This is a genomic window from Kitasatospora sp. NPDC001664, from assembly GCF_053596675.1.
This window is the reverse complement of the sequence record NZ_JBSFGS010000005.1, coordinates 172485-285940: the sequence shown is the minus strand read 5'-3', so window position 1 is coordinate 285940 and position 113456 is coordinate 172485. Positions and strand designations below refer to the sequence as shown.

The following is a 113456-nucleotide window of genomic DNA, read 5'->3' as shown; positions in this document are numbered from 1 at the left end:
GAGTGCTCGGCGAACGGGTGGCCGCCCGCCTGGTGGCCTCGCCCTCGGTGCGCAAGGTGCTGGCGCTGGACGACCGGCGGGGCGAGGTGCCCGGGGTGCTCTGGCGGGTGCTGGACGTCCGGGACCCGGCGGTGGCCGAGCGGCTGGCCGGGGTGGACGTGGTGGTGCACCTGGCGATGGACCTGGGGATGGAGTCCGACCCGCGCGCCCGGAGCGCGTACAACGTGCGGGGCGCGCAGACGGTGATCACCGCCGCCGCGGCCGCCGGGGTCTCCCGGGTGGTGCTCTGCACCTCGGCGATGGTCTACGGCGCACTGCCGGACAACGAGGTGCCGCTGGCCGAGTCGGCCGAGCTGCGGGCCACCGAGGAGGCCTCGCTGGTCGGCGACCTGCTGGAGATCGAGCGGCTGGCCCGCCGCGCGCCCCGGGCGCACCCGGGCCTCCAGGTGACGGTGCTGCGCCCGGCCGTGGTGGTCGGCCCCGGCATCGACACCGTGCTGACCAGGCACTTCGAGGCGCCCCGGCTGCTGGTGGTGGCGGGCTCCCGGCCGTGCTGGCAGTTCTGCCACGTGGACGACCTGGCGGCGGCGCTGGAGTACGCGGTGCTCGGCCTGGTCGAGGGCGAGGTGACGGTCGGCTGCGACGGCTGGCTGGAGCAGGAGGAGGTGGAGGCGCTCTCCGGCATCCGCCGGATGGAGCTGCCCGCCGCCCTGGCGCTCGGCACCGCCGCCCGGCTGCACCGGCTCGGCCTCACCCCGGCCCCGGCGGGGGACCTGGCCTACACCATGTACCCCTGGGTGGTCTCCGGCTCCCGGCTGTACGAGGCGGGCTGGCGGCCCACGCTCAGCAACGAGGAGGTGCTGGCCGAGCTGCTGGAGCAGGTCGCCGGGAAGCACGCGGTGGCAGGGCGGCGCCTCGGCGGCAAGGAGGCCACGGCCGGGCTGGGCGCGGCGGGCGCCACGGTGGCGCTGGTCGGCACGGCGGCGCTGGTGCGGCAGATGCGCAAGCGGCGGCGGATCTGACGGCGGTGGACCTGACGGAGTGTCGGCGGGCTTGGAGCTTTCCGCAGTGCGGAATGCTCCAATCGTGATGCGGAAGGCTCTTGTCGCGAGCCCGGGGGGATGAGGAATCATGGGGAGCATGTCCGAGAACCACGACCCCATCCGGCTGCTGGCCATCCGCGAGACCCCGCTCTCGCTGGACGAGGTGTACGAGGCGGTCGGCGACGACGCCGCCGGCGGCACCACCGTCTTCGTCGGCACGGTGCGGGACCACGACGGCGGCAAGTCGGTCTCCGCGCTGGAGTACAGCGCGCACCCGACCGCCGAGGCGGAGATGCGCCGGATCGCCGAGAAGATCGTCGCCGAGTTCCCGGTCCGGGCGCTCGCCGCGGTGCACCGGGTGGGCCGGCTGGAGATCACCGACAAGGCCGTGATCGTCGCGGTCTCGTGCCCGCACCGGGGCGAGGCCTTCGCGGCCGCCCGGCGGCTGATCGACGACCTCAAGCACGAGGTGCCGATCTGGAAGCACCAGGTCTTCGCCGACGGCGAGGAGGAGTGGGTCGGCGCCGGCTCCTGCTGACCGGTCCGGCCGCTCCGGCGGGTACGGCCGTTCGGTCGTGCCCGGTCACGTTCGGGCGCACCCGGTCATACGAATACTCCGCCGAGCTGAGCGCGCTCCCCGCGCCGTAACCCGAATGGCGCCGTCACCGTTGGACTCCCGGGTGGTTAATCTGCTCATACGAACGAGGAGCTGGGAGTTGGGGACATGGCTGCGCTCGCCTGGTTGATCATTCCTGTGGTGGCGGCGCTCTGCGCCATGGTCTGGGCCGGCTGGGCCGCCCGCACCCCCAGGGCCACCGGCGATCCCGCCTCGCTCGCCGAGCACCAGCGGTTCAAGGCGGCGATGGAGCGCAGCACCTCGGCCGGCGGGGAACGGGACCGGTGACCCGGGCGGCGCGGTGACGGTTCCGTCCCGTACTGTCGGTCCCATGCCACGCCGCTCCGCGACGATGCTCGCCGCCACCCTGCTGCTCATAGCACTGCTCTGCGCGTCGGTCTTGATGAAGGTCCCGTACACGGAGATGAGCCCGGGCCCGACGTACAACACGCTCGGGACGCAGGAGAACAGCGACAAGCCGGTGATCCAGATCACCGGCCACGAGACCTACCCGACCAGCGGCCACCTCAACATGACGACGGTTCAGGTGACGGGGGCCAAGTACGAGCCGAGCCTGGTCTCGGCGGTGGTCGGCTGGCTGCGCGGGGACGTGCTGGTGGTGCCGCACGACAACGTCTACCCCGAGGGGCAGACCGACCAGGAGGCGCAGCAGCAGAACGCGGAGGAGTTCGCCTCCTCCGAGGACAGCGCCAAGACCGCGGCGCTGAACCAGCTGGGCATCCCGATCGGCAGCGAGGTGATCGTCAACTCGGTGGTGGCGGGCGGCCCCTCCGACGGCAAGCTGCACGCGGGCGACCGGATCCTCGCGGTGGACGGCACCACGATCACCACCGACACCCAGGTGGCCGAGCAGGTCACCAAGCACAAGCCGGGCGAGGAGGTGGTCTTCACCGTCCTGCCCAAGGACAAGGAGGCGGGCTCCGGCGAGCAGCAGCGGGTCGTCATCACCACCGCCAAGGCCCCCGACTCCGACCGGGCGGTCGTGGGCATCCGCCCCCGGGTGAACCACACCTACCCGTTCAAGATCGAGATCGGTCTGCAGGACGTCGGCGGTCCCAGCGCCGGGCTGATGTTCGCCCTCGGCATCGTGGACAAGCTGACCCCGACCGACCTGACCGGCGGCACGTTCGTGGCCGGCACCGGCACCATCACCGACGAGGGCAAGGTCGGCCCGATCGGCGGCATCTCGATGAAGCTGATCGCGGCCCGGGACAAGGGCGCCCAGTACTTCTTCACCCCGGCCGACAACTGCGCCGAGGCCTCCAAGAACACGCCGGAGGGCCTCCGCCTGGTGAAGGCGGAGACCCTCGACAGCGCACTGAAGTCGCTGGACCTGATCCGGGAGGGCAAGGCGGCGGACCTGCCGTCCTGCAAGGCCGCCTGACCCGGGGTCAGCCCTGGGAGAAGCCCTAGGAGAAGGTGGAGAGCAGCGCCTCGGTCAGGCCGGGGACCAGCTCCGGGCCGGTCAGCACCTCGCGGGCGACGTCCTTGGAGCGCAGCCGCAGCGCGATCTCCTTCTTGCCGTCGCGCAGCACGGCGGCGGTGATCCGGACCTCCTCGCGGCCCGGCTGGTTGGCCACCCACTCGGCGATCTGGGCCTCGGTGGCGTTCTTCGGGCGGGTCTGCTCGGCGCCCGGCGGAAGCATCTGACGCTCCACCACCAGGGCGCAGCCGGCCACCTGCTCGGGCCAGGCGATGGTGCCGAGGAACTTGTCCAGCTCCATGCCGGCGGGCAGTTCGTCCTGCTCGACCGGGGTCAGCCCGTCGTCGTCCGGGCCCAGGCCGAGCTGCTTGGCCAGCCGCGGGTCCTGGCGGCGCAGGGCGGCGCTGTCGACCAGGGCGAACAGCCGGGCCGGGAGGTCCCAGCCGAGGGTGGCGGCGTACTCGTCGATCTCCAGCGCGGCGCGGGTCAGCGGGGAGGCGGCGGGCGGCTTGCCGCCGGCCAGGGCATCAAGGGCATCGGACATGGCTCCATCCTCACACGGCGGCGGGTGCGGTCCGCGCAGGGCGTGGGGTGGGGTGGGTCGCCTGCGGCGGGCTCGTGGGGGCGGAGGAGGGGGAGAGGCGGGTGGGGCCGCGGGGGCGGGGGGTGGGGGAGTGCCGCCGTCCGACCGGACGGAGTGCGTGAAGTCGTGGTGAACCGTGGGAACTCAGGTAAAGAGCCATTAAGTTGCATCAGGAGACCCGCCCGAAATCTGACGACACGACACACCAGAGGTGCCCCCTTGGTTTTCCAGATGCCGGACCGCCCGCAAGGCCCGGGCTTCCGTGCCAGAGTCGGCCCGCCCTCCCGCCGCACCCGGGTGCTCCTGCTGACCGCAGGTGTCCTCGCGGTGCTGTTCCTGCTGTTCGTGATGTTCGCGGGTCTTTGGACGGACTGGCTCTGGTTCAAGTCGCTCCACTACTCCTCCGTGTTCACCGCCCAGCTCTGGACCAAGGTGGGCCTGTTCGCCGTCTTCGGTCTGGCGATGGCGGTGGTGGTCGGACTGAACGTCTGGCTGGCGCACCGGCTGCGCCCGCCGCTGGCCGCGATGTCGGTGGAGCAGCAGAGCCTGGACCGCTACCGGATGGGCGTGGCGCCCTACCGGAAGTGGCTGCTGATCGGGATCTCGCTGCTGACCGGCCTGGTGGCCGGCGCGGCGGCGGCCGGTCAGTGGCGGACCTGGATGCTGTGGACCAACCAGACGCCGTTCGGGGTGAAGGACAGTCAGTTCCACCTGGACGTCTCGTTCTACGCCTTCGAGCTGCCCTGGTACGAGTTCCTGCTGGGCTTCGCGTTCAGTGCGGTGATCGTCTCGCTGCTGGCGGCCGCGCTGGTGCACTACCTGTACGGCGGGCTGCGCCTGCAGGGCCCCGGCCGCAAGGCCAGCCCGGGCGCGCAGGGCCACCTGGCGGTGCTGCTGGGCGTGTTCGTGCTGCTGAAGGCGGTCGCGTACTGGCTGGACCGGTACGCGCTCGCGGTGAAGACCGGCGGCTACAAGGGCGTGGACGGCTGGACCGGGCTGCGCTACGTGGACGCCAACGCGTTCCTGCCGGCCAAGACCATCCTGTTCTTCGTGGCGATCATCTGCGCCCTGCTGTTCTTCCTCACCCCGATCCGCAAGACCTGGGCCCCGGCCCTGATCGGCTTCGGGCTGATGGCGCTCTCGGCGGTGCTGATCGGCGGGCTCTACCCGGCGATCGTGCAGCAGTTCCAGGTCAAGCCGAACGAGCAGGCCAAGGAGACGCCGTACATCCAGAAGAACATCGACGCCACCCGGCAGGCGTACGGCATCGCCGACAGCGAGACGCAGCAGTACTCGCCCAAGGCGTCCACCTCCACCGAGGCGCTCAAGCAGGACGCGCAGACCATCGCCGACATCCGGCTGCTCGACCCGAACGTGGTCTCGCCGACCTTCCAGCAGATCGAGCAGCAGCGGTCGTACTACAAGTTCCCGAAGACGCTGGACGTCGACCGGTACACCAACGGCCAGATCGGCGGCCAGGACACCGTGATCGGCCTGCGCGAGCTGGACCTCAACGGGGTGCAGCAGCGGAACTGGATCAACGACCACTTCAAGTACACCCACGGCTACGGCGTCGTCTCGGCCAAGGGCAACCAGGTCAACGACAAGGGCCAGCCGGTCTTCACCGAGTCGGGCCTGCCGTCCACCGGGGCGCTGGGCGACTACCAGCAGCGGATCTACTACGGCGAGGAGACCAAGACGTACTCCATCGTCGGCGGCTCCAACGACGAGATCGACTACTCCACCGACAACGGGGACAAGACCTACAAGTACACCGGCGACAGCGGCGTCTCGCTGGACAACCCGTTCACCCGGGCCGCCTACGCGGTGCGCTTCGCCGAGCCGCAGATCCTGTACGCCGGCGCCATCACCGACGGCGCCAAGGTGCTCTACGACCGCACCCCCAAGGAGCGGGTGGAGAAGGTCGCCCCGTGGCTGTCGATCGACGCCGACCCGTACCCGGTGGTGCAGGACGGCAAGCTGGTCTGGGTGCTGGACGGCTACACCACCTCGGACGGCTACCCGTTCGCCTCCAAGACCACCCTGGGCGACGTCACCAAGGACTCGCTGACCGACCAGCGCGGGCGCACGCTCACCACGGTCAACAAGGTCAACTACATCCGGAACTCGGTGAAGGCGACCGTGGACGCCTACACCGGCGAGGTGACGCTCTACCAGTGGGACGACGCCGACCCGGTGTTGAAGACCTGGATGAAGGCCTTCCCCGGCACGGTCGAGGCCAAGGACAAGATCCCGTCCGCGCTGATGCCGCACCTGCGGTACCCGCAGGACATGTTCAAGGTGCAGCGCGACCTGCTCGGCATGTACCACATGACGGACGCCAACTCCTTCTTCAACGGCACCGACATCTGGCAGGTGCCGGTGGACCCGACCACCAACACCGGTGACGTGCAGCCGCCGTACTACATGACGGTGCGGATGCCGGACCCGGCGGTGACCCAGGCGAGCTTCTCGCTGACCACCACCTTCGTGCCCAGCAAGCGGGACAACCTGGCCGCCTTCATGGCCGTCAGCGCGGACCCGGGGCCGGAGTACGGCAAGATCCGCATCCTCAAGGTGCCGGGCGACTCCAACACGCTCGGTCCCAAGCTGGTGCAGTCGCAGTTCAACTCCAACGCCGACGTGGCGAACAAGCTGAACACCCTGAAGATCGGCGGCGACTCCGAGGTCGAGTACGGCAACCTGCTGACCCTCCCGGTCGGTGGCGGCCTGCTCAACATCGAGCCGGTCTACGTCCGCGGCCGCGGCGCCAACTACCCGGTGCTGCAGCGGGTGTTGGCGGTCTACGGGAACGACAACGTGGCCTTCGAGAGCACGCTGGAGGAGGCGCTCAAGAAGGTGCTCGGCAACGCGACCACCGGCACCACGCCGACCGCGCCGACCACCCCGGGGACGACGCCCACCACGCCCACCACGCCGACCACCCCGACGACGCCGACCACGCCGGGCACCGGCGACGCGGCGCAGCAGAAGGCGGTGGCCGACGCGCAGAAGGCCTTCAACGACATGGAGCAGGCGCGCAAGGACGGCGACTGGGCCAAGTACGGCGAGGCCCAGAAGGCACTGAAGTCCGCCCTCGACGCCGCGACGGCGGCAGCGCAGCAGAAGGCCGGTTAACGACCTGCTCAGACCCCGTGCTACAGTTGTGAACACAACGACGCGGGGTGGAGCAGCTCGGTAGCTCGCTGGGCTCATAACCCAGAGGTCGCAGGTTCAAATCCTGTCCCCGCTACTCTGAACCGAAGGCCCGGAGATTCATCTCCGGGCCTTCGGTGCTTCCCGGGGCTGATCGCCCGTCAAATGGGCTCACCCGTCCGGGTCGTGCTCCGGTACGATGCGTCCCCGGGGTTTGTGGGGGGCAAGTGTCGGGAAATCGACAAAGCGCTGAAGCAATCTCGCCGGGCTTCGGCCCGCTCCCGCCAAACCTGGCCGGGGCAGGTGTACGCGGGTTGCGGGTGATGCGACGATGGAGCACATGGGGGACGCCGTACGGCAGTTGACTCCCCTGCCCCGGGGAGGTCGCCGTCGCAGCCTCGACGTCCCCGGCGGATGCCGCGGCACTCGGGGGAAGCGGGAGTCGGCATGAGGCTGATCGGAAGGAACGATCCGGGCAGGGCGGACAAGTCGGCCGTGGGGGCGGTCGACACCGAGGCGTGGGCGCAGAGCGAGGAGCCGGCCGCCGCGCTGCCGGCCCAGCGCACCAGCGGCCTGACCGTTCCCCGGGCCGCCGGCTACGGGCCCGACAGCCTGGTCCGGGTGCCCGCCAGGCAGTTCGCGCCCGCCGCGGGCAGCTACGCCGCGCCCGCCGACGAGCCCGAGCCCGACCCGATGAGCTTCGAGTCCGCCCTCGCCGCCCGCGAGCAGGCCGCCCTCGAGGTGAGGCACCGTCAGGCCGCCGACCAGGGCGACCCGAACGCGGCCAGCCAGCTCGGTGCGCTGCTGCTGCGCCGCGGTGACCTGGAGGACGCCGAGCCCTACCTGCGCAGCGCCGCCTCCGCCGGACTGCGGGCCGCCGCCAACAACCTCGGCGTGCTGCTGCACCAGCGCGGCCACCGGGCCGAGGCCGCCCAGTGGTGGCGGCAGGCGGCCGTGGCCGGCTCGGCCCCGGCCGCGCACGCACTCGGTCTGCAGCTGCGCGACCAGGGCGAGGAGGAGGCCGCCGAGTACTGGCTGCACTTCGCCGCCGAGCACGGCCACCCGCTCGGCGCCTACGCGCTGGGCGACCTGATGGAGCACCGGCGCGACGTGCGCGCCGAGCGCTGGTTCAAGGTGTCCGCCGACGCCGGCCACCGGGAGGCCGCCTACCGCCTGGCCCGGATGCGCGAGGCGGCCGGCGACAAGGAGACCGCCGAGACCTGGTACCGCACCGCCGCCGCCCGCAGCCACGCCCGCGCGGGGCTGCGGCTCGGCGTGCTCCTGGAGGAGCGCGGCGACGTGGAGGAGGCGGCGCGCTGGTACCGGCAGGCGGCGCAGAACGGGGAGGCGCGCGCGGCGTGCGCGCTGGGCTTCCTGCACCGCGACGCGGGCGACCTGACCGCTGCCGCCGAGTGGTGGCAGGAGGCGGCCGAGGCCGGTGACGGCAACGCCGCCAACGCGCTCGGCGCCCTGCACGCCGGTCGCGGCGAGGCCGTCGAGGCCGAGCACTGGTACCGGCTGGCGCTGGAGGCCGGCGACCAGAACGGCGCCTTCAACCTCGGCCTGCTCTGCGCGGGCGCCGGGCGCGAGGCACAGGCCGAGCAGTGGTACCGGCGCGCGGCGTACGCCGGGCACCGGGAGGCCTGCAACGCCCTGGCCGTCGTGCTGCTCCAGCGCGGCGACGAGTCCGGGGCCGAGCCGTGGTTCTCGAAGGCCGCCGAGGCGGGGAGCGTCGACGGGGCGTTCAACCTCGGGGTGCTGCACGCCGGGCGCGGGGAGCAGCAGCAGGCGCACGAGTGGTACGCGCGCGCTGCGGCGGAGGGGCACGGGGAGGCGGCGCTGCAGCTCGCGGTCGTCCACGAGCAGCGCGGGCAGCTGACGGGTGCTCTGGAGCGCTACCGCCAGGCGGCGGCGGGCGGTTCGGCCGAGGGCGGCTTCCGGCTGGCCTCGCTGCTGGACCGGCGCGGCGACGCCGACGCGGAGGCCGAGCACTGGTACGCGGTCGCGGCGGACGCCGGGCACCGGCGGGCGCAGGTCCGGATGGGCGTGCGGGCCGCGGAGCGCGGGGCGCTGGAGATCGCCGAGAGCTGGTACCGGCGGGCGGCGGAGGCGGGCAGCCGCAGCGCCGCCTTCAACCTGGGGCTGCTGTTGGCCCGTCAGGACCAGGAGGGCGAGGCCATCGCCTGGTACACCCGGGCCGCCGACGCCGGCCACGGGCGGGCCGCCCTGCGGCTGGCCCTGCTGGCGCTCCGTCGCGGCGAGCCGGTCCAGGCCGAGTCCTGGTGCCGCCGCGCCGCCGACTACGGCCCCCCGGAGGTCACCGAGCGGGCCGCCCGTCTGCTGGGCGCGCTGCACACGGACCTGAGCGCGTAGGCCCCGGAGGGGCCTTCAGGGGCGCGAGGAACTGCGCGCTGGGGAACGGCAGCACCTGCAACCGGCTGACGGCGGTTCAGTTGCCGGTGAGCCGCCTCCCGAAGCGCGCAGTTCCTCGCGCCCCCGGGTCGCTGCCCTGCCGGCCGCCGGGTTCCGAATGCTCTGACTAGCCCTGACTGCACGAAGGGCAGAGGCCCCGGTACGTGACTTCGGCCGCCGAGATGACATAGCCGAAGCGCTCGGCTGCGGGGAGGGCGGCGAGCAGGTCACCCTGGGGGTGGACGTCGCGGATGGAGCCGCAACCGGAGCAGATGAGGTGTTGGTGGGCGTGCCGCGCGTTGGGGTCGTAGCGCTTGGCGCGGCCGTCCGTGGAGACCTCGAGCACCTCGCCCAGGGAGACCATCTCGCCCAGCGTGTTGTAGACCGTGGCGCGGCTGATCTCGGGGAGGCGCTCCACCGCCCGGGCGTGTACCTCGTCGGCGGTGAGGTGCACGTGCTCGCCGTCGAGGACCTCGGCCACCACACGACGCTGCGAGGTCATGCGCCAGCCGCGTCCGCGAAGTCTTTCCAACAGGTCACTCATGCCTGACAGGGTAAGCCAGGTTCTCGACTTGGTTCCAGTGTTGACTTAGACAAAGTCCAAGCTAGGATCGAGCCGAAGCTCAGGCACACGGTTACGACCGACGACCGGACACGCGGAGGCACCCCGACATGACCACCCAGAGCGAGCGGCCCATCCTCACCACGGAGGCCGGTGCGCCGGTCTCGGACAACCAGAACACCGAGACCGCGGGTGTGGGCGGACCGGCGCTGGTCCAGGACCAGCTGCTGTTCGAGAAGCTCGCGCACTTCAACCGCGAGCGCATCCCGGAGCGCGTGGTGCACGCCCGCGGCGCCGGCGCCTACGGCACCTTCACGGTGACCGCGGACGTGACCGCGTACACCCGGGCGAACTTCCTCTCCGAGGTCGGCAAGCAGACCGAGACCTTCCTGCGGTTCTCCACCGTCGCGGGCAACCTCGGTTCGGCCGACGCGGTGCGCGACCCGCGCGGCTGGGCGCTGAAGTTCTACACCGAGGAGGGGAACTACGACCTCGTCGGCAACAACACCCCGGTCTTCTTCATCAAGGACGCGGTGAAGTTCCCGGACTTCATCCACACCCAGAAGCGCGACCCGTACACCGGCTCCCAGGAGGCGGACAACGTCTGGGACTTCTGGGGCCTGTCGCCCGAGTCGACCCACCAGGTGACCTGGCTGTTCGGCGACCGCGGCATCCCGGCGTCCTACCGCCACATGAACGGCTACGGCTCGCACACCTTCCAGTGGGAGAACGAGGCCGGCGAGTACTTCTGGGTGAAGTACCACTTCAAGACCGACCAGGGCATCAAGAACCTCACCGCGGCCGAGGCCGCCGTGCTGGCCGGCGAGGACCCGGACAGCCACCAGCGCGACCTGCGCACCTCGATCGAGAACGGTGACTTCCCGACCTGGACCGTGCAGGTCCAGATCATGCCGGCGGCCGACGCGGCGAACTACCGCTTCAACCCGTTCGACCTGACCAAGGTCTGGCCGCACGCGGACTACCCGCCGATCGAGATCGGCAAGCTGGAGCTCAACCGCAACCCGGAGAACGTCTTCGCCGAGGTCGAGCAGTCGATCTTCTCGCCGGCGCACTTCGTGCCGGGCATCGGCCCGTCGCCGGACAAGATGCTCCAGGGCCGCCTGTTCGGCTACGGCGACGCGCACCGCTACCGGGTCGGCATCAACGCCGACCACCTGCCGGTGAACCGTCCGCACGCCACCGAGGCGAACACCAACAGCCGGGACGGGTACCTCTACGACGGCCGCCACGGCCGGGCGAAGAACTACGAGCCGAACTCCTTCGGCGGCCCGGTGCAGATCGACCGTCCGCTCTGGGCCTCGGTGCCGCTGACCGGCGCCACCGGTGAGAGCGCGGCCCCCTCGCACGCCGAGGACAACGACTTCGTCCAGGCGGGCAACCTCTACCGCCTGTTCTCCGAGGACGAGAAGGCCCGTCTGATCGCCAACCTCGGCGGCTTCATCGCCAAGGTGTCGGCGGACCGCGAGGACATCGTCGAGCGCGCGGTCAACAACTTCCGCCAGGCCGACGCCGACTTCGGCAAGCGCCTGGAGGAGACCGTCCGCGAGCTGCGCACGCAGAAGTAACGGACGTTCAGAGACCGCGGGCCCCGGGTGTGTTCAGTCACCCCCGGGGCCCGCACCAATGTCCGGGGACGCGCCGTCAGACGGTCAGCGCCCGCAGCACCTCGTCGTGCAGCAGCCCGTTGGAGGCCACCGCGTCGGCGCCGCCCGGGCCGTCGACGCCGTCCAGGCCGGTGAAGCGGCCGCCGGCCTCCTGCACCACGATGCAGGGCGCGGCCATGTCCCAGAGCGAGAGCTCGGGCTCGGCCGCCACGTCCACCGCGCCCTCGGCCACCATCATGTAGGACCAGAAGTCGCCGTAGGCGCGGGTGCGCCAGCAGGAGCGGGTGAGGTCCAGGAAGGCGTCCAGCCGGGCGCGCTCCTCCCAGCCGCTGAGCGAGGAGTAGGAGAGCGAGGCGTCCTCCAGGCGGGAGACCTTGGAGACCTCGATCCGGCTGGCCTTGGCCAGGCTGCGGCCGGCGTAGGCGCCCAGGCCCTTGGCGGCCCACCAGCGGCGGTTCAGCGCGGGGGCGGAGACGATGCCGACCACCGGGTGCTGCTCGCCGTCCGGGCCGACCTCCAGCAGGGAGATCAGGGTGGCCCAGACCGGGACGCCGCGGACGTAGTTCTTGGTGCCGTCGATCGGGTCGATCACCCAGCGGCGCGGGCCGGAGCCCTGGAGGCCGAACTCCTCGCCCAGCACCGCGTCCCGGGGCCGGGCCCGGGCGAGCACGTTGCGGACCTGCTCCTCGGCGGCCTTGTCGGCGTCGCTGACGGGGGTGAGGTCGGGCTTGGTCTCGACCTTGAGGTCCAGCGCCTTGAAGCGCTCCATGGTGATCGAGTCGGCCGAGTCGGCGAGGACGTGGGCGAGTCGGAGATCGTCGTGGTAGTCGGCCATGCCGAAAACCCTAGCGAGCCGGGTCCGTCCGGGACCAGTTCGGCTCGCACTGCGGACCGGTCCGTCCCAGACCGGCCGGACTCAGTGGGCGGAGCCGCTGAGCTGGAGGCCGATCACCCCGGCGACCACCAGCGAGATGGAGACCAGCTTGAGCACCGAGGTGGCCTCGTCCAGGAAGACCATGCCGTAGATCGCGGTGCCGGCCGCGCCGATCCCGGTCCACACCGCGTAGGCGGGGCCGACCGGGAGGGTCTTCAGCGAGAGGGTGAGCAGTCCGAAGCTGCCGAGGGCGAAGACCGCGAAGCTGACGGTGGGCCAGAGCTTGGTGAAGCCCTCGCTGAGTTTGAGGTTGATCGCGAAGCCGGTCTCCAGCAGTCCGGCGATGATCACCAAAGCCCAAGCCATCCGAGCCGACTCCCCTCGCGAGGCCGGACCGGCCGGTCCGACCTTCCTATGATCGCCGCGAGGGGGCGGACCGACACTTCTGACGGGCCGAAAGGTGTCGACCAGTCATCTGGACGTCACCTCAGTCGCCCTCCCGGGCCTCCTTGGAGGCCAGCAGCCGGCGCAGCGAGTACAGCCGGGCCTGCTCGGCGTGGCCCTCCTCGACCCAGGCGTCCAGCGCGCAGTCCGGCTCGTCGTGGCTGCAGGCGCGCGGGCACCCCTCCGTGCCGGGCTCCAGGTCGGGGAAGGCCAGGATCACCCGGGACGGGTCGATGTGGGAGAGGCCGAAGGAGCGGAAGCCGGGGGTGTCGATCACCCAGCCCGGCTCCAGGGCCTTCTTCGAGCCGGGCTTGGCCCCGGGCGGCGGGGGCAGCCGCAGCGCCAGCGCCGAGACGGTGGTGTGCCGGCCGCGGCCGGTCACCGCGTTGACGTGGCCGGTGGTCCGCTGACGCTCCGGCACCAGCGCGTTGACCAGGGTGGTCTTGCCGACGCCGGAGTGGCCGATGAAGACGGTGGCCATCCCGCGCAGCCGCTCCCGGACGGTCTCCGCGCCGGTGGTCTCCAGCTCGTCCCGCCGGGTCACCACGTAGTCGATGCCGAGCGGCGCGTACGTCTCCAGCAGCGGCTCGGCCGGGGCCAGGTCGGACTTGGTGAGCACCAGCAGCGGCGTCATCCCGGCGTCGTACGCGGCCACCAGGCAGCGGTCGATCAGCCGGGAGCGGGGCTCCGGGTCGGCCAGCGCGGTGACGATGGCCAGCTGCTCGGCGTTGGCCACCACGATCCGCTCGTACGGGTCGTCGTCGTCCGCGGTGCGGCGCAGCACCGAGCTGCGCTCCTCCACCCGGACGATCCGGGCCAGCGTGTCCGGCTCGCCGGAGAGGTCGCCGACCAGCTGGACCACGTCGCCGACCACCACGCCCTTGCGGCCCAGCTCGCGGGCCTTCATCGCGGTGACCTCGCGCTCGCGCTTGGTCCCGGCCTCGACCAGGCAGGTGATCCGGCCCCGGTCGACGGTGAGCACCATCGCCTCGGAGGCGTCCTCGTGCTTGGGCCGGATCCTGGTCCGCGGCCGCGAGCCCTTGCGGGCCGGGCGGTTGCGGATGTCGTCCTCGTCGGTGTCCTTGCCGTAGCGGCGCATGTCGTGATTCCCCGTCAGCCCCGGCCGAGGAGCTCGGCCCACATCTGCGGGAAGTCCGGCAGGGTCTTCGCCGTGGTGGCCACGTTCTCCACCAGCACGCCGGGCACGGCCAGGCCGAGGACGGCGGCGGCGGTGGCGAGGCGGTGGTCCTCGTAGGTGTGGAAGGTGCCGCCGTGCAGCCTGCGCGGGCGGATCCGCAGGCCGTCGGCGGTCTCGCTGACGTCGCCGCCGAGCTCGTTCAGCTCCTTGGCCAGGGCGGCCAGCCGGTCGGTCTCGTGCAGCCGCAGGTGGGCGATGCCGTAGAGGTGCGACTCGGAGTCGGCCAGCGCCGCGACGGCGGCGATCACCGGGGTGAGCTCGCCGACGTCGTGCAGGTCGGCCTCGATGCCGTGGATCCGGCCGGTGCCGGTGAACTCCAGGCCCTCGTCGGTGAAGGCGCAGGCGCCGCCCATCCGGGTGTAGAGGTCACGGAGCTGGTCGCCCGGCTGGTAGGTGTGCTTCGGCCAGTCCCGGACCGTCACCCGGCCGCCGGTGACCAGCGCGGCGGCGAAGAACGGGGCCGCGTTGGAGAGGTCCGGCTCGACCACCAGGTCACGGCCGATCAGGGCGCCGGGGGTGACCCGCCAGACGTCCTTCTCACCGCCGTCCTCGGGCGCGTCGACCTGGGCGCCGGCCTTGCGGAGCATGTCGACGGTCATCCGGATGTGCGGCAGGGAGGGAACGGTGGAGCCGGTGTTGCGCACCTCCACGCCGGAGTTGTAGCGGGCGCCGGAGAGCAGCAGGGCGCTGACGAACTGGGAGGAGGAGGACGCGTCCAGCTCCACCGTGCCGCCGTCCACCGCGCCGGTGCCGTGCACGGTCAGCGGGAAGCCGCCGCGGCCGCCGTCGTCGATCCGCACGCCGAGGGCGCGCAGCGCGTCGATCACGCCGTGCTGCGGCCGCTCGTGGCTGCGCGGGTCGCCGTCGAAGTGCACCGGGCCGTCGGCCAGCGCGGCCAGCGGGGGCAGGAAGCGCATCACCGTGCCGGCGTTGCCGACGTCCACCTGGGCCGGGCCGCGGAGCCGGCCGGCCGGGATGACCCGCCAGGCCTCGCCGCCGCCGGTGCCGCCGCTGGCGTTGTTGACCGTCTCCTCGACGGTCACGCCGAGGGCGCGCAGGCCGTCCGCCATCAGCTGGGAGTCCCGGCTGCGCAGCGGCCGCCGGACCCACCCGGGGCCGTCGGCCAGCGCGGCCAGCACCAGCGCGCGGTTGGTCGCCGACTTCGATCCGGGGATGGTGACGGTCGCGTCGACGGCACCGCTCGCGACGGGTGCGGGCCACAGCTCTTCGGTCATGCAGTCAGTCTAGGGGCCGTCCCGCCGAGCAAGCCGAGGCCGCGACGCCGGGGCACGCGCCTCGCCGGCTTCTCGTCGGTCGCCGATGCTCCGCATGGACTCCCTCCTCGGCGCCGCCGAGCCACGCACCCCAACGCCGCGGCCCCTTCGGCTTGCTCGGCGGGACGGCCCCTGGGCCGTCCCGGCACGTACCGCTCCGGCGGAGCTGACGGTGGTTCAGGCCAGCAGCCAGGCGGCGCCCAGGGCCAGGGAGACCAGGGCGACCAGCAGGAAGACCGTCACCCAGAGGAGGGGCCCGAGGCCGGTGAGGCGGGCCAGTTGGTCGGCGTCGGTGGACCGGGCTCCCTCGCGGCGGCGCTTGCCCTGGAGCTCCAGCACCGGCCGGACCCCGGCCAGCAGCAGGAACCAGACGCCCGCGTAGGCGAAGGCGGACTGCAGCTGGCTGCCGCCGTACCAGGAGATCAGGAAGAAGGCGCCGCCGGTGACCACCACCGAGAGCAGCCCGTAGAGGTTGCGGATCATCACCAGCAGCCCGGCCAGCAGCACCACCGAGATCCAGAGCAGCTGGGTGACGTGCTGTCCGGCCAGCAGCGCGGCGCCGCCGAGGCCGAGCAGCGGGGGAGCGGTGTACCCGGCGGCGGCGGTGAGGATCATGCCGGGGCCGGTCGGCGGGCCGGAGGAGATGGTCAGGCCGGAGGTGTCCGAGTGCAGCCGGATGCCGGAGAGCCGACGGCGCGTCAGCAGCGCGACCAGCCCGTGGCCGCCCTCGTGCGCGATGGTCACCACGTTCCGGCTGAGCCGCCAGAGCGGCCGGGGCACCACCGCCAGCAGCGCGGCCCCGGCGCAGGCCAGCACCAGCCAGCGCGGCGGGGCCGGCTGGGTGGCGGTGACCGCATCGGTGACCGTCCGCCACAGTCCCGCGAAGTCCATTCCCTACCTCCTCCACCACGCCGGACCGGCAGCCTCCCATGCCAGGACGGCCGGGCGGAACCGTCCGGTTCTGCCCTTCGGGTGAGAACGGCCGTGGCAAGCTGGCCGTCATGTGCGGACGCTTCGCCTCCACCACCGCGCCCGAGGACCTGGTCGGGATCTTCGGCGTCGAGCAGTGGGACCCGACCGAGACCGTCGCGGCCAGCTGGAACGTCGCCCCGACCTCCCCGGCCTTCGTGGTGCTGGACCGCCCGCCGCGGGGCGGCGGTGCGCCGGTGCGCCAGCTGCGGGTGCTGCGCTGGGGCCTGGTGCCGTCCTGGTCGCAGTCGCCGGAGACGGCGGTGAAGATGATCAACGCGCGCTCGGACACCATCCACGAGAAGCCCTCCTACCGGCAGGCCTTCGCCTCCCGCCGCTGCCTGGTCCCGGTGGACGGCTACTACGAGTGGGAGACCATACCCACGGAGAAGGGGAAGCCGAGGAAGCAGCCCTACTTCGTGCACCGGGCGGACGGCACCGTCCTCGCGCTGGCCGGGGTGTACGAGTTCTGGCGGGACCGCCGCCACCCGCCGGACCACCCGGAGGCCTGGATGGTCACCTGCGCGATCGTCACCACCGACGCCGAGCCCGCACTGGCCCCGATCCACCACCGGATGCCGCTCTTCCTGGACCCCTCCTCCTTCGACGCCTGGCTCGACCCGGCGCTGGACGACCCGGGCCGGCTCTTCCCGCTGCTCGTCCCGCCCGCGCCCGGCGCCCTGGTGGCCCGGCCGGTCGGCCCGGCGGTGGGCAACATCCGCAACAACGGACCCGAACTGCTGCGCCCGGCGGACGAGATCGAACCCGACGAGAGCGTGCTGTTCTGATACGACACAGTTCCCGGTAGCGGTTCTGGCAGAGCGCCGCCCCACCTGACGGAGTGTCATGCTCGTTCCCACCCCGGCCGGCGAGGCCCGGATCACCCTCCACCCGGCCGCCGCGCAGCCCCGTGCCCTGCTGGCCCTCGGCCACGGCGCCGGCGGCGGCGTCGAGGCGCGCGACCTCCGGGCGCTGGCCGCCGTGCTGCCCGGGCACGGGATCACCGTGGCCCTGGTCGAGCAGCCCTGGCGGGTGGCCGGCAAGAAGGTCGCCCCAGCGCCGAAGACCCTGGACGCCGGCTGGCTCCCGGTGATCGCCGAACTCGGCGGGCAGGGGCTGCCGTTGTACCTCGGCGGCCGCAGCGCCGGAGCCCGGGTGGCCTGCCGGACGGCGGGAGCCCTCGGTGCGGCCGGGGTGCTCGCGCTGGCCTTCCCGCTCCACCCGCCGGGGAAGCCGGAGAAGAGCCGGGCGGACGAACTGCTCTCCACCGGCTGCCGCACCCTGGTGCTGCAGGGCGGCCGGGACACCTTCGGCACGCCCGCCGAGTACCCGGCCCTGCCGGACACCCACCGGCTGGTCGAGGTCCCGTACGGGGACCACGGCTTCGCGGTGCCCAAGCGCGCGCCGGTCTCCCAGGAGGAGGCGCTGGAGGTGATCACCGCGGCGGTGCTGGACTGGCTCTGACCAGCCCTGACAGGTCCGTCCGGCGTACCGGGAATTACCTGTGCGGGTGAGGGGTTGAAGCCTCACGTCAGCACGGTGAAACCGGTGGAGAGGCAGGGCAGATGGGTTCGATCGCGTGCCCCGAGCGTGCGGGCGCGGCTTCCGCGATGCCGGACTGGTCCGAGTGGATCGGCGCGGGCGGGAAGTCCGTCAGCCCGATATCCTCGCTGTCGGGCGGGCCCACCCCGGCGCCTGCCCGTACTGCCGAGGAGGTGGGTCCGGTCGTCGGAGCGGAGCACGAGGCCGAGCCGGTCGAGGTCAGCGCGGTGCTGACGGGTGAGGAGCTGGCCGAGGCGATCGGCGAGGACACCTTCCGGGTGTCGGCCGACGAGACCGAGGACGAGCGGCGCGAGCGCTTCGAGCGCGACGCCCTCGGCTACCTGGACCAGATGTACTCGGCGGCCCTGCGGATGACCCGCAACCCGGCCGACGCCGAGGACCTGCTCCAGGAGGCGTTCGCCAAGGCGTACGCGTCCTTCCACCAGTTCCGCGAGGGCACCAACCTCAAGGCCTGGCTCTACCGGATCCTCACCAACACGTTCATCAACTCGTACCGGAAGAAGCAGCGGGAGCCCCAGCGCACCGCCGCCGAGGAGATCGAGGACTGGCAGCTGGCCCGGGCCGAGTCGCACATGTCGACCGGTCTGCGCTCGGCCGAGGCCCAGGCGCTCGACCACCTCCCGGACAGCGACGTGAAGGACGCCCTGCAGGCGATCCCGGAGGAGTTCCGGATCGCGGTCTACCTCGCGGACGTAGAGGGCTTTGCGTACAAGGAGATCGCGGACATCATGGGTACTCCCATCGGCACGGTGATGTCCCGGCTGCACCGTGGCCGCCGTCAGCTGCGCGTCATGCTGGAGGACTACGCCCGCGAGCGCGGGCTGGTCCCCGCCGGCAGCGGTGCAGGGCAGGAAGCGAAGGGCTCGGGCTCATGAGCTGCGGCGATCCGCACGACACCGACTGTGGAGAGGTGCTCGACCACCTCTACGAGCTGCTCGACAACGAGATGGCCGAGGGGGACTGCGCCAAGCTGAGGGTGCACTTCGAGGAGTGCTCCCCCTGCCTGGAGGAGTACGGCCTGGAGGCCGCCATCAAGGCCCTGGTCAAGCGCTCCTGCTCCAGCGACCACTCGCCGGCCGACCTGCGCGGCAAGGTGCTGGCCCGGATCGACCTGATCCGCGCGGCCCAGCGCGAGGGCGAGCCGCAGCCGCTGGCCGCCGAGGCGGCCGAGTAGGCACGAGCACCCGCGGGGGAGCCCGGTAGGCCGTCGCGGCCTGCCGGGCTCCTCCGTGTCCGCCGCACCCTCACTCGTTCGAGTGAGTCGGCGCTGCGCCGACCGGGGCATTCCGGGATCGGGCGTCCAGCCCGCCCGCCGGGCCCCTATTCTCCCTGACGGGCCCTCAGTAGGCGGGTGCCCCAAGGGAACTGCGGCCTTGGCGGGAGGCGGAGATCGTCGGTGACGAGGCGGCCCCGGCCCTGCCGGGAGCGGCCAGACGGTACGTGGTGCTGGTGCTGTGCGGCGCGGTCGCGGGTCTGCTGACCCTCGCGCTGCCGGGCGGCGGGCCGCTGTCGGGCCCGGTGCACTGGCCCCGGCTCGGGCTGCTGGCCCTGCTGCACGCCTGCTGGGACTCGCTGGCCCAGGGCAGTCCGACCCCCTGCCTGCGCACCGCGCGGGCGGCCCGGGCGGTGCTCACCGGGCGGCCGTCGGCCCCGGTGGCCCGGCCGGTGGAGGCGGAGGCGGCCGGGCCGGTCTTCCTGCCGGTGCTGTTCGCCGGGGTGCTGATGCTGCCGCCCGCCGCGGCCGCCCTGGTCGCCGTCCCGGCCGCGCTGGTGGCCCCGGCCGCCGCGCCCCGGGCGCTGCGCCGGGCGTGGAACGCGGCCCAGCTGGGGCTCTCCGCGTTCGCGGCCGCCCTGCTGTTCCGGCTGCTGCACGGTCCCGAACTGCTGCTCGGCTCCCGCTTCCCGGGCGCGGCGCTGCCCGCACTGGCCGCCGTCCTGCTGTTCTGCCTGGTCAACGCGGCCCTGGTGGCCGCGATGCGGCGCCTGGCCACGGGCGGCTCCGGGCGGACCGCGGTGGCGGAGGGGCTCGGCGGCCGGCTGGCCGGGGCGCTGCTGCACGGGGCCGGCGGGCTGATGGTGGCGGTGCTCTGGCAGGGCCCGTACGGGGCGTTCGCCGCGGTGCTGGCGCTGCTGCCGTTCTCCATCTCGGCCTGGGTCTCGGCCCAGGGCAGCCGGGAGCGGACGGCGCACCGGGCCACCGTGCAGGCGCTGGTGCAGGCGGTGGAGATCAAGGACGCCTACACCCGGGGCCACAGCGAACGGGTCGGCCGGGCGGCGGTGCTGATCGCCCGTCAGCTCGGGATGGCCGAGGACCGGCTGCGCACCCTGCACTTCGCCGGGACGCTGCACGACGTCGGCAAGCTCGGGGTGGCCACCGAGCTGCTGCGGCGCAACGGCCCGCTCACCGAGGCCGAGCGGCGCGCGGTCGAGGTGCACCCGGTGTTCGGCTTCGAGCTGGTGCGCGGGATCGACTTCCTGGGCGAGGCGCGCGGCGGCATCCTGCACCACCACGAGCGGATGGACGGGCGCGGCTACCCGAACGGGCTGGCGGGGGACCGGATCCCGGAGTTCGCCCGGATCATCTCGGTGGCGGACGCCTTCGACTCGATGACCTCCACCCGCTCCTACCGGCGGGGACGCCCGGTGGCCGAGGCGGTGACCGAGCTGGAGCGGTGCGCGGGCAGCCAGTTCGACCCGCGGATGGTGCGGGCACTGGTCGAGGCGGTGGCCGAGCACGGCTGGCGGCCCGCGCTGCCGCCGCCCGGCGGCTGGGACGGCGAGGTGCCGGACATCCCGCTCGGCGTGCCCGAGCCCGCCCGCCGCGGCTCGTCCGACCTGATGCGCGGCAGCTCGTGATCCGGGCGCTGCGGCTGGCCGCGGCCGGGCTGTTCCTGCTCTGCTGCCTGGACGTGCTGCACCACGGGGTGGCGGCGCCGCTGGTGGCGGCCGCCTTCGCGCTGGTGGTGGCGGTCGGCGAACGCGTCCGGATCACCCTGCCGGGCGACCGCGAGCAGGCCCCGATCGGCACCGCGGTGGCGCTGGCGTACGCCCTGCTCGGGCCGCTGCACGGCCTGCCCACCACGCACAGCGTCACCCAGGTGGTCGCGGTCGCGGGGGTGGGCACCCTGCTCGGCCGTTTCCCGCACCGGCGGCGCTCCCGCCGCCCCGCGCACGGGGGCGGGGAGCCGGCGCCCGGGGTGCTGGACGGGGCGGCCCGGCGGGTGCTGACGGTGGGTTTCGCCGGGGTGCTGTTCCAGCCGCTGTACAACAGCGGCGCGCTGGACCAGCTGCCGCTGGCCGGGCCGGTCTACGGGGTGTTCCTGACCGGGGTCGCCGCGCTGGCCGCACTCTGCGACGCCACCCTGGCGGCGGTGCAGCGGCGGGCCGCGCACGGGCTGCGGTTCGGGGCCGCGCTGGAGGACGAGCTGCGCTCGCTGCTCGGGATCGGCTCGGCGATCGTGGCCACCGGCATGCTGATCAGCCTGCTGGCGGGCGAGGTCGGGCTCTGGGCGCTGCCGCTGTTCTGCGCCCCGCTGGTGCTGGCGCAGGCCTCGTTCCGCCGGGCCGCCGGGATCCGGGCGACCACCGGGCAGACCATCGAGACGCTGGCCCGGGCCACCGAGGTGGCCGGCTACACCCCGCCGGGCCACGCCCGCCGGGTGGCCGACACGGCCTGCGCGCTCGGCCGCGAGCTCGGGCTCGGCAGCCGGGACCTGGCCCTGCTGGAGTACGCCGCCCTGATGCACGACATCGGGCAGCTCTCGCTGGTCGAGCCGGTGCCGGGCGGGGCCACCGCGCTGCTGCCGCAGGCCGAGCAGCAGCGGATCGCCCGGCTCGGCAGCGAGGTGATCAGCCGGACCGGGGTGCCCCGCCGGGTGGCCGGGCAGGTGGCCCGGCTGGCCGATCCGTGCCGGGGGCCGGACGGCCGGGAGGACCCCTCCGTCCCGTTGGCCGCCCGGATCATCCGGGTGGCCAACGCCTATGACGACCTGTCGGCCGCGGCCCGGGCCCGCGGGCTGGGCGAGCCGGACGGCCGCCGGGAGGTGCTCGGCCGGCTGCGGGCGGAGGGCGGCCGGCTCTACGACCCGAGGGTGCTGGACGCGCTGGGCGGTCTGTTCCCGTCAGCCGCGGGTGCTCGGTACCCGGACTGATCGCGGACGCCGCTACCTGACACCCCCGGGACGGTTCCGCCCGGCGTGGCCTCCGGACCTGACTGAGCACCCTCGCAAGGAGCGCGGCCCGGGGGCGTCGTGGTTGGATGCGGTCATAGCGAGGAAAGGGCCCGGTCCGGGCGGGCCGGGGGCCCGTCACCCGGCGGGCCGGTCAACCGGCGGACGACTACGGCAGGGACGGAACGTGAGGATCTTCCACCGCGCACGGCACCGGCCGTCGGCGACCTGGCGGCAGACCACCGACCGGGCGTTCACCCTGATCGGTGACGGCCGCTACGAGGACGCCGGCACCCTGCTGGTGATGGCCGCCGACCTGGAGCCCTGGCTCTCCGACTCCTGGTTCAACCTGGCCCTGCTGCACAAGTTCCGCCGCGACTGGGAGCAGGCCCGGGCGGCCGGGCTGCGTGCCGTCGCCCTGCTCGACCGCGACCAGGGCGCACCCGACTGGTGGAACCTCGGCATCACCGCCACCGCCCTCCAGGACTGGTCGCTGGCCCGGCGCGCCTGGCAGGCGTACGGCCTGCGGCTGCCCGGCGGCGCCCAGGGCGGCCCGGTCCAGCTGGACCTGGGCACCACGCCCGTGCGGCTCTCGCCGGAGGGCGAGGCCGAGGTGGTCTGGGGCCGGCGCCTGGACCCGGCCCGGATCGAGGTGCTCTCCATCCCGCTGCCCTCCTCCGGCCGCCGCTGGGGCGAGGTGGTGCTGCACGACGGCGCCCCGCACGGCGAGCGGGTGGCCGACGGGGTGGCGTACCCGGTCTTCGACGAGATCGAGCTCTGGGCGCCCTCCCCGGTGCCCACCTACGTGGTGCTGCTGCACGCCCGGACGGCGGCCGACCGGGACGCGCTGGAGCGGCTGGTGGCCGACGCCGGGTACGCCGCCGAGGACTGGACCTCCTCCGTCCGCCTGCTCTGCCGGGCCTGTTCGGAGAGCCGGATGCCGAGCGACGACGGCCGCACGGTGCACCACGATCCGCACGACGACGGGGACGCCGCCCACCCGGGACACCTCAGCCACCTCAGCCAGGCCGGTTCGGGCCTGGCCTGGCTGGCCGAGCGGGAGTGCGGGATCGCCGCCCCGGCGGCGCTGGTCCGGGCACTGCTGGACGGCTGGGTGGACGGCTCGCCGGACAGCCGGGCCTACCGGGACCTCGAAGAGGTCTGCTGAGCTCCCGGGAGCAAGGACCGCGGGCGGCGGGCGCACCGTACTCTTTACCCGGAAGATCCGAGTACAGGAGAGCGGGAGCGATGGCGGACCAGCACGGCCACGAGGGCCACGACCACGACCACGAGGGTCACGACCACGACCACGACCACCAGGAGTCGGGCGCGGGCCGGATCGTGGGTGAGCTGCCGGACACGTCCAAGGGCACGGCCCGTCCGATCACCGTGGTCGGGAACCCGGTGCTGCACCGGGAGACCAGGACCGTCACGGACTTCGACGCGGAGCTGTCGGCGCTGATCGACGACATGTTCGTCTCGATGTACGCGGCCGAGGGCGTCGGCCTGGCGGCCAACCAGATCGGCGTGGACGCCAAGGTGTTCGTCTACGACTGCCCGGACGACGAGGGCGTGCGCCACGTCGGCCACGTGATCAACCCGGTGCTGGAGCCCTTCCCGGCCGACCGCCCGCGCAACCTGGACGACGGCAACGAGGGCTGCCTCTCCGTCCCCACCGCCTACGCCGAGCTGCCGCGCCCGGACTACGCCGCGGTGACCGGCCAGGACAAGGACGGCAACCCGGTCCGGGTCGAGGGCACCGGCTTCTTCGCCCGCTGCCTGCAGCACGAGACCGACCACCTCTACGGCTTCCTCTACATCGACAAGCTGTCGAAGCGGGACCGCAAGGACGCCCTCAAGCAGATGGCCGAGGGCACCCCGCGCTACGCGACCGTCCCGAACGACTGACGGTCCGTCAACCGGCGGTGCGGAGGGTCCGGTATTTCGGTGCCGGACCCTCGCCCTCCCCTGGTAGCGTGCCGCGACCGCGGATCGTGGTCCACGCGCAGACTGGGGGATCTCCTTTGAAATCAGGGCAGTTGGGGCGGATGGCCGCCTCTCTCGTCGGACTGGTACTGCTCGCCGCCACGGCTCCGGCCGCGGCGGCGGAGGACCAGCCGCTCAGCTGTGAGGCGAGGAGCCTCCCGGGCGAGTCGCAGCCGCTGTCGCCCGGCGACAGGCTGACGGCCGGGCAGACCCTGGCGACCGACAAGGTGAAGCTGGTGGTGCAGGCCGACGGCAACGTGGTGCTCCACCTCTGGGACCAGGCCCGCGGCAACGGGCTCGGCCCCGCGCTCTGGTCCACCGGCACCTGGGGGAACCCCGGCGCGTACCTGCTGATGCAGGCCGACGGCAACCTCGTGGTCTACCGCGAGGGGGGCGGCCCGACCTCCGGCGGAGCGCTCTGGTCCACCCACACCTGGGGCATCGACAGGGCCTGTGCCCGGATCGACGAGTACGGCGACTTCGCGGTCCGTGACGGGAACGGCCAGGCCTGGAGCCCCTCCAACACCCGTACCGTCAGCAGCAACCCGGGCATGGACGCGCTCTGGCCCGCGGACTGGGGCTCCGGCGCCAGCCAGTGGCTGGGCTCCAGGACGGCCTGGCTGGTGCACCAGAAGGACGGCAACCTGGTGCTCTACCGCAAGTCGGACGGCAGGCCGCTCTGGGCCACCGGCACCTCCGGGGACCTGAACTCGATCGAGCTGCAGCGGGACGGGAACCTGGTCGTCTACAGCCCGGGTGCCGGCCCCGGCCGCCGCCCGGTCTGGGCCACCGGCACCTGGGGCAACCCGGGGGCGTACGGACTGCTGCAGGACGACGGCAACTTCGTCCTCTACCGCGAGGGCGGTGGCCCGTCGGCCGGCGGGGCACTCTGGTCCACCGGGACCTGGGGCCGGGTCTGACACCTGACACCCCCTCACCACCCGACCGGGGTGAGGGGGTGTCCGTTCTCCGTACTAGAGTCCACTCCGGCCAGCGGGGGCGGCCGCGGGGACATCCGTGCTCACCCCTGTGCGGGCCGAGCCGTCGCGTACGGCGCGGCGGCCCGTCGAACGAAGGGGTGGACCTCATTCCATGCGCAACCGTTTGAGCAGGAGCACCACCGTGCTGCTGCTGACGCTGTCCGCCGCCGCGAGCGGGGTCTCGGTGGCGGCCGCCGCCGAGGCGCCGGGCACCCAGCAGGTCTCGTACCGCGGGCTCCAGCTGGCCGTCCCGGCCGGCTGGCAGGTGGTCGACCTGGAGAAGAACCCCAGGGCCTGCGTCCGGCTGGACCGGAACGCGGTCTTCCTGGGCACCCCCGGTGCGGACCAGGACTGCCCGGCCAAGCCGGCCGCCGAGCGGGCCGACGTCCTGGTGGTCGAGCCGGTACCGGCCGGCAGCTCCGCCCCGGTGGTGGAGGCCGGCCGTCCGCTGCCCGCCCCGGTCGTGGAGGCCGGCCGGATCGGCCGGGAGTTCCGGGCCGAGGTCAAGGGGGCCGCGCTGCGGGTCACCGGGACCTACCGCGACTCGGCCAAGGCGCTCGGTGACCTGATCGCCGGCGGCTCGGTGGACGCCGCGGCCGTCCAGTCCGCTCCGGCCGCGAAGCGGTCGCTCGCTGCGGCGGGCAGCCCGCAGGCGGGCGCTCCGGTGGCCCCGCGGGCCGCCGCCGCCGACACCGCCGTGCCCTCGACCGAGGCCGTCGGCCAGGCCTTCGACACCTGCGCGGCCCCGTCCTCGACGGCGATGGACTCCTGGTCCGCCTCGCCCTACCGGACCGTCGGCATCTACGTCGGCGGTGCCGCCCGGGCCTGCGCCCAGGGCAACCTGACGCCGGCCTGGGTCTCCGGCCGGGCCGCCAAGGGCTGGACCTTCCTGCCGGTCTACGTCGGCCGCCAGGCCAAGTCGGGCTACTCGCTGCAGATCGACACCGACCTGGTGAAGGCCGAGGCGCAGGGCGCCGAGGAGGCCGCGGACGCGGTCAAGGCCGTCACCGACCTCGGCTTCCCGCGGCTCAGCCTGGTCTACAGCGACGTCGAGGGCGGCTACGCGCCCGCCGACTCGCCGCGCGTGCTGGCCTACCTCAAGGGCTGGACCAACCAGGTGCGCTCGCTCGGCTACCGCTCGGGCGTCTACTCCAGCGCCTCCGGCGCGGTGAAGGACCTGGGCACCAAGTACGAGGACCCGTACTACCCCACCCCCGACGTCATCTGGTCGGCGGCCTGGAACCAGTACGCGGACCTGTCCGACCAGGGCATGGGCCTGGCCAAGCCGTACTACTGGCTGGCCGGCGGCCGCCGGGTGCACCAGCACCGGGGCGACCACGACGAGACCTGGGGCGGCATCCGGATCAACATCGACTCCAACGTCCTGGACGTCAGCTCCGCGGCGTCGGACCGCACGGTCAAGTCCGGCCAGCGGCTCCCCAGCGGCGCCAGCCTGGCCGGCGACACCACCACGGTGACCATGCAGTCCGACGGTGACCTGGTGGCCCGGCTGAACACCCACAACGGCCCCGGCCCGGTGCTCTGGCGCAGCGGGACCTCCGGCACCCTCGGCGCCTACGCGGTGATGCAGGGCGACGGCAACTTCGTGGTGTACGGCCCGACCGGCGGCTACACCCTGGGCGGCGGCCTCTGGTCGACCGGCACCTACGGCAGCACCAACGCCAAGGTCCAGCTCCAGGCCGACGGCAACCTGGTGGTCTACCGTCCGGACGGCAGCGCCGCCTGGGGCTCCGGCACCTACCGGGTGGGGCAGACCTTCACCTCGGGCGGGCAGCTGGGCAGCGGCCGGTGGACCCAGGGCGTCAAGGACTCGCTGGTCATGCAGGCCGACGGCAACCTGGTGATCTACAAGCTGGACGGCAGTGCCGCCTGGTCGACCGGCACCTGGAACAGCCCCGGCGCCTACCTGGTGCTGCAGGCCGACGGCAACCTGGTCCTGTACGCCCGCGGCGGCGGCCCGACCACCGGCGGCGCCCTCTGGTCCGCCGGCACCTGGGGCAACCCGGGCGCCCGGCTGACCCTGCAGGACGACGGCAACCTGGTGATCTACCGTCAGGACGGCAGCCCCGTCTGGTCCTCCGGGACCTGGATGGGCTGACCGGCCCGCACCGTGAGGACGGAGGGCCCCGACGCGATCGCGTCGGGGCCCTCCGTCCGTTCGGACTCCGGTGGTCCGGGGCGGCCTAGAAGTCGTCGTCGAAGGCGACCGAGCCCTCGACCGCGACCTGGTAGGCGGAGACCCGGCGCTCGAAGAAGTTGGTCAGCTCCTGGACGTTCTGCAGCTCCATGAAGCCGAACGGGTTGGCCGAGCCGTACCGGACCGGCAGGCCGAGGCGGGCCAGGCGCTGGTCGGCCACGGCCTCCAGGTACTGGCGCATCGACTCGGTGTTCATGCCGGGCAGGCCCTCGCCGCAGAGGTCCTGGGCGAACTGGAGCTCGGCCTCGACGGCCTCCTCCAGCATCTCGGTGACCTGCTTGGCCATCTCGTCGTCGAAGAGGTCGGGCTCCTCCTCGCGGACGGTGTCCACCACCGAGAAGGCGAAGTCCATGTGCATGGACTCGTCCCGGAACACCCAGTTGGTGCCGGTGGCCAGGCCGTGCAGCAGGCCGCGGCTGCGGAACCAGTACACGTACGCGAAGGCGCCGTAGAAGAACAGGCCCTCGACGCAGGCCGCGAAGCAGATCAGGTTGAGGAGGAACGCGCGGCGGTCCTCCTTGGTCTGCAGCGAGTCGATGTGGTCGACCGCGTTCATGTACTTGAAGCAGAACTGCGCCTTCTGGTGGATGGAGGGGATGTTCTCCACCGCCGCGAAGGCCGCCGCGCGGTCGTCCGGGTCGGGCAGGTAGGTGTCGAGCAGCGTCAGGTAGAACTGGACGTGCACGGCCTCCTCGAACAGCTGCCGGGACAGGTAGAGCCGGGCCTCGGGGGAGTTGATGTGCTTGTAGAGGCTCAGCACCACGTTGTTGGCGACGATCGAGTCACCGGTGGCGAAGAAGGCGACCAGCCGGCCGATCATGTGCCGCTCGCCCTCGCTCAGCTTGGCGAGGTCGGCGACGTCGGAGTGCAGGTCCACCTCCTCCACGGTCCAGGTGTTCTTGATCGCGTCCCGGTACCGGTCGTAGAACGACGGGTAGCGCATCGGACGGAGCGTCAGCTCGAAGCCCGGGTCGAGCAGCATCTTCTCGCGGCCGGGGGTCTCGGGGGTGGTGCTCACTGGCAGGCCTCGCAGGACTCGGGGTTCTCCAGGGAGCAGGCCAGCGCGGCCTCCTCCTCCGGGGTGAGGGTCGGGGCGCCCACGGTCACCGGGACCGGGGCGGCGGCGCGGGCGGCGCCGGTGGCGGCCTGGGCGATCCGGGTGGCCGGGCGCGAACGCAGGTAGTAGGTGGTCTTCAGACCGACCTTCCAGGCGTAGGCGTACATCGAGGAGAGCTTGCCGATGGTCGGCGCCGCCATGAAGAGGTTCAGCGACTGGCTCTGGTCGATGTAGGGCTGACGGGCGGCGGCCAGGTCGATCAGCGCGCGCTGCGGCAGCTCCCAGGCGGTGCGGTAGAGCGAACGGACCTCGCCGGGCAGCCAGTTGAAGTCCTGGACCGAGCCGTTGGACTCGCGCAGCGCGTCCCGGGTCTGCTGGTCCCAGACGCCCAGCTCCTTGAGCTCGCGGACCAGGTACGGGTTGACCTGGAGGAACTCGCCGGAGAGGGTCTCGCGCTTGAAGAGGTTGGAGACCTGCGGCTCGATGCACTCGTAGACGCCGGCGATCGAGGCGATGGTCGCGGTCGGCGCGATGGCCAGCAGCAGCGAGTTGCGCAGGCCGGTCTCGGCGATCCGGGCGCGCAGCGCGTCCCAGCGGTCGGCCCACGCGGGGGTGACGCCGAAGTGGTCGATGTGCAGCTGGCCGCGGGCGGCCCGGGTCTCGCCGTACGCCTCGTGGCGGCCGAACTGCTCGGCCAGCTCGCTGGAGCGCTCGTAGGCGGTGAGCATGATGCGCTCGGCGATCAGCGTGGAGAGCTGCTTGGCCTCGGCGGAGTCGAAGTCCAGGCGGAGCTGGAAGAAGACGTCCTGAAGACCCATCACCCCGAGGCCGACCGGCCGCCAGCGGGAGTTGGAGGTCCCGGCCTCGGTGGTCGGGTAGAAGTTGATGTCGATGACCCGGTCCAGGAAGGTCACGGCGGTGCGCACGGTGGCGTCCAGCCGCTCCCAGTCCATCGCGTTCACCAGGTCGGCGACGGTGGCGCCCGCGGCGACGTGGGCGCCCAGGTTGACCGAGCCGAGGTTGCAGACGGCGGTCTCGGAGTCGTCGGTGACCTCGATGATCTCGGTGCAGAGGTTCGAGGAGTGCACCACGCGGCCGGGCAGCGCGGTCTGGTTGGCGGCCCGGTTGGAGGCGTCCTTGAAGGTCATCCAGCCGTTGCCGGTCTGCGCCAGGGTGCGCATCATCCGGGCGTAGAGGGTCTGCGCCGGGATGGTGCGGACGGCCTTGCCGGCCTGCTCGGCCTTGAGGTAGGCCTCGTCGAACTCGGCGCCCCAGAGGTCGACCAGCTCGGGCACGTCGGCCGGGGAGAACAGCGACCAGTCGGCGTTGGCGTTCACCCGGCGCATGAACTCGTCCGGGATCCAGTGCGCGAGGTTCAGGTTGTGGGTCCGGCGGGCCTCCTCGCCGGTGTTGTCGCGGAGCTCCAGGAACTCCTCGATGTCCGCGTGCCAGGTCTCCAGGTAGACGCAGGCCGCGCCCTTGCGGCGGCCGCCCTGGTTCACCGCGGCGACCGAGGAGTCCAGGGTGCGCAGGAACGGGACGATGCCGTTGGACTTGCCGTTGGTGCCGCGGATCAGGCTGCCGCGCGAGCGGATCCGGGAGTAGGAGAGGCCGATGCCGCCGGCGTGCTTGGAGAGCCGGGCGATCTGGGCGTACCGGTTGTAGATCGAGTCCAGGTTGTCCAGCGGCGAGTCCAGCAGGTAGCAGGAGGACATCTGCGGGTGCTTGGTGCCGGAGTTGAACAGCGTCGGGGAGCTGGTCAGGTACTCCAGACGGCTCATCAGCTTGTAGAGCTCGGCCACCTCGGCCACCGACTTCTCGGTGTCGCCGACCGCCAGGCCCGCCGCGACCCGGAGCAGGAAGTGCTGCGGGGTCTCGATCACCTGACGGGTGATCGGGTGGCGCAGCAGGTAGCGGGACTGCACGGTGCGCAGGCCGAAGTACTCGAAGCGGTCGTCGCCGGCCGTGTCGATCAGACCGTTGAAGGCGGCCGCGTGCTTGGCCACGAAGGCCGCGGTGACGTCGCCGATCAGGCCCTCGGCGTGGCCGACGGCGATCGAGGCGGCGAAGGAGACGGCGCCCTGCGAGACGGCCTCGTCCTGGATCTCCAGGGCGAGCAGCCGGGCCGCCAGCTTCGAGTACTGCGGGTCCTCGGCGATCATCGAGGCGGCAGCCTCCACGGCCAGGCCGCGCAGCTCGGCGAAGTCCGAACCGGCGTGCCGGCCGCGCAGCGCAGCGGCCGCGACGTGGCCCGGGTCCACCTGGGGGAGGTCGGCGCTGCGGTCCGTGAGGAGCCGGAGGAGGGCGGCGCCCGGGTCGGTCCGGTCTTCGGCGGTTCCCTGGGCGGGCAGGGCAACTGAGGCAGCGATGGTCAAGGCGCTTCTCTCCTGGCGGCGGCGGTCGGCATGGCTGCCGGGCCGACTCGGGCGCAGGGGAGTACGGCGCGGACACCGTCACGGCGCGCGCGATCCACCCCCGGCCCACCCGCGAGGCCCGGACGTCACTGCTGTGCTCCAAGGCGTCTGCGGGGAAGCCGTGTGGCACACCGTCGGCAGGTCACCGGACTCGCGGGCGGTCGTACCGGAAGCCCGCTCACCGTTGCGGGGCAGTCCCGGACTTCCACCGGAGTTCCCCTGCATCGACAGCGAGAGCGAGCATACATGTAGTGCTACCTGGCTCGGTGGACCCCACATCTTGTGTGGTGTCGTGTAGCGCAGTGGTGGCCCGCAGTGATGGGCGTAGGCCCGGCGGGAGGCCTTGTCAGGACCCGGGACCACCCCTGTCTGGGGGTTCCGGCGATGGCCTAGGATCTGCGCACATGAGTGATGGGGTGGGCATGAACGGTGGCAACGGGCAGCAGCCCGGTCAGGAGTACCCGCAGTACCCGCAGCAGTATCCGGCGTTCGGCCCGCCGCCCGGCGGACCGGACTGGGACGCGATGGCGCAGCGGGCGCAGGACGACGCCAAGCGCAAGACCCGGATGCGGCTGCTGCTCGGCGTGGTCGCGCTCGCGGTCGTCGGCGGGCTGGTCGCGGTGGCGGTCTCGGTGTCCTCGAAGGGCGGCGACCCGGTGGCCAAGCCGACCGGAGCGGCCTCGAACAGCCCCACGGCCGGGAAGACCGGCTCCGGCCCGACGGCCACCGCGGGGGAGAGCAAGGCGCCCGTGCCGGCTCCCGGGACCCCGCTCGCGGGTGACGACGCGTCGCTCAAGGCCATCTGGGACGCGAGCACGGACAAGGCTCCGGTGGACCCGGCCGCGTTCTTCCCCGACCAGACCATCGACTTCGGCGGCGCCACCTGGACGCGGCGCAGCGCGACGACGGTCACCCCTTGCTGGCACGCCATCACCGGCGGGCTCGCGGACGTGATCGAGAACCAGGGCTGCCGGCAGGTGCTGCGGGCCACCTACGTGCTGAACGACAGCGCCGTGGTGGTCGGCGTGGCGGTCTTCGACAAGCGGCTCCAGGCGGAGACGGCGACGAACAACGTCAACGGGCAGATCAAGGGCCTCCAGGTGGAGGGCATGAAGGACTTCTGCCAGGAGGTGGGCTGCGCGAACACGCACGGCTCGCTCGGCCGGTTCGCCTACTTCACGGCCGCGGGTTCGGCGAAGGAGGGCGGCGTCGTCGCGGACAAGGTCGCCACCGACGCCGGGCCGGGCTTCGCCGCCCGGGTGCGCGCGACGCTGGAGAAGCGGGCCCTCTCGCAGGCCGGCTGACCGGTGTGACCCGGAGTCAGCTCCGCCCGGTGGTCCGGATACTGTCTCCCCGTCAAGGATGATCAGGATCGTTCAGGGGGAGTCCGTGAGATCTCTGCGGGGCCGGCACGGCGGTGCTGTGACGCTGGCCGCCGTGACGCTGGCCGCCTCGGTCGTGTGCGCGACGGTGATAGCGGTCAGCGGTGCGGAGGACGGGACGGGGCCCGCCGCGGCCCCGACCCCGTCCGGGCCCGACCCGACCTCGTCCCCGACGCCGCGTCCGGTCCCGGCCGACCTGGGCAAGGACCTGCTCAAGCGCGACCCGGCCGCTTCGCCCAACGCCCGGGCGGTCTTCCAGATGCTGGCCGACCTGGAGCAGGCCGCCCGCTCGGGCAAGCCGCGCGGCACGGTCATCGGGCAGCACGTGGAGCTGCAGAACGAGCTCTACAACACCTCCTACGGCGACTTCGCCGGCTCCAAGCCGGCCGGCTACTACTACAAGAAGGCGGCCGACATCACCGGCAAGCTGCCGGGGTTCGTCGAGACGGACCTGGGGCCGGGGTACGGGCAGTCGACCTGGGGGGTCGGCAACGAGCGGAGCTACTCGGCCGGGCGCTGGCCGTCCTGCGAGGCCAAGTGGCAGTACACCGACGACGCGGTGGACCTGCTGAAGGCGGTCTGGTCGGGCTACCCCCGTGCGGCGGACGGCAGTTACGGGACCGGTCAGGGCGGCGCGCAGCGCAACTGCGACGGCAGCACCACGGCCCTGCCGGACAACGGCGGCGCCCCGGCCGGGATGGTCGGCATGTCCTTCCACGAGCCGTACCCCGGTGCCCCGGTGAAGTCCTTCGAGAACGTGCTCTGCCGCAGCTCCCCCCGGACGACCGACCCGAAGTGGTTCGGCCGGGTGGTCGACCAGGCGGGCGGCACCCGCGAGAACAAGGCCCTGATGGAGGACCTGCGCTTCCTCGCGGACCATCTGGAGTACCTGGCCTCGCACGACGTCCCGGTGCTCTTCCGGCCGTACCACGAGATGAACAACCAGGACTGCCAGCGCAGTTTCTGGTGGTCCGGGCAGACCGGCGCCGACTTCAAGAAGCTCTGGACGATCACCTACCGGTACCTGGTGGAGACCCGGGGGCTGCACAACCTGATCTTCGTCTGGACCCCGGTCTCCTGGGACGGTGCCCCGGGCGTCGAGCCCTGGGACTACTACCCGGGCGAGGGGTACGTCGACGTGGTCGGGGTGGACGACTACAGCGGCAGCCCGACCGACCCGATCGGCACCGGCGAGCTGTGGACCAAGCGCTACTACGACGGCCTCTCGGCGTACCGCAAGCCCCGGGTGCTGGCCGAGTCGTTCGCCGTTCCGGTGAACTCCCGTCAGCAGGACACGCTCGCGCAGACCCCGTGGACGATGTGGACGGTGTGGGGGCAGTCGCTCACCGAACGGAACGTCAGCCCCGGGCCGGTGGTGAACCGGCTGTCCGACGTCAAGGACACCTACAACAGCCCGTTGGCGATCACCGGCGGGTCGGGGCGTTTCGGGGCGAACCAGGACTGGTCGGCGCTGCACTTGGACTGAGTTTCATAACGATCGCCCGGACGATCGAACCCGGTGTCAACGGCGTCGGAACGGTGTGGCAGGCTAGCCGCATTTGACCGGCCATCACCAGGGGGGCAACCGGTGTCCTACGCGACCGAGCTCGGATACGCCGGGCGGCACGTCCGGCCGGCCGCCGTGGTGGCGGGCGGCTGGGGCGCGATCCTGCTGATCTGGGCGGCGTACAACTGCTTCGGGCAGGTGGGCTTCGTCACCTTCGTCCAGGGGATCTTCTACTACGGCGTCAGTGACGGCTCCTCGCAGGCCGAGACCAACAACCTCAACTACGCGGTGGTCTACCTGGTTTCGGCCTGGCTGATCCTCGGCGGGCGGTACTGGGCCCGGGGCGTGGTGATGGGCGTCGCCCTGGTGGAGGGGTACAACCGGCTGCGCAGCCTGACCGGCGCGCTGCTCGACGCCCCGCAGCGCGAGTGGTTCACCGGGACCGTCGAGGGCTGGCTCAAGCTGTCGACCTTCGCGGTGGGCCTCCTGGTCACGGCCGGTCTGGTGGTCGTGCTGGGCCGCTCGTTCCTCCTCGCCGACCAGCAGCGGCGGGTCGAGGAACCGATGCGCCCCGCACCGCAGTTCGGGTCGCCGCCGCAGTCGGGGTACGGTTTCCCGGGGCCGGCCCAGGGCCGGCCTCCGGTCCAGGCCGCCCCCGCGCAGGCCGTGCCGGAGCAGGGGTGGGTCCAGCAGGCCCCACCGGCCGCCCCGTACCGGCCGGAGCCGGACGAGTACCCGCTCGGGCAGCCGGCGCCCGGCCGAAGTCCCGCCGAGTGAAACGTAGTTGGAGATGACGACAGCACCTGTGCGGCCCGTGGGCACGATATCCCGTGAGGCGCAGCGACTGGCGGAACGGCACCAGGACTGGAAGCCGGGACTCCTGCCGTTCTACGTCTCGTTCCTGGTCATCTTCGGCTTCTCGCTCTGGGCCTTCGTGCCGAACCCGACGCTGCTCGGCTGGGTGATCACCATCGTCTGGTCGATGCCGATCATCGGCGTCATGATCGGCTTCCAGGGCGTGCTGATGGTCCGTCGGCGCCTGCGCAAGGTGAGCCAGATGGTGCCGCCGGCCCCGGCCGAGGACGACTACCTGATCGTGCTGGTGCCGACCATCGGCCGGCACGACACCTACCCGGCGCTCGAGCGCTCGGTGCTCTCGTACGTGGACCACCTGCCGCCGTACTTCCCCTGGATGCGGGTGGACATCCTCACCGAGGAGGGCTGCGAGGCCGGGGAGAAGATCGACCGGCTCGCGGAGCGGAACCCGCTGATCCGGGTGGTCACCGTGCCGAAGGCCTACCAGACGCCCAACGGCACCAAGTTCAAGGCCCGGGCGAACCACTACTCGCACGAGCTGCGGATCGCCGAGGGCGAGGCCGAGGACGACGTCTGGGTCCTGCACATGGACGACGACACCGGTGTCGGGCCTGACACCGCCGCGGCCACCGCCCAGTTCGTCAACCGTCAGCGCCGGGCCGGCGACGACGCGAAGCACATGGCGCAGGGGATCCTGACGTACCCGCGCGAGAACGCGGTCAACACCTTCACCTGGCTCGCCGACGCGATCCGCCCGGCGGACGACATCGCGCGCTTCCGGGCGATGACCGGCACCGGCACGCCGACCGCCGGCGTGCACGGTGAGCTGCTGCTGATGCGGGCGTCGGTCGAGGCCACCATCGGCTGGGACTTCGGCCCGGACACCATCGTCGAGGACGCCCAGCACGCGCTGAACTTCTGCATCCGCTACCCGGGCCGCAGCGACTGGTTCAACGGCCGCTGCTACGGGGCCTCCCCGGCCGGGGTGAAGGACTTCCTGAAGCAGCGCGAGCGGTGGGCCTGGGGGCTGGTCGCCCTCTGCTTCAACCCGACCATCCCGCGGCGGTTCCGGATCTTCATCGGGATCGGCATGGTGAGCTGGGTGCTGGGGCCGCTCCAGCACGTCGGGCTGGTCATGCTGCTCGCCTGGTTCACCGGCACCATGAACACCTCGCCGGTGACCCAGTCCGTGGTCTTCATCTGGGCGGTGAACTTCGCCTACGTGATCTGGACCTACTGGGAGGGGCTGCGGCTCAACGTGATCTCCTCGGCCCAGCACCGCCGCAAGTGGTGGGAGCCGATGGCGATCGTCGCCCTCATCCCGGTGTTCTCCTTCCTGGAGGGCTGGGGCGGACTGCGGGGGCTGATCAAGTTCCTGCGGCGCGAGGAGAACAAGTTCGTCGTCATCGCCAAGCCCGCCTGACCGGCCTAGGACCCACAGTGAAGCGTCACATCATCTTCGTCGCCCCGGTCGTGATCGTCGGAGCCACCGTCGCCGTCCCGCTGGTCTTCGGCGACCACCCGATCCAGTTCGACCACGCGGTGCCGGTCGCGGCGAAGCAGGTCGTGCCGGAGCCGGGCGCGGTGACCGGTGGTCCGTCCGCCGCCCCCGTCGTGCCGTCCGCCGCCGCCACCGTGCAGGGCGGCAAGGCCGCCCCGAGCCCGGACCCGGCCGAGACCTACCGCGGGCCGAAGGTGGCCAAGCCGTGGCAGCCCGGGAGCCCGGAGTGGGGGGTGCAGGTCTACTGGCTCGACGACCCGGCCGACCCGGACAACTACGTGCAGGGCAAGGCCGACCGGATCGTGCGGTACGTGGTCGGGCTGAACGCCAACTCGATGTCGGTCTCCTTCCCCTTCTACACCAAGGGCAAGACCTCGAACCTGCTGTCGGTCGAGCCGACCACGCCCTCCCCGGACCGGGTGGCCCTGCTGATCGACGCCGCGCACCGGGCCGGACTGCGCACGGTGGTGCGGCCGATCCTCGACGAGGGCGCGCTCCAGTCGCCGCAGGGGGACTGGCGGGGGAGCATCGAGCCGTCCGACCGGAACAAGTGGTTCGCCGCGTACACCAAGCTGCTGAAGCCGTACCTGAAGATGGCGGAGGAGCACCGGGCCGCCGGATTCACCATCGGCACGGAGTTCAACTCGCTGGAGGGGGACGCGCGTTGGCAGCCGCTCATCGAGCAGGCCAAGACGCTCTACCACGGTCGGGTGGGCTACGACGCCAATTGGGACAACTACGTGAAGGGTCCGATCGGCGTGCCCGCCGAGGAGATCGGCGTGGACGCCTACTTCCCGGCGAAGAAGGCCGGGGACGACGCCCCGGTCTCCGAACTGGTGGCGTCCTGGAACTCCTGGCTGGACAAGAAGGGCAAGGGTCCGCTGCCCGGCACCACCCTCACCGAGGTGGGCATCCCGGCCCAGCAGGGCGCCTTCCAGACGCCCGGTGACTTCTACACCGTCCGGGCGAGCAACGACAGGGCGCAGCCCGCGTGGTTCACCGCGGTCTGCCAGGTGGCGGCCGAACGCAAGCTGGGCGGCGTCTACTTCTGGTCCGCGTACTTCGGGACGGACCCGGGCAAGGCGGCGAACGAGAAGACCCCGCGGATGGAGTTCGCCGGCCGCCCGTCCTCCGAACAGGCCATCCGGGACTGCTTCTCGGGCACCTACCAGGTACCCGAGAAGCAGGGCTGACTTCCGTCAGCCGGTCGGCCGGCTGGTCGCGGTGGCCGTCCGGGAGCCGGACGGCCGGGTGGTCGGCGGCCGGGTGCTCGGCCCGCCGGGCTTGCGGGTGGCCGAGGCCGAGGGCGAGGGGGACGGGCTCGGCCCGGGGGCCGTCGGTGAGGGCGCGGCGGTGGGCTCGGGCGTGGCCGCGGGCTCGGCCGCCGGGGCGGTCAGGGCCAGGTCCAGCTGCTCCGTCAGCCAGGGGCCGACCAGCCGCTTGCCGGCGGGCGCCAGGTAGGTGCCGCTGCCGCGGGGGTTGAGCAGCGAGCCGTTCTCGTCGGTGGCGTCGCAGGCACCCCGGGGGCAGAGCAGCTTCTCCAGGTCGAGGAGCTGGACGGCGCCGTCGGAGGCCTGGACGAAGTCCTCGACGTGGCGGTTGTAGCAGGAGCCCCACCTGAGGTTGATCGCACCGTTCCAGATGCGCTCGTTCATCAGCAGCACCTTGGCGGCGGGGGCCTGCTTGCGGACCAGGTCCACCGCGGCCTGGAGCCGCGGGTAGTAGAGCTCCCGGTACTCCGGGGCGCAGGGCGAGAGCCGGGCGCCGCCGGTGTTCTGCTCGGTGGCGTCCCAACCCACGTGGATCACCACGGCGGTCGGCGCCGCCCCGGCCAGCTGCTCGCGCCAGCGGGTCTCCCGGTCCCGGCACTCCTCGCTGGTCCGCAGCTCCTGCCCGGAGGCGACCCGGACGGAGTCCGGGCCGAACAGGCCGCAGCCGCTGATCCCGCCGTCGACCACCGTGTACCGGCTGCCGTACTGCTGGACCGAGGCGGCCAGGTCCTGCGCCAGCGAGTCGCCCAGCGCCAGCACCACGGGCCCGCCGCCCGGACGCGTCCGGGCCTCGAAGACCTGGGGCAGGTACCAGGCGCCGGCGCCGGCGGCCACGGCGGCCGCGGTGATCAGCGGCACTGCCCGGCCGATCCGCCACTCGGCCTTGCGGACCCGGTCGGTGAAGCCGTGCAGGAACCAGGCGGCCAGCCAGGAGACCGCGCCGCCGAAGCCGAGCAGCACGGCCGGGCCGGCGTTGTCGGTGTGCTGCTGGAGCACCCAGTACACCGGCAGGTGCAGCAGGAAGAGGCCGTAGGAGATCCGTCCGGTGGCCGCCAGCGGGGCGAACGAGAACACCCGGACCAGCGGGCCGCGGTCGTGGCACAGACAGACCGTCAGCACGGCCACCAGGACGGCGACCGCGGCGAGCCCGGCGTCCCGGTACAGCCAGGGCTGGTGGTACGAGGTGGTGATGACGCTCAGCCAGACCAGCCCGGCGAGCGCGGCCGTCCCCAGGACGGTGAGCACCACCGTGAGGCCGGTGGAGGAGCCGCCGCCGCGCCGCGTCCGGTGCGTGCGGCGCTGCCACTGGTGCACCAGGAGGGCGGCGGTGGCGCCGGCCAGGAAGGCCACCGCCCGGCCGTCGGTCCCGAGGTAGAGCCGGTCGCTGTTGCCGCCGTCCCAGCGCAGCGGTGCCACCGCCGCGGCACCGGCGCACAGCAGCAGGGTGAGCGCACCGGCGGCCGGCACCGACCGGCGGCACAGCAGGAGGACGCCGACCAGCAGGACCGGCCAGACGAGGTAGAACTGCGCGGTGATGCCGAGCGACCACATCGCCGCCAGCGGGTCGATCTGGGCGTAGTGGTCCCAGTACGCGCCACCCCGGTGGAGCTGGGCCCAGTTGGCCGCCTGGCCCAGCGCGGCGAGCGCCTCGGGCCGCAGGCGCCGGACCTCGTGCAGCGGACTGGTCAGCAGGGCCAGGGCCACCACCAGCAGCAGGGTGACGAGCAGTCCCGGCAGCAGCTGCTTGACCCGTCGGCGGTAGAACCGGCCGAGGGCTATTCGGCCGCTGTCGTGGAGCTCCCGCACCAGCAGCAGGGTGACCAGGAAGCCGGACAGGACGAAGAACGCGTCGACGCCGAACAGCCCGCGCTCGAACCAGTTGGTGTGGTAGAGCAGCACCGACAGGACGGCCAGGCCGCGCAGCCCGTCCACCGCCTGGTAGCGGCCGGCCGACCCGGCTGCCGCCGCGGCCGGGTCGTACGGGAGGGGGAGCGGGAGGTCGACGGCGTACCGGCTCCGGCCGGGGACGACGGCCGACCCCCGGGCCTCCCGCATGTCCTGCAGGGTGTACGCCGGTACGGGCGTGCCGTTGTGCGGCATGTCCCGCATTGATCCCCCTAGCTGTCCTGGTCCTCGGGCGGTGGAGGCTGCACTCCACGGCCGTCCGAGCATAGTGCGGCGTCGGCGGGCGGCTTCACCGGCCCTGGGGCCGGACCGGTCAGAACGTCAGGCCGTAGGTCAGCAGCACCACGCCGGGGCGGACCTCCCAGTCGCGCTCCGGGGTGCGGGCGAAGCCGAGCCGCTCGTAGAGGCGGTGGGCCGCGGTCATCGACGAGCGGGTGGAGAAGGCCATCCCGGTCAGCCCGAGCTCCCGGCTGCGGGCCATCGCGGCGCGGACCAGCAGTTCGCCGACGCCGCGGCCGCGGGCGGCGCCGGAGACCGCCAGCATCCGGATCTCGCCCTCGTGCGGCCCGGCGATGTCGGCGAACGGGGTGCCGCCGGCCGCGAAGGTCACGCAGCCGAGCAGCTGCCCGTCGCCCTGGTCGGCCGCGACGAGGAGCTCGGCCTGCTCGAACCGGGGGCGCGCGTCGAGGAGTTGGGAGGCGTAGGGGCCGTCGGCCGGGCTGTGGCCGTCACCGACGAAGGACTGGTGGGTGATGCGGCCGACGGCCTCGAGGTCGGCCTCGACGGCCGGTCGGATGACGATGTCCATCCGGTCAGTCTGCCGGAGCTCGGGTCCGAGGGGGCGGGCAGGGTGCCGCGTAGCGCCGCGCCCGGTTCGGCCTCGCGCGGATAGCCGCCGGGGCGGTGCCAGTTGTCGCGCCCGTGGCGGGAGGTTCGGGCCAGGTCGCGGCCGATCAGCAGGCCGAGCAGGGCGAACGCGCCGGTCACGGCGGCGAGGGCGAGGGCGCTGTGGAGCGTCGAGGTGTCCATGGCTCCACTCTCCCGCCGGGCGCGGGCCGCCACGAGTGGCAGGAATGACCCATTGCGTCGATATCCTGCCATCGGGCAGGCTGGTCCCATGACGCTGCGCAACGTGGTCACGGTGGTGCTGGAGGAGGTCCACCCCTTCGAACTCGGGGTGGCCTCCGAGGTGTTCGGTCTGGACCGGGGTGAGGACGGCCTGCCGGTCTACGAGTTCGCGGTCGCCGGGGAGGCCCCCGGGCTGCTGCGCACCCACGCCGGGTACCGGATCGAGGTGGAGCACGGGCCGGAGAAGCTGGCCGAGGCCGATCTGGTGATCGCCGCCGCCACCCACGTCCGGGACGAGTACCCGGCGGCGCTGATCGAGGCCCTCCGGGCCGCCGCCGAGCGCGGCGCCCGCGTGCTGTCGATCTGCAGCGGCGCGTTCCTGCTCGGCGCCGCCGGACTGCTGGACGGCCGGCGCTCCACCACCCACTGGAAGCACACCGCCCGGCTGGCCGAGCGCTTCCCGCTCACCCGGGTCGAGCCGGACGTGCTCTACGTGGACGAGGATCCGGTGATCACCTCGGCCGGGACGGCGGCCGGGATCGACGCCTGCCTGCACCTGGTCCGCAAGCTCCAGGGGCCCGAGGTGGCGCGCGGGATCGCCCGCCGGATGGTGGTCGCCCCGCACCGGGACGGCGGGCAGGCGCAGTTCGTCAACCGGCCGCTGCCCGACTGCGACGAGGACTCGCTCGGCGGCCTGCTGGACTGGCTGCGCCGCCACCTGGACGGCGAACTGACGGTGGAACAGCTCGCCGCCCGGGCCCACATGTCGCCGCGCACCTTCGCCCGCCGCTTCCAGCAGGAGACCGGCACCACCCCGCACCGCTGGCTCACCAACCAGCGGCTGCTGCTGGCCCAGCGTCTGCTGGAGGGCACCAACGACCCGGTGGAGACGGTGGCCGCGTCCTGCGGCTTCGGCAACGCGGCCACCCTCCGGCACCACTTCACCCGGTGGCTCGGCACCACCCCGCAGGCCTACCGGAGGGCCTTCGGCTGACGGCGCCCGGAGAGGCCCGGCGGGGCCCGGCGGGCCTCAGAGGTGGTCGGTGGAGTTCCAGAGCTCCGGCGCCAGGCGGCCGCCGTGGGCGCGCCAGACGCCGGCCGAGCAGTTGGCCACCGGTGCGAGGTCCAGCAGCTGGCGCTCCGTCAGGCGGTCGAGCACGTAGCGCATCATCAGCACCGGACAGTCGTGCGAGACCACCAGCACCGGGCGGCCGTCCTCCTCCTCGGCCAGGTCGCGCAGCAGGCTGCGCACCCGCAGCGCGACGTCCAGGAAGGACTCGCCGCCGGGCGGGCGGTAGTAGAGCTCGCCCATCTTGCGGCGGCGGGCCGCCTCGGCCGGGTGCTCCTTCTCGATCGCGGCCGGGGTGAGCATCTCCAGCACGCCCAGCTCGCGGTCGCGCAGCCGCTCGTCGTGGCGGACCGTCAGCCCGACCGGCACCGCGCCCAGGCCCCCCGCCTGGGCCAGCGCGATCCGGGCGGTCTCGGCGGTGCGCACGTACGGCGAGCACCAGACCGAGCGGGGCCGGTCGGCCGGGGGCAGGGCGGCCCACCAGCGGCCGAGCGCCTGGGCCTGGGCCTGGCCGTGCAGCGAGAGCGGGATGTCGGCGTCCCGGCAGGTGATCGGGACGGCCATCGCGCCCGTCTCGGCGGCCAGCTGGAACTCGATGTTGGCGGTCGACTCGCCGTGTCTGGTGGCGATCAGCAGCGAGGGCAGGGGGGTTCGCCGGCCCTCGCCGCTGTCGGTGCGGTGCCCGTTGAGGACGGTGATGCTGCTGTGGTCCACGTGATCTCCCCGTTGGTCGTACTACCAAATGATCGCGCCGTCCTCCCAGTGTTGACCGGGAAGACGGCGCGATCACAGGGCGCGCGCGTCACGGATCGGTGCGCCGTGGCGCCGTCAGTGCGCCGCGACGGGCTCCGGGGCCTCGGGCGCACCGCTGGCCGGCTTCGGGGCCTCGGCGGTGTAGTCGGACTTGCTGGTCTCGTCGACGCCCTCGGGGGCCTTGAGGGCCTTGAACACCAGGGTGAGCACCACGGCGACCAGCACGTTGAGCACGAAGGCGGTCAGACCGATGTAGCCGATCTCGCCGACGCCGGGGATCTCGGCCGAGCTGCCGCCGAAGTGCTTGGTGGCGGCGGAGGAGACCCCGTAGGCCTTCCAGGTGCCGTAGACCATGCCGGCCGCCCAGCCCGCCAGCAGCGCCCAGCGGTGGAACCACCGGGTGAACAGGCCGCCGACGATGGAGACGAAGGTCTGCAGGATCCAGATGCCGCCCAGCAGCTGGAGGTTGATGGCGAACTGCTTGTCCATCAGCAGCACGAAGGCCAGCGCGCCGACCTTCACCAGCAGCGAGGCGATCTTGGCGACCTTGGTCTCGTCCGCCGGGGTGGCGCCGGGCTTCAGGTACTCCTTGTAGATGTTGCGGGTGAAGAGGTTGGCCGCGGCGATCGACATGATGGCGGCCGGGACCAGCGCGCCGATGCCGATCGCGGCGAAGGCCACGCCGGTGAACCAGTCCGGGAACATGTTCTCGAACAGCTGCGGCACCGAGAGCTGCGGGTTGAAGCCCTTCACGCCCTTGCCGACGCCCGCCGCGATGGCCATGAAGCCGAGCAGCGCGAGCAGTCCGAGCATCAGCGAGTAGGCGGGCATGATGGCCATGTTCCGGCGCACCGTGTTGCGGGACTTGGAGGCCAGCACGCCGGTCACCGAGTGCGGGTACATGAAGAGCGCCAGCGCCGAGCCGAAGGCCAGGGTCGCGTACGTCCACTGCGCCTTGGGGCCGGTGATCAGCGAGCCGACCGGCTTGCCGGTGGCCGGGTTGACGGTGGAGAACTTCTGCGCCGCCGAGTCGAAGATGGCGCCGTAGCCGCCGAGCCGCATCGGGATGTAGATCACCGCGACGATGATCACCAGGTACACCAGGGTGTCCTTGACGAAGGCGATCAGCGCCGGGGCGCGCAGGCCCGAGGAGTAGGTGTACGCGGCCAGCACCGCGAAGGCCAGGAAGAGCGGCAGGTCCTTGACGAACCAGTTGGCGTCCGCGCTGCCGCCGACCCCGAGCACGTCCAGCACCGCCTGGATGCCGACCAGCTGGAGCGCGATGTACGGCATGGTGGCCAGGATGCCGGTGAGGGCGACCACCAGCGACAGGCCCTTGGAGCCGTACCGGCCCTTCACGAAGTCCGCCGGGGTGACGTAGCCGTGCACCCGGGAGACCGACCAGAGCCGGGGGAGGAAGAGGAAGACCAGCGGGTAGGCCACGATCGTGTAGGGCACCGCGAAGAAGCCCGCCGCGCCCGCGCCGTAGACCAGCGCCGGGACGGCCACGAAGGTGTAGGCGGTGTAGAGGTCGCCGCCGAGCAGGAACCAGGTGACCCAGGTGCCGAAGCTGCGGCCGCCGAGGCCCCACTCGTCCAGGTGCAGCGCGTCGTCGGCCCGGCGCCAGCGCGAGGCCAGGAAGCCCATCACGGTGACCAGGACGAAGAACAGCAGGAAGACCGTCAGCGCGGTCCAGTTGACCCCGGTGTGGCTCATGCGGACGCACCCTTCTCGAAGGAGGGCCCCGCGGCGGCCTTGCGGGCCTGCTCGTCACGGCGCAGCAGCAGGTAGGCCGCGACGGTGAAGACCGCCGAGAGCGGCACCCAGGCCAGCTGGTACCAGTAGAAGAACGGCACCCCGGCGATCTCGGGGGTGGCCTTGGTGTACGAGGACACCCAGAGCATCGCGACGACGGGCAGCAGCAGGCAGATCCCGGCGAGCACCCGCGCGGGGGTGACCACCGGGAGCTGCCGCGCCCCAGTGCTTTCTGACGACATGTAAGCGGCTCCTGATGAGGGGTCACCTCATGCGCCGCAACGCACGGGTATCCGCACGCCCGCCGAGCAGCACCCGGGTGATCGACTGTCAGGCGCCATCTTGGGCCCTGGCGTGACGCGTGTCACCACCCCGGTGGGAACTTTTCGGATAGCGGACGGAACCGCTCCTACTCCGTCAGGAGGCGGGTCGCTGGAGCCTGGTGATGAACTTGTAGCGGTCGCCGCGGTAGATCGAGCGGACCCATTCGACCGGGGCGCCCTCGGCGTCGAAGGAGTGCCGGGAGAGCTGGAGCATCGGCAGTCCGAGGTCGGAGCCGAGCAGGCCGGCCTCGCGCGGGTCGGCCAGGGTGGTCTCGATGGTCTCCTCGGCCTCGGCGACGGTGACGCCGTAGACCTCGCGCAGTGCGGTGTAGAGGGAGTTGTGCTTGGCGAGGTTGCGCCGCAGGGCGGGGAAGCGCTTGGCGGAGAGGTGGGCCACCTCGATCGCCATCGGGTCGCCGTTGGCGAGGCGCAGGCGCTCGATCCGCAGCACCCGGCCGCCGGGCTTGATGTCCAGGAGCGGGGCCAGCCGGTCGTCGGCGCTGATGTAGCCGATCTCGATCAGGCGGGAGGTGGGCTCCAGACCCTGGGCCCGCATGTCCTCCGTGTAGGAGGTGAGCTGGAGGGCCTGGGCAACCTTGGGCTTGGCCACGAAGGTGCCCTTGCCCTGGATGCGCTCCAGCCGGCCCTCGACCACCAGCTCCTGCAGGGCCTGGCGGACGGTGGTGCGGGAGGTGTCGAACTGGGCGGCCAGCGCGCGCTCCGGCGGGACGGGGGTGCCGGCCGGCTGGGTCTCGGTGAGCTGGAGCAGGTGGCGCTTGAGTCCGTAGTACTTGGGGACGCGCGCGGTCGGGTCGGCCGCCGACTGCGTCGGCAGGCTCTGGGCCTCGGGTTCGGTCACCTGGGCCGTGGTGCCCCCGTCGCTGCTCATTCGGCCGTATCTCCCGCTCCTGGCGGCGCCTTCCCAGGCCCCGCCTCGTCCGTTAACGGCACACATCGTTGCACGTATGGCCTGTCAACGGGGAGCTCATCACACGATGAACGATGAGCGGTGTCGGCTTGATAACGGGTGGTCCGGTTTGCTCGGGGAGCCGTTGACACGCCCATTGGTCTAGGCCAAGCTCCAGACATCTGGTCTACACCACTGAGACCAACTCTGAATTCCCCAACCCCGTCCCAAGGGTTCGCGACACCATTCCTGCCGAAATGCACGGGTATGTCGCCTGCCCCCGGTGGGGGCAACCCGGGCATCCCTCAGGAGGATGGCGTGAAGCGTCAGCTCATCGCGGCGGTCGGCGTCGCAGCAATGGTCGTCGGTCTCGCGGCTTGTGGTTCGGACTCCAAGCCCGCCGGCGGCGACAAGGCGGAGGCCGCCCCCACCAGCCTCACCGTGTGGCTGACCGTCGACGCCCAGCAGAACTGGCCGGAGCTGGTCAAGGCCGCCGACGACGCGATCGTCGCGAAGTACCCCGGCATCAAGGTCAACCACGAGTACTACGGCTGGAAGGACAAGAACACCAAGTTCGACTCCGTCCTCGCCACCGACTCGGTGCCGGACGTCGTCGAGATGGGCAACACCGAGATGCTGCCCTACATGATCAAGGGCGCGCTGGCCCCGCTGGACGTCGCGAAGTTCGAGAACAGCTCCGCCTGGCTCGACGGCCTCAAGGCCTCCGCCACGTACAACGGCAAGACCTACGGTGTCCCCTACTACGCCGGTGCCCGCGTGGCCACCTGGCGCAAGGACATCGCCGCCGACGCCGGCGTGACCGCCGCGCCGACCACCTACGCCGAGCTCACCGCGGCGCTGGACAAGATCCAGGCCAAGCAGGGCGACAAGTTCTCCGCCTGGTACCAGCCGTCCCGTGACTGGTACGCCGCGATGTCCTTCGTGGCCGACGCCGGTGGCGCCATCGCCAAGCAGGACGGCGACAAGTGGAAGGCCTCGCTCTCCTCCCCGGAGGCGATCAAGGGTCTGACCGCGTGGAAGGACGCCGTCGGCAAGTACATGAAGGGCGACCTGACCAAGGACGACGCGGACCGCTACATCGTCTACGGCCTGGGCCAGTCCAACATGATCTACGGCGCCGGCTGGGAGGGTGGCTCCGCCGCCGACCCGAAGTTCGACAAGACCGGTGGCAAGCTCAAGGACAACCTGGTCTCCTTCGTGATGCCCGGCCCGTCCGGCAAGAACCTCTCCACCTTCCTGGGTGGTTCGGACCTCGCCGTCCCGGTGAAGTCGAAGGCCAAGACCGCCGCCGCCGAGTGGATCAACGCCTTCACCAACACCAAGGCGCAGGAGAGCCTGATCAAGGCCGGCAACCTGCCGAACAACAAGACCCAGCTCGGCCCCCTGAAGGCCGACCCGAAGACCGCGGCCACCGCCACCGCGGCCGAGATCAGCTGGTTCGTCCCGACCGCGCCGGGCTGGCTGCAGGTCGAGAAGGCGAACATCCTGCAGAACGCCCTGCAGGACATCGCCCAGGGCAAGAAGACGGTCGAGGCCGCCGCGAAGGACGCGGACACCGCGATCGACGCCGTCATCAACAAGGCCTGATCACCCGTCAGCCCGTCGGCCCCCTCAGCAACCGAGGGGGCCGGCGGGCCACGGCCGTGAGGCCCCCATCTCCATGCACGACCAGGCGTAGTTGAGGAGCACGTGATGAGTGCCGACACATCCACCGCGAAGGTGCCGCCGAAGCGGCCCTCATCATCCGTGGGCACGCCCGCCTCCGGCAGAGCCGCCAAGCCGCCGCGCGGCGGCCGGATGGGCACCGCTGCGGCCCCGTGGCTGCTGCTGGCGCCCACCATGGTCGTGCTGGCGGTCGTCCTCGGCTACCCCCTGGTCCGGCTGGTCACGCTGTCGTTCCAGGACTTCGGGCAGTCCCAGCTCTGGGGCTTCATCCCCACCGAGTGGGTCGGCTTCAAGAACTTCACCACCGTGCTCGGCGACTCGGTCTTCTGGGACGTCGTGGTCCGCACCATCCTCTTCACGGTCGGCGCGGTGGTCTTCACCATGATCGTCGGCATGCTGATCGCGATGCTGCTGGTCCGGGTCTCCGGCTGGGTGAAGACGCTGATCAACATCGCCCTGGTGGCGAGCTGGGCGATGCCCATCGTGGTCGCCGTCACCGTCTTCAAGTGGATGTTCGACAGCGACTACGGCGTCGTCAACTGGCTGCTCACCAAGGTCGGCCTGGACTTCGAGAAGCACAACTGGTTCATCGACTCCACCCAGGGCTTCACCATCATCATGGCCCTGGTGGTCTGGGGTGCGGTCCCGTTCGTGGCGATCACCCTGCACGCCGGTCTCACCCAGGTCCCCAAGGAGCTGGAGGAGGCGGCCCGGATGGACGGCGCCGGTGCCTTCAAGGTCTTCCGCTACGTCACCGTGCCGGTGCTCAAGCCCATCATCGTCATGCTGGCCACCCTCTCCGTGATCTGGGACATGGGCGTCTTCGCCCAGGTCTTCCTGATGCGCGGCGGCCACCCCGAGCCCGAGTACCAGCTGCTCACCACCTACTCCTACGACAAGGCGTTCGTGGTCAACGACTACTCGATGGGCTCCGCCATCGCCCTGCTGACCGTTCTGCTGCTGCTCGGCGTGATCGCCGTCTACATGCGCCAGATGCTGAAGATTGGAGAGGTGGAGTGACGATGACCGACACCGCCGCACCCGCCGCGTCCGAGCAGCCCGTCGCCCCGGCCCCGGCCGCCAAGCCCAAGAAGGTCAAGGAGAAGGCCCCCAAGGGGCGCCCGCTCTACAACCTGCTCGGCGTCATCACCGCCGTGGTCATGGGCTTCCCGGTCTACTGGATGGTCAACACGGCGCTCAAGCCGTCCAAGGACGCCATCTCCACCGACCCGAAGTTCCTGCCGTTCCCGCTCTCGCTGGAGAACTTCAAGCGCGCGCTGGAGGTCTCCGACTTCTGGGGCCCGGTCACCCGCTCGCTGATCATCGCCGGCTCCACCGTGGCCATCGGCCTGGTGGTCGGCCTGCTCGCCGCGCTCGCCATCTCCCGCTTCGCCTTCCGCGGCCGCAAGGTGGTCATCGTCGGCATCCTGACGGTCCAGATGGTCCCGCTGGTCGCGATGATCATCCCGGTCTTCCTGCTGCTGAACGACCTGGGCCAGTACAACAAGCTCTCCGGCATCATCCTGACCTACCTCACCTTCGTGCTCCCCTTCACGGTGTGGACCCTGCGCGGCTTCATCGTGAACATCCCGAAGGAGCTCGAGGAGTCGGCCATGGTGGACGGCTGCACCCGCACCGGGGCGTTCGTCCGGGTGGTCTTCCCGCTGCTGGCCCCCGGCATGGTGGCCACCGCGATCTACGGCTTCATCCAGGCCTGGAACGAGTACCTCTACGCGCTCCAGCTGCTCAGCCAGACCAACACCACCGCGACGGTGTGGCTCGGCAACTTCACCACCACCCGCGGCACCGAGTACGCCCCGATGATGGCCGGCTCCACGATGATGGCCATCCCCGTGGTGATCTTCTTCCTCCTGGTGCAGCGCCGGATCGCCTCCGGTCTCACCGCCGGCGCCGTGAAGGGCTGAGCCGATGAGCATCCTGACCCCCGCCGTGACCGGCAGCGACCAGCTCCACCGGGACGCCCTGACGGTCCTGCAGCCCGGCTTCGTGGGCACCGCCACCCCGCCGGACTGGGTGCGCCGGCACCTGGCCGACGGCCTCGGCTCGGTCGCCCTGTTCGGCCGCAACGTGATCGACCTCAAGCAGCTGGCGGAGCTCACCGCCCAGCTGCGCGCGGAGAACCCGGACCTGCTCATCGCCATCGACGAGGAGGGCGGCGACGTCACCCGGATCGAGGCCCCGTCCGGCTCCTCCTGGCCGGGCAACCTCGCGCTCGGCGCGATCGACGACACGGCCCTCACCGAGAACGTCGCCCGCGAGCTGGCCCGGGCCCTGGTGGCCTGCGGCATCAACCACAACTGGGCGCCCTCGGCCGACGTCAACTCCGACCCGCGCAACCCGGTGATCGGCGTGCGCTCCTTCGGCGACGACCCCGAGCTCTGCGCCCGCCACACCGCGGCCTGGGTCACCGGCCTGCAGTCGGCCGGCGTGGCCGCCTGCGCCAAGCACTTCCCCGGGCACGGGGACACCGCGATCGACTCGCACCTGGGCCTGCCGGTGGTCGACGTCGACGTGGACCTGCTGCGCTCCCGCGACCTGCCGCCCTTCCTGGCCGCGATCGAGGCCGGTGCCAAGTCCGTGATGACCGCTCACATCATGGTCCCGGCACTGGACCCGGCCCTGCCCGCCACCCTCAGCCGCTCGGTCCTCACCGACCTGTTGCGCGGTCAGATGGGTTACCAGGGCCTGATCGTGACCGACGGGATCGAGATGGGCGCCATCTCGGACACCTACGGGATGGGCAACGGCACGGTGCGGGCGCTCGCGGCCGGCGCCGACGCGATCTGCGTCGGCGGCGGCCACGACGACGAGGAGACGGTGCTCCACCTGCGCGACGCCATCGTCGAGGGCGTCCGCTCCGGCGAGCTCGCCGAGGAGCGGCTGGCGGACGCGGCCCAGCGGGTCCGCGCGCTCGGCTCCTGGGCCCGGATCGAGGCCCAGGCCGGCCAGTCCGACCCGGAGCTGGCGATCGGCCTGCGGGCCGCCCGCCGGGCCCTGAAGGTGGTCCGCGCCCCGGGCCGCCCGTTCACCCCGGTGACGGAGCGTCCGTTCGTCGCCTCGCTCTCCGCCGAGCCCAACTTCGCGGTCGGCTACGAGACCCCGTGGGGCGTCTCGGCCATGCTGGCCGACCGCTTCCCGGGCACCGAGGCCGCGAGCGTCGGCCCCGAGGACGCCACCCCGGAGGCGCTGGCGGCCACCGCCGACCGCCTGCTGGCCGGCGCCGAGGGCCGCAGCCTGGTCCTGGTGGTCCGCGACGAGCACCGCTACCCGTGGATGACGGCGCTCCTGACGAGGCTCCTGGCGGCCCGTCCGGACGCCGCGGTGGTCGAGATGGGCGTCCCCCAGGCCAAGCCCGCCGGAGCCCTGTACGTGGCCACCCACGGCGCCGCACGGGTCTGCGGACTGGCGGCCGTCGAGGTGCTCACCGGCCGGTGAGTCGAATGCAATTGACGTAACGTCAACAAAAAGCCCCCGGAAGAATTCCTTCCGGGGGCTTTTTCCGTGTTCGCGACAAGAATTCTGACGGATCATCAGGCTGCCTTAACGGAGCATTAAGGGAACCCTATGTGCCTGACCGGCAACGCATCGCACACGACTCACAACAGGTCTGCAACGTCCGTCACTTGGACACCCGGAATCCGTTGACACCGGCTTTGGTCTAGGCCAGTCTCCAGCAATCCGGTCTAAACCACAGCTTGGGCCGGGATCGATTCCAGGAGGATGGCGTGAACCGTCGGCTCATGGCGGCGTTCGGCGTCGCTGCACTGCTCGCGAGCACGGCTGCCTGCGGGAGCGGCGGTGGTTCGGGTGCCAAGAGTGGCGGTCCGAGCAGCGCGGACCCGAAGGCGATGACCGGCAGCGTCACCATCTGGCTGATGAACGAGGCCCAGCAGAACTGGCCCGAGCTGGTCCAGCAGGTCAACGACGAGTTCGCGGCCAAGTACCCCAAGATCGACCTCAAGCTGAGCTACCAGACCTGGGCCGACAAGATCACCAAGCTGGACGCGGCGCTGGCCGGCCAGACCGAGGTGCCGGACGTGGTCGAACTCGGCAACACCGAGACCATGAAGTACATCCTGAACAATTCCCTGGCCACGGTGGACAAGGCGAGCTACGACAACTCCGACACCTGGATCAAGGGCCTGGTCAAGACCTGCGAGTACCAGGACAAGCTCTACTGCGTCCCGTACTACGCGGGCGCCCGGGTCGGCATCTACAACACCGCCGCGTTCCAGGAAGCCACCGGCAGCGCCGACTTCCCGGCCACCGAGGACGAGCTGCGGGTCGCGCTCGACAAGGTGGCGGCCAAGCGCAAGGGCGACAAGACCTACTCGGCGCTCTACCTGCCCGGCCCGTACTGGTACGCCGCGATGTCCTACGTCGAGGCCTACGGCGGCACCATCGCCCGCTTCGACTCCACCGGCAAGTGGCACGGCTCGCTGCACGACGCCAAGTCCCAGCAGGGCGTCCAGCACTTCGTCGACCTGGTGAAGAAGTACAACAACGGCGACCTGACCGTGAACGAGCTCAACCAGTCCGGCGTGCTCGGCAAGCAGAAGACCGCGATGCTCTACGGCAACGGCTGGGAGATCGGCACCGCCACCGCCCCGGTCGGCGGCAACCCCGCGCTCAAGGACGTGCTCAAGGTGGTCGGCATGCCCGGCCCCAACGGCAAGCCGCTGCCCTCCTTCATCGGCGGCTCGGACCTGGCGGTCACCGCCAAGTCGCCGAACCAGGACGCGGCCAAGGACTGGATCCGGATGTTCACCAGCGCCAAGTCGCAGCAGGTGCTGGTCGACAAGGACACCCTGCCGAACAACCTGACCCAGCTCGCCCCGCTGAAGTCCAAGCCCGCCACGGCGGCGGCGGCCAACGCGGTGCCGAACGCCTGGTTCACCCCGCTGGCCCCCGGCTGGGGCGCGATCGAGAAGCAGAACGTGCTGGTGACCATGCTCACCGACATCCTCAAGGGCGGTAAGTCGGTCGACCAGGCCACCCAGGAGGCCGACGCCAAGATCGACCAGCTGATCAACCAGCCGTCCTGACGCACCGACGTCCTGAAGCACCGACGTCCTGAAGCACCGACGTCCTGAAGCACCGAATTCCTGACGCACCGCCAGGGCCGCCGTCCGCGCTCCACCGGACGGCGGCCCTCCGCGTGCCCGGGCCGCCGACGCTCCGTAGGCTCACCAGCGGGAAGTCCGAGGGGGGCCGACCGAGCCGGAGGCAGCGTCAGATGTCCGTCGCCGAAGGGCCCGGCCGCATCATGGCGGCGGAGACGGCCGAGCAGCCCGCCGTGCTCCGCCGGATCCTCGACGAGGGCGCCCCGGGGATCGCCGCCATCGCGGCCGAGATCGCCGCCCGCCGCCCGAGGTTCGTGCTGCTGACCGCGCGCGGCACCTCGGACAACGCCGCGCTGTACGCCAAGTACCTGGTGGAGATCCTGCTCGGCCGCCCGGCCGGGCTCAGCTCGATGTCCACCGTCACCGCCTACGGGGCGCGCCCCGACCTCACCGACGTGCTGGTGGTGACGGTCAGCCAGTCCGGCGGCTCGCCCGACCTGGTGGCCTCCACCATCGCGGCCCGGGAGGCCGGGGCCGTCACCCTGGCCGTCACCAACAACGCGGGCTCGCCGCTCGCCGAGCTCTCCGAGTTCCACGTGGACGTGCTGGCCGGGCCCGAGCGGGCCCTGCCGGCCACCAAGACCTACACCGCCGAACTGCTGACCCTCTACCTGCTGGTGCGGGGCCTGCGCGGCGAGGGCGGGGAGGCCGCCGAGGGGCTCCCGGAGCTGGCCGAGCAGGTGCTCGGGCGGCGGGACGAGGTGCGGGCGCTGGCCGAGCGCTACCGCTTCGCCCAGCGGCTGGTGCTCACCTCGCGCGGCTACGGCTACCCGACCGCCCGGGAGGCCGCGCTCAAGCTGATGGAGACCAGCTACATCCCGGCCTCGGCCTTCTCCGGCGCCGACCTGCTGCACGGGCCGCTGGCGATGGTGGACAACGTCTCACCGGTGATCGCGGTGGTGCCGGAGGGCAAGGGCGGCGAGGCGCTCCAGCCGGTGCTGGACCGGCTGCGGGGCCGCGGCGCGGACCTGGTGGTGTTCGGCGGCGAGGAGCAGGTGGCGGCCGCCTCGGCAGGGTTCGTGCTGCCGTCCGGGGTGCCGGAGGAGCTGCAGCCGGTGCTGGAGATCCTGCCGCTGCAGCAGCTGGCCCACGAGGTGGCCGTGGCCCGCGGGCAGGACCCGGACGCGCCGCGGGCGCTGGCCAAGTGACGGGGCGCGGGGGAGCAGCCGCCGGCGGGGGAGGGGCCGCGGGCGAGGGATGGGCCGACAGGGCCCGGGAAGCACTACGGGCCACGGCGCCGACACAGGACCCTCAACCTGTGCGGCACCGCAGCCCGGAGCTGTCGTCGGTCGCTCCACTGGGCCGGAGACTGTGCGGGGTCGCCGGTCCGGAGCGTCCGACCGAGGAGGCACCGCGCGCGGTCAGGGCAGTTGCGCGGGGGGTGTCTCCTTGGTGCTCTTCCATTGTGGACTAGACCAATCCTGGTTGTCCAGAGAGCTCCCGCGATCGGTGCCGACCGCTCCGGGAGGCCCCCGCCGGGCAGCTCCGGATACGCTCGCCCTGTGCCCTCGCTGAACGAACTCGTCCGCCGCCACACCACCCTGACGGGTGCCGACGTGGAGTGGCTGCACATGCTGGTCTCGGAGTGGCAGCTGCTCTCCGACCTCTCCTTCGCCGACCTGGTGCTCTGGATCCCCACCTGGGACGGCATCCGCTACGTCTCGGTGGCCCAGATGCGGCCCAACACGGGCCCCACCTCCTACCAGGACGACATGGTCGGCCACCTGGTGCCCCGGGGCCGCCGGCCGCTGCTGGACGCCGCCTACGACGAGGGGCGGATCGTCCGCGAGGGCGATCCGGAGTGGCGCGAGGAAGTGCCCGTCCGGGTGGAGTCCATCCCGGTCCGCCGGGAGGGCCGGGTGCTCGGGGTGATCGCCCGCAACACCAACCTGCTGACCGTCCGCACGCCCAGCCGGCTGGAGCTCACCTACCTGCAGTCCGCCTCCGACCTGGCCCAGATGATCGCGGCCGGCAGCTTCCCCTACCCGGGCGTCGAGCAGGCCGACATGGACGCCGCCCCCCGGGTCGGCGACGGCCTGATCCGGCTGGACGCCGACGGCATCGTCACCTACGCCAGCCCCAACGCGCTCTCCGCGTACCACCGCCTGGGCCTCACCACCGACCTGGTCGGCAGTCATCTGGGCCGCGCCACCGCCGAGTTGGTGCCGCCCTCGCGCGGCGCGGTGCACGAGGCCCTGGTCAAGCTGGCCAGCGGCTGGGCGCCGCGGCAGACCGAGGTCGAGGCCCAGGGCGGCGTGGTCACCCTGCGGGCCATCCCGCTCAAGCCGAAGGGGACGCTCACCGGCTCGCTGGTGCTCTGCCGGGACGTCACCGAACTCCGGCGCCGTGACCGGGAGTTGATGACCAAGGACGCGACCATCCGGGAGATCCACCACCGGGTGAAGAACAACCTCCAGACGGTGGCCGCGCTGCTGCGGCTGCAGGCCCGGCGGATGGACTCGGAGTCCGGGCGGGCCGCGCTGGACGAGGCGGTGCGGCGGGTCGGCTCGATCGCCATCGTGCACGAGACGCTCTCGCAGGGGCTGGACGAGGCGGTGGCCTTCGACGAGATCGCCGACCGGGTGCTGGCCATGGTGATGGAGCTCTCCCAGGACGGGCGGGTGGCCACCCGGCGCAGCGGCTCCTTCGGCATCCTCTCGGCGGAGATGGCCACGCCGCTGGCGATGGTGCTCACCGAACTGCTGCAGAACGCGCTGGAGCACGCCTTCGGCCCGAGCGCCGGGGGCAACCTGGAGGTCAGCGCGCTCCGCGGGCGGGCGCCGGCCACCGGCAAGGGCTGGTCGGACAGTTGGAACACCGGGGCCAAGCCGGAGGAGTACCTGCTGATCACCGTGCAGGACGACGGCACCGGCATGCCGGAGGGCTTCGACCCGCAGAGCTCGGGGAACCTCGGGCTGCAGATCGTCCGGACCCTGGCCACCAACGAGCTCGGCGGGAGCTTCGACATGGTGGCGGCGCCGGACGGGGGGACCAAGGTGATCCTGGAGATCCCGGTCCGCTGAGCCGCCGGAGGCACCCGGGCCCGCGAACCGAAGGGCCGCGCCGGTGCCGAAAGGGAGGAGCGAGGGAGCGAGGAACGAGCGAGGGAGCGACGACCGTCGGCGCCGGCACGAGCGGCCCGAAGGTGAGCGGGCCCAAAAGAAACGAGGCCCTGTCGACCGGGGGGGTGGGTCGACAGGGCCTCTCAACCCGTTCCGGCCGTCGGGGGGAGTCGGCCGGAACGGGGGCTCTGTGGTGTCGCGCGGCACTCGCTCGACGTGTTGCACACGGTGAGCGCCACAGCTCCACGGTATTGCTCTAAGTGAACAGTATCAAGTACCCGCAGTGCGGAAGGCCCGGCGCGCCGTACGGCGCTGCCTGACCCTTGATCGTTGGTTGATCAGGCGGGGCTGACGGTCACTCAGGCGGTGCGGGCGCGGTTGCGGGCGGCGCGGCGCTTCATCGCACGACGCTCGTCCTCGCTCATGCCGCCCCAGACGCCGGCGTCCTGGCCGGTCTCGAGCGCCCACTGGAGGCACTGCTCCATGACGGGGCAACGGCGGCACACGGCCTTGGCTTCCTCGATCTGCAGCAGAGCGGGGCCGGTGTTCCCGATGGGGAAGAACAGCTCCGGGTCCTCTTCGCGACAGACAGCGCGGTGGCGCCAGTCCATGTTCGTCCAACTCCTCCGGTCGGCAGGCTGTGGCCCGCGCGACGCAATCGATGGTGGCTTGTGAATGTGAACGCTTTCACGAATCCCGCGACAGCAAAAGGGACCAAAGGCCCCGTGGGGCCTGGGAGGTCTGTGCTGGAGGGGGTTCGGGCTATCAAGGGAGCTTGTCGCGGTATGTCCCGCTGCGACGTGTCCCGATCGCCATGTAGAGGTTCGCAAACCTCGGGCTCGGATACAACCCCCTTCGGCTGGAAATTTTTGATTCTTCGGTGTCGCCTAGCTCACAGCCCGTACTTCTATGGGGTGAAGGGGGCTTGTGCGTTCGAGAAGAAGGGCAACGGGCCCTTCTGGTCACACAATCACACGCAGTGCCCGCCGAACGCCTGTGAAACTGACGCGACTCCTGTCTCCAAGGTGGTCCCCGTCGACCTGAAACGGGGCCGGTTCCTGTGAAACCAAGGTGAAGTGTCGGACGTCGTGGTAGGAGACGAGGTGCTTGCCCGTAGGGCCGGACGGCCCTGTGCGGCCTTCCGAAGTCGTGTGCGAACGCAGAATCTGACGCACCGTTCGAGCCGTGCCGAACGCGGTCATTCGAGTGATGCCGAAGATGTCCAGGTCGGTGTCGAAGGACGCGGAGGGGGAGGGGAAGACCGGCCGGCTGCCCAGGAAGGTCCAGGGCGAGGTGTTGCTGACTATGGCCAGGACGAGGCCCGGGACCGGTTCCCGGCCGTTGATTTCCAGGCTGATGGGGCCGTTGCGGCGATGATCACGCTCGGTGACGAAGTGCCGGAGCGCCTGGCTCACGTAGAGCGCGTGGGTGGACTTCTTCCCGGCCCGCCGCTGGGCCTCCACCCGGCCCACCACGCCGGCGTCGAAGCCGAGGCCCGCGGTGAAGGTGAACCAGCGGTCGGGGAGGCCCTCGGACATCGCCTTGCCCAGGCTGACCGCGCGCTCGCGGCGGTGCTCCAGGGCGTCCAGCAGGGCGCCGGTGGCCTCGACCGGGTCGTTCGGCAGGCCGAGGGTGCGGGCGAAGACGTTGGTCGAGCCGCCCGGGACGACGGCCAGCCGGGGCACCCGATCGGAGGGGCCGTGCGCGAGCAGCCCGTTGACGATCTCGTTGACCGTGCCGTCGCCGCCCAGCGAGACCACCAGGTCGAAGCCGCGCTCGGCGGCCCCCTCGGCCAGGTCGCGGGCGTGGCCCCGGTACTCCGTGTGGGCCACCTCCAGGCGGAGATCGCTGCGCAGGGCGTGGATCAGCACGTCGCGGGTGCGTCCACTGGTGGTGGTCGCCTTCGGGTTCACGACCAGGAGAGCGCGCATGGCGCTCAGCCTACGGGTCGGGGTGCGAACCGCTGCGGCTACCCTGCTGGAGTGACCACCGATTCCATGACCACCAGCCCTGCCCGGCCCACCGCGCTCGTCGTCGGCGCCGCGATCACCGCGCTGGAGGGTGCGGCGCTGGCCGGCTGGGGCCTCTACGACGTGATCGCCGGGTTCTTCTGGGACTCCCCGGCGCTGGGCCGCAGCGAGTTCGGCGGGGTGATCCTGCTGCTGCTGGGCCTGCAGCCGCTGCTGGCCGGGCGGGCCCTGCTGCGGCTGCGCCGCTGGGGTCGCACGCCGGCCGTGCTGACCAACTCGATCTGCCTGCCGGTCGCCTACTACATGTGGCAGAACGGCGGCGCGATGCAGGTGCTCGGCGTGGTGATCGGCGTCGTCGGCCTGATCGGCATCGGCGCGCTGCTCAACCCGAAGGTGACGGCGGTGCTCTACGCGCAGCAGAGCACCGCCGAGGGGTCCTGACGGAGGACGGGCCCCGAGGGTCCGTCACTCCTCGACGAGGAGCTTCTCCCGGAGCTGGGCCAGGGTGCGGGCCAGCAGCCGGGAGACGTGCATCTGGGAGATGCCGACCTCGGCCGCGATCTGGGACTGCGTCATGTTCCGGAAGAACCGCAGCACCAGGATCTTCTGCTCCCGGGGCGGGAGTTGGGCCAGCAGCGGCTTGAGCGACTCGCGGTACTCGACTCCCTCCAGCGCCTCGTCGGTGGCGCCCAGGGTGTCGGCCACCGCGGGGGACTCGTCGTCGCTGTCCGGCACGTCGAGGGAGAGGGTGGAGTAGGCGTTGGCCGACTCCAGGCCCTCCAGCACGTCCTCCTCGGAGATGCCGAGGTGCTCGGCCAGCTCGTGCACCGTGGGGGAGCGGCCGTGCCGCTGGGAGAGCTCGCTGGTCGCCGTGGTGAGCGAGAGTCTGAGCTCCTGGAGGCGGCGCGGGACGCGGACCGCCCAGCCCTTGTCCCGGAAGTGGCGCTTGATCTCGCCGACGATGGTCGGGGTCGCGTAGGTGGAGAACTCCACCCCGCGCTCGTGGTCGAAGCGGTCCACCGACTTGATCAGACCGATGGTGGCGACCTGGGTCAGGTCGTCCAGCGGCTCGCCGCGGTTGCGGAAGCGGCGGGCCAGGTGCTCGACCAGCGGGATGTGCATCCGGACCAGCTGGTTGCGCAGCTCGACCCGCTCGGGCGAACCCTCCGGCAGCTCCGCCAGCCGGACGAAGAGCGCCCGCGCGGCCTCGCGGTCCGGCGCGCCGGAACGGTGTGCCTGGGCCGGGACGGCTCCGGCGACCGGCGGGCGCACCGGCGAGGCGGGCGGCTGGTCGTTCGTCGGGTCTGTCGGCTGGGTCATCCGATGGTTGTCCTTCGGGTGCACGTCGGCGGGGTCGGATCGGGCAGGGGTCGGGGCGGCGGCGCTCGGCTGGGCCGGCACGGTCACCTCTGCGGTGGCGGCCGGGCCCGGGCCCATGCCTGTGCGGTCGAGATCACTCACGGCGGTCACCCGTTCCGTTCCGGGAGCACTTCACTGAGGGTCGTACCGCGCTGCGGTACGGGGAGCCGTACGCGCGGCCCGGCCGCGCGCACGGCTTCGCGAGTGGCCTCACACCGCGACCGGTGCTCCGCCGCGCTTCTTGTGCAGGCTGATGCTCACGGTGTTGTCCGCGCCGACCGTGGACTCCACCTCACCGGCCAGTGCGGAGAGCACCGTCCAGGCGAAGGTGTCCCGCTCGGGGGCCCGGCCGTCGGTGGTCGGGGCCGCCACGGTGACCCGGAGCGAGTCACCGACCAGGCGGAACTCGCAGCTCAGCACGGAGCCCGGGACAGCCTGCTGGAGCAGGATGGCGCAGGCTTCGTCCACCGCGATCCGGAGGTCCTCGATCTCGTCGAGGGTGAAGTCCAAACGGGCCGCGAGACCGGCCGTCGCCGTTCGCAGCACCGAGAGGTACGCCCCCGCCGCGGGCAGCCGGACTTCGACGAAGTCCTTCACTCCGGGATCGCCGTCGATCTGGGACACCCTCACCTCCTGGGTGACGCGCGGTGCTTGCGGCCGGGAGGCCGCGGCACTTCCTGTTGCTCGGTTCAACTGCTCAGCCCCAACTGTGAAGAGGGGTGGTGCGGTACGTACCGGTCATACCCATACGGGAGAGGTCGGAACGCCGCGCATCCGCCCGAGACGTTACCGCGCCGGACCGACGCTTGTCGCGATCCCCGACGTCAGTCACGGGAACGGGCGAAGGAGTTCGAACTGCCGTGGCAGGCACGGGGCTCCGCTACTCGGCGCCGAGGGCGGCCAGCGCGTCGCCGCTGAGCCGGTGCACGGTCCACTCGTCCATGCCCACCGCGCCCAGCGAGGTGTAGAAGCCGATGGCCGGCTCGTTCCAGTCCAGCACGGTCCACTCCAGGCGGGAGTAGCCGTTGCGCACGCAGATCCGGGCCAGCTCGGTGAGCAGGGCCTTGCCGTGGCCGCCGCCGCGGGCGGTGGGGCGGACGTAGAGGTCCTCCAGGTAGACCCCGTGGGTGCCGCGCCAGGTGGAGAAGTTCCGGAACCAGAGGGCGAAGCCGACCGCCTCGCCGCCGTCCTCCTCGGCGATCAGGCCGAAGACGGCGGGGTTCGCGCCGAACAGCGACTCGCGCAGCTGCTCCTCGGTGGCCACGGCCTCGTCGGGGGCCTTCTCGTACTCCGCCAGTTCGCGGATCAGGTCGAGGATCAGGGGGACGTCGGACGGCGTTGCTTCGCGGATCATACGGCGAGCCTACTCGGGCGGCCGGGGATCGCGGCTGTGAGTTTCCCGTGGCCGGACGTGCCGGTGCCCCGGCCGTTCCGTCGGGAACGACCGGGGCACCGGTGGTGGAGCGTCAGGCCTTCTTGGTCTCCCAGAAGATGCTGTCGATCTCCGCGATCAGGTCCAGCAGGGCCTGGCCGGTGGCCGGGTCGGTGGACGCCTTGGCGGCCGAGGCCGCCTTGCCCGCGTTGTTGAACAGCTCGTGCAGCTGCGGGTACTTCTCGAAGTGCGGGGCCTTGAAGTAGTCGGTGTGCAGCACCGAGAGGTGGTGCTTGACCAGCTCGGCCCGCTCCTCCTTGATGACGATGGCGCGGGCCCGGAAGACCGCGTCCTCGTTGGCCTGGTACTTCTCCTGGGTGGCCTTGACCGACTCGGCCTCGATCCGGGCCTGGGCCGGGTCGTACACGCCGCAGGGCAGGTCGCAGTGGGCGTGCGCGGTGACGCGCGAAGTGAACAGACGCATTGGGGAGTCCCTTCTGAAATCGTCTTCCCGCGCCAGAGATTACCCTTCGGTCCTGGGTTTGGCCGGACGGAGGGTGCATGACGGACCGACAGCAGCGCGACGGGCTACTGCCGTTCGGGGTGGCGCTGGTCGCCGGGCCCTCGATGCGTCCCACCCTTCGGGACGGCGACCGGGTGCTGGTCCGGTACGGCGCGGCGCTGCGCCCCGGGCGGGTCGCACTCTTCGAACATCCCCGGCACCCGGGCCTGCTGGTGCTCAAACGGGCCGTGGAGCGGCGCCCGGAGGGCTGGTGGATGGTCTCCGACAACCCCTTCGTGGAGACCGACAGCCGTCAGTACGGAGCGGTGCCCGAGGAGTTGATCCTCGGTCAGGTGCTCTGCCGGCTGGGGTGGCCGCGCCGCCAGGGCCCGGCTCAGCCCGCCGCGGCCGCCTGACGGGCCTCCTCGCGCTTGCGGGCGCGGTAGGCGGCCACGTTGGCCCGGGTGGCGCAGCGGTCGGAGCAGTAGCGCCGGGAGCGGTTGGTGGAGGTGTCCAGGTAGGAGTTGCGGCACGGCGCGGCCTGGCAGATGCCGAGCCGGTCGGCGCCCAGCTCGGTGAGGTGGATGGCCAGGCCCATGCAGGCCACCGCGGTGAAGTTGGCGGCGGCGGTCGGCGCGTTGTCGGCCAGGTGCAGGTGCCAGCGCGGGCGGCCGGCGTCGTCCAGGTAGTCGTGGCCGGAGACCAGCGGGCTGACGGGGTACTCCACCAGCAGGCTGTTCAGCAGGTCCACCCCGCGCACCTCGTCGCCCTCGGCCGCGGCCTCGAAGACCCCGCGCAGCCTGGTCCGCACCGCGCGCAGCCGCGGCAGGTCGCTCTCGTCCGCCAGCCGGGCCGCCTGCGAGGAGGGGCCGAACAGCGAGCGCACGGCCTCGACCGAGGTCAGCGAGTCGGTGCCCCGGTCGGGCTCCTCGCTGTTCACCAGGCGAACGGCGAAGTTGGCGTACGCGGCGAGCTCCACGGTTGGTCCTTCCAGGGCCGGTAACGGGTGAGCTGCTCCTAGGGTATTACCTCGGTGAACGGAAAGGGGAGCCCCGGTGAGCCGGAAGGGCTCACCGGGGCTCCCCGGGGGCGCGCCGCGTCAGAGCACGCGGGACAGGAAGGCGCGGGTGCGCTCGTGCTGCGGGTTGGTCAGCACCTCGCGCGGGTGGCCGGACTCGACCACCACGCCGCCGTCCATGAAGACCAGCGCGTCGCCGACCTCGCGGGCGAAGCCCATCTCGTGGGTGACCACGATCATGGTCATCCCGTCCCGGGCCAGCTGGCGCATGACGTCGAGGACGTCGCCGACCAGCTCCGGGTCGAGCGCCGAGGTGGGCTCGTCGAAGAGCATCAGCTTGGGCTCCATGGCCAGGGCCCGGGCGATCGCCACCCGCTGCTGCTGGCCGCCGGAGAGCTGGGAGGGGTAGTTGCCGGCCTTGTCGGCCAGCCCGACCCGGGCCAGCAGCTCCAGGCCCTGGGTCCTCGCCTCGGCCTTGCTCCGGTTCTTCACCTGGACCGGAGCCTCGATCACGTTCTCCAGCGCGGTCATGTGCGGGAAGAGGTTGAAGCGCTGGAACACCATGCCGATGTCCCGCCGCTGGAGGGCGACCTCACTGTCCTTCAGCTCGTAGAGCTTGTCGCCCTTCTGCCGGTAGCCGACCAGCTTGCCGTCCACCCAGAGGCGCCCGGCGTTGATCTGCTCCAGGTGGTTGATGCACCGCAGGAAGGTGGACTTGCCGGAGCCGGACGGACCGACAAGGCAGAACACCTCGCCCTGCTTGACCTCGAGGTCGATGCCCTTGAGCACCTCGACCGGGCCGTAGGACTTGCGCACGCCCTCGGCGCGGACCAGCGGCTGGTTCGTGGCGGGCTTGTCGAAGGAGGTCATCGGGCACGCCCCAGGGAGGTCAGGTTGGCCTTGATCTTCTGCAGCGGGGTGGCCGGCAGGTTGCGGGAGGAGCCCTTGGCGTAGTGCCGCTCCAGGTAGTACTGGCCGATGCTGAACACCGTGGTGAGCACCAGGTACCAGAAGGAGACGACGAAGAGCAGCTCCATCACGGCGAGGTTGTTGGTGTAGACGTCCTTCGCCTTGGTCATCAGCTCGGGGTAGGTCACCACGTACGCCAGCGAGGAGGTCTTCAGCATGTTGATGAACTCGTTGCCGCTGGGCGGCACGATCACCCGCATGGCCTGCGGCAGCACGACCCGGTACATGGTCTTCACCCGGGACATGCCGAGCGCGTGGGCGGCCTCGGTCTGCCCCTCGTCGACCGACTGGATGCCGGCCCGGACGATCTCCGCCATGTAGGCGCCCTCGTTGATGCCGAGGCCCAGCAGGGCCGCGACGAACGGGGTGATCACCGTGTTGGTGTCCTGGCCGAACATGGTCGGGAAGATCAGGGCGAGGTTCCACCAGAGCAGCAGCTGGACCAGCACCGGCGTGCCGCGGAACAGCCAGATGTAGCCCCAGGCCACGGTCGAGGTGACCGGGTTGTGGGAGAGCCGCATGACCGCGGCGAGCACGCCGAGCAGCAGGCCGAGGGCCATCGAGCAGACGCTGATCAGCAGCGTGTGCCAGGCACCCAGGAGGGTGTCCGACTTGAACAGGTACTCACCGGTGGTGGACCAGGTGATGTTGCCCTGGGAGAAGGCGTAGACGAGCCAGGCGAGCAGGGCGATCACCACGACGGCGGAGATCCAGCGGCCGTAGTGCCGGACCGGGATCGCCTTGATCACGTGGTGCGCCGGGACCGTGCCCGGCTCGGAGGAGGGGGTACTCATGCGGAGGGCCTCTCGGGCGTGGCGAGGGGGTGGAACGGAGCCGGGCCCGCGCTGTGGTGCGGGCCCGGGCTGACGACGGGTCAGGAACCGCCGTTGACCGTCACGGAGTCCACCGCGCCGAGCTTCACGTTGTACTTGTCGAGGATCTTGGCGTACTCGCCGTTGGCGATCAGGGCCTCCAGGCCGGCCTTGACGGCGTCGCGGAGCTGGGCGTTCTCCTTGGAGACGCCGATGCCGTACAGGCCCGGGTCGATCTGCTCGCCGACCACCTCGAAGTCCTTGCCGCCGCCCGAGGTCTGCGCGTTGTACGCGGCCACCGGGTAGTCGTTCAGGTCGGCCACCGCGGCGCCGGACTTCAGCTTGAGCAGGGCCTCACCGTCGTGCTCGTAGCCCTGGATGGTGATCTCGGCCTTGCCCGCCGCCTTGCACTTGTCGGACTGCGCCTTGGCGGTGTCCTCGTTGACGGTGGCCTTCTGCAGCGCCACGGTCTGGCCGCACAGGTCCTCCAGGGTCTTGATGCCCTTCGGGTTGCCCTTCTGGACCAGGATCGAGGTGCCGGCCTTGAAGTAGTCGACGAAGTCGACGCCCTTGCCCTGGCGCTCCTTGTTGTCGGTCATCGCCGACATGATCAGGTCGATCCGCTTGGTGGAGAGCGAGGTGATCAGGGTGTCGAAACCGGCGTCCTGGATCTGGAACTTGACGCCCAGCTGCTTGGCCAGCGCGTCGGCCAGGTCCGGGTCGATACCGGTGATCTTGCCACCGTCCTTGAACTCCACCGGCGCGTACGCGACCTCGGAGCCGACCTTGACGACACCGGCCTTCTGGATGTCGGCCGGGAGCTTCGAGTACAGCGGGGCCGAGGAGCCGGCCGCCGAGGTGTCGTCCTTCTTGTCGTCGCCGCAGGCGGTGAGCACCAGCGAGGCGGTCGCGATCAGGGCACCGGCGGCGAGGAGGCGGGTGCGCGGGTTACGGACGGTCATGGGGGGAGTCTCCTCCTGTGGGAGAGGCTGGGCGGAGCGCGCCGCGCTGGCGGCGTACACGGGGGGCCGGGGCTGTCGCCACCCTCCGCCGAGGTGGGCTGTAGCGATCCGAGTTGGTGGGAATCCTGCCACCAGGCATTCGGTAACGGACCACTATTCAGATCAAAATCGGATAACGAGGGGTCAGAGCGTCCGCTATCCGGACGAATACCGTGTCCCTGTCACTCCGTGTATAAGTATGCGGACCGAAGGGCTCCGGAGGGTCAGAACCCGCCGTTGACCACGGCGTTCTGTGCCGCGCCCGCGGAGACGTTCCACTTGGCGAGGATCTTGTCGTACTCGCCGCCGCGGATCACCCGGTCGAGCGCCTTCACCAGCGCGTCGCGCAGCGCGGTGTCGCCCTTGGTCAGCGCGATCCCGTACGGGCCGGGCTGGATCTGGGCGCTGGCCACCTCGAAGGTCCTGCCGCCGTCCTGCTGCTGGGCCACGTAGGCGGCCACCGGGAAGTCGTTCAGGTCGGCCACCGCGCGGCCGGCCTTCACCTCGGCCAGCGCCTGGTCGTCGGTGTCGAAGAGCTTGACCGTGAGGGGCTTCCCCGCCTTGGTGCAGGCGGTGGTCTGCCGGGCGATGATCGCGTCCTGGGTGGTGCCGCGCTGGAGCGCGACGGGGTGGCCGCAGAGGTCGTCGATGGACTTGACGCCCTTCGGGTTGCCCTTCTTCACCAGGATCGAGGTCCCGGCGATGAAGTAGTCGACGAAGTCCACTCCCGGATTCACCTGGGTGCCGTTGTCGTCGGTGCCCTCGCGGCGCTGGCGGTTGTCGCTCAGCGCGGACATCACGACGTCGTACTGCTTCGCGTGCAGGCCGGGGATGAGCTTGTCGAAGGGGGTGTCGACGAACTCCACCCGCAGGCCCAGCTGCTTGCCGATCGCCTCGGCGATCTCCGGGTCGAGGCCGGCGGCCTGGCCGTTGGCGTCCTTGAACTCCACCGGGGCGTAGTTGAGGTCGGAGCCGACCTTGAGCACGCCGGCCTCGCGGACGGCGGCCGGGAGCATCGAGCGCGGGTCCTCGGACGGGGCCTTCGGCGTCGATCCGGCGCCGCAGCCGGTCAGCAGGAGCGATCCTGCGGTCAACGCGGTGGCGGCGCGGGCGACATGACGGGATATGGGGGAACTGTGCTGCATGGGGGTACTGCTCCTCCTGTGGGAGAGGTCGTGCGGGTCCGGAGTGGGCCGGAGTCCGGAGTCTTCCATCCCGCCCTGCCGGGGCGGGTCTCGGATGTGTCAGAATCGGGTATCGGGTGACCCCCGATCAGAACCCCAGGCCGCCGGGTCGCGACAGACCCGGGGCGCGCAGAACCGGAAGTCGGGTACGCAGACTCCGGATTCGAGGCGCCAGCTCCCCTCCGTGTCTGGTGTTCACCTCCTGCGGGTGTGCGTGCACGATCACCAGGGTCCGAGCAGGGCCGCCGGTACTTCCGAAACCGACGGTCGTCAACTGCCCGACCTGGGGATGACGGGCACGTGAAAAGGACAAAAAGGCATAGGTGCGATGCCTCCGTCCGGCCTAGGCTCGTGGTCCGGTACCCACCGGAACCGGCCAGGGCAGACCGGCAGTACAACCGCAGAGACACCCATAAAACCCTCATTCGAGGGCGCGGCCCGACGGCAGCGCCCCGACCCCTCGTCCGGGTCCGTTTCGGCGGCCCGGGTTTTTCGGCATCCCGTCCGGGACGCCCCGAGCGGGTCCCGGCCCGTCGGTGTGCGCGCTCTCGCTGATCAAATGACGAAGAGGTCATCGTGGCAGCGGAGATCATCCACACCAGCACTGAGACCGACGACCCGGTCGACGCCGTTTTCGCGCTCCACCGGGGCGGCAAGATGGAGGTCCGGGCGACGGTTCCGGTGCGCGATGCGGACGACCTGTCCCTCGCCTACACCCCCGGTGTCGCCAAGGTCTGCACGGCCATCGCCGAGCAGCCCGAGCTGGTCAACGACTACACCTGGAAGTCCAACGTGGTCGCCGTCGTGACCGACGGCACCGCCGTGCTCGGCCTGGGCGACATCGGCCCGGAGGCCTCGCTGCCCGTGATGGAGGGCAAGGCCATCCTGTTCAAGCAGTTCGGCGGCGTGGACGCGGTGCCGATCGCGCTCGCCTGCACCGAGGTCGACGAGATCGTCGAGACCGTGGTGCGGCTCGCCCCGTCCTTCGGCGGCGTCAACCTGGAGGACATCTCCGCCCCGCGCTGCTTCGAGATCGAGAGCCGGCTCCAGGAGGCCCTGGACATCCCGATCTTCCACGACGACCAGCACGGCACCGCGATCGTCACCACCGCCGCGCTCTGGAACGCCGCCAAGGTGACGGGCCGTGAGATCGGCTCGCTGCGCGCTGTCATCTCCGGCGCGGGCGCGGCCGGCATCGCCATCGCCAAGATGCTGCTGGCCGCCGGGATCGGCGACGTCGCGGTCTGCGACCGCAAGGGCGTGGTGTACGACGGCCGGGGCGACCTGACCGACGTCAAGGCCGAGATCGCCGCCCTCAGCAACCGGTCCGGGCTCCAGGGTTCGCTGGCCGACGCGCTGGCCGGCGCCGACGTCTTCATCGGCGTCTCCGGCGGCACCGTCCCCGAGGACGTCGTCGCCACCATGGCCGAGGGCTGCTTCGTCTTCGCGATGGCCAACCCGAACCCGGAGATCCACCCCGAGGTCGCCCACCGCTACGCGGCCGTGGTCGCCACCGGGCGCTCGGACTTCCCGAACCAGATCAACAACGTGCTGGCCTTCCCCGGCATCTTCGCCGGCGCGCTCCAGGTCCGGGCCACCCGGATCACCGAGGGCATGAAGCTGGCCGCCGCCGAGGCGCTGGCCGCCGTGGTCGCCGACGAGCTGACCCCGCAGCGGGTCATCCCCTCGCCGTTCGACCCCCGGGTCGCGCCGGCGGTCACCAAGGCGGTGGCCGAGGCCGCCCGCCGCGAGGGCGTCGCGCGGATCTGACGCACTGTTCGACACCACGGGACACGGGTGTGCTGACGGGTTGGTTACCGTCGTCACACCCGTGTCCCGTTCCGGTTAGCAGTGGTTCACCGCTAGTGTCCGGTCCATGTTCGCCGCCTACGCAGCCCGCATCGACGCCGACGACCCGCTCAGCGCACTGGAGTTGGGCGAGCTCCCGGAGCCGCAGGCCCGGCCCGGCTGGAGCGTGGTGACGGTCAAGGCCGCCACCCTCAACCACCACGACCTCTGGTCGCTGCGCGGGGTGGGCCTGCCCGCCGAGCGGCTGCCGATGATCCTCGGCTGCGACGCCGCCGGGATCGACGAGCACGGCAACGAGGTGGTCATCCACTCCGTGATCGGCCAGAGCGGCCACGGGGTCGGCCCGGACGAGCCGCGCACCATCCTCACCGAGAAGTACCAGGGCACCTTCGCCCAGCGGGTCGCCGTGCCGACCTGGAACCTGCTGCCCAAGCCCGCCGAGCTCTCCTTCGCCGAGGCGGCCTGCCTGCCCACCGCCTGGCTCACGGCCTACCGGATGCTCTTCACCAAGGCCGCCGCCAAGCCCGGCCAGACCGTCCTGGTGCAGGGCGCCGGCGGCGGCGTGGCCACCGCGCTGATCGTGCTGGCCAAGGCGGCCGGCCTGCGGGTCTGGGTGACCGGCCGGGACGAGGCCAAGCGGGCCCGGGCGGTCGAGCTCGGCGCCGACGCCGCCTTCGAGAGCGGCGCCCGGCTGCCCGAGCGGGTGGACGCGGTGATGGAGACGGTCGGGGCCGCCACCTGGTCCCACTCCGTCAAGTCGCTGAAGCCGGGCGGCTCGATCGTCATCTCCGGCTCCACCTCGGGCCCCAGCCCGAAGGCCGCCGAGCTGAACCGGATCTTCTTCCTGGAGCTCAACGTCCTGGGCTCCACCATGGGCACCAAGGAGGAGCTGGCGGCGCTGCTCGCGCTCTGTGCCACCTCCGGGGTGCGGCCGGTGATCGACACCGTGCTGCCGCTCACCGAGGCCCGGGACGCCTTCGCCCGGCTCGCCAAGGGCGAGGTCTTCGGCAAGCTGGTCCTCGAACCCTGACGCCCGGCTGCCCGCAGGGCCGAGCATCGCGCTCCGCGCCCGGAGGCCCGCCAGGGCCGACAGGGGCGCGGGGAACTGCGCGCAGGGGAACGCGACGACCCGTGTGCCGGGTACGGACACTCACGTGCAAGTGGCTCTCCGTACCCGGCACACGGGTCTGCTTCTTCCGTCTCGCGCAGTTCCTCGCGCCCCTGACCGCCCTCCGGGCGCCCTGACCGCCCTCCGGGCGGTCAGCCGCGGGGGCGGCGCAGCCGTTCGGCGGCGGCCGCCAGGGTGGTTTGGGCGTCGGCGAGGCCGGCCCGGGTGACGCCGTGGTCGCGGGCGGCGTCGCGGACCTGGTCGCGGAAGCGGTCCAGCAGGCGCTCCAGCTCGCGGGCCGGATCGCCGGCCGGGTCGGTGACCGCCCAGCCGGGCAGGTCGGCGGGCTTCTCGGTGGTCCGCTCCGTGCTCCGGTCCTTGTCGAAGTCGACCCGGGAGACCTTGATGTCCTCGGCGACGGAGGTGGCGCCCCACTTGGCGGCGTCGGCCAGGCCGGAGAGCGAGCGGGTGATCTCGGACAGGCCCTCGGCCAGGCCGGTGGACCAGTCACCGCGCGAGGCGGCCTCCTTGACGTGCTGCTCGACCCGGCGCTTGATCCGCAGCGCCTCCTGCTGGGCGGCCGTCCGGGAGGCCTTGGCCTCCTCGCGCAGCCGGCGGGCCTCCGCCTCGGCGGCCTTGGCCTGCTGCTTGGCGGCCCGCTCCTGCTCCTTGGCGCGCTTGGCCTGCTCCTTGGCCTCGGCCTTGAACTGGGCGAACTCCTGCTTGGCGCGCTGCCAGGACTCCTTCTCGCCCCAGGGCCCGGCCCACGGGTCGGTGCGGGGGCCGTCCTCGCCGGCCTCCCCTTCGGAACCCGCGGACTTCGGCGCGCCCTTGGCCGCGCCCCAGATCTCCTCGCGCAGGTCCTTGGCGGTGTCCCGGACGTCCTCGCGGATCGCCCCGGCCAGCTGGGCCACCGAGTCCCGGATCTCCACCTCCAGCTCGGCCAGCTCGGCCTGACGGGCCGCCAGCTCGGTGCGTCCGGCCTCGGTCAGCCGGTACACCTTGCGGCCGCCCTCGGTGCTCTGGGTGACCAGGCCCTCCTGCTCCAGCTTGGCCAGCCGGGGGTAGACGGTGCCGGCCGAGGGCGCGTACAGGCCCTGGAAGCGCTCCTCCAGCAGGCGGATCACCTCGTAGCCGTGGCGCGGGGACTCGTCCAGCAGCTTGAGCAGGTACAGGCGCAGACGGCCGTGGCCGAAGACGGGGGTCATGTCAGCCCTCCTGGGCGGTGTCGTCGGTGGCCGGGGCGTCGGCGGGGGCGGCGGGCAGCTCCTTGGTGAAGCGCACCTGGCCGTCCTCGGTCTCGGGGCGGCGCAGCACGGTGACGGCGCCGGAGACGGTGTTCACCTGGAGCCGGCCGGTGCCGGAGCCGAGCTGGCCGGAGAGCTTGCGGGTGCCCCAGCTGCCGCCGAGGGTCAACTCCTCGAAGGTGCTGGAGAGTTCGCCGCCGGTGGTGCCGGCCTCCACCTTGGCGTCGGCCTGCGAGGGCAGCCGGACGGCGACCGGGCCGCTGACCGTGGCCACGTGCAGGTCGGTCGGGGTGGTGGCGTCCAGGTCCAGGGTGACGGAGCCGCTGACCGACTTGGCGTGCAGCTTCTCGCCACTGCCGGCCACCACGGTGAGGTGCCCGGAGACGGTGTGGACCTTCAGCTCGCCGGCCACCGACTGGGCGTTGACGTCGCCGGTCACCGAGTTCACGTCGGCCCGGCCGCGCAGGCCGACCAGGGTGGTCTCGCCGCTGGCGCCCTGCACGCCGACCCGGCCGGCCACGCCGGAGACGGTGGTGTCGGCGGAGACCGAGCCGACCTTCACCTCGGCGGCGGCCGGGACGGTCAGCGAGACCACCGCGCGGCGCTTGCGGCGCAGGCCCTCGAAGAAGCTCTTCACCTTCTCGACCGACTTGGCCGACTCCGTCAGCTCGCTCCAGGAGAGGTCCTTGTAGGTGACCGTGAGGACGCCGTCCTCCAGCGAGACCAGCAGCGGGTCCCCCTCGAGCTCGGTGACCTCCAGGCGGGCCGGGCCCTCGGCGGCGACCACGTTCACCGCGCCGGCCACCACCCGGACCTGGAGCACGTTCACCGGCTCCTCGAAGCTGATCTTCTCCGGCCCCTCGACCGTCCACTTGCCCATGGTTCCGTCCCGCCTCCCGTTGTCGGATACGCGATGTATCGCGTCCCCCTGAACAACACGATATATCGCGTGGAAGTGAAGTCAAGGACGCCCCGGGCGGTCTCAGGGGCTTCTCGGGGTTCACCCCGAGGAAGCGCTACGGGCCCGGGCGGCCGTAGCCGTCCGGGCCCGTAGGGGTCCCGCTGGAGACCCGCGGGTCAGTCCTCGTCCTCGTCGTCGAGCCGGGCCAGCCAGGTGGCCAGCCGCTCGACCGGGACCTCGAAGTCCGGGTTGAGGTCGACGAACTCGCGCAGCCGGTCGGCCAGCCACTCGAAGCTGACCTCCTCCTCGCCGCGACGGTTCTGCAGCTCCTCGATGCCTCGGTCGGTGAAGTACACGCTCTGCTCCGGTCGCTCGTGGTGTGACCGGGACAGGATAGTCCTCAGCCCTGGTGCCGGTAGTAGGTGACCGAGCAGGTGGCCATGCCGTCGGTGTCGCCCAGCGCCACCGTGCGCAGCACCGCGACCGAGCCGGTCTCCCGGTCCCGCACGCAGAACGACCGGCCGGCCGGCACCTGTTCGAACTTCACCGGCCCGGTGCCCGGCGAGCTCTCGATCCCGGCCACGCAGGCCAGGACGGTCAGCCGGGCCCCGTCGTGCGGCAGGTAGACGTCCGAGCCGGAGCTCACCCGGAACTCCGGGCCCGCGGTGGAGACCGCCCAGGAGGAGGAGTTGGCCGGGACCACGGTGCCGTGGTTCAGGTCGAAGTCGAAGGAGCCGTTCGGCGGGATGGTCAACTGCCGGTCCCGGTAACCGATCCGGAACGGACCGGTGGGCTCGTCCGGGTCCGGCCAGAGCGCGACCGCGCCCAGCAGCACCGCCGCCAGGGCCACCGAGCCGACCAGCAGCGCCCGGCGGCGGCCGGACGCCGCCCGGGGCGGGGCGGGCCGGGCCGGGGGCGGCGGCAGGAGCGGCGGGGGCGGCACGGCGGGCGGCGGCAGCACGGGCCGCGGCGGGGCCGGCACCGGTGCGGTGGCGGGCGCGGTCGGCACGGGTCCGGCGACCGGTCCGGTGTGCGTCCCGGTGTGCGGTTCGGGCGGTGGCCACGAGGCCGTCCCGGTGCCCGGCCCGGCCGGAGCGGACGGGCCGGTGGGCAGCGGGAGTTCGGCCCGCCGACGGAGCGCCAGGGTGACCGGGTCCGGCAGCCAGTGCCCGGTGAAGCGCAACTCGCCGCCCACCAGCGGGTGTTCGCGGGCGGCCCGGACCAGCTCGGCCGGCCCGGGCCGGTCCTCGGCCCGCTTGGCCAGGCAGGCGGTCACCAACTCCCGCAGGGCGTCCGGCACTCCGGCCAGTGCGGGCGGCTCGTGCACCACCCGGTAGAGCACCGCGGTGTCCGGACCGTCCCCGAACGGCAGCACCCCGCCGCTGACGTACGCCAGCAGCGCGCCGAGCGCGAACACGTCGGTGGCGGGGGAGACCGGCTGCCCCCGGATCTGCTCCGGGGCCATGTAGGGCGGCGAGCCGATGGTCGAGCCGGAGTCGGTCAGCACGGTGGCGTGCGCGGCCCGGGCGATGCCGAAGTCGATCACCCGGGGGCCGTCCACCGCCATCAGCACGTTGGCCGACTTGAGGTCCCGGTGCACCACCTCGACCAGGTGGATCGCCTGGAGCGCCTCGGCGATCCCGCCGAGCAGCAGCAGCGCCGTCCTGGCCGGCAGCGCGCCGTGCTCCCGGACCACCTCCTGGAGCGAGGGCCCCGGTACGTAGGCGGTCGCCAGCCAGGGCAGCTCCTCGTCCTCCCCGGCGTCCACCACCTGCGCGGTGTACAGGCCGTGGATCCGCCGGGCGTTGGCCACCTCGTGCCGGAACCGGCGGCGGAACTCCGGATCGGCGGCCAGCCGCCGCCGCACCACCTTGACCGCGACCGGCCGCCCGCCCGGCGTGTAGCCCAGGTAGACCCGCCCCATGCCGCCGGCCCCCAGCCGGGCCGCCAGGCGGTACCCGCCCACCTCCGACGGGTCCCCCGGCTCCAACGGCCGGAACACCGGGTCCGTGGTCATGTCCTCGCTCCCCCCGCACCGACATCGGTGGGACGAACATACGGCAGCACCGCTCGGCCCGGCAGGGGAACGACCACGGGCCCCGCCCGCCGCCGGAGCGGTGGACGGGGCCCGGGTACGGACCGACGCGGCGTCAGAGGGTGAAGATCTCCTCCAGCAGCGCCTGCTGCTCGGCGGCGTGCCGCTTGGCCGAGCCGACCGCCGGGGCGGAGGACGCGGTGCGGGCGACGCGGCGCAGGCGGGCGCCGTTGGCGGAGCGGCCGATGACGACCTGGAGGTGGTCGACCAGGTTCATGGCGATGAACGGCCACGCACCCTGGTTGGCCGGCTCCTCCTGGGCCCAGACGAACTGGACGTTCTCGCCGTAGCGGGCCAGCTCCTCCTGGAGCTCCGCGACCGGGAGCGGGTAGAGCCGCTCCACCCGGACGATGGCGGTGTCGGTGATCCCGCGCTCGGCCCGGGCGGCCTCGACGTCGTAGTAGAACTTGCCCGCCGTGATGACCACCTTGCGGACGTTGGCCGGGTCGACGGTGGTGTCACCGATGACCGGGCGGAACGAACCGCTGAGGAACTCGCTGGTGGCGGACGCCGCGGCCTTCAGGCGCAGCATCGACTTCGGGGTGAAGACGATGAGCGGCTTGTGGTGCGGGTTGTGCGCCTGCCAGCGGAGCAGGTGGAAGTAGTTCGACGGCAGGGTCGGCATGGCGACCGTCATGTTGTCCTGCGCGCACATCTGGAGGAAGCGCTCCGGGCGGGCGGACGAGTGGTCCGGGCCCTGGCCCTCGTAGCCGTGCGGCAGCAGCAGGGTGACGCCGGAGTGCTGGCCCCACTTCTGCTCGGCCGAGGCGATGTACTCGTCGACCATGGTCTGCGCGCCGTTGACGAAGTCGCCGAACTGCGCCTCCCACATCACCAGCGCGTTCGGCCGGGTGAGGGAGTAGCCGTACTCGAAGCCCATCGCCGCGTACTCGCTGAGCAGCGAGTCGTAGACGGTGTAACGGGCCTGGTCCTCCGTCAGGTACAGCAGCGGGGTGTAGTCCTCGCCGGTGTTCCGGTCGATCAGCACCGCGTGGCGCTGGCCGAAGGTGCCGCGGCGCGAGTCCTGGCCGGCCAGGCGGACGGGGTGACCCTCCATCAGCAGCGAGCCGATGGCGAGGGTCTCGCCCATCGCCCAGTCGATGGTGTTGTCCTCGACCGAGGCGGCGCGGCGCTGCAGCTGCGGGAAGAGCCGCGGGTGGACGGTCAGCCACTCCGGCAGGTTGACCTGCGAGGCGGCGATCCGCTTCACCATCTCCTCGGAGATGCCGGTCTGGATGTTGACCGGGAAGTCGGCGACCGGCTTGCCGGCGGTGGCGCCCGACTGGGCACCGGCGGCGTCCCGGACCTCGGAGAAGACCTTCTCCAGCTGGCCCTGGAAGTCCTGGAGCGCCTGCTCCGCCTCTTCCATGGTGATGTCGCCGCGACCGATCAGGCCCTCGGTGTAGAGCTTGCGCACCGAGCGCTTCTTGTCGATCAGGTCGTACATCAGCGGCTGGGTGAACGACGGGTTGTCGGCCTCGTTGTGACCGCGGCGGCGGTAGCAGATGAGGTCGATGACGACGTCCTTGTGGAACGCCTGGCGGAACTCGAAGGCCAGCCGCGCGACGCGGACCACGGCCTCCGGGTCGTCGCCGTTCACGTGGAAGATCGGGGCCTCGATCATCCGGGCCACGTCGGTGCAGTACATCGACGAGCGGCTGCTGGCCGGGGCGGCGGTGAAGCCGACCTGGTTGTTGACCACCAGGTGGATGGTGCCACCGGTGCGGTAGCCGCGCAGCTGCGACATGTTCAGGGTCTCCGCGACCACGCCCTGGCCGGCGAAGGCCGCGTCGCCGTGGATCTGGATCGGCAGCACCGGGAAGGTGGTGCCGCCCTGGTCCAGCACGTCCTGCTTGGCGCGGACGATGCCCTCGACCACCGGGTCGACGGCCTCCAGGTGCGAGGGGTTGGCGGCCAGCGAGACCTTGATGGTCTCCCCGTCCAGACCGGTGAAGGTGCCCTCGGAGCCCAGGTGGTACTTGACGTCGCCGGAGCCGTGCATCGACTTCGGGTCGAGGTTGCCCTCGAACTCGCCGAAGATCTTGCCGTACGGCTTGCCGACGATGTTGGCCAGCACGTTCAGGCGGCCGCGGTGGGCCATGCCGATGACGGCCTCGTCGAGGCGGTGCTCGGCGGCGGCGTCGATGGTCGCGTCCAGCAGCGGGATCAGCGACTCACCGCCCTCCAGGGAGAACCGCTTCTGCCCGACGTACTTGGTCTGCAGGAAGGTCTCGAAGGCCTCGGCCGAGTTCAGCCGGCGCAGGATGCGCAGCTGCTCCTCGCGCTCGGGCTTGGTGTACGGCTTCTCCAGGCGCTCCTGCAGCCACTTGCGCTGCTTCGGGTCCTGGATGTGCATGTACTCGATGCCGACCGTGCGGCAGTAGGTGTTGCGCAGCAGGCCGAGGATGTCGCGGAGCTTCATCATCTTCTGGCCGCCGAAGCCGCCGACCGCGAACTCGCGCTCCAGGTCCCACAGGGTGAGGCCGTGGTTGGTGACGTCCAGGTCGGGGTGCTTGCGCTGCTTGTACTCCAGCGGGTCGGTGTCGGCCATCAGGTGGCCGCGGACCCGGTAGGAGTGGATCAGCTCGATGACGCGCGCGGTCTTGTTGACCTCGTCGTCGTGGGTGGTGGCGACGTCGGTCGCCCAGCGCACCGGCTCGTACGGGATCCGCAGCGACTCGAAGACCTCGTCGTAGAAGTCGTTCCCGCCCAGCAGCAGCTGGTGGATCGACCGCAGGAACTCACCCGAACCGGCGCCCTGGATGACGCGGTGGTCGTAGGTGGAGGTCAGCGTCATGGTCTTGGAGACGCCGAGGCGGGCCAGCGTCTCCGGGGCGGAGCCCTGGAACTCGGCCGGGTACTCCATGGCGCCGACGCCGACGATGGTGCCCTGGTTCTGCATCAGGCGCGGCACGGAGTGCACGGTGCCGATGCCGCCGGGGTTGGTCAGCGAGACGGTGACGCCGGTGAAGTCGTCCATCGTCAGCTTGTTGGCGCGGGCCCGGCGGACGATGTCCTCGTAGGCCTGCCAGAAGCCCAGGAAGTCGAGGGTCTCGGCCTTCTTGATGGCCGCGACCACCAGCTGGCGGTCGCCGTTCGGCTTGACCAGGTCGATGGCGAGGCCCAGGTTCACGTGCTCGGGCTTCACCAGGTAGGACTTGCCGTCCTCCACCTTGTAGCTGTAGTTCATGCCCGGGTTGGCCTTGACGGCCTGGACCAGGGCGTAGCCGATCAGGTGGGTGAAGGAGACCTTGCCGCCACGGGCGCGCTGCAGGTGGTTGTTGATGACGATGCGGTTGTCGATCAACAGCTTCGCCGGGACGGCGCGGACCGAGGTCGCGGTCGGCACCTCCAGCGAGGCGTCCATGTTGGTGGCGACGGCCTTCGCCGGACCACGCAGCACGAGCAGCTCGGGGCCGGTCCCGTCGGCGGCGGGCGCGGGGGCCGGGGCGGCGGCCTTCGGCGCGGGCGGCGCGGCGGGTGCTGCGGCGAGCGGCGCGGGCGCCGGCTGGACCGGCGCGGCCGGTGCAGCGGGGGCGGGCGTCGCCGGAACGGCAGCAGGGGCAGGGGCGGCAACGGCGGTCGGCGTGGGGCCGACCTGGGTCGCGGCCTGGGTCACTGGAGTCACCTCGGTACCGGGCTTGTAGTCGGCGAAAAAGTCCCACCAGGCTCGGTCGACCGAGTTGGGATCCTGGAGGTACTGCTGGTAGATCTCGTCGACGAGCCACTCGTTGGGGCCGAAGCCAGTGGAGCTTGCCGAGCTGACGGGGGTTTCAGGGTGTGGCGACACGGGCAAACCGCCCTCTTCCGCTTCCTTTTGGGATGGTGGACAGCGGGGATTAAGGCTACGCCTACGATCACTGATCGCGCAGTCCCCCTGGGCCAGGCGTCACCCAGATCACAGTGCCGACCGGTTATTTGGCCGAAAATGTGCGTTAGAAAGTTCCAACCCCGGGGAAGCGATCGCCTCCCGAACGGGTGGAAATCCCCTCCAAGCAGGACAATACCGCAGGTCAGCGCGGTGCGGTCCGATCTGACGCAGTCCCGACCGCCGCGGCAATGTCCCAGTTCTGTGACAACTCGGCGGTAGCCGCCGGGCCGCCCGGCAGGGTGACCACGATCCGGCAGCCCCGGGCCGCCTCCGCGACCCCGATCCGGCCGCCGTGCAGGTCCACCGCCCAGCGGGCGATGGCCAGGCCCAGACCGGTGCCGCCGTCGGAGCCCGGGCCCTGGGAGGTGGCGGTGCCGCTGCGGCCGAAGCGCTCGAAGACCCGGTCGCGGTCCTGCGCCGGGATGCCGGGGCCCTGGTCCTCGACCTCCAGCACCAGTGCGCCGGACTCCTCCCCGGCCCTGGCCCGGACGGTGACCGTCCCGCCGGCGGGGGAGTGCTTGCAGGCGTTGTCGACCAGGTTGGCCACCACCTGGTGCAGCCGCTCCGGGTCCGCCCAGCCGGTCAGCCCCGCCGGGCTGACGTCCAGGGCCAGGTGGACGTCGTCGCGCCGCCCGTGGGCGCCGGCCGCGGTGGCGCCGTCGACGGTCACCCCGCGCAGCACGCCGTCCAGGAAGGGGCTGACCTCGAAGGGGCGGGTGTCCAGCGGCACCACGCCGTCGTCCAGTTTGGAGAGGTCGAGCAGGTGGGTGACCAGCCGGCCCAGCCGCTCGGTCTGCTCCAGCGCGGCGCCCAGCGTCCGGGGGTCCGGCTTCACCACGCCGTCCACCACGTTCTCCAGCACGGCGCGCAGGGCGGCGATCGGCGTGCGCAGCTCGTGCGAGACGTTCGCGACCAGCTCCCTGCGGTGGCGGTCGGCCGCCTCCAGGTCGCCGGCCATCCGGTTGAAGGTCTCGGCGAGCTCGCCGATCTCGTCCCGCGAGTTCACCTCGACCCGGATGCTGTAGTCGCCCTCGGCCATCGCCCTGGCGGCCGCGGTCATGTCGCGCAGCGGCGCGGTGAGGCCGTGCGCCAGGAACTGCATGAAGAGCAGCGAGGCGATCATCGAGAAGATCATGATGATCCGGATCTGGGTCTCGGACCGGATCGCGACCACCACCATCAGGCTGGCCAGGAAGACCGAGACGATCACCAGCAGGGTGAGCTTGCCCTTGATCGATCGGACCGGGTCCAGCGGACGCACGTCGTCCCAGAGCCGGCTGGCGGCCCGGCTGGCCAGGCCCCGGTGGTCGCCGTCGTGGTGCTGTGCCGCGCGCTTGCGCTGTTGTGGGAAGGTCATCTCGCCCTCGCGTCCTGCCCGCTGACTCCGTACGGGTGCGGCGGAGCCAGGACCCCCCGGTCCCGGCCTTGCCGTCCTCCCGGTCAGGAGAGCGGTGCCTCCAGGGCGTACCCGACGCCGTGGACGGTGCGGATCCAGCTGGCGCCGATCTTCCGGCGCAGCGCCTTGACGTGGCTGTCCACGGTGCGGGTGCCGGACGCGTCGGTCCAGTCCCAGACCTCGGCCAGCAGCTGCTCGCGGGTGAGCACCGCGCGCGGCTGGGCGGCCAGGCAGGCCAGCAGGTCGAACTCGGTCGGCGTCAGGTGGACGTCACCGGTGCCGATCCGGACCCGGCGCTGCACGTGGTCGATCTCCAGGTCCCCGAAGCGCAGGCTGCCCAGCGCGGGCGTCCGGGCGGCCTGCTGGGCCCGCTCGACCCGGCGCAGCAGCACGTTGACCCGGGCGGCCAGTTCGCGCATCGAGAACGGCTTCGTCATGTAGTCGTCGGCACCGACCCCGAGGCCGACCAGCAGGTCGGTCTCGTCGTCACGGGCCGTCAGCATCAGCACCGGCACCGGGCGCTGGGCCTGGATCCGCCGGCAGACCTCCAGGCCGTCGAAGCCGGGCAGCATCACGTCCAGCACCACCAGGTCCGGCTGCCAGGTGTGGAAGCCGTCCACCGCGCCGGGGCCGTCGTGCGCCACCGCCACCTTGAAGCCCTCGGCCCCGAGCCGGGCCGCGATGGACTCGGCGATGGTGGGCTCGTCCTCCACGACGAGCACCCGTCGCTGGGTGCCCACCGCGCTGTTGTTGTTGGTCTCCTGCTGAATCTCTGTCACGGTCACGCCACCGCCCCCAGGGCTGCGGCCCGGCTGCCTGTGGGGACAGCGGGGTCCGCTCGTAGTCGTCTTGTGTTCCGTCGGCGGGCCCGTGCCGGGGCCCGAAAAGCACCCGGACCGTCCGCCGAGGTCACGGGCTCCCGGAAGGGTGCGCAGGTGTGGTCCGCGCATCCGTTCCGCTCTGGTCGCAGCGTACGTACACCGCGAGCATCCCGGCAGGTGAACCGGGCACAACCGGCCTGTTGACCGGCCTCGCCCCGGGCCCGGGATGCGGCACGGGGCGATACCTTACCCGCCGAAAATATCGCCCGTAACGGTGCGTATGCCGTTGAAGGGATGGCAGACTCCTGGGCGGGTTCGCTACTGGTCCGTAGGCGTAGGGCTGGTCCGGACCAACGGCGGGCAGGGTTCGAACCGAGCTCACAGCGGATTCACAGGAGGCTCCCAGTACGGGGAAGTACCGTGGGCGTTCTGCGAAGTACCGTGAGCACGACAAGTCACATGGTGGCACGAGTGGACCGGAGGGCGGAATGGCTGATCTCCGGCTCCGGCTGCGCGCCCGGCTGCGGAGCGTGCTCCCCACGCCCCGCCGCAACCCCTTCGCGCTCGGGTACCTCGCACTGCTGCTCGGCACCACGCTGTTCGCCCGCTTCGGCGATCCGGCGGTCGTCGACCGGCTGCAGGCGTTCTCCAGTTCGGACGCCCACAACCTGCTGGACCACCCCGTCGGCTCCCTGCTGCTGAGCGGGACGTGGGTGGCCGGGCCGGTCTGGATGCCGTACTTCTGGGCCTTCGCCGTCACCGTGGCGCCGCTGGAGCGGCGGGTCGGCGGTCGGCGGGCGGCGGCGGTCTTCGTGGCCGGGCACGTGCTCGCGACGCTGCTCTCGCAGGCGGTGGTGCTGGTGGTCGTCGCGGCCGGGCGGTTGGACGGCGCGGCGCTCGACGGCCTGGACATCGGTGTGAGCTACGGCGTGTTGGCGTCCCTCGGGGCGCTCGCCGGTCTTCTCGCGCTCCCCGGGCGTCTGTGCGCGCTGGGTGCGGCCGGCGCTCTGATCGGTCATCAACTCCTGGACGACGCCGACCTCGTGACCGGTGTCGGCCACCCGGCGGCCCTGCTCGTGGGCGTCGCCCTCTGGCCCTGGCTGCGCCGCACCACCGGCCCGGGGCACCTCGCCCTGCGGCGGCTGGAGCCCTCGGAGGCCTGAGCCCGGGGCCGACGGACGTGGCAGCGCCACCGGGGGCGCGAGGAACTGCGCGCAGGGGAACGGCACCGCCTGCAACTGGCTCGCGTGCCCCGATCTCACGCTGGTCCGCCTTCCGTTCTCGCGCAGTTCCCCGCGCCCCCGGAGGGGCGGCCACTCACGTCGGGGACGGCGGCGCGTGCAACTGGCTCGCGTGCCCCGATCTGGCGGTGGGTCGCCTTCCGTCCTCGCGCAGTTCCCCGCGCCCCCGGAGGGGTGGCCACTCACGTCGGGGACGGCGGCGCGTGCAACTGGCTCGTGTGCCCCGATCTCACGCTGGTCCGCCTTCCGTTCTCGCGCAGTTCCCCGCGCCCCCGGAGGGGCGGCCGCTTGCCTCAGGGGAGCTGGTGGCGGCGGGCGAGTTCGGCGAAGACGGGGCCGGTGGCGGCGGAGAGGCGGACGGGGCCGCGGGTTGCGGTGGCGCAGTCGCCGTCGGGGGTCTCCAGGAGGGTGGGCGGGCTCCAGGGGCCGGGGAGGGCGGCGCAGGCGGCCAGCAGGGCGGCGCGGACGTCCGTGGTGTCGAGCCAGGTGGGCCGGACCACGGCGGTGGGTCCGTGCGGGGCGCGGCCGGTGGTGACGGTGGCGTCGGGGGCGAGGGCGTCGACCAGTTCGCGGGCGAGCCGCTCGGCCAGGGCGGTGGCCGACGGGTCGTCGGGGTCCGCGGACCCGACGGTGACCAGCAGCCAGAGCGAGAGGTGGTCGATCAGCTCGCGGACGGCGTCCGTCGTCGTCGCGCCGGCCGGGCCGGGCTGCTCCGGCGCGGCGGGGTCGCGGCCGAGCTCGGCGTAGAGCAGTGGCCGCCCGTCGGCGTCGTCGAGCCGGGCGAAGGGTTCGCCGTCCCAGACCTCCAGGCCGGCCAGGTCGAGGCCGAGCTCGGCGGCCGGCCCCGCCAGGACGGTGCGCAGGGCCTGCTCGGTGGTGCCGCCCGGGTGCGGGGCGGCGAGCAGCAGCCCGTCCGCGTCCTCGGCGAGGGCCCGGTTGCGGAGGGCGGCGGGAAGCCTGCGGGGCTCCGGGAGGGTGACCCGGATGCCGAACTCGGTGGGCTGGATATCCACGTCCGGCACTCTGGCGCACCGCCCCCGCCTGGGGCAATGCCCTGATCGCTCAGAGCGAACAAGCTCCGGGGAACATTGGCGGCTCACCGAACCTTAGTCAGGTCAACTCAACTTCACTGACTGGGGAGAGATCATGGCATCGACGTCCACTCCGCTCACCCTGCCCGTGCTCCCCCTCGACGACGAGGTCGTGCTCCCCGGCATGGTGGTCCCGCTGGACCTGAAGGACTCCGAGGTCCGCGCCGTCGTGGACGCCGCCCGGGCCGCCGTCTCCGGCGGGGCCAAGCCGCAGGTGCTGCTGGTGCCGCGGCTGGACGGCACGTACGCCTCGGTCGGCACGCTGGCCACCGTCGAGCAGGTCGGCCGGCTCTCGGACGGGGACCCGGCGGCGCTGGTCCGCGCGGTCCGACGGGTCCGGATCGGTGCCGGGACGACCGGCCCCGGTGCGGCGCTCTGGGTGGAGACCAGCACCTTCCACGAGTCGGACGCCGGGCTGCCGGTGGCCGGCCGGGCCGCCGAGCTGGTGAAGGAGTACAAGGCGCTCTCCACCCACTGGCTGCGCAAGCGCGGCGCCTGGCAGGTGGTCGACCGGGTCTCGCAGATCGACAAGGTCGGCGAGCTGGCGGACAACATCGGGTACGCCCCCTTCGTCACCGCCGAGCAGAAGCTCAAGGTGCTGCTGGAGTCCGACCAGCTGGCCCGCCTGGAGTACGCGCTGGTCCTGCTCCGCGAGCACCTCGCGGAGGAGGAGGTCAACGACACCATCCGCAAGGACGTCGAGGAGGGTGTGGCCAAGCAGCAGAAGGAGTTCCTGCTGCGCCGTCAGCTGGAGGCGGTCCGCAAGGAGCTGGCCGAGCTGAACGGGGACCCGGCCGACGAGGAGGGCGACTACCGGGCCCGGGTCGAGGCGGCCGAGCTGCCGGAGAAGGTCCGGGAGGCCGCGCTCAAGGAGGTCGACAAGCTGGAGCGCTCCTCCGACCAGTCGCCCGAGGGCTCCTGGATCCGCACCTGGCTGGACACCGTCCTCGAACTGCCGTGGAACGTGCGGACGGAGGACTCCTACGACATCAACGGCGCCCGCGCGGTGCTGGACGCGGACCACGCGGGCCTGGCGGACGTGAAGGACCGGATCGTGGAGTACCTGGCCGTGCGCAAGCGGCGCGCGGACCAGGGGCTGGGGCAGATCGGCGGCCGGCGCGGCGGTGCGGTGCTGGCCCTGGTCGGGCCGCCCGGCGTCGGCAAGACCTCGCTCGGCGAGTCGGTCGCCCGGGCCATGGGCCGGGAGTTCGTCCGGGTGGCGCTCGGCGGCGTGCGGGACGAGGCGGAGATCCGCGGGCACCGGCGCACCTACGTCGGCGCGCTGCCCGGCCGGATCGTCCGGGCGATCAAGGAGGCCGGGTCGATGAACCCGGTGGTCCTGCTGGACGAGATCGACAAGGTCGGCTCCGACTACCGGGGCGACCCGGCGGCCGCCCTGCTCGAGGTGCTCGACCCGGCGCAGAACCACACCTTCCGCGACCACTACCTGGAGGTCGAGCTCGACCTCTCCGACGTGGTCTTCCTGGCCACCGCCAACGTGCTGGAGTCCATCCCCGAGCCGCTGCTCGACCGGATGGAGCTGGTCCGCCTGGACGGCTACACCGAGGACGAGAAGGTCACCATCGCCCGCGACCACCTGCTGCCCCGTCAGCTGGAGCGGGCCGGCCTCAGGCCCGAGGACGTGACCGTCGGCGAGGACGCGCTGCGCAAGCTCGCGGGGGAGTACACCCGTGAGGCGGGCGTGCGCACCCTGGAGCGCTCGGTGGCCCGGATCCTGCGGAAAGTCGCGGCCGAAGCCGAGCTTGGGGCGCGAGAGCTCCCCGCCGCCATCGGAGCCGAGGACCTGCGGGCGCTGATCGGCCGGCCGCACCACACCCCGGAGGCGGCCCAGGAGCCGGCCGAGCGGCGCACCGCCGTCCCCGGCGTCTCCACCGGCCTCGCCGTCACCGGCGCCGGCGGCGACGTCCTCTACATCGAGGCCTCGCTCGCCGATCCGGAGACCGGCTCCACCGGCCTCACCCTGACGGGCCAGCTGGGCGACGTGATGAAGGAGTCCGCGCACATCGCGCTCTCCTACCTGCGCTCGCGCGGCGCCGAGCTGGAGCTGCCGGTCACCGGGCTGCGGGAGCGCGGCATCCACCTGCACGTCCCGGCGGGCGCCGTCCCCAAGGACGGCCCGAGCGCCGGCATCACCATGACCACGGCGCTGGCCTCGCTGCTCTCCGGGCGGAGGGTCCGCCCCGAGGTCGCGATGACGGGTGAGGTCTCGCTGACCGGGCGGGTGCTGCCGGTCGGCGGCATCAAGCAGAAGCTGCTGGCGGCCGACCGGGCCGGGATCACCACCGTGATCATCTCCAAGCGGAACGAGCCCGACCTGGACGACCTGCCGGGCGAGGTGCTGGAGCGGCTGACGGTGCACACCGTCTCGGACGTCCGGGAGGTGCTGGAGCTGGCGTTGGAGCCGGCGGCGGTGCCGGTCTCGGTCTGAGGATGTATCAGGCCCGGCAGGGCGGAGGTGGTGCCCTGCCGGGTCCCGCAGCGGGGTGCAGCTGGCTGGGTTGCCCTCAGTCGGCGAGAGGGTCTTCCGCTTCGCGCAGTTCCTCGCGCCCCTGGATGCCCCTGGCGGGGCACCAGGGGCGCGGCCCGTACCGTGAGACGGGTCTTGTGTGACGGTCCGTCAGCACGGCAGGATCCCCCGCATGGACCGCCACACGCACCTGAGCCGTCGACTCGCCGTCGACCTGGCCCGTGCGTCCTCGGCCATCTGTCACCGCGCGCTCTGATCCGCGCGGTGCCCTCCCGCCCGGCCGATCGCCGGGCTCCTCTCACGTCCCACCGGGCGGAGTGCACCCCTGTCGTGCCCCTCCTCCCGGAAACGGACCCCCATGCGCCTGCGCACCCGCGCCGCCGTGCTCGTCACCGCCGCGCTGCTGCTCTCCGCCCAAGCCCCGGCCCACGCGGCCGCCGAGCCGTACGCCCCGCTCCCGCCGGTCAACCCGTACGCGGGCCCGCCCGGGACCGCGACCATGCACGGCGACACCGGTTCCTCGGACGCCACCCCGCTGCCCGGCCCGGGCGCGGGCAGCGTCGGCTCGCACCGGACGGCGCTGGCCTCGGCCTGCCCGACCGTGCTGGTCGGCGCCGACGGCCTCCCGGTGGCCCTGTGCACCGAGATCTTCGGCCGGGCTCCCACCGTCCACCTGCTCGACCCGTCCGACGGCCGCTCGCTGACCGAGCTGACCCTCGCCAAGGGCTCGCTGCTCGGCGGGGTGTACGCGTACCTGGACCACCGTGACCGGCTGGTCGTGGTGGACGGCAGCCGCGACCTGCTGCGGATCGGCCACCGCCGCACGGCCTCCGGCGGCTGGCAGCTGACCGTGGACTCCCGCCTCCCGCTGGCCGGGGCCGTCCGGGAGGGCGACGCGGTGACCGGCCTGTCGCCGGACTGGCAGGGCCGGGTCTGGTTCGCCACCGGCGGCGGCGTGGTCGGCACCGCCGACGACGGGAACACCGGCGCCGTCCGCACCCTGGCCCTCCCGGCCGGCGAGACGATCGCCAACTCCATCTCCACCGCTCCCGAGGGCGCGGCGGTCACCACCACCCACGCCACCTACCTGCTCACCGCCCGCCCGGACGGGACCCCCGAGGTGCGCTGGCGCCGGCCGTACGACCGGGGCCCGGGCCGCAAGCCCGGCCAGCTCAGCTGGGGCAGCGGCTCCACCCCGACCTTCTTCGGCCCGCGCACCGGCACGGACTACCTGACCGTGGTCGACAACGCGGCCCCGACCGTCAACCTGCTGGTCCACCGGACCTCCGACGGCGGGCTGGTCTGCTCCGTCCCGGTGCTCAGGGCCGGCGGCAGCGGCAGCGAGAACTCCCCGGTGGCGGTGGGCAACGCGGTCTTCGTGGCCAGCACCTACGGCTACCCGTACCCGGCCCTGCCGGACGGCGCCGGGCCCAGCGTGCCCTCCTCCGGCGCCTTCCGCGGCGGCCTCAGCCGGGTGGACGTACGGGCCGACGGCAGCGGCTGCGACCTGCGCTGGGACAACCGCACCCGGTCCGCCGCGGTGCCCCGGCTCTCCACCGCCGACGGGCTGCTGCGCACGGTGCTGCGCGAACCGGTGATCCCCGGCACCGACGGCACCTCGGCGCTCGACCCGTACCGCTACGCGGAGATCGACCCGGAGACCGGCCGCACCGTGCGGACGGCGTACCTCGGGGCCGGCTTCCTCTTCGACACGCTGCAGATGGTGGGGTCGATCGCGCCCGGCCGGGTGGTCCTCCAGGGCACCACCACGGGCGTGCTGCGGATCGCGGTGGAGTAGTCGTTCCCGGGCGGACGGTCCGAGTACCCGTGCCCCGGGACGGCGTGCGAGACTGCCGAAATGCCGTCACCCACGCAACGGGCTCTGTCCCGAGTCCCGCACCGGGCGCGACCGTTCCTGGTCAAGCACCGCAAGCTGGTGAAGTTCCTGCTCGTGGGCGGGACCTGCTTCCTGCTCACCCTGGTGATCAACCTCAGCCTGAGGGCCACCGTCCTGAGCGCCAAGCCGGTGGCCGCGCTGACCATCGCGACCCTGATCGCCACCGTGGTCTCGTACCTGCTGAACCGGCAGTGGTCGTTCCGCGCGTACGGGCACAAGCGCGAGGCGGTGCTGTTCTTCGTGGTCAGCGGTCTGGCCATCGTGGTGAACAGCCTTCCGCTGGCGTTCTCCCAGTACGTGCTGGACCTGCGGGAACCGCACATCTCGAAGTTCGGCGAGGACGTCGCGGACTTCCTCAGCGGCATGATCGTCGGCACCCTGCTGGCGATGGTCTTCCGTTACTGGGCGATGGCCAGGTTCGTCTTCACCGACCGTCTGGACACCCGGTCGGAGCAACAGCCGGAGCCCGAGCGGGTCTGACCCGCCCGTCGTCCTCGGAAGCCCGGCCCCGTCCCGCGGGGGCCGGGCTTCCGCCGTCCGGGCCGGGCCCGGTCAGATCCAGCCCTTCTCCTTGGCCAGCAGCCCGGCCTGGAAGCGGTTGGCGGCGCCCAGGCGCTGCATCAGGTCGGCGATGTAGCGGCGGAAGGTGCGCAGCGAGACGCCCATCTCGCGGGCGGCCGCCTCGTCCTTGTCGGTGCGCGCCAGCACGTCCAGGACGCGCCGCTCCAGCGGGCCGAGCGGGGCCGGGGCGGGGGTCTCGGTGGTGGCGGCGGGGAGCTCGCGGCCGCTCGACCAGACCTGCTCGAACCAGGCGGCCGTGTTCGCCACCACGCCGGCCTGACGGATCACCAGGGTGGCCCGGAGGTAGTCGTCCGGGTCCACCGGGACCATCGCGGTGCTGCGGTCCCAGACCACCATCCGCCGGATCGCCTGGTCGGTGGCGCGGACCTCGGCGCCGTGCGCGACCAGCTCGCGCAGGTAGGCCAGGGTGTCCGGGTCGGCGAGCGCCTCGGGGCCGGCCACGGTGCGCCAGCGGATGCCGCGGCGCAGCATCCGCAGGTCGGACTCGCGGGCCTGGGCGATGCTCTCCGGCTGCCAGCGGTTCGGCAGCAGGGCCATCAGCTCGCGGAAGGTGAAGAAGCCCAGCTCGGTGAGGCGTTCGCGGATGGCGTCCACCCCGTCGACCCGCTCGATGTCGCCGACCGGCGTCTCGGCCAGGCCGTGCTTGTGCTCCTCGGCCAGCGCCGGGATGGCCTTGCGGGCGGCGGCCACCTGGTCCCCGGCGAGCTTGAGCGCGCCGAGCTCCCGCTCCACCAGCCACTCCACGGCCACGGCCGGGTCGGAGACCAGCACGGTGTGCCGGTCGGAGACCCGGAGCAGTCCCTTGTCCTGAAGCTCCGTCAGGGCCCCGGCCAGTGCGGCCGGTTCGAGCCCGAAGGAGGCGGCGGCCTCCTCGGTGTCGTGCCCCGGATGTCTCAGGAAGTAGCGGTAAAGCCTCAGTTGGTCATCGGACACGCCAAGTGCGGTCAGACCCGACATTGTTCCCCGTCCCCCGTCGAGCGTGGCAACAAGCTGTCACCCCTTGCCACTTCTGACACTAGATCATCTTTCCCGCCCCCAGCAGGCTGGGGGCATGCCCAAGATCCTCACCCCCTCCACCACCGCCACGGCCGAAGCCGTCCGGCTGGCCTCCGTGACCAAGGTGTACGGCCGCGGCGCCGCCGCCGTGCACGCGCTGCGCGGGGTCACCGTCGACATCCCGCGCGGCAGCTTCACGGCGGTGATGGGGCCGTCCGGCTCCGGCAAGAGCACCTTCCTGCACTGCGCGGCCGGCCTGGACCGGCCCACCGGGGGCGCCGTGACGCTGGGCGGCACCGACTTGGCCGGGCTGGACGAGACGGCGCTGACCCACCTGCGCCGGGACCGGATCGGCTTCGTCTTCCAGGCCTTCAACCTGCTGCCCTCGCTGACGGTCCTGCAGAACATCACGCTGCCGCTGCTGCTGGCGGGCCGCAAGCCCGACCGGGAGTGGCTGGAGCGGATCGTCGAGCGGGTCGGCCTCGCGGGCCGCACCGGGCACCGCCCGGCCGAGCTCTCCGGCGGCCAGCAGCAGCGGGTGGCCATCGCCCGGGCGCTGGTGACCAGGCCGGAGGTGGTCTTCGGGGACGAGCCGACCGGCGCGCTGGACACCATGACGGCCAAGGAGGTGCTCGGACTGCTGCGCCAGACCGTGGACGAGCTGGGCCAGACCGTGGTCATGGTGACCCACGACCCGGTGGCCGCCGGGTACGCCGACACCGTGCTGTTCCTGGCCGACGGCGACGTGGTGGACGCGATGCCCGCGCCCACCGCCGACCGGGTGGCCGAGCGGATGAGCCGGCTGGGGGCGTGGGCCTGATGTTCACCCTCGCGCTCTCCACCCTGCGCGCCCGCAAGGGCGCCTTCGTCGGGGCCTTCGTCGCCCTGTTCTGCGCCGCCGCGCTGGTCACCGCCTGCGCCGCGCTGCTGGAGACCGGCCTGCGCGGCCGGATCCCGACCGAGCGCTACGCCGGCACCCCGGTGCTGGTGACGGCGGATCAGGAGGTGCACTGGACCTCGGAGAAGAAGGGCAAGACCAAGGAGAAGGCCAAGCCGCTGACCGAGCGGGCCTGGCTGGACGCCGGGCTCACCGAGCGGCTCGCCGCCGTCCCCGGGGTGCGCGCCGCCGTCCCCGAACTCACCTTCCCGGCCCACCTGGTGGCCCCCGACGGCAGGGTCCGGCCGGGCGCCTCCTGGGGGCACGCCTGGGACTCCGCCGCGCTGACCCCGTACGCGCTGCGCGAGGGCCGGGCCCCGGCCGCCGCGAACGAGCTGGTGGTGGACGCCGCCGCCGGGCAGCCGGTGGGCGCCACCGTCACCGTGCAGTCCACCGGCGCGCCCGCCGCGTACACGGTGGTCGGCGTCGCGGCCCCGCAGGGCCGGGTCGAGCGCCAGTCCTCGCTGTTCTTCGCCGCCGCCGAGGCCCGCCGGCTGGCGGGGCACCAGGGCCGGGTCGCCGTGGTCGGCCTGCTGACCGCTCCGGGGGCCGACCCGGCTGCCGTGCGGCGCGGCGCCGAGGCGGCGCTGGCGGGCACCACCGCCAAGGTGCGCACCGGGGAAGAGCGCGGCCCGGTGGAGTTCCTGGACGCGGGCAAGGCCCGGGTCAGCCTGGTCAGCCTGGGCGCGGCGATGGGCGGCACCTCGCTGCTGGTCGCGCTGCTGGTGGTCACCGGTACCTTCGCGCTCTCCGTGCAGCAGCGCGCCCGGGAGCTGGCGCTGCTGAGGGCGGTCGGGGCGACGCCCCGTCAGCTGCGCCGGATGGTGGGCCGGGAGGCGCTGGTGGTCGGTCTGCTGGCCGGGGTGCCGGGGGCGCTGGCCGGGCTGCTGCTGGCGGGCTGGATGCACGGCCGCTTCGTCGCGGTCGGCGCGCTGCCGGACACCCTGGAGCTGACGCTCAGTGCCTTCCCGCCGCTGCTGGCCGTCCCGGCCACGCTGCTGGCGGCCTGGGGCGCGGCCCGGGCCTCGGCCCGCCGCCCGGCCCGGGTGCACCCGACCGAGGGCCTGGCCGAGGCCGCGCAGCCCAAGCCCGGCATCGGCGCCGGCCGGCTGGCCGCCGGCCTGCTGCTGGCGGCCGGGTACGGGGCGCTGGTGTACGTGCTGAGCGGTCTGCGCACCGAGGCCGCCGCCACCCCGGTGACCTTCCTGAGCGTGATCCTGGCCGCCGCCGCGATCGCCCTGCTGGGCCCGCTGGTGACCAGGGTGGCCACCTTCCTGCTGGGCCGGGCCGCCCGGCTGGCCGCACCCGCGGCGGGCTTCCTGGCCGAGCAGAACACCCGGGCGAACGCCAAGCGGCTGGCCGCCGTGGTCACCCCGCTGAGCCTGGCGGTGGCGATGGCCTCCACCATCCTGTTCACCCAGACCACGGCCTCCCACACGGCCCGCGAGCAGGCCGTGGCCGGGACCAGCGCGCCGTACGTGCTGGCCGCCGCGGGGCCGGGCGTGCCCGGGGCGGCGGCCGAGGCGGTCCGCCGGGTGCCGGGGGTGCAGGCGGTGACCGAGGTGCTGCGCACCTCGGTGCGGGCCGGGCAGGACAAGTTCCCGGCCCAGGGCGTCACCCCGCAGGGCCTGGCCCGCACCCTGGACCCGCAGGTGGGCGCGGGGTCGCTGGACGCGATGGCCGAGGACACCGTGGCGGTCAGCGAGCTGGCCGCCGAGGTCAAGGGCGTCACGGTGGGGGACCGGCTGGAGGTGACCCTCGGGGACGGCACCGCCGCCCCGCTGCGGGTGGTCGCGGTCTACCACCGCGGTCTGGGCTTCGGGGACCTGCTGTTGCCCCGCGGCCTGGTCGCCGCGCACGTGGACGTCCCGCTGGCCTCCTCGGTCCTGGTGGCGGGCACCGCCGACCGGGCCGCGCTGGCCGCCGCCGTCCGGCCGTTCCCCGCGGTGCGGGTGCTGGACCGGGCCCAGGTGGATGCCGCCCGGGAGGCCCAGGCGGGCACCCAGGCGCAGGTCAACTACGTGGCGATGGGCCTGATCATCGCCTTCACCGGCATCGCGGTGGTGAACACCCTGGTGATGGCGACCGCCGCCCGGCGCCGTGAGTTCGCGATGCTGCGGCTGATCGGCACGACGGCCCGTCAGGTCCGGGCGATGCTCCGCTGGGAGACCCTGACGGTGGTGCTGCTCGCGGTGGCGCTCGGCACGGCGGTGGCGGCCCTGACGCTGGGCGCTTACAGCGCCGGCATGACCGGCTCGGGCACCCCGTACGCCCCGCCGCTGACCTGGCTCGGCGTGGTCGGCACGGCCGCCCTGCTGGCCTTCGCGGCCACCGCGCTGCCCGCCCGGGCCGCGCTGCGGGCCCACCCGGCGGACGCGATCGGCGCCCGGGAGTAGCAACGGCGGCGGGGCCGCACCGGGAGGGCTTCCTCCGGTGCGGCCCCGCCGCCGTGCTGACGGACGGTCAGGCCGTGGCCTGCTCCGCGCCGCGGTCCGTGCCCAGCTCCGGGATCCGCTCCCGGCCGACCCGCGGGCGGCGGACCACCGCGACCATCGTGACGGCCACGCCGACCACGGCCCAGGCCACCAGGACCAGCAGCGGGACCAGCACGTTGGTGGAGCCGAGGTAGGCGATCGAGCGGGCCACGTCGGTGCCGGCCCCGTTGGGGATCCAGGAGCCGATGGCCCGCCAGAACGGCGGCATCATCGGCGGCGGGAAGACGCCGCCCGCGCTCGGGTTGCCGAGCACCACGAAGATCAGCACCGCCACGCCGATGCCGACGATGTCGAACAGGCACTGCAGCGCCATGGTGATCGCCCCGACCGCGAACACCACCAGGCTCCCCAGGCCGATCAGCGCCCAGCTGGAGCCGGGCAGCGCGTTCAGCACCGGGCCGATGATGACGGCGCCGCCGACGCCGGCCGCCACCGAGTAGAGCGCCAGGGTGCCGAGCCGGATCACCGCGCGCCGGGCGTTGGCCGGGCGGGATCCGGCCGAGATGCCGAGGATCGAGGCGACCAGGTAGCCGCCGACGCACCAGCCGATCACCAGGTAGAAGGAGGAGAGCCCCTCCGCGTCGCCCTTGGCCAGCGGGATGACGTCCTCCACCTTCACGGTGCGGCCCTGGGTCTGGTCGACGGCGGTGACGATCTTCTCGGCGGCCGTGGCGGCGGCCGGGCCGCGGGCGTCGGCGACCAGCAGGGTGTCCTGGGTCGAGGCCGGGTCGAAGATCCAGGCCGCGTAGACCTTCTGATCGCGGATCAGGTCCTCGGCCGCGGCCCGGTCGGCGGCGGTGGTAGCCCGCACGGCGTCGTCGGGCACCTGCTCCAGCGCGCCGACCAGCTTGGGGCTGACCTGCGGCGGGGCGACCACGGCGATGGAGAGCTCGTGCGGGGTGGGGTGGTGCAGCGCGCCGACGTACGAGGTGATGAATCCGAGCTGGAGCAGTAGCACCCCGAGGACGAGCAGGAAGGCGCGCGGGGTGACCGCGTCCTTGAGCTCGGTCGCGAAGCCGCGGCGGGCCTGGTCGGCCATCGAACCTCTCCTATCGCAAAGACGGGCAAAACGGATACTTCATATCATGAAACAGTTGCCGTTCGGGGGGAGGCGCGACTGCGGGATACTGCTGCCATGGGAGCGAGTACGGCTGACGGGGTGGCGGCGGAGGCGGCGTTGGTCGCCGTGGAGCGCGAGATCGCCGTGCTGTTCCGGCGCGGCCGGGCCCGGGCGGCGGAGATGTCCCGCCAGGTGCACCCGGCGCTGGAGGGGGTCGCCTACAGCATGCTCGGCTTCGTGCTGGAGTCCGGGCAGGTCCGGCTGACCGACATCGGACTGCACTTCGGGGTCGGCAAGCCGACCATCAGCCGCCAGGTGAAGGTGCTGGAGGAGCTCGGCCTGGTCACCCGGGAGACCGATCCGCTGGACCGGCGCTCCTCGCTGGTCTCGCTCACCGAGGACGGCGCCGCCCGCTACCTGGCCGCCCGCAGCGGCCGGCTGGACCGCTTCCGGCTGATGCTGGACGGCTGGGAGCCCGAGGACCTGGCCCAGCTGGGCGCCCTGCTCGGCCGCCTGAACGACGCCCTGGGCGAGCCCAAGCTCGGCTGACCTGACGTACTGCCCCGGCGGTGGCCGGGAATCGCCGTCGTTGGTTGCCTGACACAACCATCGCGTCCTATGGTTGCCCGAGGCAACGAATCTCAGGCCTAAGGACCCCCATGAGCACAGCTTCCGACCCTGCCCCCATGAGCCACCGTCAGGTACTGGAAGCCCTCTCCGGGCTCCTGCTCGGCCTGTTCGTGGCGGTGCTCTCCTCCACGGTGGTGGCCAACGCCCTGCCGCACATCCTGCACGACCTGCACGGCGGCCAGACCGCCTACACCTGGGTGGTCACCGGCGCGCTGCTCTCGCTCACCGCCGCCACCCCGATCTGGGGCAAGCTCTCCGACCTGGTCAGCCCCAAGAAGCTGGTGCAGGCCGCGCTGGTGATCTACATCGTCTCCTCGGCGCTGGCCGGGCTCTCCCAGAACACCGGCCAGCTGATCGCCTGCCGGGTGCTCCAGGGCATCGGCGCCGGCGGCGTCACCGCACTGGCCCAGATCTGCCTGGCCGCCATGGTGCCGCCGCGCGAGCGCGGCCGGTACAGCGGTTACTTCGGCGCCGTCTTCGCGCTGGCCACCATCGGCGGCCCGCTGATCGGCGGCGTGATCGTGGACACCGACTGGCTCGGCTGGCGCTGGTGCTTCTACCTGGGCATCCCGTTCTCGCTGATCGCCATCGTGGTGCTGCAGCGCACCCTGCGGCTGCCCGTGGTGAAGCGCGAGGCCAAGATCGACTACCTCGGTGCGGTGCTGATCACCGGCGCGGTCAGCCTCCTGATGATCTGGATCACGCTGGCCGGGGACAGCTACCCCTGGCTCTCCTGGCAGACCGCCGCCATGGTCGGCGGCGGGCTGGTGCTGGCCGGGCTGTTCGTGTGGGCGGAGAGCCGGGCCGCCGAGCCGATCGTGCCGCTGGACCTGTTCCGGCACCGCACCGTCACGCTGGCCTCGATCGCCAGCGTGCTGGTCGGCATCGGGATGTACGGCGCCACCACCTTCCTCAGCCAGTACTTCCAGCTGGCCCGGAAGGAGTCCCCGACCATGGCCGGGCTGCTCACCCTGCCGATGATCCTCGGCCTGGCCGTGTCCTCCACGGTGGCGGGCAAGCTGATCACCCGTTACGGCCGCTGGAAGGCCTACCTGGTGGCCGGGGCGGGCCTGCTCACCCTCGGCTTCGCGCTGCTCGGCACCGTCCGGGACGACAGCCCGTACGGGCTGCTGGCGGTCGGGATGGCGGTGACCGGCGTCGGTCTCGGCCTGACCATGCAGAACCTGGTGCTCGCCGTGCAGAACACCGTGCCCCGGCACGAGCTCGGCACCGCCAGCTCCACCGTCACCTTCTTCCGCACCATGGGCGGCGCGATGGGCGTCTCCGCGCTCGGCGCGCTGCTCTCCCACCAGGTGTCGAAGCACCTGAACGAGAGCCTGGCCGCCGCCCACCTGCCGGCCGGGGCGACCGGCGGCGGCATCCCGGACCTCAAGGCGCTGCCCGCCCAGGTGGTCCCGATGGTCACCGACGCCTTCGGCCGCGGCGTGGCCACCGTCTTCCTGATCGCGGCGCCGTTCGCCCTGCTGGCCTTCCTGGTGGTGCTGATGATCCGTGAGGTCCCGCTGCGCACCACCCAGCAGGACGCCCCGGCCGGGGCCGCCGCCCCCGAGCCCGCCCGGAACTGACGGAGCGTACGACGAAGCCCCCGGGTCCGTTGGCGGACGGACCCGGGGGCTTCGTGCTGTTCCTGGCGGCTAGCCCGCGATCAGGTAGAGGCCGTAGCCGACCACCGAGGCGCAGGCCGCGAAGCAGAGGCCGGCGGCGCCCAGCGCCACGGTGCCCTTGCCGGAGCCGGCCGCGCCGGACTCCAGGGCGGCCTCGCGGCGGGAGAGCGCCACGATGCCCAGGGAGAAGACCAGCACGGTGGCCACGGTGACCGCGAAGCTGATGCCGGCGGTCTCGGCCAGGGCGGCCCACTTGATGCTCATGCTCATGGTTCGGTCCCTTCCGGACTCAGGCGGCGACGGTGGTCGCGGCGGGGGTGCTGGGCTGGGTCACGGGGACCTCGACCGGGGTGACGTCGTTGACGTTGCCGGCGTGCACCGGCTGGCGGCGGGAGATCAGGTACATCGCGCCGGAGCCGACCACCAGGGCCGCGCCGACCAGCAGGACGCCCCAGGTGCCCTGGTCCGCCAGGAAGGCGGCCACGCCGCCGACCGCGGCGGCGGCCGGCAGGGTCAGGCCCCAGGTGTAGACCATGCGACGGGCCATGCCCCAGTTGACCTCGGCCTTCGGGCCGCCGAGGCCGGCGCCCATGATGCCGCCGGAGCAGACCTGGGTGGTGGAGAGCCCGTAGCCCATGTGGGTGGAGGTCAGGATGACCGTGGTGGCGGCGGTCTCGGCGGCGAAGCCCTGCGGCGCCTGGATGTCGGTCAGGCCCTTGCCCATCGAGCGGATGATGCGCCAGCCGCCCATGTAGGTGCCGATCGCGATGGCCGCACCGGCCGAGACGATGACCCAGGTGGGGGGCAGCGCGCCCTTGGGCAGCGCGCCGGCGGAGACCAGGGTCAGGGTGATGATGCCCATGGTCTTCTGCGCGTCGTTGGTGCCGTGGGCCAGCGAGACCAGCGAGGCGGAGGCGATCTGCCCGGCCTTGAAGCCCTTCTCGGTGCTCTTGGCCTTGCCGCCGCGGGTGATCCGGTAGGCGAGCTTGGTGGCGCCCCAGGCGGCCAGGCCGGCCACGATCGGGGAGGCCACGGCCGGGATCAGGATCTTGGAGACCACGGTGCCGAAGTTGACGCCGTTGAGGCCGACACCGACCACGGTGGCGCCGATCAGGCCGCCGTACAGGGCGTGCGAGGAGCTGGACGGCAGGCCCTTGAGCCAGGTCAGGAGGTTCCACAGGATCGCGCCGACCAGGGCCGCGAAGATGATCGACGGTTGGATGCCCGCCTTCTCGTTCACGATGCCACCGGAGATGGTGGTGGCGACCTTCACCGAGAGGAAGGCCCCGGCGAAGTTGAGGACGGCCGCGATGGTGACGGCGACCTTCGGACGGAGGGCTCCCGTGGCGATGGAGGTGGCCATCGCGTTGGCGGTGTCGTGGAAGCCGTTGGTGAAGTCGAAGGCGAGCGCCGTGATGATCACAACGGCCACCAGGAACGTGATGTGTTCCATAACCCAAACAATCGTCGTAGTTGTCGTACTGACGCTGGTGTCACGGGCGACCGTAGGAGTGGATGGTGAACGGAAGGTGAACTGGGCGCGGAGTCGTGGTTCCGAAGGTGTCCGGGGGGTTGCGGTCAGGCCGTGGAAGGGTGGAGATCAGGCCACTGATCAGCGGTTCTGTCCGGATTGGTCCGGTCTGGTCAGGGTTTGTTGAGAGGTGTCTCACATCCCGGGTGAGATCACGCTGAGAATTCACCGAACCGTCCGGTAACCCCCTGTCTGGCCGGGCGGGCGGCGTGGCAGGATCGGGGGCGATTGCCAGGCTGAGGGGCCCGGCCGACGGCTGGGACTACGGGGAGGGCGGGCAGATGCACGCTGGGGTGCGGACCACGGACAACGGCGTGCGGCCCTGGGTGCGCGCCGCCCTGCGCTGCGGCGCGGTGCTGGCGGTCGCCGCACTCGCGCTGACCTCGGCCGGGACGGCCTTCGCCGCGCCCACCCCGCCGCCGGCGCCCTCCTTCACCGTCTCCCCGGGCCAGGACCCGCTGGCCGCCGCCAAGGCCACCCTGGGCCCGATGCTGGACCGGCTGCACGAGCTCTACCGCGAGGCCGAGGCCGCCACCGAGCAGTACAACGGCACGGTCGCCAAGCTCGCCGAGCAGCAGGCCGTGGTGGCCGACCTGAAGAGCCGTCAGACCTCGCAGCAGGCGGCCGTGGAGGCCGGCGGCGACCTGGCCTCGCTGCTCGCCGCCGCCCAGTACCGCAACGGCAACGCCTCCGAGATGGCCGAGCTGCTGCTCGCCAAGGACCCGTACGAGGCCGTCGTGCTGGCCGAGCTGCTGGCCGCGGCCGGCCGCTCGCAGAGCGAGTTCCTGGACAAGCTGAAGGCCGACCGGGCCTCGCTGACGGTGCTCCAGCAGCTGGCCGAGGCCTCGCTGGCCCAGGCCCAGGCGCTGCTCACCCAGCAGGAGGCGGCCAAGGCCGACGTGGCCAAGCGCCTCGCCGAGGTCGAACAGATGGTCAGCTCGCTGACCGGCGCCCAGCGCACCGAGCTGGAGCAGCTGGAGAAGACCCGGGCCGACGAGGCCCAGCTGGCCTTCCTGGCCTCCGGTGCGCTCGGCAAGGGCGAGCGCACCCCCTCCCAGGCCGGGCGGAAGGCGGTCGCGTTCGCGCTGGCCCAGCTCGGCAAGGACTACCTCTGGGGCGGCACCGGCCCGGACAAGTTCGACTGCTCGGGCCTCACCTCGCAGGCCTGGCTGGCCGCCGGGGTGCGGATCCCCCGGGTCAGCCAGGACCAGTGGGCCGAGCTGGCCAAGGTGCCGCTCAACCAGATGCGGCCGGGCGACCTGGTGGTCTACTACGGCGGCGCCACCCACATCGGGATGTACATCGGCGGCGGCCTGATCGTGCAGGCCCCGCGCACCGGCGCGGTGATCAAGGTCTCGCCGGTCGGCGCGATGCCGATCCTCGGTGCCGTCCGCCCCGACCCGGAGTCCGCCCCGGACGACCAGGGCGGCGCCTGGAAGGTGCCGGACATCCCCAAGGGCGCGGACGGCGTGACGCCGATCCAGCCGACAAAGCAGGAGAACCTGCCGCCCGTCCCGGTCACCCCGCAGCAGCCCGGCACCGGCTCGGGCACCACCCAGCCGCCGGCCACCGGCACCCCCTCGGGCTCCGGTTCGCCGTCCGGTTCGGGCACTCCGTCCGGCTCCGGCTCGCCCTCCGGTTCGGGTACTCCGTCGGCCTCGCCCTCGGGCACCCCGTCGGGTTCGGGCTCGCCGTCGGGCTCGGGCACCCCGTCCGGTTCGGGCTCCGCCAGCCCCTCGGCGGACGCCTCGGCCCCGGGCACCCCGTCGGCGGACGCCTCGGGGGCGGGCCGGTCCGCCTCGGCCTCCGCCTCCGGCTCGCAGAGCGCCGCGGGGGGCACCGCTACGCCGTGACCGGCTCCTCCTCCGGGAGCTGCATCTCCGGGCGGCCGGTGACCAGCAGCCAGGCCGGCAGGGCGGCGACGCAGAGCATCGGCAGCAGGGCGGTGTCCGGCACCAGCACCGCCGCCGTGAACAGGCTCATCCAGCCCTGCCGGGTGACGGCCATCAGGACCCCGAGCACCGCGCAGGTCACCGAGAGCGCGGGTGGCACGGAGTCGAAGAGCGCGCTGAACGCGAAGCCGAGCGCCACGGCGGCGAACACGGCGGGGAAGATCCGGCCTCCCCGGAAGCCGCAGGAGGCGGCGATCACCAGGGCGACCAGCTTGACCACGGCCATGCCCAGGAGCGCGCCGAAGCTGTAGTCGGCGTACTCCAGCGCCAGCTCCTTGGCCTCGTCCAGCCCCTTGAACAGGGTGAGGTGGCCGCCCAGCGCGCCGAGCGCGCCGAGCACCAGGCCGCCGACCGTCAGCATCGCCACCGGGTGCGGGATCTGACGGAAGGTCCGGTGCACCAGCGGGAAGGCGTAGACGGCGGCCAGGCCGAAGGCGGCGCCGAGCGCGCCGATCACCAGGGACCAGCCGACGTCGGCGATCCGGGCGCCGGGGTAGCCGGGGATCTTGATGACGAACTCCTGGCCGACGATCAGCAGCGTGGTCATCGAGCCGGTGACGGCGGCGATCAGCGGGGCGAACAGCCGGTCCCAGAGCGCGCCCGGGCCGGGCAGTTCGGAGAGGATCAGGGCTGCGGCCAACGGGGTGCCGAAGAGTGCGCCGATGGTGCCGGCCGCGGCCAGCGAGACCCAGAGCGCGGGGCCGGTGGAGGGCAGGAACCGGTGGCCGATCCACCAGGCGAGCGCGATGTTGATCATCGTGATCGGGTTCTCCGGCCCGAGGCTCACCCCGCCCGCCAGGGCCAGGATGGTGGCCACCGTCAGTCCGGGCAGGATCAGCGGGGATACCGGCGGGTCGACCAGGCCGGTGGTGGCCGGGTCCGGCCCGGCGTGGCCGGGCGCCTTCCAGACCACCAGGCCGACGGCGGCGCCGGTCACCGTCAGCACCACGATGATCCACCAGGGGGTGAAGTCGCCGATGCCGATGCCGCCCGGGATGACGTCCCAGAGCAGGTGGTCCAGGCGCTCGGCGACCTCGCTGATCGCCAGCAGGACGAGCGAGGAGCCGATGCCGGTCAGGATCGCCGGGCCGATCAGCGGGACCAGCTTGGCGGCCGGGGTGGGCGGACCCTCGGTCAGCTCCCGGCCGGCGGCGCTCTCGGGCTGGTCGGTGTCGGGCACGGCGGGACCTCCGGATCGGGTGAGCTGGTGTCAGATTAGGTGCAAATCCGACATATTGGCTCACTTGACCGGAGGTGTCGCGCCGTCAGGGGGAGGAGATCAGAGCCCGCTGTCCGGCTCGAAGCGGATCACCACGGCCTTGGAGGTCGGCGTGTTGCTGATCTCGGCGGTGGAGTCCAGCGGCACCAGCACGTTGGTCTCCGGGTAGTACGCCGCCGCCCCGCCCCGGGCCACCGGGTAGTGCACCACCTGGAAGTGCGGGGCCCGCCGCTCGGAACCGTCCCGCCACTCGCTCACCAGGTCGGTGTACGAGCCCTCGGCCAGACCCAGCGCGGCCGCGTCCTCCGGGTTCACCAGGACCACCCGGCGGCCGCCCGAGATGCCCCGGTAGCGGTCGTCCAGGCCGTAGATCGTGGTGTTGTACTGGTCGTGCGAGCGCAGGGTCTGGAGCAGCAGCCGGCCCTCGGGGACCACCGGGGCGGTCAGCGGGTTGACGGTGAAGTTGGCCTTCCCGGTGAGGGTGGGGAAGGTCCGGCTGTCCCGGGGGCCGTGCGGCAGGGCGAAGCCGCCGGGCGCGCGGACCTTGGCGTTGTAGTCGTCGAAGCCCGGTACCACCCGGGAGATCCGGTCCCGGACGGTGTCGTAGTCCTCGGCGAAGCGCTCCCAGGGCAGCTCGTCCTGCTCGCCGAAGACCGCCCGGGCCAGTCGGCAGACGATGGCCGGCTCGGAGAGCAGCTCGTCCGAGGGCGGGCGCAGGCCGCCGCGCGAGGAGTGCACCATGCCCATCGAGTCCTCGACGCTGACGAACTGGGCGCCGGCCGCCGTCCAGTCCCGGTCGGTGCGGCCCAGGGTGGGCAGGATCAGCGCCCGGGCGCCGGTCACCACGTGCGAGCGGTTGAGCTTGGTGGAGACGTGCACGGTGAGCGTGCAGCGGCGCATCGCCGCCTCGGTCACCTCGGTGTCCGGGGTGGCCGCGACGAAGTTGCCGCCCATCGCGAAGAAGACCTTGACCTTGCCGTCCCGCATGCCGCGGATGGTGTCCACCGAGTCCAGGCCGTGCTCGCGCGGCGGGGCGAAGCCGAACTCCTTCTCCAGCGCGTCCAGGAAGGCCGGGGCGGGTCGCTCGAAGATGCCCATGGTGCGGTCGCCCTGCACGTTGCTGTGTCCGCGGACCGGGCAGACGCCGGCGCCCGGCTTGCCGACGTTGCCGCGCAGCAGCAGGAAGTTGACGACCTCCCGGATGGTCGGCACCGCGTGCCGGTGCTGGGTCAGGCCCATCGCCCAGCAGACGATCACCTTGCGGGAGGACAGGGTCAGCTCGGCCAGCTGCCGGATCTGCTCCCAGGGCAGCCCGGTGGCGGCCAGCACCTCCGCCCGGGTGGTGGCCGCGGTCTCGGCGGCGAACTCCTCGAAGCCGTGGCAGTGCTCCTCGACGAAGGCGCGGTCCACGCCGTCCGGGGCGGCCAGGATCATCTGGTTGAGCGCCCGGAAGAGCGCGAGGTCGCCGCCGAGGCGGATCTGCAGGAACAGGTCGGTGAGCTTGGTGCCGTGGCCGGCCAGGCCGCGGGCGTTCTGCGGGTTCTTGAAGCGCTCCAGCCCGGCCTCGGGGAGCGGGTTGACGCTGACGATCGTGGCGCCGGCCCGCTTGGCCCGCTCCAGGGCGGAGAGCATCCGCGGGTGGTTGGTGCCCGGGTTCTGGCCCGCCACGATGATCAGGTCGGCCTGGTAGAGGTCCTTGAGGCTGACGCTGCCCTTGCCGACGCCGAGCGTCTCCACCAGGGCCGAGCCGGAGGACTCGTGGCACATGTTGGAGCAGTCGGGCAGGTTGTTGGTGCCCAGGCGGCGGGCGAACAGCTGGTAGAGGAACGCGGCCTCGTTGCTGGTCCGGCCGGAGGTGTAGAACGCGGCCTCGTCGGGGGAGGCGAGCTGCTTCAACTCCTCGGCGACGATGGCGAAGGCGCGCTCCCAGGAGACGGGCGCGTAGTGGGTCGCGCCCTCGTCCAGCAGCATCGGCTGGGTGAGGCGGCCCTGCTGGCCGAGCCAGTAGCCGGAGCGCTCGGCCAGCTCGGCGACGGAGTGCTCCGCGAAGAACGCGGAGGTGATCCGGCGCTCGGTGGCCTCCTCGGCCACGGCCTTGGCCCCGTTCTCGCAGAACTCGGCGGTGTGGGTCTTGCCGGGCTCCGGCCAGGCGCATCCGGGGCAGTCGAAGCCGTCGGGCTGGTTCACCTTGGTCAGGGTGGCCAGCACCCGCTTGGGGCTCATCTGCTCGGCGGCCATCCGCAGGCTGTGCCCGACGGCGGGGAGGCCCGCCGCCGCGTGCTTCGGATCGGTGACCTTCGCCCGGTCCTGCGCGGGGTCGACCTGCGGCGGCTGCTTCGCCATGACGTCCTACTTCCTCGTACGGACCTGTCCGCCTCCCATCGTAGGTGTGGACGAATTCGGAGACACCGGGGGCGCGGGTGGTTGCGCCCCGCAGGGGCGCGAGGAACTGCGCGCTGGGGAACGGCAGCACGTGCAACTGGCTGACGGTGCATGAGTTGCAGGTGGGCCGCCTTCCGAAGCGCGCAGTTCCTCGCGCCCCCAGGTCGCTGCAGCTGGACGTCGCGTCGCTAGGTGGCCGCAACCGGACGTCGCGTCGACAGTTCGGTCAGCAGTCGGCGGGCGACCGCGTCGTTCTGGCGGAAGCCCGGTGCGTTGGTGCGGGGGCGGGCGAAGGCGGTGTGGGTGCGAGCGGTGGTGAAGGGGCCGAGGGCGGTGCGGCGGGGGTGGGGGGTGCCGTCGGGGGAGAGGATGCGGGCGTCGGCGGGGTCGACCAGGAGCAGGCCGGTGGCGGGTTGGGTGGTGGCGGCTCCGGTGGAGAGGAGGCCGCGCAGGACGGGGTCGGTGGAGCGGTCCAGGGTGTGCTCGGGGAGGTAGGACTCGATCAGGGCGGTGCCGTGCACCAGGTGGCCGGGGACGGTGGGGCTGGTCGCGGTGAAGGTGCCGCGCCGTTCGTCGGTGGAGACGGACAGCTCGCCGCCGAGGAAGCGGACCACCCCCGCCTCGGCCAGTGCCACCAGCTCCCGCAGCCGGAACCCGGGCGGCCCGGAGGCGAGGAAGCTGAAGAAGCCGAACCACCACCCCTCCAGCTCCTCGGCCGTCGAACGGTCCGTCAGCCGGCCGGAGGCGACCAGCCGGGGCAGTTGGCCGAAGAGCGAGAGCAGGGCGAGGAACGCGCCGAGGTCGGCGCTGTGCGCGGGGTCGGCCCGGCGGTCGGCGTCCGCCTCGACGTACGCCAGCAGGTGCGCCTGGAACTCCTCCGGGGTGAACTCCCGCCCCGCCAGCGGCCGGTCCAGCCGTTCGAAGTCCAGCCGGTCCGCCGGGTCCGGGACGGCCTGGGCCACCAGCTCCGCCAACTCGGCGTCGTACCAGTCCAGTCGGTCGTACTCGGCGAGGAAGTCCGGCCACTCCAGGGCGACCCGCGAGGGATGGGCGTGGAAGAGCTCGTGGTAGTGCCCGAAGCCGATCTCCTTCGCCATCAACGGCCAGACGTCCCGCCGCAGTTGGAGCTCGCCGGGCAGCGCGAGCAGCCCGTCCACCGCCGCCCCGTCGAAGTACCGGGGGAGCGGGGCGGGCGGCCCCTTGAGCCGGTAGCCGGTCTTGGAGTGGTACGGGACGCCGCGCCGCGAGCCGACGTGCAGCACCGGCTCGGCGCCGGACGGCAGGTAGCGCAGCCGCCCGTCCGGGCGCTCCTCGTAGCGCCCGCCCCGGCCCTCGGTGAGCAGGACCAGCAGGTCGACGAAGGCCAGGCCGAAGCCCCGGACCAGGGTGTGCTCGCCGGGGGCGAGGCCGCTGAGGTCGGTGTCGGCGGTGAAGGCGGGCGGCAGGTGGAAGAGGCCGTGGCGGTCGGCGAAGGCGGCGAAGCGGGCGTGCCGGGGGTCGGGTTCGGCGGCCAGGTGGCCGAGGGCGAGCACCACCTGGTCGGCGGTCAGCACCCGGTCGGAGAGCTCGACCAGCTGGGGGCCGTCGGCCGGGCCGGTGACGGAGAGCACGGTGTCCCGGTGGATGGTGACCGTGACCTGTGGGGGCAGCTCGGCGAGGGCGCGGCGGAGCGCCCAGTCCAGGTAGGCGCTCTGGGCCCGGCGGGTCGGGAAGTCGGTGGGCGCCAGGGTGCGGAGTTCGGCCTCCACCGCCGCCGAGGCGACCGGCTGGTACGGGGCGAACTCCTCCTGGCGCGGGGCCCATTCGGCCAGCGAGGGCCCGGGCCGGACCGGCCCGTCGATCACCGAGCGCTCGTCGGTGAACAGGGTGACGTCCTCGGCCATCGAGTTCATCCGCAGCAGCGAGGACTGCGCGTCGCGCCAGATCCGGCCCGGGCCGGCCGGGTGCGGGTCGACCAGGTGGATGTCCAGGGGGTGGTCCGGGGGCAGCAGTCCGTCCGCGTTGGCGGCGATCCGCTCCAGCAGACCGGTGGTCCGGGGCCCGGCGCCGACGATCACCAGGGTGCTCATGCCCGTGCCCCCGCCCGGGTCGCCAGGGCCCGCAGCCGCTGGAGCGGCGTCGGTGGCAGTCCGCCCCGGCTGCTGCCGCGCGCGTAGTACCGCTCCAGGTAGTACTGGCCGACCGAGAGCAGGCTGGTCACCGCGACGTACCAGAGGGTGGCGACCAGCAGCAGCGGGATCACCTGGTAGGTCTGGTTGTAGATCAACTGGGCCGAGTAGAGCAGGTCCTGGACCGCCAGCACCGAGACGATGCTGGTGCCCTTGAGGGTGCCGATCAGCATGTTCCCGGCGGTCGGCACGATGGAGCGCATGGCCTGCGGGACGACGATCCGGCGCAGCACCCGGGCCCGGCCGAGGCCGAGCGCCTGGGCGGCCTCCAACTGGCCGTGGTCGACCGAGAGGATGCCGCCGCGGACCACCTCGGCGGCGTAGGCCGCCTCGTGCAGGGTGAGGCCGATCACGGCGGTGAGGGTGGGGCCGAACAGGTTGACCGTCTTCACCGTGAAGAACTCCGGGCCGAACGGCAGGCCCAGGCCCACCGTCGGGTAGAGCGCGCCGATGTTGAACCAGAACAGCAGCTGGACCAGCAGCGGGGTGGAGCGGAAGATCCAGACGAAGCCCCAACTCAAGCTGCGCAGCAGTGGGTTGTCGGTCAGTCGGAGCACCGCCAGCAGGGTGCCGAGGGCGAAGCCGAGCACCATCACGGCGGCGGTCAGCCAGAGGGTGAGCAGCAGGCCCTGGGCGATCGCGGTGGTGGTGAAGTACTGGGCCACCACGTCCCACTGGAAGGCCCGGTTGCGCAGCACCGAGTTCAGCACCAGGGCGAGTACCAGCAGGGCCAGGGCCGAGGCGGCCCACCGGCCCGGGCGGCGCCGGGGCACGATCGGCGGGTCGTCGGCCAGTGGGGCGGCGGTGTCGGTCGGAGGGGTGAGGACAACGGTCATGGGGCGGCTCCGGATCGGCGGGCCACCGCGCCCGGCCGCGCCCCTCAACGCGTCCGGTTCCCGATCGTAGGCAGCCGACCCGTTCCCCTGTCAAGGCCGTCCCGAGCGGCCCGACGTTGCCTGCTGTGACCCGGCTGATAACAGAACATGAAGGAATCCCAGGGCAGTTGACGCCCCGTGAGGCCCGCTGTTCCACTCGAACCACCGGAGCCGCCCCCAGGGGTCGTCCGAAGCCTCCACTCCCGCCGCCGCGCGTACCCCCTCCCCTCGCACCGCCATGTCCGCACGTCCGAAAGGCCCGCCATGCCCGTCGAGTTCCTCGGTATCGCCGCCACCAACGACGGCTCGGAGACCAACCCCCGCAGCGGCGGCGCCTTCGACCGCGACTACACCCTGCGGCTGGCCCGCGCCCACGAGGACCACGGCTGGGACCGGGTGCTGTTCGCCTACGGGTCCGGCTCGCCGGACCCGGCGCCGGCCGCCGCGTACATCGCCTCCAAGCTGGACACCCTGCAGATCCTGCTGGCCCACCGGCCGAACGTCTCCTACCCGACCTTCGCCGCCAAGACCTTCGCCACCCTGGACCAGATCAGCGACGGCCGCCTGACGGTGCACTTCATCACCGGCGGCACCGACCAGGACCAGCGCCGCGAGGGCGACTACGTCACCAAGGACCAGCGGTACGACCGCACCCGGGAGTACATCGCCCTGGTGAAGAAGATCTGGACCACCACCAGCCGCTTCGACCACCACGGCGAGTACTACCGCTTCGAGGACTTCGTCGCCGACGTCTTCCCGGTCCAGCAGCCGCGCCCGCAGGTCTCCTTCGGCGGCTCCTCGGACGCCGCCTACGCGGCCGGAGCGGCCGAGGCCGACATCTTCTGCCTGTGGGGCGAGCCGCTGGCCCGCACCGCCGAGCAGATCGAGCGGGTGAAGCAGGCGGCCAAGGAGGCCGGGCGCACCGACGTGCCGCGGATCCAGGTGGCCTTCCGCCCGATCATCGCGCCCACCGAGGAGCTGGCCTGGGAGAAGGCGCACCGCACGGTGGACCGGATCCGTACCCGGGTCTCGGAGAGCGGCCTGCTGCCGCGCCCCAAGGGTGCGGAGGGCGAGTGGGCTCCCGAGAACACCGGCTCCCAGCGGCTGCTGGAGATCGCCGCCGCCGGAGAGCGCTACGACCGGGCGCTCTGGACCCCGACCGCCGCCGCGACCGGCGGGGCCGGCAACTCCAACGCCCTGGTCGGCACCCCGGAGACGGTGGCGCAGGCCCTGCTGGACTACTACGACCTCGGCGTGGACATCCTCTCCGCCCGTGGCTACGACCTGCTGGACGACGCCGTCGACTTCGGCCGGTACGTGATCCCGATCGTCCGCGAGGAGGTCGCCAAGCGGGACGCGGCCAAGGCGGCCGCCGGTGAGGCCGCCGCCGCATGACCGGCCTGCTGGAGGTCCGCCGGGTCCGCCTGGACGACCCGCTCGCCGAGCCGCTGGTCCGCGAGCTCACCCACGAGTACGTCACCCGCTACGGCCCGGGCGGCGCCCAGGAGATGACCCGCTTCCCGGCCGCCGAGTTCGCCCCTCCGGACGGCACCCTGCTGCTCCTGCTGACGGACGGTCAGCCGGTGGCCGGCGGCGCCTACCGCCGGTACGAGGACGACACGGCCGAGGTCAAGCGGATGTGGACGCACTCGGCGCACCGCCGCCGGGGCCTGGCCCGCCGGGTGCTGGCCGAGCTGGAGGCCGAGGCCGCCCGCACCGGCTACCGGCGGATGTACCTCACCACCGGCCCGCGCCAGCCCGAGGCCAAGGCGCTCTACCTGGCGGCCGGCTGGACCCCGCTGTTCGACACCGGCGCCCCCGGCCCCGACACCGGCCCGCTCCCCTTCGAGAAGCACCTGCACCTGACCGAGCCCGACCCGTTCCGGAAGGCACAGACCCCGTGAGACGCACCCCCGCCCTGACCGTCGCCGCCCTGCTGCCGCTGGCCCTGGCCACCGCCTGCGGCTCCGGTCCTGCCAACGCCCCCTCCCCAGCCGGGAGTTCGGCGCTGGCGGCGGCGAGCCAGGACGTGGTCTCCGCCGTCGCCAAGGTCGACTCGGTCGCGGCCCTGCTGCCCGAGGAGGTCCGCAAGGCCGGCACGCTCAAGCTCGGCGGTTCCTCCGGCACCCCGCCGAGCGCCTTCTACCCGGACCCGGCGGTGAAGAAGGCGGCCGGGATCGACGTGGACTTCACCGACGCGGTGGCCAAGGTGCTGGGGATCAGGATCCAGCGCGAGGAGGCCGCCTTCGAGACCATCCTCCCCGCCCTGGACAGCGGCAAGTTCGACCTGGGCACCGGCAACTTCGGGGTCACCACCGCCCGGCTGAAGACCATCGACTTCGTCACCTACATCAACGACGGCCAGGGCTTCGCGGTCCGCAAGGACGACACCGCCCGGCAGCCGGTGAAGACCATCGACGACCTCTGCGGCCTGACCATCGGCACCGGCGTGGGCACCACCTTCGAGACCACCCTGAACGCCAAGAAGAACGTGTGCACCGACGCCGGCAAGAAGACCTACGAGGTGCGCGCCTACTCCGACTCGGGCGCCACCCTGACCAGCCTCCAGCAGGGCAAGGTCGACCTGGTGATGTCGACCATCAACGGCCTGCGCCACCAGGCCGCCCAGCCCGCATCCGGCACCCGCTTCCTCAGCGAGTTCCGCCGGCTGGACGTCGGCTTCGCCTTCAAGAAGGGCTCCCCGCTCACCCCGGCCTTCCAAGGAGCCGTCAACCAGCTGATCCAGAACGGCACCTACGCCAAGATCCTGGCCAAGTGGGGTACCGCTGAGTCGGCCATCCCGGCGTCCGAGATCAGCCCGCCCGAGAGGCCCTGACCATGACCGCGACCGTGACCGAACGGCCGGCGGTGGCCGAGGACGACCTCGCCGACCTGCCCGTGGTGCCGGCCCGCCACCCCTGGCGGCTGGTGGCCGGGGTGCTGGCCCTGGTGGTGGTGGCCCAGTTCCTGCACGGGCTGGCCACCAACCCCGGCTGGGACTGGGCCACCTTCCGGGCCTTCGTCACCGCCGACACCATCCTGAGGTCCGTCGGGGTGACCCTCCAACTCACCCTCTACGGAACGGTGCTGGGCTTCGCCCTGGGAGCGGTGGTGGCCCTGCTGCGGCTCTCCCCGAGCCGCATCCTGCAGACCATCGCCTGGGCCTACGTCTGGGCCTTCCGCTCCATCCCGCTGATCGTCCAGCTGGTCTTCTGGTTCAACCTCTCGTACCTCTACAAGGAGTTCGGGATCGGCATCCCGTTCGGGCCGACCGTGGCCAGCTTCGAGACCATGGACCTGCTCGGCGCGCTCGGCGCCGCCGTGCTCGGGCTGGCCCTGCACCAGGCCGCCTACGCGGCCGAGATCATCCGGGCCGGGGTCATCTCGGTGGAGGCCGGCCAACTGGAGGCCGCCGCCGCGCTGGGCATCCCCCGGCTGCGCCAGCTGCGCCGGATCGTGCTGCCGCAGGCCATGCGCGCCATCCTGCCGAACGCCGGCAACGAGGTGATCTCGCTCTTCAAGGGCTCCTCCATCGTCTACGTGATGGCGATCGGCGAACTCTTCTACCAGGTCCAGGTGGTCTACGGCCGGACCGGCCGGGTGGTGCCGCTGCTGATGGTGGCCACCGTCTGGTACGTGGTGCTCACCACCCTGCTCTCGATCGGCCAGTACTACCTGGAGCGCCACTACGCCCGGGGCGCCGACCGCACCCCGCCGCCCACCCCGTGGCAGCAGCTGCGGTCGAGGCTCCGTCAGATCCCCGTCGCCGCAGGAGGCCGGACATGACCAGTACCGCGATGGTGGACGTCCGCGGCGTCCGCAAGTCCTTCGGCCGGCTGGAGGTGCTGCGCGGGGTCGACCTCCAGGTCGAGGCCGGGTCGGTCACCGTGGTGCTCGGCCCCTCCGGCTCCGGCAAGTCCACCCTGCTGCGGGCCATCAACCACCTGGAGAAGCTCGACCGCGGCCACGTCACCATCGACGGCGAGCTGATCGGCTACCGGCGCTCGGGCGGCAAGCTGTACGAGCTCAAGGAGCGCGAGGTGCTGCGCCAGCGCACCCACATCGGCTTCGTCTTCCAGAACTTCAACCTCTTCCCGCACCTGACCGTGCTGGAGAACGTCACCGAGGCCCCGGTCGGCGCGCTGCGCCGCCCCAAGGCCGAGGCCCGCGCGCAGGCGCTGGCCCTGCTGGACCGGGTCGGCCTGGCCGACAAGGCCGACGCCTACCCGCGCCAGCTCTCGGGCGGCCAGCAGCAGCGCGTCGCCATCGCCCGGGCGCTGGCCCTGGAGCCCAAGGTGCTGCTCTTCGACGAGCCCACCTCGGCGCTCGACCCGGAGCTGGTCGGCGAGGTGCTCGACGTCATCAAGGACCTGGCCGAGGCCGGCACCACGATGATCGTCGTCACCCACGAGATCGGCTTCGCCCGCGAGGTGGCCGACACGGTGGTCTTCATGGACGGCGGCGTGGTGGTCGAACAGGGCCCGCCCGCCGAGGTGCTGGACCGCCCGCAGCACGACAGAACCCGCAGTTTCCTCGCCAAGGTCCTCTGATCCGAATGGAGCCCGTCACCGTGTCCGCGCACCGCCGTTCCCTCCTCGCCCTGCCCGCGCTCGCCCTGCTGCTCGCCGCCTGCGGCGGCCCCGCCCCGGCGGCGGAGAGCAAGGGGAACACCGCGCCGGACGGCACCAAGGTCAACCTGACGGCCGACCAGAAGCGCGTCTCCACCGCCAAGGTGGACGCGATCGCGGCCCTCGTCCCGGAGGAGATCCGCAAGCGCGGCACGCTCAAGGTGGTCGACTCGCTCGGCACCGTCCCGCCGCTGGACTTCTACGCCGACGACAACAAGACGATCATCGGGGTGGAGCCGGACGTCGCCTTCCTGATCGGCGACGTGCTGGGCCTCAAGGTCGAGCTCAACCCGGTCTCCTGGGAGAACATCTTCGTCGGCCTGGACTCCGGCAAGTACGACGTGGGCCTGTCCAACATCACCGTCACCGAGGCCCGCAAGGAGAAGTACGACTTCGCCACCTACCGGCTGGACATCCTGGGCTTCGAGGCCAAGAAGGGCTCCGGCTGGAAGGTCAGCGGCCCCAAGGACGTGGCCGGCAAGACCATCTCGGTCTCCTCCGGCACCAACCAGGAGAAGCTGCTGGTCGCCTGGAACGAGGAGAACGTCAAGAACGGCCTCAAGCCGGTGGACATCAAGTACTTCCAGAACTCCTCCGACTACTACCTGGCGCTGGGCTCCGGCCGGATCGACGCCCACCTCGGCCCCAACCCGGTCGCCGCCTTCCACGCCGCGCAGACCGGCGAGACCGAGATCGTCGGCACCTACTCGGGCGCCGGCGCCCAGGTGCTCGGCAAGATCGGTGCCACCACCAAGAAGGACAACGGCCTGGTGAACGCGCTGCACCAGGCGCTGGACACGGTCATCAAGAACGGCACCTACGGCCAGGTGCTCAAGCGCTGGGGGCTGGAGAACGAGGCCGTGCAGTCCTCCGAGCTCAACCCGCCCGGTCTGCCGAAGACCAACCAGTAGCCCGAAGTTCTCCTCCCGGCCGCCCGGGTGTGGTGGACTCGCCTCGACGCGGGCGGACTTGGGGGAGAGCAGGATGCAGGCCGGGGACGTGCTGGACGGCAAGTACCGCTTGGTGGACGAGCTGGGCAGGGGTGGCTTCGGCGTGGTCTGGCGCGCCGAGGACACCCGGCTGGGCCGGGAGATCGCCGTCAAGGTGATCTCCGAGGCGGCCTACCGGAGCCCGGCCGACCTGGAGCGGTTCACCGACGAGGCCCGGGCGGTGGCCTCGCTGAACCACCCGCACATCGTCACCCTGCACGACCTGGGGGAGAGCGAGGGCCTGCACTTCCTGGTGATGGAGCTGGTCCGGGGCCGCCCGCTGTCCGCGCTGGCCCGCCAGGTGAAGCTCGAACTCCCGGAGGTACTCCGGTGGTTGGGCCAGGTCTGCGAGGCGCTGGCGGCCGCCCACCGGGCCGGGGTGGTGCACCGGGACATCAAGCCGGAGAACATCATGATCGCCGACTCCGGCACCGCCAAGGTGCTGGACTTCGGCATCGCCCGGCTGGACGGCCGGGCGGCCGGGCTCACCACCGTCGGCACGGTGATCGGCAGCCCGCCCTACATGGCGCCCGAGCGGTGGACGGGCACCAAGGTGGACGGCCGCTCCGACCTCTACTCGGTCGGCTGCATCCTCTACGAACTCTGCGTCGGGAAGCCGCCGTTCGGCGCCGAGGACGTCTTCGTGGTGATGCACGGCCACGTCAGCGACCCGCCGCCGCGGCCGCGCGAGCGGGTGCCGGGCCTGCCGGCCGAGCTGGAGGAGCTGATCCTCGAACTGCTCGCCAAGGACCCGGAGCAGCGGCCGCCGGACGGGCTGACGGTGGCCCGCCGGCTGGCCGAGGTCCCGCTGACCAGCACCGCCGAGCTGCGCCGACGGGCGGACGAGGCCTGGACGCTGGCCTCGGCCGGGGCGCCGGCCGAGGCGGGCCGCCGGCTCTGGCCGCTGATCGGCGAGTTCGCCCGGGTCTGCGGTCCGCACGACCCGCGCACCCTGCGGGCCTGCCACGACCTGGCGCTCTGCCTGGCCGCCGAGGGCCGGTACCCCGAGGCGGCCGGTCTGATGGCGGACGTGCTGGCCACCGGCGTCACCGGCCTGGTGGCCGAGGACGCCGCCCGGGACCTGGCCCGGTTCACCGCCCGGCTGGGCGGCCAGGCGGGGCCGGTGGGCGGTCAACTCGCCCTGCTGGTGGGCCGCTGAGCGCCTCCGGCACGCGCTCCAGCACGCCCGCGCCGAAGACCTCGTACAGCGGCAGGGTCTCCAGGTGGACGTACCCGATGTGGCAGTCGCAGACCGGCAGCGGGCAGGGCCGCTCGGCCAGTGCGGCCCGGTAGGAGCCGTCGTAGAGGTTGCCGAGCGGCGCACGGACGAAGTGGCAGCGCTGCACCGAGCCGTCGCCCATGACCGAGACCACCGAGGAGCCCGTCCGGCAGGGGCGGCCCTCGCTGGGGTGCGGGTGGCGGCTCCAGGCGAACAGCGGGTCGAGGGCCTGCCAGTCGGCCGCTTCGGCGTCGGTGTAGGTGCGGCCCTCGGCGGCGTTCACCCAGAGGTAGACCGACGGGTTCAGTGCCGCTCGCAACTCCCTTGCCGGGTCCAGGTGTTCGGGCTGGCCGACGATGCCGACGCTGTACCGGACGCCGAGCGCGTCCAGCTCCCGGCACTTGGCCAGGAAGCGGTCGAGGGCCACCTGCCCGGGGTGGTACGTCACCCAGAGGGCGAGGGCGTCCAGGTCGGCCTCGGCCAGCCAGCCGGTGCGGCAGCTGAGGTTGGTCTGGATCGCCACCCGGCGGACGTTCGGCAGCCGGCTGAGCTGCACCATCGCCCGCCGGTACCAGGAACGGACCAGCCCCTCGCCCCAGGGGGTGAAGAGCACCGAGAGGCCGGGCTGGGACGGCGCCCAGGCGGTGAAGCGCTCCAGTGCGGCCCGGTCGGCCCGCAGGGTCTGCGGGCTGTCCCGCCGCTTGGCGAACGGGCAGTACGGACAGTCGTAGTCGCAGGAGGACAGCGGGCCCCGGTAGAGGACGGTCAACTCCGGTGGCACCGGCGCCGGTTGGCCGGGCAGGCCGAGGAAGGTGGTCATCGCAGCTCGTACTCCGCCATCGCCGCCGCCACCGCCGGGGAGAACAGGGCGGGGCCGACCGCGTCCGAGTACGCCAGCCCCTCGGCGGTCAGCGCGAGTCGGCCACCGGTCTCCGACAGCCAGCCGCGCCCGTCGAAGGAGGCCAGCTCGGCCGGGAAGTCCTCGGCCGGGGTGGAGCCGAACCGACTCCGGTAGTCGTCGAGTTCGAGTCCTTCGGCCTGGAGCAGGGACTGCAGCAGGTGGCGGCGGCGGGCCTCGTCGCCGGTCATCGGGCGGCCCACCTCGGCGTGCCCGAAGTCCTCGGTGGCCACGTAGGAGTCGATGATCGAGCGCACCTCCTTCGGGTCCACCGCGTAGTCGAAGGAGTAGTGCAGCCGGGAGGTGTAGGAGCGCGCCCCGCAGCCCAGGCCCACCATGCCGTCGGTCTGGCAGCTGTACTCGCCCGCCACCTCGGCCGGAGCGTCGGCACGGCGGAACATCCGCATCGACACCTGCCGGTACCCCTGCGCCAGCAGGTGGTCCCGCCCGGTCCGGTAGAGCGCCAGGCGCCGGCCGTCCCAGTCCTGTGGGGTCTCCCGGCGGGCCAGCCCGGTCAGCGGACGGACGTAGAGCGGGTAGAGGTAGAGCTCCTCCGGCCGCCAGGCCAGCGCGGCGTCCAGCGAGCGCAGCCAGCTGGCCCCGGTCTGGCCGTCGATGCCGTAGATCAGGTCGACGTTGAGCACCGGGAAGCCGGCCGCCCGGATCCGGCCCAGCGCCGCCTCCACCTCGGCCCGCTTCTGCGGGCGGACGGCCGCCCGGGCCTCCTGGTCGTCGAAGGACTGCACGCCCAGGCTCAGCCGGGTGGTGCCGCGCTCGGCCAGCACCGCCAGCCGGTCGGCGGTGGCGGTGGCCGGGGAGGCCTCCACCGAGAGCGGCACGGCCCGCAGGTCCACGCCGGTGTGACGCTCCGTCAGGTCGCAGAGCCGCTCCAGCTCACCCGCCGTCAGGTAGGTCGGGGTGCCGCCGCCGAAGGCCGCCAGGGCGAACCGGGCCCCCTCGTCCAGGGCGGACCGGACGGCCGCGGCCTGCCGCTCCAGGGCGTCCAGGTAGGCGGTGGTCAGGCCGTCGGGGCTGCCGATCCGGGTGAAGAGGTTGCAGAAGCCGCAGCGCACCTCGCAGAACGGGACGTGCACGTAGAGCGAGAGCGCCTGCTGAGGCTCGTCCTGCCAGAGCTCGGAGAGCGCGGGGCGGTCCCGCAGCGGCCGGTAGGCGGTCTTGTGCGGGTAGGCGTAGACGTAGGACTGATAGGGCCTCATGAACGCTGCTGCTCCAAGAAACTGTGCTGTTCCAGAAAGAACTGTGCGTAGGGCACCGTCCAGACCACCTCGTGGCCGATCCGGTGGCCGGTGTAGCCGTCCTCGCCGTAGGCGGTGCCGTGGTCCGAGCAGACGACGGCGAAGCAGGGCCGCCGGGCGCTCATCGCGGCGAACAGACGCCCGAGGTGGGCGTCCACGTACTCCAGCGCGGCGGCGTGGCTGGCCCGGGTGTCGCCGTCCTCGCGGGTGGCCCCGGGGAGGTGGAACCAGTTGGGCTGGTGCAGGGCGGAGACGTTGAGCAGCAGGAAGAGCGGCTGCTCCGGCGGCTGGGCCGCCGCGACCTGCTCGGCGCGGGCCACCTGGGCCTCGAAGGAGGTGGGCGAGGGGACGCCGAACTCCGGCTCCCAGTGGCTCTCCTGGAACATCCCGGGCAGCACCGAGCCGAGCGGACCCTGCTTGTTGAAGAAGCCGACCCCGCCGATGCAGACCGTCCGGTACCCGGCGGCGGCCAGGGCGGTGGGCAGGTCGGGCGCGTCGAAGACCCAGGTCCGCTCGGCGGTGGTCTCCGAGCCGCCGAACCGGGCCGCGAACAGGCGCGGGTGCGGCCCGTCCGGCGAGGCCGGGGTGGGCAGGAAGCCGGCCAGGATCGCCTGGTGGGCGGCGTAGGTGAAGCTGCCGGGGGAGTGCCGCCGCTCCCAACGGCCGCCCGGGAGCACGGCGGTGAGGTTCGGCAGCCGCCCGGCGGCGGCCAGCTCCTCGGCCACGTCGTAGCGGAGCGTGTCCAGGGTGACCAGCAGCAGGTCGTGGCTGCCGACCACCTCGTTCATGTCGGGGGTGTGGGGCAGGTCGGGTGTCTTCACTGTTCTCCGAGCAGCGCCGCGATCTGGGCGCCGTAGGTGTCGAGCCCGGGGGCGGGGCCCTCGGGGAGGCCGGGCAGGTTCGGCAGCAGGTCGCCGAAGGCGTTCACCTCGCCGACGTACGAGCGCCGCCAGCCGGCCGAGGGCAGCACGTCCACGCCCACCATCGGCAGGCCGGGCAGGCAGGCGGCGGCCCGTGCGCCGAGCTCCAGCAGCCTGGCCCAGTGCGGGCCGGCGGCGGCCCGCAGCTCCGCCGGCCCGCCCCGGCGGCCGCCCAGGTGGAGGTTGGTCAGCGGTCCGGCGGCGGT

96 protein-coding genes, 1 tRNA gene and 1 riboswitch (2 of these 98 cut by a window edge) are annotated in these 113456 nt (G+C 72.3%); of the genes, 51 read left to right on the top strand and 46 right to left on the bottom strand.

Translation table 11 applies throughout. The annotated features are described in order from the left end of the window. The 4 genes from ACWCYY_RS10070 to ACWCYY_RS10055 all read left to right on the top strand — a co-directional run. Window positions 1-1022: the 3' portion of an NAD-dependent epimerase/dehydratase family protein gene (locus ACWCYY_RS10070; protein WP_449795629.1), read on the top strand. It extends 127 nt beyond the left edge of the window; the window shows 1022 of its 1149 coding nt (coding positions 128-1149); the start codon falls outside the window, past its left edge; the stop codon is at window positions 1020-1022. Window positions 1023-1131: 109 nt separating this feature from the next. After that, window positions 1132-1581 carry a molybdenum cofactor biosynthesis protein MoaE gene (locus tag ACWCYY_RS10065; RefSeq protein WP_345287365.1) on the top strand — a complete coding sequence of 150 codons (450 nt, stop codon included), beginning with the start codon at window positions 1132-1134 and terminating at the stop codon, window positions 1579-1581. A 186-nt stretch (window positions 1582-1767) separates the two neighbouring features. After that, window positions 1768-1947: a hypothetical protein gene (locus tag ACWCYY_RS10060; protein ID WP_345287367.1), complete on the top strand. Its 180-nt coding sequence runs from the start codon at window positions 1768-1770 to the stop codon at window positions 1945-1947. A gap of 43 nt (window positions 1948-1990) precedes the next feature. Further along, window positions 1991-3064 (top strand): YlbL family protein, encoded by a 1074-nt coding sequence (locus tag ACWCYY_RS10055; RefSeq protein ID WP_345287369.1) that lies wholly within the window; start codon window positions 1991-1993, stop codon window positions 3062-3064. Window positions 3065-3089: 25 nt separating this feature from the next. Here ACWCYY_RS10055 and ACWCYY_RS10050 read toward each other — a convergent pair whose 3' ends face one another. Next, a complete protein-coding gene (locus ACWCYY_RS10050) occupies window positions 3090-3647 on the bottom strand; it encodes a PPA1309 family protein (protein ID WP_345287371.1) in 558 nt (185 codons plus the stop codon). Between the two features lie 270 nt (window positions 3648-3917). On the opposite strand from ACWCYY_RS10050, the gene ACWCYY_RS10045 reads away from it, so the two are divergent. From ACWCYY_RS10045 to ACWCYY_RS10035, 3 genes are all read left to right on the top strand, one after another. Beyond that, entirely contained in the window at window positions 3918-6824 is a 2907-nt protein-coding gene (locus ACWCYY_RS10045) for a UPF0182 family membrane protein (RefSeq protein WP_345287430.1), read from the top strand. Window positions 6825-6865: 41 nt separating this feature from the next. Then, a tRNA-Met gene (locus ACWCYY_RS10040) sits at window positions 6866-6939 on the top strand. Between the two features lie 596 nt (window positions 6940-7535). After that, window positions 7536-9215 carry a tetratricopeptide repeat protein gene (locus ACWCYY_RS10035; protein ID WP_449795652.1) on the top strand — a complete coding sequence of 560 codons (1680 nt, stop codon included), beginning with the start codon at window positions 7536-7538 and terminating at the stop codon, window positions 9213-9215. Between the two features lie 166 nt (window positions 9216-9381). Here ACWCYY_RS10035 and ACWCYY_RS10030 read toward each other — a convergent pair whose 3' ends face one another. Beyond that, on the bottom strand, window positions 9382-9798 hold the full coding sequence (locus ACWCYY_RS10030; protein ID WP_449795628.1) for a Fur family transcriptional regulator: 417 nt from the start codon (window positions 9796-9798) through the stop codon (window positions 9382-9384). Between the two features lie 128 nt (window positions 9799-9926). On the opposite strand from ACWCYY_RS10030, the gene ACWCYY_RS10025 reads away from it, so the two are divergent. Continuing rightward, window positions 9927-11402 carry a catalase gene (locus tag ACWCYY_RS10025; protein WP_345287374.1) on the top strand — a complete coding sequence of 492 codons (1476 nt, stop codon included), beginning with the start codon at window positions 9927-9929 and terminating at the stop codon, window positions 11400-11402. Window positions 11403-11478: 76 nt separating this feature from the next. On the opposite strand, the gene hisN is transcribed toward ACWCYY_RS10025, so the two are convergent. From hisN to ACWCYY_RS10000, 5 genes are all read right to left on the bottom strand, one after another. Continuing rightward, complete coding sequence (hisN, locus tag ACWCYY_RS10020; protein WP_345287376.1) at window positions 11479-12276, bottom strand: histidinol-phosphatase; 798 nt, start codon at window positions 12274-12276, stop codon at window positions 11479-11481. A gap of 81 nt (window positions 12277-12357) precedes the next feature. Further along, window positions 12358-12681, bottom strand: a complete 324-nt coding sequence (locus ACWCYY_RS10015; protein WP_345287378.1) for a DMT family transporter — start codon at window positions 12679-12681, stop codon at window positions 12358-12360. 121 nt (window positions 12682-12802) lie between these two features. Further along, entirely contained in the window at window positions 12803-13858 is a 1056-nt protein-coding gene (gene rsgA, locus ACWCYY_RS10010) for a ribosome small subunit-dependent GTPase A (protein ID WP_345287379.1), read from the bottom strand. A 14-nt stretch (window positions 13859-13872) separates the two neighbouring features. Next, window positions 13873-15192 carry a 3-phosphoshikimate 1-carboxyvinyltransferase gene (gene aroA / locus ACWCYY_RS10005; RefSeq protein WP_345287381.1) on the bottom strand — a complete coding sequence of 440 codons (1320 nt, stop codon included), beginning with the start codon at window positions 15190-15192 and terminating at the stop codon, window positions 13873-13875. A 216-nt stretch (window positions 15193-15408) separates the two neighbouring features. Further along, window positions 15409-16122, bottom strand: a complete 714-nt coding sequence (locus ACWCYY_RS10000; RefSeq protein ID WP_345287383.1) for a M50 family metallopeptidase — start codon at window positions 16120-16122, stop codon at window positions 15409-15411. A gap of 110 nt (window positions 16123-16232) precedes the next feature. Here ACWCYY_RS10000 and ACWCYY_RS09995 point away from each other — a divergent pair, with 110 nt between their 5' ends. From ACWCYY_RS09995 to ACWCYY_RS09950, 10 genes are all read left to right on the top strand, one after another. Continuing rightward, a complete protein-coding gene (locus ACWCYY_RS09995) occupies window positions 16233-16988 on the top strand; it encodes an SOS response-associated peptidase (RefSeq protein ID WP_449795627.1) in 756 nt (251 codons plus the stop codon). A gap of 58 nt (window positions 16989-17046) precedes the next feature. Next, window positions 17047-17664 carry an alpha/beta hydrolase family protein gene (locus ACWCYY_RS09990; protein WP_449795626.1) on the top strand — a complete coding sequence of 206 codons (618 nt, stop codon included), beginning with the start codon at window positions 17047-17049 and terminating at the stop codon, window positions 17662-17664. Window positions 17665-17765: 101 nt separating this feature from the next. Beyond that, the gene (locus ACWCYY_RS09985; RefSeq protein WP_449795625.1) at window positions 17766-18638 is read left to right on the top strand and encodes a sigma-70 family RNA polymerase sigma factor; all 873 of its coding nucleotides are present in this window, start codon (window positions 17766-17768) and stop codon (window positions 18636-18638) included. Beyond that, window positions 18635-18937: a mycothiol system anti-sigma-R factor gene (gene rsrA / locus ACWCYY_RS09980; RefSeq protein ID WP_345287391.1), complete on the top strand. Its 303-nt coding sequence runs from the start codon at window positions 18635-18637 to the stop codon at window positions 18935-18937. Before ACWCYY_RS09985 ends, rsrA begins: the two co-directional genes overlap by 4 nt. 266 nt (window positions 18938-19203) lie before the next feature. Then, window positions 19204-20619: an HD-GYP domain-containing protein gene (locus tag ACWCYY_RS09975; protein ID WP_449795624.1), complete on the top strand. Its 1416-nt coding sequence runs from the start codon at window positions 19204-19206 to the stop codon at window positions 20617-20619. Continuing rightward, window positions 20616-21914, top strand: coding sequence for an HD-GYP domain-containing protein (locus tag ACWCYY_RS09970; protein ID WP_345287395.1), 1299 nt, complete (start codon window positions 20616-20618; stop codon window positions 21912-21914). The genes ACWCYY_RS09975 and ACWCYY_RS09970 overlap by 4 nt, the downstream gene beginning before the upstream one ends. A gap of 205 nt (window positions 21915-22119) precedes the next feature. Beyond that, window positions 22120-23100, top strand: coding sequence for a tetratricopeptide repeat protein (locus tag ACWCYY_RS09965; RefSeq protein WP_345287397.1), 981 nt, complete (start codon window positions 22120-22122; stop codon window positions 23098-23100). A gap of 80 nt (window positions 23101-23180) precedes the next feature. After that, window positions 23181-23840, top strand: coding sequence for a peptide deformylase (gene def / locus ACWCYY_RS09960; RefSeq protein WP_449795623.1), 660 nt, complete (start codon window positions 23181-23183; stop codon window positions 23838-23840). A 140-nt stretch (window positions 23841-23980) separates the two neighbouring features. Then, complete coding sequence (locus tag ACWCYY_RS09955) at window positions 23981-24838, top strand: hypothetical protein (protein WP_345287401.1); 858 nt, start codon at window positions 23981-23983, stop codon at window positions 24836-24838. Between the two features lie 172 nt (window positions 24839-25010). Then, window positions 25011-27017 carry a glycoside hydrolase domain-containing protein gene (locus ACWCYY_RS09950; RefSeq protein ID WP_449795622.1) on the top strand — a complete coding sequence of 669 codons (2007 nt, stop codon included), beginning with the start codon at window positions 25011-25013 and terminating at the stop codon, window positions 27015-27017. 85 nt (window positions 27018-27102) lie between these two features. Here ACWCYY_RS09950 and ACWCYY_RS09945 read toward each other — a convergent pair whose 3' ends face one another. Both ACWCYY_RS09945 and ACWCYY_RS09940 read right to left on the bottom strand, forming a co-directional pair. Next, window positions 27103-28098: a ribonucleotide-diphosphate reductase subunit beta gene (locus ACWCYY_RS09945; RefSeq protein WP_449795651.1), complete on the bottom strand. Its 996-nt coding sequence runs from the start codon at window positions 28096-28098 to the stop codon at window positions 27103-27105. A 32-nt stretch (window positions 28099-28130) separates the two neighbouring features. Then, a complete protein-coding gene (locus ACWCYY_RS09940) occupies window positions 28131-30548 on the bottom strand; it encodes a ribonucleoside-diphosphate reductase subunit alpha (protein WP_380150135.1) in 2418 nt (805 codons plus the stop codon). Window positions 30549-30706: 158 nt separating this feature from the next. Next, window positions 30707-30831, bottom strand: a riboswitch (cobalamin riboswitch). Between the two features lie 160 nt (window positions 30832-30991). On the opposite strand from ACWCYY_RS09940, the gene ACWCYY_RS09935 reads away from it, so the two are divergent. The 5 genes from ACWCYY_RS09935 to ACWCYY_RS09915 all read left to right on the top strand — a co-directional run bounded on the left by ACWCYY_RS09935 (window position 30992) and on the right by ACWCYY_RS09915 (window position 36986). Further along, on the top strand, window positions 30992-31891 hold the full coding sequence (locus ACWCYY_RS09935; RefSeq protein ID WP_380150133.1) for a hypothetical protein: 900 nt from the start codon (window positions 30992-30994) through the stop codon (window positions 31889-31891). Window positions 31892-31976: 85 nt separating this feature from the next. Further along, the gene (locus ACWCYY_RS09930; RefSeq protein ID WP_449795621.1) at window positions 31977-33455 is read left to right on the top strand and encodes a glycoside hydrolase family 26 protein; all 1479 of its coding nucleotides are present in this window, start codon (window positions 31977-31979) and stop codon (window positions 33453-33455) included. A gap of 102 nt (window positions 33456-33557) precedes the next feature. Further along, complete coding sequence (locus ACWCYY_RS09925) at window positions 33558-34253, top strand: hypothetical protein (RefSeq protein ID WP_449795620.1); 696 nt, start codon at window positions 33558-33560, stop codon at window positions 34251-34253. A 13-nt stretch (window positions 34254-34266) separates the two neighbouring features. Next, window positions 34267-35715: a glycosyltransferase family 2 protein gene (locus ACWCYY_RS09920; RefSeq protein WP_449795619.1), complete on the top strand. Its 1449-nt coding sequence runs from the start codon at window positions 34267-34269 to the stop codon at window positions 35713-35715. Window positions 35716-35732: 17 nt separating this feature from the next. Next, window positions 35733-36986, top strand: coding sequence for a glycoside hydrolase family 113 (locus tag ACWCYY_RS09915; RefSeq protein WP_345290005.1), 1254 nt, complete (start codon window positions 35733-35735; stop codon window positions 36984-36986). Window positions 36987-36992: 6 nt separating this feature from the next. Here ACWCYY_RS09915 and ACWCYY_RS09910 read toward each other — a convergent pair whose 3' ends face one another. Then, window positions 36993-39173, bottom strand: coding sequence for an acyltransferase family protein (locus ACWCYY_RS09910; RefSeq protein WP_449795618.1), 2181 nt, complete (start codon window positions 39171-39173; stop codon window positions 36993-36995). Window positions 39174-39282: 109 nt separating this feature from the next. Next, complete coding sequence (locus ACWCYY_RS09905) at window positions 39283-39777, bottom strand: GNAT family N-acetyltransferase (RefSeq protein WP_380150129.1); 495 nt, start codon at window positions 39775-39777, stop codon at window positions 39283-39285. A gap of 309 nt (window positions 39778-40086) precedes the next feature. Here ACWCYY_RS09905 and ACWCYY_RS09900 point away from each other — a divergent pair, with 309 nt between their 5' ends. Next, window positions 40087-41031, top strand: coding sequence for a helix-turn-helix domain-containing protein (locus ACWCYY_RS09900; protein ID WP_345290008.1), 945 nt, complete (start codon window positions 40087-40089; stop codon window positions 41029-41031). A 36-nt stretch (window positions 41032-41067) separates the two neighbouring features. Here ACWCYY_RS09900 and ACWCYY_RS09895 read toward each other — a convergent pair whose 3' ends face one another. From ACWCYY_RS09895 to ACWCYY_RS09880, 4 genes are all read right to left on the bottom strand, one after another. Next, window positions 41068-41820 carry a histidine phosphatase family protein gene (locus tag ACWCYY_RS09895; protein ID WP_345290009.1) on the bottom strand — a complete coding sequence of 251 codons (753 nt, stop codon included), beginning with the start codon at window positions 41818-41820 and terminating at the stop codon, window positions 41068-41070. Window positions 41821-41934: 114 nt separating this feature from the next. Continuing rightward, window positions 41935-43575 carry a monocarboxylate uptake permease MctP gene (gene mctP, locus ACWCYY_RS09890; protein ID WP_345290010.1) on the bottom strand — a complete coding sequence of 547 codons (1641 nt, stop codon included), beginning with the start codon at window positions 43573-43575 and terminating at the stop codon, window positions 41935-41937. Further along, the gene (locus ACWCYY_RS09885) at window positions 43572-43856 is read right to left on the bottom strand and encodes a DUF3311 domain-containing protein (protein WP_345290011.1); all 285 of its coding nucleotides are present in this window, start codon (window positions 43854-43856) and stop codon (window positions 43572-43574) included. Before ACWCYY_RS09885 ends, mctP begins: the two co-directional genes overlap by 4 nt. 175 nt (window positions 43857-44031) lie before the next feature. Further along, window positions 44032-44826, bottom strand: a complete 795-nt coding sequence (locus ACWCYY_RS09880) for a GntR family transcriptional regulator (protein ID WP_345290013.1) — start codon at window positions 44824-44826, stop codon at window positions 44032-44034. Window positions 44827-45162: 336 nt separating this feature from the next. Between ACWCYY_RS09880 and ACWCYY_RS09875 the strand changes: the two genes are divergently transcribed. From ACWCYY_RS09875 to ACWCYY_RS09845, 7 genes are all read left to right on the top strand, one after another. Beyond that, window positions 45163-46452 (top strand): extracellular solute-binding protein, encoded by a 1290-nt coding sequence (locus tag ACWCYY_RS09875; RefSeq protein WP_345290014.1) that lies wholly within the window; start codon window positions 45163-45165, stop codon window positions 46450-46452. Between the two features lie 102 nt (window positions 46453-46554). Further along, window positions 46555-47550 carry a carbohydrate ABC transporter permease gene (locus ACWCYY_RS09870; RefSeq protein WP_345290015.1) on the top strand — a complete coding sequence of 332 codons (996 nt, stop codon included), beginning with the start codon at window positions 46555-46557 and terminating at the stop codon, window positions 47548-47550. A 140-nt stretch (window positions 47551-47690) separates the two neighbouring features. Then, the gene (locus ACWCYY_RS09865) at window positions 47691-48455 is read left to right on the top strand and encodes a carbohydrate ABC transporter permease (protein ID WP_345290242.1); all 765 of its coding nucleotides are present in this window, start codon (window positions 47691-47693) and stop codon (window positions 48453-48455) included. 4 nt (window positions 48456-48459) lie between these two features. Then, window positions 48460-49986 (top strand): glycoside hydrolase family 3 protein, encoded by a 1527-nt coding sequence (locus ACWCYY_RS09860; protein WP_345290016.1) that lies wholly within the window; start codon window positions 48460-48462, stop codon window positions 49984-49986. Window positions 49987-50276: 290 nt separating this feature from the next. Next, window positions 50277-51596 (top strand): extracellular solute-binding protein, encoded by a 1320-nt coding sequence (locus ACWCYY_RS09855; protein WP_345290017.1) that lies wholly within the window; start codon window positions 50277-50279, stop codon window positions 51594-51596. Window positions 51597-51787: 191 nt separating this feature from the next. Then, window positions 51788-52822, top strand: coding sequence for an SIS domain-containing protein (locus ACWCYY_RS09850; RefSeq protein ID WP_345290018.1), 1035 nt, complete (start codon window positions 51788-51790; stop codon window positions 52820-52822). A gap of 354 nt (window positions 52823-53176) precedes the next feature. Continuing rightward, complete coding sequence (locus ACWCYY_RS09845; RefSeq protein WP_449795617.1) at window positions 53177-54697, top strand: sensor histidine kinase; 1521 nt, start codon at window positions 53177-53179, stop codon at window positions 54695-54697. A 398-nt stretch (window positions 54698-55095) separates the two neighbouring features. Here the strand turns inward: ACWCYY_RS09845 and ACWCYY_RS09840 are convergent, their stop codons facing one another. Continuing rightward, a complete protein-coding gene (locus ACWCYY_RS09840) occupies window positions 55096-55347 on the bottom strand; it encodes a WhiB family transcriptional regulator (RefSeq protein ID WP_014138019.1) in 252 nt (83 codons plus the stop codon). 351 nt (window positions 55348-55698) lie between these two features. Further along, window positions 55699-56667, bottom strand: a complete 969-nt coding sequence (locus tag ACWCYY_RS09835) for a diacylglycerol/lipid kinase family protein (RefSeq protein ID WP_345290020.1) — start codon at window positions 56665-56667, stop codon at window positions 55699-55701. Window positions 56668-56733: 66 nt separating this feature from the next. Between ACWCYY_RS09835 and ACWCYY_RS09830 the strand changes: the two genes are divergently transcribed. Continuing rightward, the gene (locus tag ACWCYY_RS09830) at window positions 56734-57147 is read left to right on the top strand and encodes a hypothetical protein (RefSeq protein ID WP_449795616.1); all 414 of its coding nucleotides are present in this window, start codon (window positions 56734-56736) and stop codon (window positions 57145-57147) included. Between the two features lie 24 nt (window positions 57148-57171). On the opposite strand, the gene ACWCYY_RS09825 is transcribed toward ACWCYY_RS09830, so the two are convergent. The 4 genes from ACWCYY_RS09825 to sodN form a co-directional block, all read right to left on the bottom strand. Then, on the bottom strand, window positions 57172-58026 hold the full coding sequence (locus ACWCYY_RS09825; RefSeq protein ID WP_345290022.1) for an RNA polymerase sigma factor SigF: 855 nt from the start codon (window positions 58024-58026) through the stop codon (window positions 57172-57174). Window positions 58027-58275: 249 nt separating this feature from the next. Then, window positions 58276-58689 carry an ATP-binding protein gene (locus tag ACWCYY_RS09820; protein ID WP_345290023.1) on the bottom strand — a complete coding sequence of 138 codons (414 nt, stop codon included), beginning with the start codon at window positions 58687-58689 and terminating at the stop codon, window positions 58276-58278. 256 nt (window positions 58690-58945) lie between these two features. Next, on the bottom strand, window positions 58946-59419 hold the full coding sequence (locus ACWCYY_RS09815) for a GNAT family N-acetyltransferase (protein ID WP_345290025.1): 474 nt from the start codon (window positions 59417-59419) through the stop codon (window positions 58946-58948). 112 nt (window positions 59420-59531) lie between these two features. Then, on the bottom strand, window positions 59532-59921 hold the full coding sequence (sodN, locus tag ACWCYY_RS09810) for a superoxide dismutase, Ni (protein ID WP_345290026.1): 390 nt from the start codon (window positions 59919-59921) through the stop codon (window positions 59532-59534). Between the two features lie 77 nt (window positions 59922-59998). On the opposite strand from sodN, the gene sodX reads away from it, so the two are divergent. Continuing rightward, a complete protein-coding gene (gene sodX / locus ACWCYY_RS09805) occupies window positions 59999-60355 on the top strand; it encodes a nickel-type superoxide dismutase maturation protease (protein WP_345290027.1) in 357 nt (118 codons plus the stop codon). Here sodX and ACWCYY_RS09800 read toward each other — a convergent pair. The 5 genes from ACWCYY_RS09800 to ACWCYY_RS09780 all read right to left on the bottom strand — a co-directional run bounded on the left by ACWCYY_RS09800 (window position 60334) and on the right by ACWCYY_RS09780 (window position 64884). Beyond that, window positions 60334-60918: a CGNR zinc finger domain-containing protein gene (locus ACWCYY_RS09800; RefSeq protein WP_345290029.1), complete on the bottom strand. Its 585-nt coding sequence runs from the start codon at window positions 60916-60918 to the stop codon at window positions 60334-60336. The genes sodX and ACWCYY_RS09800 overlap by 22 nt on opposite strands. A gap of 120 nt (window positions 60919-61038) precedes the next feature. Beyond that, on the bottom strand, window positions 61039-61827 hold the full coding sequence (locus tag ACWCYY_RS09795) for an amino acid ABC transporter ATP-binding protein (RefSeq protein ID WP_449795615.1): 789 nt from the start codon (window positions 61825-61827) through the stop codon (window positions 61039-61041). After that, window positions 61824-62720 (bottom strand): amino acid ABC transporter permease, encoded by an 897-nt coding sequence (locus tag ACWCYY_RS09790; protein ID WP_345290032.1) that lies wholly within the window; start codon window positions 62718-62720, stop codon window positions 61824-61826. The genes ACWCYY_RS09795 and ACWCYY_RS09790 overlap by 4 nt, the downstream gene beginning before the upstream one ends. A gap of 80 nt (window positions 62721-62800) precedes the next feature. Continuing rightward, window positions 62801-63700: an ABC transporter substrate-binding protein gene (locus tag ACWCYY_RS09785; RefSeq protein ID WP_345290033.1), complete on the bottom strand. Its 900-nt coding sequence runs from the start codon at window positions 63698-63700 to the stop codon at window positions 62801-62803. A gap of 263 nt (window positions 63701-63963) precedes the next feature. Beyond that, window positions 63964-64884, bottom strand: a complete 921-nt coding sequence (locus ACWCYY_RS09780; protein ID WP_345280474.1) for an ABC transporter substrate-binding protein — start codon at window positions 64882-64884, stop codon at window positions 63964-63966. Between the two features lie 615 nt (window positions 64885-65499). On the opposite strand from ACWCYY_RS09780, the gene ACWCYY_RS09775 reads away from it, so the two are divergent. Then, the gene (locus tag ACWCYY_RS09775; RefSeq protein WP_449795614.1) at window positions 65500-66693 is read left to right on the top strand and encodes an NAD(P)-dependent malic enzyme; all 1194 of its coding nucleotides are present in this window, start codon (window positions 65500-65502) and stop codon (window positions 66691-66693) included. 106 nt (window positions 66694-66799) lie between these two features. Then, complete coding sequence (locus ACWCYY_RS09770; RefSeq protein ID WP_345290036.1) at window positions 66800-67762, top strand: zinc-binding dehydrogenase; 963 nt, start codon at window positions 66800-66802, stop codon at window positions 67760-67762. Between the two features lie 230 nt (window positions 67763-67992). On the opposite strand, the gene ACWCYY_RS09765 is transcribed toward ACWCYY_RS09770, so the two are convergent. The 7 genes from ACWCYY_RS09765 to ACWCYY_RS09735 all read right to left on the bottom strand — a co-directional run bounded on the left by ACWCYY_RS09765 (window position 67993) and on the right by ACWCYY_RS09735 (window position 78129). Further along, entirely contained in the window at window positions 67993-69048 is a 1056-nt protein-coding gene (locus ACWCYY_RS09765; RefSeq protein ID WP_345290037.1) for a PadR family transcriptional regulator, read from the bottom strand. A gap of 1 nt (window position 69049) precedes the next feature. Next, a complete protein-coding gene (locus tag ACWCYY_RS09760) occupies window positions 69050-69967 on the bottom strand; it encodes a DUF4097 family beta strand repeat-containing protein (RefSeq protein ID WP_345290038.1) in 918 nt (305 codons plus the stop codon). 197 nt (window positions 69968-70164) lie between these two features. After that, on the bottom strand, window positions 70165-70344 hold the full coding sequence (locus ACWCYY_RS09755; protein ID WP_345290039.1) for a DUF6104 family protein: 180 nt from the start codon (window positions 70342-70344) through the stop codon (window positions 70165-70167). 44 nt (window positions 70345-70388) lie between these two features. Further along, entirely contained in the window at window positions 70389-72005 is a 1617-nt protein-coding gene (locus ACWCYY_RS09750; RefSeq protein ID WP_449795613.1) for a serine/threonine-protein kinase, read from the bottom strand. Window positions 72006-72138: 133 nt separating this feature from the next. Then, the gene (locus tag ACWCYY_RS09745; protein ID WP_345290042.1) at window positions 72139-75873 is read right to left on the bottom strand and encodes a multifunctional oxoglutarate decarboxylase/oxoglutarate dehydrogenase thiamine pyrophosphate-binding subunit/dihydrolipoyllysine-residue succinyltransferase subunit; all 3735 of its coding nucleotides are present in this window, start codon (window positions 75871-75873) and stop codon (window positions 72139-72141) included. A gap of 223 nt (window positions 75874-76096) precedes the next feature. Beyond that, on the bottom strand, window positions 76097-77311 hold the full coding sequence (locus ACWCYY_RS09740; protein WP_449795612.1) for a sensor histidine kinase: 1215 nt from the start codon (window positions 77309-77311) through the stop codon (window positions 76097-76099). Between the two features lie 83 nt (window positions 77312-77394). Further along, window positions 77395-78129 carry a response regulator transcription factor gene (locus tag ACWCYY_RS09735; RefSeq protein ID WP_345290044.1) on the bottom strand — a complete coding sequence of 245 codons (735 nt, stop codon included), beginning with the start codon at window positions 78127-78129 and terminating at the stop codon, window positions 77395-77397. A 530-nt stretch (window positions 78130-78659) separates the two neighbouring features. Here ACWCYY_RS09735 and ACWCYY_RS09730 point away from each other — a divergent pair. Beyond that, window positions 78660-79334, top strand: a complete 675-nt coding sequence (locus tag ACWCYY_RS09730; protein WP_345290045.1) for a rhomboid-like protein — start codon at window positions 78660-78662, stop codon at window positions 79332-79334. Window positions 79335-79705: 371 nt separating this feature from the next. Here ACWCYY_RS09730 and ACWCYY_RS09725 read toward each other — a convergent pair whose 3' ends face one another. Further along, window positions 79706-80425 (bottom strand): hypothetical protein, encoded by a 720-nt coding sequence (locus ACWCYY_RS09725; RefSeq protein ID WP_449795611.1) that lies wholly within the window; start codon window positions 80423-80425, stop codon window positions 79706-79708. A 133-nt stretch (window positions 80426-80558) separates the two neighbouring features. Between ACWCYY_RS09725 and lon the strand changes: the two genes are divergently transcribed. The 3 genes from lon to ACWCYY_RS09710 all read left to right on the top strand — a co-directional run bounded on the left by lon (window position 80559) and on the right by ACWCYY_RS09710 (window position 85368). Next, complete coding sequence (lon, locus tag ACWCYY_RS09720) at window positions 80559-82952, top strand: endopeptidase La (protein ID WP_449795610.1); 2394 nt, start codon at window positions 80559-80561, stop codon at window positions 82950-82952. 397 nt (window positions 82953-83349) lie between these two features. Then, entirely contained in the window at window positions 83350-84789 is a 1440-nt protein-coding gene (locus ACWCYY_RS09715) for a hypothetical protein (protein WP_449795609.1), read from the top strand. Between the two features lie 60 nt (window positions 84790-84849). After that, window positions 84850-85368 carry a GtrA family protein gene (locus tag ACWCYY_RS09710; protein ID WP_380150127.1) on the top strand — a complete coding sequence of 173 codons (519 nt, stop codon included), beginning with the start codon at window positions 84850-84852 and terminating at the stop codon, window positions 85366-85368. 72 nt (window positions 85369-85440) lie between these two features. On the opposite strand, the gene ACWCYY_RS09705 is transcribed toward ACWCYY_RS09710, so the two are convergent. Next, window positions 85441-86403, bottom strand: a complete 963-nt coding sequence (locus ACWCYY_RS09705; RefSeq protein ID WP_449795608.1) for a helix-turn-helix transcriptional regulator — start codon at window positions 86401-86403, stop codon at window positions 85441-85443. A 118-nt stretch (window positions 86404-86521) separates the two neighbouring features. Between ACWCYY_RS09705 and ACWCYY_RS09700 the strand changes: the two genes are divergently transcribed. Beyond that, window positions 86522-87286: an ABC transporter ATP-binding protein gene (locus ACWCYY_RS09700; protein ID WP_345290053.1), complete on the top strand. Its 765-nt coding sequence runs from the start codon at window positions 86522-86524 to the stop codon at window positions 87284-87286. Continuing rightward, window positions 87286-89799, top strand: a complete 2514-nt coding sequence (locus tag ACWCYY_RS09695) for an ABC transporter permease (RefSeq protein ID WP_449795607.1) — start codon at window positions 87286-87288, stop codon at window positions 89797-89799. The genes ACWCYY_RS09700 and ACWCYY_RS09695 overlap by 1 nt, the downstream gene beginning before the upstream one ends. A gap of 67 nt (window positions 89800-89866) precedes the next feature. Here ACWCYY_RS09695 and ACWCYY_RS09690 read toward each other — a convergent pair whose 3' ends face one another. Further along, a complete protein-coding gene (locus ACWCYY_RS09690) occupies window positions 89867-90937 on the bottom strand; it encodes a DUF3533 domain-containing protein (protein ID WP_449795606.1) in 1071 nt (356 codons plus the stop codon). A gap of 96 nt (window positions 90938-91033) precedes the next feature. On the opposite strand from ACWCYY_RS09690, the gene ACWCYY_RS09685 reads away from it, so the two are divergent. Next, the gene (locus ACWCYY_RS09685; protein WP_345290057.1) at window positions 91034-91507 is read left to right on the top strand and encodes a MarR family winged helix-turn-helix transcriptional regulator; all 474 of its coding nucleotides are present in this window, start codon (window positions 91034-91036) and stop codon (window positions 91505-91507) included. 137 nt (window positions 91508-91644) lie between these two features. Next, window positions 91645-93174, top strand: coding sequence for an MDR family MFS transporter (locus ACWCYY_RS09680; protein ID WP_449795605.1), 1530 nt, complete (start codon window positions 91645-91647; stop codon window positions 93172-93174). 69 nt (window positions 93175-93243) lie between these two features. Here the strand turns inward: ACWCYY_RS09680 and ACWCYY_RS09675 are convergent, their stop codons facing one another. Both ACWCYY_RS09675 and ACWCYY_RS09670 read right to left on the bottom strand, forming a co-directional pair. Then, a complete protein-coding gene (locus ACWCYY_RS09675; RefSeq protein WP_380150126.1) occupies window positions 93244-93483 on the bottom strand; it encodes a hypothetical protein in 240 nt (79 codons plus the stop codon). 19 nt (window positions 93484-93502) lie between these two features. Beyond that, entirely contained in the window at window positions 93503-94666 is a 1164-nt protein-coding gene (locus ACWCYY_RS09670; RefSeq protein WP_449795604.1) for an anion permease, read from the bottom strand. A gap of 359 nt (window positions 94667-95025) precedes the next feature. Here ACWCYY_RS09670 and ACWCYY_RS09665 point away from each other — a divergent pair, with 359 nt between their 5' ends. Then, window positions 95026-96597, top strand: coding sequence for an NlpC/P60 family protein (locus ACWCYY_RS09665; protein ID WP_449795603.1), 1572 nt, complete (start codon window positions 95026-95028; stop codon window positions 96595-96597). Here the strand turns inward: ACWCYY_RS09665 and ACWCYY_RS09660 are convergent. The 4 genes from ACWCYY_RS09660 to ACWCYY_RS09645 form a co-directional block, all read right to left on the bottom strand. Continuing rightward, window positions 96587-97876: an ion channel protein gene (locus ACWCYY_RS09660; protein ID WP_380150125.1), complete on the bottom strand. Its 1290-nt coding sequence runs from the start codon at window positions 97874-97876 to the stop codon at window positions 96587-96589. The two genes, ACWCYY_RS09665 and ACWCYY_RS09660, sit on opposite strands and share 11 nt — an antisense overlap. A gap of 99 nt (window positions 97877-97975) precedes the next feature. Further along, window positions 97976-100258, bottom strand: coding sequence for an FdhF/YdeP family oxidoreductase (locus ACWCYY_RS09655; protein WP_345290063.1), 2283 nt, complete (start codon window positions 100256-100258; stop codon window positions 97976-97978). Between the two features lie 227 nt (window positions 100259-100485). Further along, window positions 100486-102366 carry an FAD/NAD(P)-binding protein gene (locus ACWCYY_RS09650; protein ID WP_449795602.1) on the bottom strand — a complete coding sequence of 627 codons (1881 nt, stop codon included), beginning with the start codon at window positions 102364-102366 and terminating at the stop codon, window positions 100486-100488. After that, entirely contained in the window at window positions 102363-103301 is a 939-nt protein-coding gene (locus ACWCYY_RS09645; protein ID WP_449795601.1) for an amino acid ABC transporter permease, read from the bottom strand. The genes ACWCYY_RS09650 and ACWCYY_RS09645 overlap by 4 nt, the downstream gene beginning before the upstream one ends. 303 nt (window positions 103302-103604) lie before the next feature. Between ACWCYY_RS09645 and ACWCYY_RS09640 the strand changes: the two genes are divergently transcribed. The 7 genes from ACWCYY_RS09640 (at window position 103605) to ACWCYY_RS09610 (ending at window position 110116) form a co-directional block, all read left to right on the top strand. Beyond that, window positions 103605-104735, top strand: a complete 1131-nt coding sequence (locus tag ACWCYY_RS09640; RefSeq protein ID WP_449795600.1) for an LLM class flavin-dependent oxidoreductase — start codon at window positions 103605-103607, stop codon at window positions 104733-104735. Further along, window positions 104732-105244 (top strand): GNAT family N-acetyltransferase, encoded by a 513-nt coding sequence (locus ACWCYY_RS09635; protein ID WP_345290068.1) that lies wholly within the window; start codon window positions 104732-104734, stop codon window positions 105242-105244. Before ACWCYY_RS09640 ends, ACWCYY_RS09635 begins: the two co-directional genes overlap by 4 nt. Further along, entirely contained in the window at window positions 105241-106176 is a 936-nt protein-coding gene (locus tag ACWCYY_RS09630; protein WP_345290069.1) for an ABC transporter substrate-binding protein, read from the top strand. Before ACWCYY_RS09635 ends, ACWCYY_RS09630 begins: the two co-directional genes overlap by 4 nt. 2 nt (window positions 106177-106178) lie before the next feature. Beyond that, a complete protein-coding gene (locus tag ACWCYY_RS09625; protein ID WP_345290070.1) occupies window positions 106179-107126 on the top strand; it encodes an amino acid ABC transporter permease in 948 nt (315 codons plus the stop codon). Continuing rightward, on the top strand, window positions 107123-107890 hold the full coding sequence (locus tag ACWCYY_RS09620; RefSeq protein ID WP_345290071.1) for an amino acid ABC transporter ATP-binding protein: 768 nt from the start codon (window positions 107123-107125) through the stop codon (window positions 107888-107890). Before ACWCYY_RS09625 ends, ACWCYY_RS09620 begins: the two co-directional genes overlap by 4 nt. A 20-nt stretch (window positions 107891-107910) precedes the next feature. Continuing rightward, on the top strand, window positions 107911-108879 hold the full coding sequence (locus ACWCYY_RS09615; protein WP_380150124.1) for an ABC transporter substrate-binding protein: 969 nt from the start codon (window positions 107911-107913) through the stop codon (window positions 108877-108879). Window positions 108880-108952: 73 nt separating this feature from the next. Further along, window positions 108953-110116: a protein kinase domain-containing protein gene (locus ACWCYY_RS09610; RefSeq protein ID WP_449795599.1), complete on the top strand. Its 1164-nt coding sequence runs from the start codon at window positions 108953-108955 to the stop codon at window positions 110114-110116. Here the strand turns inward: ACWCYY_RS09610 and ACWCYY_RS09605 are convergent. The 4 genes in view from ACWCYY_RS09605 to ACWCYY_RS09590 are tightly spaced (at most 29 nt apart) and all read right to left on the bottom strand, a layout consistent with a single transcriptional unit that may run on beyond the window. After that, on the bottom strand, window positions 110049-110996 hold the full coding sequence (locus tag ACWCYY_RS09605; RefSeq protein WP_449795598.1) for an STM4011 family radical SAM protein: 948 nt from the start codon (window positions 110994-110996) through the stop codon (window positions 110049-110051). The genes ACWCYY_RS09610 and ACWCYY_RS09605 overlap by 68 nt on opposite strands. Then, complete coding sequence (locus tag ACWCYY_RS09600) at window positions 110993-112291, bottom strand: STM4012 family radical SAM protein (RefSeq protein ID WP_345290075.1); 1299 nt, start codon at window positions 112289-112291, stop codon at window positions 110993-110995. Before ACWCYY_RS09600 ends, ACWCYY_RS09605 begins: the two co-directional genes overlap by 4 nt. Next, entirely contained in the window at window positions 112288-113118 is an 831-nt protein-coding gene (locus tag ACWCYY_RS09595) for an STM4013/SEN3800 family hydrolase (protein WP_345290246.1), read from the bottom strand. Before ACWCYY_RS09595 ends, ACWCYY_RS09600 begins: the two co-directional genes overlap by 4 nt. Window positions 113119-113147: 29 nt before the next feature. After that, window positions 113148-113456: the final stretch of an STM4014 family protein gene (locus tag ACWCYY_RS09590; RefSeq protein WP_449795597.1), read on the bottom strand. Its footprint extends 771 nt past the window's final position; 309 of the gene's 1080 nt are visible here — the last part of the coding sequence; the start codon falls outside the window, past its right edge; it ends in the stop codon at window positions 113148-113150.

Excerpts from the sequence above, each read along its gene's own strand:
- ACWCYY_RS10065 (WP_345287365.1), top strand. The coding sequence starts at position 1,132 with ATGGGGAGCATGTCCGAGAACCACGACCCCATCCGGCTGCTGGCCATC.
- ACWCYY_RS10060 (WP_345287367.1), top strand. The coding sequence starts at position 1,768 with ATGGCTGCGCTCGCCTGGTTGATCATTCCTGTGGTGGCGGCGCTCTGC.
- ACWCYY_RS10055 (WP_345287369.1), top strand. The coding sequence starts at position 1,991 with ATGCCACGCCGCTCCGCGACGATGCTCGCCGCCACCCTGCTGCTCATA.
- ACWCYY_RS10050 (WP_345287371.1), bottom strand. The coding sequence starts at position 3,647 with ATGTCCGATGCCCTTGATGCCCTGGCCGGCGGCAAGCCGCCCGCCGCC.
- ACWCYY_RS10045 (WP_345287430.1), top strand. The coding sequence starts at position 3,918 with ATGCCGGACCGCCCGCAAGGCCCGGGCTTCCGTGCCAGAGTCGGCCCG.
- ACWCYY_RS10035 (WP_449795652.1), top strand. The coding sequence starts at position 7,536 with ATGAGCTTCGAGTCCGCCCTCGCCGCCCGCGAGCAGGCCGCCCTCGAG.
- ACWCYY_RS10030 (WP_449795628.1), bottom strand. The coding sequence starts at position 9,798 with ATGAGTGACCTGTTGGAAAGACTTCGCGGACGCGGCTGGCGCATGACC.
- ACWCYY_RS10025 (WP_345287374.1), top strand. The coding sequence starts at position 9,927 with ATGACCACCCAGAGCGAGCGGCCCATCCTCACCACGGAGGCCGGTGCG.
- hisN (WP_345287376.1), bottom strand. The coding sequence starts at position 12,276 with ATGGCCGACTACCACGACGATCTCCGACTCGCCCACGTCCTCGCCGAC.
- ACWCYY_RS10015 (WP_345287378.1), bottom strand. The coding sequence starts at position 12,681 with ATGGCTTGGGCTTTGGTGATCATCGCCGGACTGCTGGAGACCGGCTTC.
- rsgA (WP_345287379.1), bottom strand. The coding sequence starts at position 13,858 with ATGCGCCGCTACGGCAAGGACACCGACGAGGACGACATCCGCAACCGC.
- aroA (WP_345287381.1), bottom strand. The coding sequence starts at position 15,192 with ATGACCGAAGAGCTGTGGCCCGCACCCGTCGCGAGCGGTGCCGTCGAC.
- ACWCYY_RS10000 (WP_345287383.1), bottom strand. The coding sequence starts at position 16,122 with ATGGACTTCGCGGGACTGTGGCGGACGGTCACCGATGCGGTCACCGCC.
- ACWCYY_RS09995 (WP_449795627.1), top strand. The coding sequence starts at position 16,233 with ATGTGCGGACGCTTCGCCTCCACCACCGCGCCCGAGGACCTGGTCGGG.
- ACWCYY_RS09990 (WP_449795626.1), top strand. The coding sequence starts at position 17,047 with ATGCTCGTTCCCACCCCGGCCGGCGAGGCCCGGATCACCCTCCACCCG.
- ACWCYY_RS09985 (WP_449795625.1), top strand. The coding sequence starts at position 17,766 with ATGGGTTCGATCGCGTGCCCCGAGCGTGCGGGCGCGGCTTCCGCGATG.
- rsrA (WP_345287391.1), top strand. The coding sequence starts at position 18,635 with ATGAGCTGCGGCGATCCGCACGACACCGACTGTGGAGAGGTGCTCGAC.
- def (WP_449795623.1), top strand. The coding sequence starts at position 23,181 with ATGGCGGACCAGCACGGCCACGAGGGCCACGACCACGACCACGAGGGT.
- ACWCYY_RS09955 (WP_345287401.1), top strand. The coding sequence starts at position 23,981 with ATGGCCGCCTCTCTCGTCGGACTGGTACTGCTCGCCGCCACGGCTCCG.
- ACWCYY_RS09950 (WP_449795622.1), top strand. The coding sequence starts at position 25,011 with ATGCGCAACCGTTTGAGCAGGAGCACCACCGTGCTGCTGCTGACGCTG.
- ACWCYY_RS09945 (WP_449795651.1), bottom strand. The coding sequence starts at position 28,098 with ATGCTGCTCGACCCGGGCTTCGAGCTGACGCTCCGTCCGATGCGCTAC.
- ACWCYY_RS09935 (WP_380150133.1), top strand. The coding sequence starts at position 30,992 with ATGAGTGATGGGGTGGGCATGAACGGTGGCAACGGGCAGCAGCCCGGT.
- ACWCYY_RS09920 (WP_449795619.1), top strand. The coding sequence starts at position 34,267 with ATGACGACAGCACCTGTGCGGCCCGTGGGCACGATATCCCGTGAGGCG.
- ACWCYY_RS09910 (WP_449795618.1), bottom strand. The coding sequence starts at position 39,173 with ATGCGGGACATGCCGCACAACGGCACGCCCGTACCGGCGTACACCCTG.
- ACWCYY_RS09905 (WP_380150129.1), bottom strand. The coding sequence starts at position 39,777 with ATGGACATCGTCATCCGACCGGCCGTCGAGGCCGACCTCGAGGCCGTC.
- ACWCYY_RS09900 (WP_345290008.1), top strand. The coding sequence starts at position 40,087 with ATGACGCTGCGCAACGTGGTCACGGTGGTGCTGGAGGAGGTCCACCCC.
- mctP (WP_345290010.1), bottom strand. The coding sequence starts at position 43,575 with ATGAGCCACACCGGGGTCAACTGGACCGCGCTGACGGTCTTCCTGCTG.
- ACWCYY_RS09885 (WP_345290011.1), bottom strand. The coding sequence starts at position 43,856 with ATGTCGTCAGAAAGCACTGGGGCGCGGCAGCTCCCGGTGGTCACCCCC.
- ACWCYY_RS09880 (WP_345290013.1), bottom strand. The coding sequence starts at position 44,826 with ATGAGCAGCGACGGGGGCACCACGGCCCAGGTGACCGAACCCGAGGCC.
- ACWCYY_RS09865 (WP_345290242.1), top strand. The coding sequence starts at position 47,691 with ATGGGCTTCCCGGTCTACTGGATGGTCAACACGGCGCTCAAGCCGTCC.
- ACWCYY_RS09860 (WP_345290016.1), top strand. The coding sequence starts at position 48,460 with ATGAGCATCCTGACCCCCGCCGTGACCGGCAGCGACCAGCTCCACCGG.
- ACWCYY_RS09850 (WP_345290018.1), top strand. The coding sequence starts at position 51,788 with ATGTCCGTCGCCGAAGGGCCCGGCCGCATCATGGCGGCGGAGACGGCC.
- ACWCYY_RS09840 (WP_014138019.1), bottom strand. The coding sequence starts at position 55,347 with ATGGACTGGCGCCACCGCGCTGTCTGTCGCGAAGAGGACCCGGAGCTG.
- ACWCYY_RS09835 (WP_345290020.1), bottom strand. The coding sequence starts at position 56,667 with ATGCGCGCTCTCCTGGTCGTGAACCCGAAGGCGACCACCACCAGTGGA.
- ACWCYY_RS09830 (WP_449795616.1), top strand. The coding sequence starts at position 56,734 with ATGACCACCAGCCCTGCCCGGCCCACCGCGCTCGTCGTCGGCGCCGCG.
- ACWCYY_RS09825 (WP_345290022.1), bottom strand. The coding sequence starts at position 58,026 with ATGACCCAGCCGACAGACCCGACGAACGACCAGCCGCCCGCCTCGCCG.
- ACWCYY_RS09815 (WP_345290025.1), bottom strand. The coding sequence starts at position 59,419 with ATGATCCGCGAAGCAACGCCGTCCGACGTCCCCCTGATCCTCGACCTG.
- sodN (WP_345290026.1), bottom strand. The coding sequence starts at position 59,921 with ATGCGTCTGTTCACTTCGCGCGTCACCGCGCACGCCCACTGCGACCTG.
- sodX (WP_345290027.1), top strand. The coding sequence starts at position 59,999 with ATGACGGACCGACAGCAGCGCGACGGGCTACTGCCGTTCGGGGTGGCG.
- ACWCYY_RS09795 (WP_449795615.1), bottom strand. The coding sequence starts at position 61,827 with ATGACCTCCTTCGACAAGCCCGCCACGAACCAGCCGCTGGTCCGCGCC.
- ACWCYY_RS09790 (WP_345290032.1), bottom strand. The coding sequence starts at position 62,720 with ATGAGTACCCCCTCCTCCGAGCCGGGCACGGTCCCGGCGCACCACGTG.
- ACWCYY_RS09785 (WP_345290033.1), bottom strand. The coding sequence starts at position 63,700 with ATGACCGTCCGTAACCCGCGCACCCGCCTCCTCGCCGCCGGTGCCCTG.
- ACWCYY_RS09780 (WP_345280474.1), bottom strand. The coding sequence starts at position 64,884 with ATGCAGCACAGTTCCCCCATATCCCGTCATGTCGCCCGCGCCGCCACC.
- ACWCYY_RS09770 (WP_345290036.1), top strand. The coding sequence starts at position 66,800 with ATGTTCGCCGCCTACGCAGCCCGCATCGACGCCGACGACCCGCTCAGC.
- ACWCYY_RS09765 (WP_345290037.1), bottom strand. The coding sequence starts at position 69,048 with ATGACCCCCGTCTTCGGCCACGGCCGTCTGCGCCTGTACCTGCTCAAG.
- ACWCYY_RS09760 (WP_345290038.1), bottom strand. The coding sequence starts at position 69,967 with ATGGGCAAGTGGACGGTCGAGGGGCCGGAGAAGATCAGCTTCGAGGAG.
- ACWCYY_RS09750 (WP_449795613.1), bottom strand. The coding sequence starts at position 72,005 with ATGACCACGGACCCGGTGTTCCGGCCGTTGGAGCCGGGGGACCCGTCG.
- ACWCYY_RS09740 (WP_449795612.1), bottom strand. The coding sequence starts at position 77,311 with ATGACCTTCCCACAACAGCGCAAGCGCGCGGCACAGCACCACGACGGC.
- ACWCYY_RS09730 (WP_345290045.1), top strand. The coding sequence starts at position 78,660 with ATGGCTGATCTCCGGCTCCGGCTGCGCGCCCGGCTGCGGAGCGTGCTC.
- lon (WP_449795610.1), top strand. The coding sequence starts at position 80,559 with ATGGCATCGACGTCCACTCCGCTCACCCTGCCCGTGCTCCCCCTCGAC.
- ACWCYY_RS09715 (WP_449795609.1), top strand. The coding sequence starts at position 83,350 with ATGCGCCTGCGCACCCGCGCCGCCGTGCTCGTCACCGCCGCGCTGCTG.
- ACWCYY_RS09710 (WP_380150127.1), top strand. The coding sequence starts at position 84,850 with ATGCCGTCACCCACGCAACGGGCTCTGTCCCGAGTCCCGCACCGGGCG.
- ACWCYY_RS09700 (WP_345290053.1), top strand. The coding sequence starts at position 86,522 with ATGCCCAAGATCCTCACCCCCTCCACCACCGCCACGGCCGAAGCCGTC.
- ACWCYY_RS09695 (WP_449795607.1), top strand. The coding sequence starts at position 87,286 with ATGTTCACCCTCGCGCTCTCCACCCTGCGCGCCCGCAAGGGCGCCTTC.
- ACWCYY_RS09690 (WP_449795606.1), bottom strand. The coding sequence starts at position 90,937 with ATGGCCGACCAGGCCCGCCGCGGCTTCGCGACCGAGCTCAAGGACGCG.
- ACWCYY_RS09685 (WP_345290057.1), top strand. The coding sequence starts at position 91,034 with ATGGGAGCGAGTACGGCTGACGGGGTGGCGGCGGAGGCGGCGTTGGTC.
- ACWCYY_RS09680 (WP_449795605.1), top strand. The coding sequence starts at position 91,645 with ATGAGCCACCGTCAGGTACTGGAAGCCCTCTCCGGGCTCCTGCTCGGC.
- ACWCYY_RS09675 (WP_380150126.1), bottom strand. The coding sequence starts at position 93,483 with ATGAGCATGAGCATCAAGTGGGCCGCCCTGGCCGAGACCGCCGGCATC.
- ACWCYY_RS09670 (WP_449795604.1), bottom strand. The coding sequence starts at position 94,666 with ATGGAACACATCACGTTCCTGGTGGCCGTTGTGATCATCACGGCGCTC.
- ACWCYY_RS09665 (WP_449795603.1), top strand. The coding sequence starts at position 95,026 with ATGCACGCTGGGGTGCGGACCACGGACAACGGCGTGCGGCCCTGGGTG.
- ACWCYY_RS09655 (WP_345290063.1), bottom strand. The coding sequence starts at position 100,258 with ATGGCGAAGCAGCCGCCGCAGGTCGACCCCGCGCAGGACCGGGCGAAG.
- ACWCYY_RS09650 (WP_449795602.1), bottom strand. The coding sequence starts at position 102,366 with ATGAGCACCCTGGTGATCGTCGGCGCCGGGCCCCGGACCACCGGTCTG.
- ACWCYY_RS09645 (WP_449795601.1), bottom strand. The coding sequence starts at position 103,301 with ATGACCGTTGTCCTCACCCCTCCGACCGACACCGCCGCCCCACTGGCC.
- ACWCYY_RS09640 (WP_449795600.1), top strand. The coding sequence starts at position 103,605 with ATGCCCGTCGAGTTCCTCGGTATCGCCGCCACCAACGACGGCTCGGAG.
- ACWCYY_RS09635 (WP_345290068.1), top strand. The coding sequence starts at position 104,732 with ATGACCGGCCTGCTGGAGGTCCGCCGGGTCCGCCTGGACGACCCGCTC.
- ACWCYY_RS09625 (WP_345290070.1), top strand. The coding sequence starts at position 106,179 with ATGACCGCGACCGTGACCGAACGGCCGGCGGTGGCCGAGGACGACCTC.
- ACWCYY_RS09620 (WP_345290071.1), top strand. The coding sequence starts at position 107,123 with ATGACCAGTACCGCGATGGTGGACGTCCGCGGCGTCCGCAAGTCCTTC.
- ACWCYY_RS09610 (WP_449795599.1), top strand. The coding sequence starts at position 108,953 with ATGCAGGCCGGGGACGTGCTGGACGGCAAGTACCGCTTGGTGGACGAG.
- ACWCYY_RS09605 (WP_449795598.1), bottom strand. The coding sequence starts at position 110,996 with ATGACCACCTTCCTCGGCCTGCCCGGCCAACCGGCGCCGGTGCCACCG.
- ACWCYY_RS09600 (WP_345290075.1), bottom strand. The coding sequence starts at position 112,291 with ATGAGGCCCTATCAGTCCTACGTCTACGCCTACCCGCACAAGACCGCC.
- ACWCYY_RS09595 (WP_345290246.1), bottom strand. The coding sequence starts at position 113,118 with ATGAACGAGGTGGTCGGCAGCCACGACCTGCTGCTGGTCACCCTGGAC.